Source organism: Gibbsiella greigii, from assembly GCF_039540155.1.
Classification (GTDB): Bacteria; Pseudomonadota; Gammaproteobacteria; order Enterobacterales; family Enterobacteriaceae; genus Gibbsiella; species Gibbsiella quercinecans.
In genome coordinates, this window is the sequence record NZ_BAABEM010000052.1 from 57672 (window position 1) to 171417 (window position 113746).

General features: G+C 56.5%; 107 protein-coding genes, 1 tRNA gene, 1 other RNA gene, 2 pseudogenes, 1 riboswitch and 1 other annotated feature (1 of these 113 running past the window's edge). Of the genes and pseudogenes, 47 read left to right on the forward strand and 64 right to left on the reverse strand.

Annotated features, from left to right (window positions below; all coding sequences use genetic code 11):
• Positions 1-115 precede the first annotated feature (115 nt).
• Positions 116-1081, forward strand: a complete 966-nt coding sequence (gene lipA, locus AC559G_RS23945) for a lipoyl synthase (protein ID WP_438597239.1) — start codon at positions 116-118, stop codon at positions 1079-1081.
• Between the two features lie 101 nt (positions 1082-1182).
• Here the strand turns inward: lipA and tatA are convergent, their stop codons facing one another.
• Complete coding sequence (gene tatA / locus AC559G_RS23950; RefSeq protein WP_438597240.1) at positions 1183-1389, reverse strand: Sec-independent protein translocase subunit TatA; 207 nt, start codon at positions 1387-1389, stop codon at positions 1183-1185.
• A gap of 242 nt (positions 1390-1631) precedes the next feature.
• A riboswitch (Fluoride riboswitch) is annotated at positions 1632-1694 on the forward strand.
• A gap of 79 nt (positions 1695-1773) precedes the next feature.
• On the opposite strand from tatA, the gene crcB reads away from it, so the two are divergent.
• Both crcB and AC559G_RS23960 read left to right on the forward strand, forming a co-directional pair.
• On the forward strand, positions 1774-2157 hold the full coding sequence (gene crcB / locus AC559G_RS23955; protein ID WP_121554811.1) for a fluoride efflux transporter CrcB: 384 nt from the start codon (positions 1774-1776) through the stop codon (positions 2155-2157).
• 59 nt (positions 2158-2216) lie between these two features.
• Positions 2217-3407: a multidrug effflux MFS transporter gene (locus tag AC559G_RS23960; RefSeq protein WP_438597241.1), complete on the forward strand. Its 1191-nt coding sequence runs from the start codon at positions 2217-2219 to the stop codon at positions 3405-3407.
• Between the two features lie 61 nt (positions 3408-3468).
• Here AC559G_RS23960 and cspE read toward each other — a convergent pair whose 3' ends face one another.
• Complete coding sequence (gene cspE, locus AC559G_RS23965) at positions 3469-3678, reverse strand: transcription antiterminator/RNA stability regulator CspE (protein WP_004940030.1); 210 nt, start codon at positions 3676-3678, stop codon at positions 3469-3471.
• 293 nt (positions 3679-3971) lie between these two features.
• Between cspE and AC559G_RS23970 the strand changes: the two genes are divergently transcribed.
• Entirely contained in the window at positions 3972-4451 is a 480-nt protein-coding gene (locus AC559G_RS23970; RefSeq protein WP_438597242.1) for a cold-shock protein, read from the forward strand.
• Positions 4452-4529: 78 nt separating this feature from the next.
• On the forward strand, positions 4530-4691 hold the full coding sequence (locus AC559G_RS23975) for a YnfU family zinc-binding protein (protein WP_165907003.1): 162 nt from the start codon (positions 4530-4532) through the stop codon (positions 4689-4691).
• Positions 4692-4694: 3 nt separating this feature from the next.
• On the opposite strand, the gene AC559G_RS23980 is transcribed toward AC559G_RS23975, so the two are convergent.
• The 4 genes and pseudogenes from AC559G_RS23980 to AC559G_RS23995 form a co-directional block, all read right to left on the reverse strand.
• Positions 4695-6155: a GGDEF domain-containing protein gene (locus AC559G_RS23980; RefSeq protein WP_498915147.1), complete on the reverse strand. Its 1461-nt coding sequence runs from the start codon at positions 6153-6155 to the stop codon at positions 4695-4697.
• Positions 6156-6481: 326 nt separating this feature from the next.
• Positions 6482-7033, reverse strand: a complete 552-nt coding sequence (locus tag AC559G_RS23985; RefSeq protein ID WP_498915149.1) for a flavodoxin family protein — start codon at positions 7031-7033, stop codon at positions 6482-6484.
• A gap of 938 nt (positions 7034-7971) precedes the next feature.
• Positions 7972-8169 carry a hypothetical protein gene (locus AC559G_RS23990; protein WP_438597245.1) on the reverse strand — a complete coding sequence of 66 codons (198 nt, stop codon included), beginning with the start codon at positions 8167-8169 and terminating at the stop codon, positions 7972-7974.
• Positions 8170-8675: 506 nt separating this feature from the next.
• Positions 8676-8856: pseudogene (locus AC559G_RS23995) on the reverse strand (YdcA family protein).
• A gap of 436 nt (positions 8857-9292) precedes the next feature.
• On the opposite strand from AC559G_RS23995, the gene AC559G_RS24000 reads away from it, so the two are divergent.
• Positions 9293-10396, forward strand: a complete 1104-nt coding sequence (locus AC559G_RS24000) for a glycerol dehydrogenase (RefSeq protein WP_498915151.1) — start codon at positions 9293-9295, stop codon at positions 10394-10396.
• A gap of 71 nt (positions 10397-10467) precedes the next feature.
• On the opposite strand, the gene AC559G_RS24005 is transcribed toward AC559G_RS24000, so the two are convergent.
• From AC559G_RS24005 to AC559G_RS24035, 7 genes are all read right to left on the reverse strand, one after another.
• Entirely contained in the window at positions 10468-10785 is a 318-nt protein-coding gene (locus tag AC559G_RS24005; RefSeq protein WP_498915153.1) for a Dabb family protein, read from the reverse strand.
• A gap of 63 nt (positions 10786-10848) precedes the next feature.
• Positions 10849-12453: an ABC transporter ATP-binding protein gene (locus AC559G_RS24010; protein WP_498915155.1), complete on the reverse strand. Its 1605-nt coding sequence runs from the start codon at positions 12451-12453 to the stop codon at positions 10849-10851.
• Positions 12454-12462: 9 nt separating this feature from the next.
• Positions 12463-13266 carry an ABC transporter permease gene (locus AC559G_RS24015; RefSeq protein ID WP_438597249.1) on the reverse strand — a complete coding sequence of 268 codons (804 nt, stop codon included), beginning with the start codon at positions 13264-13266 and terminating at the stop codon, positions 12463-12465.
• A gap of 47 nt (positions 13267-13313) precedes the next feature.
• Positions 13314-14303, reverse strand: a complete 990-nt coding sequence (locus tag AC559G_RS24020) for an ABC transporter permease (protein WP_498915157.1) — start codon at positions 14301-14303, stop codon at positions 13314-13316.
• Positions 14304-14309: 6 nt separating this feature from the next.
• Positions 14310-15851, reverse strand: coding sequence for an ABC transporter substrate-binding protein (locus AC559G_RS24025; protein ID WP_498915159.1), 1542 nt, complete (start codon positions 15849-15851; stop codon positions 14310-14312).
• A gap of 69 nt (positions 15852-15920) precedes the next feature.
• Positions 15921-16823 (reverse strand): homocysteine S-methyltransferase family protein, encoded by a 903-nt coding sequence (locus AC559G_RS24030; protein ID WP_498915161.1) that lies wholly within the window; start codon positions 16821-16823, stop codon positions 15921-15923.
• 159 nt (positions 16824-16982) lie between these two features.
• The gene (locus tag AC559G_RS24035; protein WP_498915163.1) at positions 16983-17348 is read right to left on the reverse strand and encodes a VOC family protein; all 366 of its coding nucleotides are present in this window, start codon (positions 17346-17348) and stop codon (positions 16983-16985) included.
• Positions 17349-17569: 221 nt separating this feature from the next.
• Here AC559G_RS24035 and AC559G_RS24040 point away from each other — a divergent pair, with 221 nt between their 5' ends.
• Positions 17570-18481, forward strand: coding sequence for an alpha/beta hydrolase (locus AC559G_RS24040; protein ID WP_498915310.1), 912 nt, complete (start codon positions 17570-17572; stop codon positions 18479-18481).
• A gap of 9 nt (positions 18482-18490) precedes the next feature.
• Here AC559G_RS24040 and AC559G_RS24045 read toward each other — a convergent pair whose 3' ends face one another.
• The gene (locus AC559G_RS24045) at positions 18491-18892 is read right to left on the reverse strand and encodes a nuclear transport factor 2 family protein (RefSeq protein ID WP_498915165.1); all 402 of its coding nucleotides are present in this window, start codon (positions 18890-18892) and stop codon (positions 18491-18493) included.
• A gap of 167 nt (positions 18893-19059) precedes the next feature.
• On the opposite strand from AC559G_RS24045, the gene AC559G_RS24050 reads away from it, so the two are divergent.
• The 4 genes from AC559G_RS24050 to AC559G_RS24065 are packed head-to-tail and all read left to right on the forward strand — an operon-like array spanning position 19060 to position 24816.
• Entirely contained in the window at positions 19060-20244 is a 1185-nt protein-coding gene (locus tag AC559G_RS24050) for an ABC transporter substrate-binding protein (RefSeq protein ID WP_498915167.1), read from the forward strand.
• A gap of 20 nt (positions 20245-20264) precedes the next feature.
• Positions 20265-21128 (forward strand): branched-chain amino acid ABC transporter permease, encoded by an 864-nt coding sequence (locus AC559G_RS24055; protein WP_498915169.1) that lies wholly within the window; start codon positions 20265-20267, stop codon positions 21126-21128.
• Positions 21128-23608: a branched-chain amino acid ABC transporter ATP-binding protein/permease gene (locus tag AC559G_RS24060; protein WP_498915171.1), complete on the forward strand. Its 2481-nt coding sequence runs from the start codon at positions 21128-21130 to the stop codon at positions 23606-23608. The genes AC559G_RS24055 and AC559G_RS24060 overlap by 1 nt, the downstream gene beginning before the upstream one ends.
• Positions 23605-24816 carry an amidohydrolase family protein gene (locus AC559G_RS24065; RefSeq protein ID WP_498915173.1) on the forward strand — a complete coding sequence of 404 codons (1212 nt, stop codon included), beginning with the start codon at positions 23605-23607 and terminating at the stop codon, positions 24814-24816. The genes AC559G_RS24060 and AC559G_RS24065 overlap by 4 nt, the downstream gene beginning before the upstream one ends.
• Here AC559G_RS24065 and AC559G_RS24070 read toward each other — a convergent pair.
• Complete coding sequence (locus AC559G_RS24070; protein ID WP_498915174.1) at positions 24805-25515, reverse strand: GntR family transcriptional regulator; 711 nt, start codon at positions 25513-25515, stop codon at positions 24805-24807. The genes AC559G_RS24065 and AC559G_RS24070 overlap by 12 nt on opposite strands.
• A gap of 275 nt (positions 25516-25790) precedes the next feature.
• Between AC559G_RS24070 and AC559G_RS24075 the strand changes: the two genes are divergently transcribed.
• From AC559G_RS24075 to AC559G_RS24085, 3 genes are read left to right on the forward strand one after another with little or no spacing between them, the layout of a single operon-like run.
• A complete protein-coding gene (locus tag AC559G_RS24075) occupies positions 25791-26312 on the forward strand; it encodes a DUF2778 domain-containing protein (protein WP_498915176.1) in 522 nt (173 codons plus the stop codon).
• Positions 26287-26559, forward strand: a complete 273-nt coding sequence (locus AC559G_RS24080) for a hypothetical protein (protein WP_416261840.1) — start codon at positions 26287-26289, stop codon at positions 26557-26559. Before AC559G_RS24075 ends, AC559G_RS24080 begins: the two co-directional genes overlap by 26 nt.
• Entirely contained in the window at positions 26560-27051 is a 492-nt protein-coding gene (locus AC559G_RS24085; protein ID WP_416261839.1) for an Hcp family type VI secretion system effector, read from the forward strand.
• 49 nt (positions 27052-27100) lie between these two features.
• Here AC559G_RS24085 and AC559G_RS24090 read toward each other — a convergent pair whose 3' ends face one another.
• Both AC559G_RS24090 and AC559G_RS24095 read right to left on the reverse strand, forming a co-directional pair.
• Positions 27101-28342: a DUF1835 domain-containing protein gene (locus AC559G_RS24090; protein ID WP_498915178.1), complete on the reverse strand. Its 1242-nt coding sequence runs from the start codon at positions 28340-28342 to the stop codon at positions 27101-27103.
• Positions 28343-28491: 149 nt separating this feature from the next.
• Positions 28492-29397, reverse strand: coding sequence for a LysR family transcriptional regulator (locus AC559G_RS24095; protein WP_498915180.1), 906 nt, complete (start codon positions 29395-29397; stop codon positions 28492-28494).
• Between the two features lie 99 nt (positions 29398-29496).
• Here AC559G_RS24095 and AC559G_RS24100 point away from each other — a divergent pair, with 99 nt between their 5' ends.
• The gene (locus AC559G_RS24100) at positions 29497-30270 is read left to right on the forward strand and encodes a phytanoyl-CoA dioxygenase family protein (RefSeq protein ID WP_498915182.1); all 774 of its coding nucleotides are present in this window, start codon (positions 29497-29499) and stop codon (positions 30268-30270) included.
• On the opposite strand, the gene AC559G_RS24105 is transcribed toward AC559G_RS24100, so the two are convergent.
• From AC559G_RS24105 to AC559G_RS24120, 4 genes are all read right to left on the reverse strand, one after another.
• Positions 30265-31344 (reverse strand): DUF2817 domain-containing protein, encoded by a 1080-nt coding sequence (locus tag AC559G_RS24105; protein WP_498915312.1) that lies wholly within the window; start codon positions 31342-31344, stop codon positions 30265-30267. The genes AC559G_RS24100 and AC559G_RS24105 overlap by 6 nt on opposite strands.
• A 16-nt stretch (positions 31345-31360) precedes the next feature.
• Positions 31361-32140 carry an ABC transporter substrate-binding protein gene (locus AC559G_RS24110; protein WP_498915183.1) on the reverse strand — a complete coding sequence of 260 codons (780 nt, stop codon included), beginning with the start codon at positions 32138-32140 and terminating at the stop codon, positions 31361-31363.
• A 476-nt stretch (positions 32141-32616) separates the two neighbouring features.
• Positions 32617-33192, reverse strand: a complete 576-nt coding sequence (locus AC559G_RS24115) for a YceI family protein (RefSeq protein WP_498915185.1) — start codon at positions 33190-33192, stop codon at positions 32617-32619.
• Between the two features lie 193 nt (positions 33193-33385).
• Complete coding sequence (locus tag AC559G_RS24120) at positions 33386-34300, reverse strand: LysR family transcriptional regulator (protein WP_498915186.1); 915 nt, start codon at positions 34298-34300, stop codon at positions 33386-33388.
• Between the two features lie 121 nt (positions 34301-34421).
• On the opposite strand from AC559G_RS24120, the gene AC559G_RS24125 reads away from it, so the two are divergent.
• Positions 34422-35195 (forward strand): SDR family oxidoreductase, encoded by a 774-nt coding sequence (locus AC559G_RS24125; protein ID WP_498915188.1) that lies wholly within the window; start codon positions 34422-34424, stop codon positions 35193-35195.
• A 223-nt stretch (positions 35196-35418) separates the two neighbouring features.
• Here the strand turns inward: AC559G_RS24125 and AC559G_RS24130 are convergent, their stop codons facing one another.
• From AC559G_RS24130 to AC559G_RS24150, 5 genes are all read right to left on the reverse strand, one after another.
• Positions 35419-35985, reverse strand: a complete 567-nt coding sequence (locus AC559G_RS24130; protein WP_498915314.1) for a L,D-transpeptidase family protein — start codon at positions 35983-35985, stop codon at positions 35419-35421.
• Positions 35986-36191: 206 nt separating this feature from the next.
• Positions 36192-36725 carry a type VI secretion system baseplate subunit TssG gene (locus AC559G_RS24135; RefSeq protein WP_498915316.1) on the reverse strand — a complete coding sequence of 178 codons (534 nt, stop codon included), beginning with the start codon at positions 36723-36725 and terminating at the stop codon, positions 36192-36194.
• Positions 36701-36955, reverse strand: coding sequence for a type VI secretion system baseplate subunit TssG (locus AC559G_RS24140; protein WP_498915189.1), 255 nt, complete (start codon positions 36953-36955; stop codon positions 36701-36703). The genes AC559G_RS24135 and AC559G_RS24140 overlap by 25 nt, the downstream gene beginning before the upstream one ends.
• Before the next feature lie 727 nt (positions 36956-37682).
• Positions 37683-38270 carry a hypothetical protein gene (locus tag AC559G_RS24145; protein WP_498915191.1) on the reverse strand — a complete coding sequence of 196 codons (588 nt, stop codon included), beginning with the start codon at positions 38268-38270 and terminating at the stop codon, positions 37683-37685.
• Between the two features lie 349 nt (positions 38271-38619).
• Positions 38620-38696: transfer RNA gene (locus AC559G_RS24150), tRNA-Arg, on the reverse strand.
• Between the two features lie 348 nt (positions 38697-39044).
• Between AC559G_RS24150 and folD the strand changes: the two genes are divergently transcribed.
• Positions 39045-39911 carry a bifunctional methylenetetrahydrofolate dehydrogenase/methenyltetrahydrofolate cyclohydrolase FolD gene (folD, locus tag AC559G_RS24155; protein WP_438597104.1) on the forward strand — a complete coding sequence of 289 codons (867 nt, stop codon included), beginning with the start codon at positions 39045-39047 and terminating at the stop codon, positions 39909-39911.
• Position 39912: 1 nt separating this feature from the next.
• Positions 39913-40125 carry a ribosome-associated protein YbcJ gene (gene ybcJ / locus AC559G_RS24160; protein WP_095845545.1) on the forward strand — a complete coding sequence of 71 codons (213 nt, stop codon included), beginning with the start codon at positions 39913-39915 and terminating at the stop codon, positions 40123-40125.
• Between the two features lie 103 nt (positions 40126-40228).
• Here the strand turns inward: ybcJ and cysS are convergent, their stop codons facing one another.
• Positions 40229-41614 (reverse strand): cysteine--tRNA ligase, encoded by a 1386-nt coding sequence (gene cysS, locus AC559G_RS24165; RefSeq protein WP_498915192.1) that lies wholly within the window; start codon positions 41612-41614, stop codon positions 40229-40231.
• A gap of 340 nt (positions 41615-41954) precedes the next feature.
• On the opposite strand from cysS, the gene ppiB reads away from it, so the two are divergent.
• The 4 genes from ppiB (at position 41955) to purK (ending at position 44977) form a co-directional block, all read left to right on the forward strand.
• The gene (ppiB, locus tag AC559G_RS24170) at positions 41955-42449 is read left to right on the forward strand and encodes a peptidylprolyl isomerase B (RefSeq protein WP_498915194.1); all 495 of its coding nucleotides are present in this window, start codon (positions 41955-41957) and stop codon (positions 42447-42449) included.
• A gap of 10 nt (positions 42450-42459) precedes the next feature.
• The gene (gene lpxH, locus AC559G_RS24175) at positions 42460-43182 is read left to right on the forward strand and encodes a UDP-2,3-diacylglucosamine diphosphatase (protein ID WP_498915196.1); all 723 of its coding nucleotides are present in this window, start codon (positions 42460-42462) and stop codon (positions 43180-43182) included.
• Between the two features lie 206 nt (positions 43183-43388).
• Entirely contained in the window at positions 43389-43913 is a 525-nt protein-coding gene (purE, locus tag AC559G_RS24180) for a 5-(carboxyamino)imidazole ribonucleotide mutase (protein ID WP_498915197.1), read from the forward strand.
• Positions 43910-44977 carry a 5-(carboxyamino)imidazole ribonucleotide synthase gene (gene purK, locus AC559G_RS24185; protein ID WP_498915199.1) on the forward strand — a complete coding sequence of 356 codons (1068 nt, stop codon included), beginning with the start codon at positions 43910-43912 and terminating at the stop codon, positions 44975-44977. Before purE ends, purK begins: the two co-directional genes overlap by 4 nt.
• Positions 44978-45083: 106 nt before the next feature.
• On the opposite strand, the gene ybbP is transcribed toward purK, so the two are convergent.
• On the reverse strand, positions 45084-47516 hold the full coding sequence (ybbP, locus tag AC559G_RS24190; protein ID WP_498915201.1) for an ABC transporter permease: 2433 nt from the start codon (positions 47514-47516) through the stop codon (positions 45084-45086).
• Positions 47513-48199 carry an ABC transporter ATP-binding protein gene (gene ybbA, locus AC559G_RS24195; protein WP_498915203.1) on the reverse strand — a complete coding sequence of 229 codons (687 nt, stop codon included), beginning with the start codon at positions 48197-48199 and terminating at the stop codon, positions 47513-47515. The genes ybbP and ybbA overlap by 4 nt, the downstream gene beginning before the upstream one ends.
• Here ybbA and tesA point away from each other — a divergent pair.
• From tesA to AC559G_RS24210, 3 genes are all read left to right on the forward strand, one after another.
• Positions 48170-48808, forward strand: a complete 639-nt coding sequence (tesA, locus tag AC559G_RS24200) for a multifunctional acyl-CoA thioesterase I/protease I/lysophospholipase L1 (RefSeq protein ID WP_498915318.1) — start codon at positions 48170-48172, stop codon at positions 48806-48808. The genes ybbA and tesA overlap by 30 nt on opposite strands.
• A 25-nt stretch (positions 48809-48833) precedes the next feature.
• Positions 48834-49610: an SDR family oxidoreductase gene (locus tag AC559G_RS24205; protein WP_498915205.1), complete on the forward strand. Its 777-nt coding sequence runs from the start codon at positions 48834-48836 to the stop codon at positions 49608-49610.
• A gap of 114 nt (positions 49611-49724) precedes the next feature.
• Complete coding sequence (locus tag AC559G_RS24210; protein ID WP_498915207.1) at positions 49725-50579, forward strand: co-chaperone YbbN; 855 nt, start codon at positions 49725-49727, stop codon at positions 50577-50579.
• 86 nt (positions 50580-50665) lie between these two features.
• Here AC559G_RS24210 and cfa read toward each other — a convergent pair whose 3' ends face one another.
• Entirely contained in the window at positions 50666-51817 is a 1152-nt protein-coding gene (cfa, locus tag AC559G_RS24215; protein WP_498915208.1) for a cyclopropane-fatty-acyl-phospholipid synthase, read from the reverse strand.
• A gap of 367 nt (positions 51818-52184) precedes the next feature.
• On the opposite strand from cfa, the gene AC559G_RS24220 reads away from it, so the two are divergent.
• Both AC559G_RS24220 and AC559G_RS24225 read left to right on the forward strand, forming a co-directional pair.
• Complete coding sequence (locus AC559G_RS24220) at positions 52185-53090, forward strand: SPFH domain-containing protein (RefSeq protein ID WP_498915210.1); 906 nt, start codon at positions 52185-52187, stop codon at positions 53088-53090.
• The gene (locus AC559G_RS24225; protein ID WP_498915212.1) at positions 53087-53551 is read left to right on the forward strand and encodes an NfeD family protein; all 465 of its coding nucleotides are present in this window, start codon (positions 53087-53089) and stop codon (positions 53549-53551) included. Before AC559G_RS24220 ends, AC559G_RS24225 begins: the two co-directional genes overlap by 4 nt.
• Before the next feature lie 52 nt (positions 53552-53603).
• Here the strand turns inward: AC559G_RS24225 and cueR are convergent, their stop codons facing one another.
• Entirely contained in the window at positions 53604-53999 is a 396-nt protein-coding gene (gene cueR, locus AC559G_RS24230) for a Cu(I)-responsive transcriptional regulator (protein WP_095845556.1), read from the reverse strand.
• Positions 54000-54105: 106 nt separating this feature from the next.
• Here cueR and copA point away from each other — a divergent pair, with 106 nt between their 5' ends.
• The 3 genes from copA to ybaK all read left to right on the forward strand — a co-directional run bounded on the left by copA (position 54106) and on the right by ybaK (position 58425).
• A complete protein-coding gene (gene copA, locus AC559G_RS24235) occupies positions 54106-56817 on the forward strand; it encodes a cation transporter (protein WP_498915214.1) in 2712 nt (903 codons plus the stop codon).
• 128 nt (positions 56818-56945) lie between these two features.
• Positions 56946-57749, forward strand: coding sequence for a TraB/GumN family protein (locus tag AC559G_RS24240; RefSeq protein ID WP_498915215.1), 804 nt, complete (start codon positions 56946-56948; stop codon positions 57747-57749).
• 196 nt (positions 57750-57945) lie between these two features.
• Positions 57946-58425, forward strand: a complete 480-nt coding sequence (gene ybaK, locus AC559G_RS24245) for a Cys-tRNA(Pro)/Cys-tRNA(Cys) deacylase YbaK (RefSeq protein ID WP_438597843.1) — start codon at positions 57946-57948, stop codon at positions 58423-58425.
• 55 nt (positions 58426-58480) lie between these two features.
• Here ybaK and ushA read toward each other — a convergent pair whose 3' ends face one another.
• Positions 58481-60130 carry a bifunctional UDP-sugar hydrolase/5'-nucleotidase gene (gene ushA / locus AC559G_RS24250; protein WP_498915217.1) on the reverse strand — a complete coding sequence of 550 codons (1650 nt, stop codon included), beginning with the start codon at positions 60128-60130 and terminating at the stop codon, positions 58481-58483.
• A 178-nt stretch (positions 60131-60308) separates the two neighbouring features.
• On the opposite strand from ushA, the gene AC559G_RS24255 reads away from it, so the two are divergent.
• The gene (locus tag AC559G_RS24255; RefSeq protein WP_438597845.1) at positions 60309-61529 is read left to right on the forward strand and encodes an MFS transporter; all 1221 of its coding nucleotides are present in this window, start codon (positions 60309-60311) and stop codon (positions 61527-61529) included.
• 249 nt (positions 61530-61778) lie between these two features.
• Positions 61779-63470 carry a YbaL family putative K(+) efflux transporter gene (gene ybaL / locus AC559G_RS24260; protein WP_438597846.1) on the forward strand — a complete coding sequence of 564 codons (1692 nt, stop codon included), beginning with the start codon at positions 61779-61781 and terminating at the stop codon, positions 63468-63470.
• Between the two features lie 201 nt (positions 63471-63671).
• Here ybaL and AC559G_RS24265 read toward each other — a convergent pair whose 3' ends face one another.
• The 10 genes from AC559G_RS24265 to AC559G_RS24310 all read right to left on the reverse strand — a co-directional run bounded on the left by AC559G_RS24265 (position 63672) and on the right by AC559G_RS24310 (position 74449).
• Complete coding sequence (locus tag AC559G_RS24265) at positions 63672-64976, reverse strand: inosine/guanosine kinase (RefSeq protein WP_438597847.1); 1305 nt, start codon at positions 64974-64976, stop codon at positions 63672-63674.
• Positions 64977-65049: 73 nt separating this feature from the next.
• Entirely contained in the window at positions 65050-66012 is a 963-nt protein-coding gene (hemH, locus tag AC559G_RS24270) for a ferrochelatase (protein ID WP_498915220.1), read from the reverse strand.
• 149 nt (positions 66013-66161) lie between these two features.
• Entirely contained in the window at positions 66162-67310 is a 1149-nt protein-coding gene (locus tag AC559G_RS24275; protein WP_498915221.1) for a glycerate kinase, read from the reverse strand.
• A 166-nt stretch (positions 67311-67476) separates the two neighbouring features.
• Complete coding sequence (gene adk / locus AC559G_RS24280) at positions 67477-68121, reverse strand: adenylate kinase (protein ID WP_438597850.1); 645 nt, start codon at positions 68119-68121, stop codon at positions 67477-67479.
• A gap of 175 nt (positions 68122-68296) precedes the next feature.
• Positions 68297-70165, reverse strand: a complete 1869-nt coding sequence (gene htpG / locus AC559G_RS24285; protein ID WP_498915320.1) for a molecular chaperone HtpG — start codon at positions 70163-70165, stop codon at positions 68297-68299.
• A gap of 192 nt (positions 70166-70357) precedes the next feature.
• Entirely contained in the window at positions 70358-70963 is a 606-nt protein-coding gene (gene recR / locus AC559G_RS24290; protein ID WP_438599872.1) for a recombination mediator RecR, read from the reverse strand.
• The gene (locus AC559G_RS24295) at positions 70963-71292 is read right to left on the reverse strand and encodes a YbaB/EbfC family nucleoid-associated protein (protein WP_095845570.1); all 330 of its coding nucleotides are present in this window, start codon (positions 71290-71292) and stop codon (positions 70963-70965) included. The genes recR and AC559G_RS24295 overlap by 1 nt, the downstream gene beginning before the upstream one ends.
• A 41-nt stretch (positions 71293-71333) precedes the next feature.
• Positions 71334-73280 (reverse strand): DNA polymerase III subunit gamma/tau, encoded by a 1947-nt coding sequence (gene dnaX / locus AC559G_RS24300; protein ID WP_498915224.1) that lies wholly within the window; start codon positions 73278-73280, stop codon positions 71334-71336.
• Positions 71940-72004, reverse strand: a sequence feature (DnaX frameshifting element). It overlaps the preceding gene by 65 nt.
• 83 nt (positions 73281-73363) lie before the next feature.
• Positions 73364-73915, reverse strand: coding sequence for an adenine phosphoribosyltransferase (gene apt / locus AC559G_RS24305; protein ID WP_438599874.1), 552 nt, complete (start codon positions 73913-73915; stop codon positions 73364-73366).
• Positions 73916-74068: 153 nt separating this feature from the next.
• Positions 74069-74449: a DUF454 family protein gene (locus AC559G_RS24310; RefSeq protein ID WP_498915226.1), complete on the reverse strand. Its 381-nt coding sequence runs from the start codon at positions 74447-74449 to the stop codon at positions 74069-74071.
• Positions 74450-74589: 140 nt separating this feature from the next.
• On the opposite strand from AC559G_RS24310, the gene priC reads away from it, so the two are divergent.
• Both priC and rsmS read left to right on the forward strand, forming a co-directional pair.
• On the forward strand, positions 74590-75126 hold the full coding sequence (gene priC, locus AC559G_RS24315) for a primosomal replication protein PriC (protein ID WP_498915228.1): 537 nt from the start codon (positions 74590-74592) through the stop codon (positions 75124-75126).
• 63 nt (positions 75127-75189) lie between these two features.
• The gene (gene rsmS, locus AC559G_RS24320; RefSeq protein WP_498915229.1) at positions 75190-75363 is read left to right on the forward strand and encodes a DUF2496 domain-containing protein; all 174 of its coding nucleotides are present in this window, start codon (positions 75190-75192) and stop codon (positions 75361-75363) included.
• Positions 75364-75374: 11 nt separating this feature from the next.
• On the opposite strand, the gene mscK is transcribed toward rsmS, so the two are convergent.
• Positions 75375-78677: a mechanosensitive channel MscK gene (mscK, locus tag AC559G_RS24325; RefSeq protein ID WP_498915322.1), complete on the reverse strand. Its 3303-nt coding sequence runs from the start codon at positions 78675-78677 to the stop codon at positions 75375-75377.
• Positions 78678-78886: 209 nt separating this feature from the next.
• Positions 78887-79570 carry a TetR/AcrR family transcriptional regulator gene (gene acrR, locus AC559G_RS24330; protein ID WP_498915231.1) on the reverse strand — a complete coding sequence of 228 codons (684 nt, stop codon included), beginning with the start codon at positions 79568-79570 and terminating at the stop codon, positions 78887-78889.
• Positions 79571-79712: 142 nt separating this feature from the next.
• On the opposite strand from acrR, the gene sdeX reads away from it, so the two are divergent.
• From sdeX to ykgO, 4 genes are all read left to right on the forward strand, one after another.
• Positions 79713-80894, forward strand: coding sequence for a multidrug efflux RND transporter periplasmic adaptor subunit SdeX (gene sdeX, locus AC559G_RS24335; RefSeq protein ID WP_498915233.1), 1182 nt, complete (start codon positions 79713-79715; stop codon positions 80892-80894).
• Between the two features lie 17 nt (positions 80895-80911).
• Entirely contained in the window at positions 80912-84058 is a 3147-nt protein-coding gene (gene acrB, locus AC559G_RS24340; RefSeq protein WP_498915234.1) for a multidrug efflux RND transporter permease subunit AcrB, read from the forward strand.
• Between the two features lie 165 nt (positions 84059-84223).
• Positions 84224-84478 carry a type B 50S ribosomal protein L31 gene (locus AC559G_RS24345; protein WP_121525294.1) on the forward strand — a complete coding sequence of 85 codons (255 nt, stop codon included), beginning with the start codon at positions 84224-84226 and terminating at the stop codon, positions 84476-84478.
• 11 nt (positions 84479-84489) lie between these two features.
• Complete coding sequence (ykgO, locus tag AC559G_RS24350; RefSeq protein WP_073529259.1) at positions 84490-84630, forward strand: type B 50S ribosomal protein L36; 141 nt, start codon at positions 84490-84492, stop codon at positions 84628-84630.
• 100 nt (positions 84631-84730) lie between these two features.
• On the opposite strand, the gene AC559G_RS24355 is transcribed toward ykgO, so the two are convergent.
• The 3 genes from AC559G_RS24355 to AC559G_RS24365 are packed head-to-tail and all read right to left on the reverse strand — an operon-like array spanning position 84731 to position 87201.
• Entirely contained in the window at positions 84731-85609 is an 879-nt protein-coding gene (locus AC559G_RS24355) for a metal ABC transporter substrate-binding protein (protein WP_498915236.1), read from the reverse strand.
• A 27-nt stretch (positions 85610-85636) separates the two neighbouring features.
• Positions 85637-86494 carry an ABC transporter permease family protein gene (locus tag AC559G_RS24360; protein ID WP_498915238.1) on the reverse strand — a complete coding sequence of 286 codons (858 nt, stop codon included), beginning with the start codon at positions 86492-86494 and terminating at the stop codon, positions 85637-85639.
• Positions 86491-87201, reverse strand: coding sequence for a metal ABC transporter ATP-binding protein (locus AC559G_RS24365; RefSeq protein WP_438599882.1), 711 nt, complete (start codon positions 87199-87201; stop codon positions 86491-86493). Before AC559G_RS24365 ends, AC559G_RS24360 begins: the two co-directional genes overlap by 4 nt.
• A gap of 418 nt (positions 87202-87619) precedes the next feature.
• On the opposite strand from AC559G_RS24365, the gene AC559G_RS24370 reads away from it, so the two are divergent.
• The 3 genes from AC559G_RS24370 (at position 87620) to AC559G_RS24380 (ending at position 88754) form a co-directional block, all read left to right on the forward strand.
• Entirely contained in the window at positions 87620-87973 is a 354-nt protein-coding gene (locus tag AC559G_RS24370) for a hypothetical protein (protein ID WP_498915240.1), read from the forward strand.
• A 159-nt stretch (positions 87974-88132) separates the two neighbouring features.
• Positions 88133-88501 (forward strand): Hha toxicity modulator TomB, encoded by a 369-nt coding sequence (gene tomB, locus AC559G_RS24375; RefSeq protein ID WP_279023068.1) that lies wholly within the window; start codon positions 88133-88135, stop codon positions 88499-88501.
• Between the two features lie 49 nt (positions 88502-88550).
• On the forward strand, positions 88551-88754 hold the full coding sequence (locus AC559G_RS24380) for an HHA domain-containing protein (RefSeq protein WP_438599885.1): 204 nt from the start codon (positions 88551-88553) through the stop codon (positions 88752-88754).
• A gap of 591 nt (positions 88755-89345) precedes the next feature.
• Here the strand turns inward: AC559G_RS24380 and ffs are convergent.
• Positions 89346-89442: signal recognition particle sRNA small type (gene ffs, locus AC559G_RS24385), an RNA gene on the reverse strand.
• 155 nt (positions 89443-89597) lie between these two features.
• On the opposite strand from ffs, the gene AC559G_RS24390 reads away from it, so the two are divergent.
• Complete coding sequence (locus AC559G_RS24390; RefSeq protein ID WP_095845587.1) at positions 89598-89912, forward strand: MGMT family protein; 315 nt, start codon at positions 89598-89600, stop codon at positions 89910-89912.
• A 41-nt stretch (positions 89913-89953) separates the two neighbouring features.
• Here the strand turns inward: AC559G_RS24390 and AC559G_RS24395 are convergent, their stop codons facing one another.
• On the reverse strand, positions 89954-90442 hold the full coding sequence (locus AC559G_RS24395) for a YbaY family lipoprotein (RefSeq protein WP_498915243.1): 489 nt from the start codon (positions 90440-90442) through the stop codon (positions 89954-89956).
• A gap of 227 nt (positions 90443-90669) precedes the next feature.
• On the opposite strand from AC559G_RS24395, the gene tesB reads away from it, so the two are divergent.
• A complete protein-coding gene (gene tesB, locus AC559G_RS24400; protein WP_498915245.1) occupies positions 90670-91536 on the forward strand; it encodes an acyl-CoA thioesterase II in 867 nt (288 codons plus the stop codon).
• Positions 91537-91622: 86 nt separating this feature from the next.
• Here tesB and amtB read toward each other — a convergent pair whose 3' ends face one another.
• From amtB to AC559G_RS24425, 5 genes are all read right to left on the reverse strand, one after another.
• Positions 91623-92909 carry an ammonium transporter AmtB gene (gene amtB, locus AC559G_RS24405; protein WP_438599889.1) on the reverse strand — a complete coding sequence of 429 codons (1287 nt, stop codon included), beginning with the start codon at positions 92907-92909 and terminating at the stop codon, positions 91623-91625.
• Positions 92910-92947: 38 nt separating this feature from the next.
• Positions 92948-93286 (reverse strand): P-II family nitrogen regulator, encoded by a 339-nt coding sequence (glnK, locus tag AC559G_RS24410; RefSeq protein ID WP_002208627.1) that lies wholly within the window; start codon positions 93284-93286, stop codon positions 92948-92950.
• 373 nt (positions 93287-93659) lie between these two features.
• On the reverse strand, positions 93660-95438 hold the full coding sequence (locus tag AC559G_RS24415; protein ID WP_498915247.1) for a multidrug ABC transporter permease/ATP-binding protein: 1779 nt from the start codon (positions 95436-95438) through the stop codon (positions 93660-93662).
• Positions 95431-97206, reverse strand: coding sequence for a multidrug ABC transporter permease/ATP-binding protein (locus AC559G_RS24420; RefSeq protein WP_498915249.1), 1776 nt, complete (start codon positions 97204-97206; stop codon positions 95431-95433). Before AC559G_RS24420 ends, AC559G_RS24415 begins: the two co-directional genes overlap by 8 nt.
• A gap of 176 nt (positions 97207-97382) precedes the next feature.
• Complete coding sequence (locus AC559G_RS24425) at positions 97383-97844, reverse strand: Lrp/AsnC family transcriptional regulator (protein ID WP_438599893.1); 462 nt, start codon at positions 97842-97844, stop codon at positions 97383-97385.
• Positions 97845-97965: 121 nt separating this feature from the next.
• On the opposite strand from AC559G_RS24425, the gene AC559G_RS24430 reads away from it, so the two are divergent.
• A complete protein-coding gene (locus AC559G_RS24430) occupies positions 97966-99006 on the forward strand; it encodes a PLP-dependent cysteine synthase family protein (protein WP_498915324.1) in 1041 nt (346 codons plus the stop codon).
• Positions 99007-99082: 76 nt separating this feature from the next.
• On the opposite strand, the gene cof is transcribed toward AC559G_RS24430, so the two are convergent.
• The gene (gene cof / locus AC559G_RS24435) at positions 99083-99901 is read right to left on the reverse strand and encodes an HMP-PP phosphatase (protein WP_498915251.1); all 819 of its coding nucleotides are present in this window, start codon (positions 99899-99901) and stop codon (positions 99083-99085) included.
• 107 nt (positions 99902-100008) lie between these two features.
• Here cof and AC559G_RS24440 point away from each other — a divergent pair, with 107 nt between their 5' ends.
• Both AC559G_RS24440 and queC read left to right on the forward strand, forming a co-directional pair.
• Complete coding sequence (locus AC559G_RS24440) at positions 100009-101703, forward strand: SgrR family transcriptional regulator (protein ID WP_498915253.1); 1695 nt, start codon at positions 100009-100011, stop codon at positions 101701-101703.
• A 119-nt stretch (positions 101704-101822) separates the two neighbouring features.
• The gene (gene queC, locus AC559G_RS24445) at positions 101823-102521 is read left to right on the forward strand and encodes a 7-cyano-7-deazaguanine synthase (protein WP_498915255.1); all 699 of its coding nucleotides are present in this window, start codon (positions 101823-101825) and stop codon (positions 102519-102521) included.
• A 25-nt stretch (positions 102522-102546) separates the two neighbouring features.
• Here queC and AC559G_RS24450 read toward each other — a convergent pair.
• The 9 genes and pseudogenes from AC559G_RS24450 to bolA all read right to left on the reverse strand — a co-directional run bounded on the left by AC559G_RS24450 (position 102547) and on the right by bolA (position 113281).
• Positions 102547-102958, reverse strand: a pseudogene (locus AC559G_RS24450) (YbgC/FadM family acyl-CoA thioesterase).
• 139 nt (positions 102959-103097) lie between these two features.
• On the reverse strand, positions 103098-103460 hold the full coding sequence (locus tag AC559G_RS24455; protein ID WP_438599898.1) for a ComEA family DNA-binding protein: 363 nt from the start codon (positions 103458-103460) through the stop codon (positions 103098-103100).
• A gap of 138 nt (positions 103461-103598) precedes the next feature.
• Positions 103599-105482 carry a peptidylprolyl isomerase gene (gene ppiD, locus AC559G_RS24460; protein WP_498915257.1) on the reverse strand — a complete coding sequence of 628 codons (1884 nt, stop codon included), beginning with the start codon at positions 105480-105482 and terminating at the stop codon, positions 103599-103601.
• Between the two features lie 176 nt (positions 105483-105658).
• Positions 105659-105931 (reverse strand): nucleoid-associated protein HU-beta, encoded by a 273-nt coding sequence (hupB, locus tag AC559G_RS24465; protein ID WP_095845600.1) that lies wholly within the window; start codon positions 105929-105931, stop codon positions 105659-105661.
• 214 nt (positions 105932-106145) lie between these two features.
• On the reverse strand, positions 106146-108500 hold the full coding sequence (gene lon / locus AC559G_RS24470) for an endopeptidase La (RefSeq protein WP_279023040.1): 2355 nt from the start codon (positions 108498-108500) through the stop codon (positions 106146-106148).
• A 319-nt stretch (positions 108501-108819) separates the two neighbouring features.
• Positions 108820-110091: an ATP-dependent protease ATP-binding subunit ClpX gene (gene clpX / locus AC559G_RS24475; RefSeq protein WP_438599900.1), complete on the reverse strand. Its 1272-nt coding sequence runs from the start codon at positions 110089-110091 to the stop codon at positions 108820-108822.
• 156 nt (positions 110092-110247) lie between these two features.
• A complete protein-coding gene (clpP, locus tag AC559G_RS24480; RefSeq protein ID WP_095845603.1) occupies positions 110248-110871 on the reverse strand; it encodes an ATP-dependent Clp endopeptidase proteolytic subunit ClpP in 624 nt (207 codons plus the stop codon).
• Positions 110872-111306: 435 nt separating this feature from the next.
• Positions 111307-112608, reverse strand: a complete 1302-nt coding sequence (gene tig / locus AC559G_RS24485; protein WP_438599901.1) for a trigger factor — start codon at positions 112606-112608, stop codon at positions 111307-111309.
• A gap of 358 nt (positions 112609-112966) precedes the next feature.
• Positions 112967-113281 (reverse strand): transcriptional regulator BolA, encoded by a 315-nt coding sequence (bolA, locus tag AC559G_RS24490; RefSeq protein ID WP_095845605.1) that lies wholly within the window; start codon positions 113279-113281, stop codon positions 112967-112969.
• Between the two features lie 335 nt (positions 113282-113616).
• On the opposite strand from bolA, the gene AC559G_RS24495 reads away from it, so the two are divergent.
• Positions 113617-113746: the beginning of a lipoprotein gene (locus AC559G_RS24495; RefSeq protein WP_279023034.1), read on the forward strand. Its footprint extends 449 nt past the window's final position; 130 of the gene's 579 nt are visible here — the first part of the coding sequence; the start codon lies at positions 113617-113619; the stop codon falls past the right edge of the window.

Consider the following 113746-nt stretch of genomic DNA (forward strand, 5'->3'; position numbering starts at 1 on the left):
GATCACAGTAAAAGTGGTATAGTATCACCAGAATTTTACTATTTTTTTACTGCTGCTTTTATTTTACTGATTTTGATAGATAAAAGCCGTTTTTGTAACTGGAACCTGCACGACTATGAGTAAACCAATTCAGATGGAACGCGGCGTTAAATACCGCGATGCCGATAAAATGGCGCTGATCCCGATAAAAACGGTGGTCACTGAACGGCAGGAGCTGTTACGTAAACCCGAATGGATGAAAATCAAACTCCCTGCCGATTCATCGCGTATCCAGGGGATTAAAGCGGCCATGCGCAAAAATGGCCTGCATTCGGTCTGCGAAGAAGCCTCCTGCCCCAACCTGTCTGAATGCTTCAACCACGGCACGGCAACCTTCATGATTCTGGGCGCCATCTGCACCCGCCGCTGCCCATTCTGCGACGTGGCGCACGGCCGCCCTGTCGCCCCGGATAACAACGAGCCGGAAAAACTGGCGCAAACCATCGCCGATATGGCCCTGCGCTACGTGGTGATCACCTCCGTTGACCGCGACGACCTGCGCGACGGTGGCGCCCAGCACTTTGCCGACTGTATCACCGCGATCCGCGCCAAAAGCCCGAACATCAAGATCGAAACCCTGGTGCCGGACTTCCGTGGCCGTATGGACCGCGCGCTGGATATCCTGAACGCCAGCCCGCCGGATGTATTCAACCACAACCTGGAAAACGTGCCGCGCGTCTACCGCCAGGTTCGCCCAGGCGCGAACTATGAATGGTCATTGAGCCTGCTTGAGCGGTTCAAAGCATTGCATCCGGAAATCCCGACCAAATCCGGCCTGATGGTTGGCCTGGGTGAAACCAATGAAGAAATCGTTGAAGTAATGCGCGATCTGCGCCGCCACGGCGTCACCATGCTGACGCTGGGCCAATACCTGCAACCAAGCCGCCACCACCTGCCGGTACAGCGCTATGTCAGCCCAGCCGAGTTCGATGAAATGAAAGCTGAAGCGCTGGCGATGGGGTTCACCCACGCGGCATGCGGCCCGTTTGTTCGTTCCTCTTACCATGCGGATCTGCAGGCAAAAGGGATCGAAGTGAAATAAACGAACGTAATATTTTGTTACGTTTCACGCAGCAAAAACACAAAAACGGATGCCCGGGCGGGCCATCCGTTTTTTATTGCCGGAAGGAAATGACGAACGCGTTAGATGTCTTTCTTCTCAACGCCAGGCTGCGCTGAAGTATTCTCTGCGCTGTTTTGCGCCGTAGTCGAATCATCGCTGACCGCTTTTTTAAAGCCTTTCAGCGCCGCGCCCAGGTCCGCGCCCAGGGTGCGCAGTTTGCTGGTGCCGAACAGCAACACCACCAACACCGCAATAACCAGAAGTTTGGTAATACTAATACCTTCCATACTCACCTTCTTTTTTCATTATAGCTGCCCGCGGCAGCGAGAAAACAAACCTTGCCTGCTGTTATTTAGCGGCTTTCAGCCGGGTAAAACAACAGCAACATGTAACAGAGTGAGATCGTATGCGCCTGGCAGAAACCGATAAAACCTGGGGCCAGTGCCGGCTGCCCGCCTCTTTATACTGCCGCCACTACAAAAACGGCCGCGCGCAGTGTAAAATCGCTGCGCCAGAGTGGAAAACCGCGCTGGCTAACGGAGATGGCATTCCTCCATAACCGCCTTAACCGGCTGATGATGTCTACGTAACCTCTCAGAGAGGTGCGTAGCATTACGCCCGGGCCTTTCTGAGTGACTTTTCCCTATCTGTTATGAAAGGTTGTTTTGATCATGTTTAACGCTTTTTTGGCTGTATTTATTGGTGGTGGTTTAGGCAGCGCGCTGCGCTGGGCAATGAACTTGAAGTTGAACCCGCTCCATGCCCACATCCCACTGGGCACACTGGCCGTGAACCTGGTCGGCTGTTTTATTATCGGCCTGGCGATGGCGCTGTTTATGCGCATGAACACGGTCGATCCCACGCTGAAGCTGTTAATCACGACGGGGTTTTGCGGCGGCTTGACCACCTTTTCCGCCTTTTCCTTTGAAGTGGTTTATCTGCTGCAGGACGGCCGTTTTGCCTGGGCACTGGCCAACGTTGCGCTCAACCTGCTCGGCTCACTGGCAATGACGTTGCTGGCATTCCTGCTGGTAAGTTGGATTGGCGGGCGTTAACCCGCTTTCCGACGCGTGCACTACAATTTAGCCATCATTACTACTTAGGTAACCATCACATGGTCAAACAAACCGCCCGGCAACGCCTGCTGTATGCCGTTATTTTAGGCTTATTGGCCGCGCTTGGCCCACTTTGCACCGATCTTTACCTTCCTGCCATGCCGGAAATCGCCAGCGAACTGCAGACATCCACCGCCGCCGCCCAGCTTAGCCTGACCGCCGGGCTGCTGGGGCTTGGTATGGGGCAGCTGATCTTCGGGCCATACAGCGACAAACTCGGCCGCATGCGCCCCCTGCTGATTTCCCTGCTGCTGTTGCTGGCCACCTCGTTGTGGTGCGCGCTGGCCCCCAGCATCGAACAACTGCTGATTGCCAGGTTGCTGCAAGGGGTGGCCGGCGCCGGCGGTGCGGTCATTTCACGCGCCGTCGCGCGCGATCTGTACACCGGGCATGAATTGACGCGCTTTTTCGCCCTGTTGATGCTAATCAACGGTCTGGCGCCGATTATCGCCCCGGTAATGGGCGGCGTTATGCTGCAGTTTCTCGACTGGCGAGGCATCTTCTCCGCGCTGGCGATCATTGCCCTGGCGCTGTTTACCCTAACCGCCTTCAAGCTGCACGAAACCCTGCCCATGGAGCGGCGTAGCCAGGGGGGCATCGTGGCAATGCTGCTCTCCCTTGGCGCGCTCGCCAGGCAGCGCCAGTTTATGGGCCTGTGCCTGACACAAGGTTTTACTTTAGCGGGCATGTTCGCTTACATCGGCGCCTCGCCGTTTGTACTACAGCAAATCTATGGCCTTAGCCCGCAGGCATTTAGCCTGTGTTTTGCGGTTAATGGTATCGGCCTGATTATCGCCTCCCAACTGACGGCGCGCATCAGCGGCCTGTGGGGGGAATGGCGCGTGCTGAAGGGGGGGTTGGCGTTAGCGGCCGTGGCATCGTTACTGTTGTTGCTGGCAAGCCTGATGCATACCTCGCTGGCGCTGCTGCTGGTAACGTTGTTCTTCTCGGTCGCCGCCATTGGCGTGGTCGGCCCCACGGCGTCATCGCTGGCGATGCAGTCGCAAGGCGGAAATGCAGGCAGCGCTTCAGCGTTAATCGGGGTGTGCATGTTCGCCCTCGGCGCCTGCAGCGTGCCGCTAACCGGGCTGGGCGGCACCTCCAGCGTTTCGATGGCGCTCACCATCGTCGGCTGCTATTTTATTGCGATAGTGCTGTTTGTCTTTATGGCGCGCCGCACGCAACCGTGATCGCCAGGCGATAAAAAACCCGCGCAAAGGCGCGGGTTTTAAGAAAATCAGCTGCGATAGCTTAGATAGCGGTAACGTTGGCAGCAGACGGGCCTTTGGCGCCGTTAGTGATTTCAAACTCTACACGCTGGCCTTCGGCAAGGGTTTTGAAACCGTTGCTGACAATGGCGGAGAAATGAACGAAAACGTCTTTGCTGCCATCTTCAGGGGTGATGAAACCGAAGCCTTTGGATTCATTAAACCACTTAACGCTACCTTTAATCTTGGACATCAAACTTACCTTTAACGTGAATGTAAGACACAAAACGTGTGTCAAATACAGTACAGCAACTAGATCGGATTTTGTCCACTATCGGGATCACATAAAATAAATAAAAAGTGAAAAACTCGGTAGAATGCCAGCTTAGATGCCCACACTGCATACACACGGCGCCATTTTCGGAGATATTCTCTTCAAGCGCCGCAGACATAGGGCTAACAGCGGCGGCCGTGGGCCCTTTCTCTGTCATAGCGCGGCATTCCACGTTATGATTAGCACAGGATTAACGACTTTAGAGAATAACGATGAACGGCAAGATAACGACTTTTTTTGCAGACAAAGGCTTCGGCTTTATTCGCGATGAGAACGGGGAAAATCGTTATTTTCACGTGGTCAAAGTGCAAAACCCGGAGCTTATCAAGAAAGATGCAGCGGTCACCTTTGAGCCGACCAATAACGCCAAAGGCCCATCGGCCTACGCCGTCAAAGTGCAGGCGCCAAGCAAATACATCATCATCGCCAATGAACGGATTAAGATTTCCAGCATTAAATCGTTCCACACCTTTACCCAGGAAGCCCCGGTAAAAACCGAGATCGATAAGGAAAACACTGTGCTCTCGGTTGGCCTGCTGATGAACCGCATCCGGCCAGAGGCCGCCCAGGATCCCGCCGCGACGCAAACCCTGCGCATGCTGTCAGTGACCACCTTCCAGAACGTTACCCATACTTTCTCTGAGCATGAAATCGACATCGACGAAACGCTCGACATGCTTAAGCAGCTATAAGAAAGGGCCGGAAAATAATCAAGGCAGTTTAAAACTACCTGTGTTAGCGTGGTTCTTTACTTTACGCAGGTAGTTGTTATGCCCCATTCCCGCAGCGTTAAAGGCTACACCGAACGCACCACACCAATTGCCTGCCCCAAATGCGCTTATGTCACCAAGCAACAGTGCTCACGCCTGCAGGAAAACGTCGAGCTGATCTGCCCCAACTGCGGCGTTCGTTTTCAACCCAAGCAGGCGTAATGCTTATTTAAATTTGACGTAGCCAAGGCTGTTGCCATTCACCACGTTGAAAGATTCCACGTGATTACGCCCCAGGGATTTGGCGCGATACAGTGCGATATCGGCCATATTCATAACCTGCTCCAGCGATTTCACCTCATTCATCGCCAGGCTGGCGACGCCGATGCTAATCGTCACCTTCAGCGGGGCTTTACCGCCCGAATCCAAATCCGCCTGTTCGATTAGCTTGCGCAGATGCTCGGCCAGCGCAACCGCCTGCACCGCCAACGCACGCGGCATCACAATCGCAAACTCCTCGCCCCCCAGACGGCCGAACAGTTGGTCGCTGCGCAATTCACGCCGCAGAATATGGGCAAAAGACGCCAATACCCTATCGCCCACCACATGGCCGTGGGTATCGTTTATCAGTTTAAAATGGTCTATATCAATCAACAGCAGCGACAGTGCTTCTTTCGATTTGTGTTTCTGCTCCAGCAGTTCGCTGGCTTTGCTGGTCAGCGCGCTACGGGTTAAGGCGCCGGTCAGGAAATCATGATTAGCGCTGTGCTCCAGCCGCCGTAACAGCTTGCGATTTACGGCGATTGAGCTCGACAGGATCAAAGGCCCCATCACCAGCATCGCGATGCCCAACCGCGCCGACATCAGCGTATCGATAAACTCATTGTGGGCGTTTGGCGCGCCATACAGCAGCAGATTGGCAGAAATACTGACGATTTCGGTAACCCCAGTCAGCAACGAGAGCAGCGTCACGGTAAAGAGTTGATAGCGCACCGCACACCACAGCAGCGCCGGGATCGGGAAAGCAATCGCCCCCGGCCCGCCGATATACACACTGAACAGGAGAGACAGCAGCAACACCAACAGCGGCACACAACTGCGCAGTTGCCAGTTGAAACGCATGTTCAGCAATTGCTTCATGCGCGGGGCCGCCAAAAATACCGGCAAGATCAGCAGATTGGTGGAGAACTGTTCGCTAAACCACGCCGCCCAGGCCACCACAAACGGGTTATGGTATAGGTTGTCATGGCGCACCACCGACATCGTCGACGCGACGGCGGCACCAAGCAGGCTGGCGGTAAACAGGTACAGAATCGCCTGCGGCTGCCCCATCCTCCGTTGAGACTGCGGCAGTATCAGCATAACGCTGTAGCCAATACCGATCATCGCCATGTTACAGGCATTAAGCCACAGCGCCATCGACCAGTGTTCACCGGTCACCAGATCGGAGGCGATCATCCCCAGATAAATCACCACCCAGCCGGGCCGTGTGGCATAAGCAGGCTTGCGCAGCAGCAGCCCGAGCAAAATGGCATTCACCGGCCAAAACAGCGACAGCGAATCAATCGGCCGGGTAAAAACGCCCACCAGCGACAATAAGAAAGCCAGTAGAAAAAGGTTAATCAATTGGACCGTCAAAGGCAGCCCATGTTTAGTATTTATTCTGGCATCCATAACCTTGTCCATAATTCCATAATAACCAGAATAATTATGCGCATATTCGCGAGCTCGGCAACTTGATAGGATAAATAAACCCGATTGAAACGAAGAAACCAAGTCTAATCAATACATAACGAACATCAACTTTTCTTTAACAGAATCATCCTAACCGCAGAGTAATGTATTGTCATTCAGTTCACCGCGCATCATTTCCGCCGATGAGACACCGTGCCGCTCATCCAGAGCCGCAGGGAAAGCCAAACGCCATCTCGCCGTGGCAAAAAAGAGGAAAAAAACCACGGCGCTGGAGTGATCGTAACGCCCCACGCAAAAGTGGGGCGGGAAGCATACTATTAGGCCAGTTTTGCGGCTACCGCTGCAATACGCTGCCCATATAGCGTGGCGGTTTCCAAATCGCCGGCCAGCATTTCATCCACACTGGCATCCGCCGGAGTTTGCGCCAGCAGGCCAACCGAGCCCCCCAGGTTGTTGACGTCGGTACGCTGCGCCGCTTTGGTATTGGCCGGCATCAGCCCCAGGCTGACCCAAAGCCCGCCGTGCTGTGAAGCCAGCGTCTGCAGCGCAATCAACGTCACCTGCTTATCACCGTTCAAACTGGCGCTGTTGGTAAAACCGCCGAACACTTTATCTTTCCACTTGCCGGTAAACCAAGCTTTGGAACTGGCATCGGCAAACTTCTTAAATTGCCACGATGGGCCGCCCATATACGTTGGCGAGCCGAAAATAATGGCATCGGCCTCGTCCAGCGTTTGCCAGGCCTGTTCGCTGATGTTGCCTTCCGGATCGATGGCGATCAGTTCAGCACCTGCGCCCTCTGCCACCGTTTTTGCCAGACGTTCCGTGTGGCCGTAGCCGGAATGATAAATAACCACAGTCTTAGCCATAATGTACTCCTGAAGTTGAATGACCGCGGCGGGCGCATGGCCCGTTATCGCGTGGGGTCTCTACCCTAAATAATTCGAGTTACAGGCAACAGCGCCAACATATCTGCAACTTGAAGTATGACGGGTACTTAATAATCTAGTGCGTTCCTCCCTTGGGTGACAGCAATTCGTCGGGCTGAATGATAAAAAATGCTCTTCGGCCTGCGGGATTTGCTACCGGCCCGCAGGATAGGGTAAAAAAATCCCGCTCGCGGCGGGATAAAGGATGGGAATGAATAATACGCTACAGGAAGGAATAAGGAGTAACACACAACATCATCGGGTAGAACTACCCTACCAAGGTGAGTGTATAGATTTGTCATCATCAGGTAAGTTTGCCTGGCCAGATGTAACCTGGAATTCAAACGCTACAAACAGCGGTGGAACACATCGAAACATCACCCATTTTACCGGCGTGTAAACATCAGCAACATTAGGCACGCATGTCTGGCAAAACAACCCGGCCATTGACGATTTTGCAAAAATAGGCGCCCGCAGCCCAACCCCGTTTTTATCCAGCTGAGGTTATTCCTATTTCAACGAGCAAGCAGGGGGAATTCTTGTGCAGCCAAGGGCCAGAGGATATTCTGCAGTGGTCGCATCCGGGCCCGCAATGCCCTTTTGTGACCACCTTTGTAACGTTTTAGCTAAACATTCCGCCGCCTGATAACAGGCGGCTTTTTTCATGCCCGGATAAAACATAAAACCCCGGCCATGGCCGGGGTGAGGCGCAACATCGGTTACCACGCGCAATAATGCAACGGTGAACGTCATGATAATTAACAGCGATGATTACAAGCCATTATAACGACAAAAAAACCGAAACTTCATCCAATTGCCATCTTTAAGTAATAAAAGCACTGAACATGGTTTATATGCAGATATTTAAATGGCATTAATTAACCATATAAACATGGGAAAACCTTAGGTAAATCAGAGCTTGCCAGCCTGACTTCGTTTTCTGGGTGGATATTGTAAGAACCATCCCCCCATTTAACACCATATTGGGAAGCACTTTCAGAGCGTATCACGTTAATAACCTGGCCTTTCTTATTCTCTGAAATAAGCTTAACGATACTGCCAACAGGATATTTCATACATAAACCTCCAAATAGTGTTGCAAAGCTATCAAGGGATTAAGAAATACCGATAACGACACTACCCACCGCGAACTAAAGCGCAGTAGCGCATGGCCACGGTATAAAAAATATATTAACGCTGGCTGAGGTTGTCAACTCTGAGAAAAGAGATTTAAATTAATTAAAAATCAATAAATTACATGATTTTCGTGATCCAGTTAACGCTTAATATTTCGTCTTCAAGGCCGCTACTGGCGGCAATGACCGCCCCACCCCGGCCAAATGTACGCAAAACATCTGCCTCGCCATTGCCCTGGCAATATGCCGCCCAGCGGCCGGATCTCAGGCAACGATATGACCCCGGCGGCAACAGTTGCATACAATACCGGCAACCCACGTGCCGGCTGCAAACTGTGGGAAAATATCAACCGCCTCTCAGCCCCAGGGGAAGGGCGAAGAGCCGCTCAGGTAGGATATAACCCCGACAAACACGACCAACACCACCAGAGTAATAAAAAATAGTCTCACGTTCTCCAACCTTTTCGGCCTAACGGCACATTTTTCGACTTGCTGATTGAACCATCATCACAAACAAACTTCCCACCTACACCGCGGGATATACCGCCTTTTACCGGAACACAGCGCATTCGCAACGGCCGCCACGGTATAAAAAGTGACATAAGTGAGAAAATAAACCACTAAAATGGCTTTTTCATCTGAGCTTCTATGAATCGCCCCCAGCGATCTTCTCACGCATCACTTGCGATAGCTATACCAAAATGCCTCACAGCCAATCAATAGCAATCACGGAAAAAATCATGTTAATTCATTAAGATAATTAATATTATTTGGATAAGCTTTGCTCCGTGCTAATCCAAAGAGCAGTTGCGGGGGAGAAACCCACTCCGCCGGACAGTACAATAAAAGCCCAACTGGAAAACCCACTGGACAAAAACAAAAAAATAATCTTTTTTCATTATATTATAATCCTATACAAATACCGCCATTCATATCAAAATAACTTAAGGGAACGGCTAAATTGAGCCAGATCAATTTAGCCCCGACTTTCATTTGATCAGCAAGCGTTCAAATATCTATAGTATTTTTAAAAATTTAGTACAATACAAAAAAGGAATAATCCGTGTCTAATCACCGCTCAATATCATCTCCAAAGAAATTTATCATCGCAAAAGATCTCCTGCTGGATCCCAGTGCGTATATTCATGACTTCGGCAATAAAGCGCTTATTGTTTGCGACGTTTTCTTTCTGGATACCGTCAATACAACGACTAAATTCAATCTACAAAAAAACAATGTCGGTAGCGTTATAGAAAAATTCGCAGGTGAATGTACACAAAAAGAAGTCGATCGCCTGTGTGAAATACGAGAAAAAAACAGTTGTGATGTTATTGTCGGCATCGGCGGCGGGAAAACACTGGATGCCGCAAAAGCCGTGGCTTACCAGCATAAAAAACCCGTCATCATCGTTCCAACCATCGCTTCTACTGATGCCCCCTGCACCGCGCTGTCCGTGCTATATAAAGAAAACGGTGAATTTGATAAATATCTGTTCCTGCCGGAAAACCCAGATGCCGTATTGGCCGATCCCAACGTATTGGTGAAAGCGCCGGCGCGCTTTTTCTCTGCCGGCATCGGCGATGCGTTGGCCACCTACTTTGAAGCCCGCGCCTGCTACAACGCCGACGGCCTGAACCTGATCCTAAGAAAACCGTCTGCCACCGGCCTGGCTATCGCCAAGCTGTGCTTTGATCTGCTGAAAGCCAACGTCGAGCAGGCGATGATCTCCGTGGAAAATAAAGTCAGCTCGCCGGCCTTCGAAGCCTGCCTGGAAGCCACCATCTACGCCAGCGGCGTAGGCGCTGAATCCGGCGGCCTGGCCGCGGCTCATGCGGTGAACAACGGTATGTCCGTGGTGCCGGAATTACACCGGGCTCAGCACGGCGAAAAAGTGGTGTTCGGTCTGTTAACCCAATTGGTGCTGGAAAACACGCCGAAAGAAGAACTGGAAGAAGTCATTAAAATCATCAAAATCGCTAAACTGCCGCTGTGCCTGGAAGACTTCGGCCTGAAAGAGTGGAAAGAAGAAGACTGGCGTGCCGTTGCTGAAGTTGCCTGCGCCGAAGGCGACACCATGGGTAACATGGTAAGAAAAGTCACGGCGAACGACGTCTATGACGCGATGAAAGTGGCTGACTCACTGGGTAAATATTATCGCGATAAATAAACCGCTAAATGTCTGAAGCGGTTTACCATGCAAAAGCGGCCCTGCGGCCGCTTTTCTAATATGATGCCCCCTTATTCACTCACGTTGGGCGGCAATACCGGGTAATCAAAGACGATAATATCGCTCAGCAACGGCCGGAAGATCTCTTTTAAGGCATCATGCTGTGGGTGCGGCAAATAGCGTTCGCGCGTTTGCTCATCGCGGAAAGTCATCACCACACAGTGGCTAAAACCGGCATTTTTTCCTTCAGGGCTGTCATTGTTCCCCCACTCAACGGTTAACACGCCGTCGATATGCTCTGGCATATGCAAAAACGCCTGTTTTAACCTTTCTATTTCGCTCTCTGAGGCATCATCCTTAAATGTAATCAATAAAATATGGCGTATCATCTATAAACTCCTATTGCAATTCCCTGTGCCAAGGATACGCCGTTGTAAACGGCGTTTCATCCCTCACCCCACGTGCGCGGCTTCAGCCAGTTTCTCCTGCAGCCAGCCGGCGCGCATCTCCGGCACCGCGTGAAGTAAAGTGTAGGTGTAATTATCCAGCGGCGGCGTGAACACCCGATCCAGTTCCCCCCGGCGCACGATATCGCCGTGGCGCAGCACAATCACTTCATCGGCAATCGCCCGCACCACGTTCAGATCGTGAGTGATAAACAGCAAAGCAATGCCTGTTTCCTGCTGAATAGATTTCAGCAACGCCAACACATCGCGCCCAACCAGTGGATCCAACGCGGAAGTGGGCTCATCGCAGACGATCACCTGCGGCTCAACTGCCAGCGCACGGGCGATACATACCCGCTGTTTTTGCCCGCCGGAAAGGTGGCTGGGATAACGTTCGGCCAATTCGGCAGGCAAGCCAACCTGTTGCAACAGCCGGAGGATGCGCGCCCGGCGCGCATCGGCAGGCAGCTCCGTCAGGCACTGCATCGAACGCTCAATTTGCTGGCCAATGGTCAAACACGGATTCAGAGCCGTATCCGGGTGCTGATGGATCATCTGTATCGCGCCAAGCTGCTGCCGGCTCCGCTTCGCCAGCGTGGCCGGCAGCGGTTTCCCTTCCAGCGTCACCGCACCGCGCTGCGCCGTCACCAGGCCGCAGATCACCCGGCCAATCGTCGATTTACCGGCGCCGGATTCGCCAATCAGCGCCAGCGTGCGCCCACGCCCGAGCGCCAACGAGATATCTTGCAAGATCGGCTGCTGGTTGTACCGCAACGACACATCCTTCACCACCAACACCGGCGCGGCGGCCGTACGCGGCACGTGAATATCGCCGTAAGTATGCAGCAGTTCACGCGTATAGGCCGCTTGCGGCGCGGCCAACAGCGCTGCGGTACTCCCCACTTCAACCTCCTTACCGTAGCGCAGTACCATAATGCGCTGGGAGATCTGCGTCACCACCGCCAGATCGTGGCTGATATAAATCGCCGCCACACCGTTTTGGCGGATCACCGCATCAATGGCGCGCAGCACTTCAAGCTGGGTGGTGACATCCAGCGCGGTGGTCGGTTCGTCAAAAATGATCAGATCCGGCCCGGCGCAGATGCTCATGGCGATCATCGCACGCTGCAACTGACCGCCGGAAACCTGGTGTGGGTAACGGTGGAAAAAGACCGCCGGTTCCGGCAATAGCAGTTGCTCAAACAGCGCGATGGCGCGCGCCACCGCCTGTTGGCGATTGAATACGCCGTGGCGCAACGCACTTTCAATCACCTGCTCGCCGATTTTTTTCGCCGGGTTAAACGCCGCCGAGGCTGACTGCGCCACATAGGCGATTCGGCTGCCGCGCAGTTTGCGCAGTTGGCGCTCTGACATTCTCGCCAAATCCCGGCCTTCAAACAGGATGCACCCGCCCGTGATGTTCATCCCCTGGCGGCAGTGGCCCAGGATCGCCTGGCCAATGGTCGATTTGCCGGCGCCGGATTCGCCAATCAGCCCCAGCACCTGCCCCTTGTTCAGGGTGAACGAAATGTTGTCTACCAGTACGGCATCGCCCGCGCAGACCTGCAGTTGATCAACCTGCAGCAAGGGCAAAGAAGAATGTGTGCTCATCGCGGGCTCCTACCAACTGCGGCTATGGCGGCTGAGCAACCAGTCCGCCACGCTGTTCAAACAAATGGCCAGCAGCGCAATGGCCGCCCCGGGCAGCAACGCCGCCCATACACCGAATAAAATGCCGTCTTTATTATCCCGCGCCAGCCCGCCCCAATCCGCCGTCGGCGGCTGAATGCCCAGGCCAAGGAACGACAGCGAGGAAAGGAACAGCAGCACGAAAATAAAGCGCAGCGCAAATTCGGCGATCAGGGTAGTGAATGCATTAGGCAAAATCTCGCGCCACAGGATCCAGCTCACCGAATCCCCACGCAGGCGCGCCACTTCGATAAACTCCTGCGAAGAAATGTCCACCGCCAGCGAGCGCGCCACGCGCAACACGCGGGTGGATTCCAGCACGCCCAGCACCAGAATAATCATCGGGATGGTTTTCGGCAGCAGCGCCAACACCACCAACGCCAGAATCAGCGTTGGGATCGCCATTAAAATATCGTTAAGACGTGAAATGAGCTGATCGACCCAGCCACGGCAGAAACCCGCCAGGAACCCCAGCACAGTACCAAGAACGAACGCCAGCAGCGTGGCAAGCGCGCTGACGCCCAGCGACGTTTGCGTGCCCCATACCAGGCGCGAAAACAGATCGCGCCCGAGGTTGTCGGTGCCTAACCAATACTGGGCCGATATGCCCTCCCAGGCGCCGCCGACAACCTGATCGGCGCCATAGGGCGCGATCCACGGGGCGCAGAGCGCCACCAAAATAAACAGCAGCATACCCAGCATTCCGGGAATGGCGGATAACTTCAGGCTAAACATCCAAAGGTATTCCTTGTTTCTTAAACATATCGGGGCCGCCGATGCCCTTAACGGCCATGCAGCAAGCGCGGGTTGGCAACCAGCGCCACCACGTCTGCCAGCAGATTAAGCAGAATGTAAATTGCCGCTAAAAGCAGCGCACAGTCCTGGATCACCGGGATGTCACGCTTGCTGATGCTGTCGACCATATACTGGCCAAGGCCGGGATAGACAAATACGTTCTCGACAATCACCACGCCCACCATCAGGTAGGCCAGGTTCAACACGATCACGTTAATGATCGGCCCCCAGGCGTTGGGCAACACGTGGCGAAACAGGATCGCAGAAGAAGAGAGCCCTTTCATCAAGGCGGTATCCACATAGGCGGCGTTTTGTGCATTCACCAGCGCCGCACGCGTCATATTGCTCATATGCCCCAGCACCGCCAGGATCAACGTCAGGCACGGCAGCGCTATCGCCAGCAGCCGCTGGCCGAGCGGCATGCCCTCAGAGATACTGCTGTTGCTCGGCAGCCAGAACAGCGTGATGGAAAAGACCAGTATCAGCAGATAGCCAGAGAAAAACTCCGGTAGCGACACCGCCGTGCGGGTAAACAAGCTCAAAACCCGATCCGGCCAGCGGCTCTGGTAACGGGCGCAAAGAAAGCCAATCACCAGCGACAGCGGCACCGCCACCAGCGCCGTGAAAAACGCCAGCGACAGGCTGTTGCCCAAACGTTCGAGCAGCACCGGGCCAATCGCCTCGCGCGTGGTGAAACTGTGGCCGAAATCCCCTTGCAGCACGCCGGCAAGCCAGCTCAGATAGCGCTGTAGAGCCGGTTGATCCAACCCCAACTGTTGATTCAGTGCCGCCACCGCCTGCGGCGTAGCGGTCTGCCCGAGAATCGCAGTCGCCGCGTTGCCGGGCAACAGTTGAATACCGGCAAAGATCAGCAGTGAAACCACCAGCAGCATCACCACACCGGCCAGCAAACGCTGGCCGATCAGCTTAAACAGTACCAGGCGCAGGCCCCCATTTAATGTGGCTGAATTATCCATCGGCCGTTACGCCAACCAGACTTTTTCCGCAGCACGGTTGCCACTCATGGTGAACCCCGGAATAGCGGTAAAGCCTTTTACTTTGTTGCTGGAGGCGTCCAACGAATCGGCATACAACGGGATGATCTCACTGCCCTTCTCTACCAGCATCAGTTGAATATCGTGGTAGATCTGGCGGCGTTTCTGTTCATCCTGTTCGCCACGCGCCGCAACCACCAGTTGATCGAATGCGGGCTCTTTCCACTGCGATTCGTTCCATGGGGCGTTGCTGGTAAACACCAGCGACAACAATGCATCCGCCGTAGGCCGCATCGACCAGTTGGAAGAGACGAAGGTTTTCTTCATCCACACGTTATCCCAGAAGGCGTCGTCCGGCACCCGTTCCACATTGAGGGGGATCCCGGCGCGTTTGGCGGAAGCCTGGTAAAGCTGGCCGGCATCCACCGCGCCGGGGAAACCGGCTTCCGCCACGGAGAGCGTCAACGGCCCGCTGAAGCCGGTTTTCTGCCAGTGGAATTTGGCCTTTTCCGGATCGTACGGGCGCTGCGGGATATCTTTGGCGAAATACGGGCTGGACGGGAAGATCGGGTTATCGTTGGCCAGGGTGCCGTAACCGCCCAGCACGGTCTGGATCATCTGCTGGCGATCGATGGCATATTTCAGCGCCAACCGGCCATCCAGCGTATTGAACGGCGCGGCCGTCGCCAGGCCGGGGAAGGTGAAAATCTGGCTGTCGCGCGAACGCAGCAGTTGGATCGACGGCATGTTTTTCAGCCGGCCGACGATACGCGGGTTAACGCGGTTGATGATATGCACCGAACCGCTGACCAGCGCAGCAACCCGCGCGGTCGAATCGGACATCGCCAGGGTTTCAACCGAATCGACGTGGCCGTGGGCGCTATTCCAGTGGTTTGGATTACGTTTGGTCAGCGTGCGCACGCCGGGTTTGAAGCTTTCCAGAATGAAGGCGCCGGTGCCTATGCCCTTATCGAAGCTTTCATTTTCCGGCGTAATCACGAAGTGCACATCGCTCAGCAACGCAATGAACTCCACGTTCGGCTCCTGCAGCTTGATCGTCACCTGGTGAGTATCAGTCGCCGTGATCGATACCACAGGCTCCAGATAACCTTTAACCGAGGAGCTGGAATCCTTCGCGCGGTGGTGGTTCAGTGAATAAATAACGTCTTTGGCGCCCAGCGTACGGCCGTCGTGGAACACCACGCCTTTGCGAAGGTTGAGGATCCAGGTACGGCTGCCATCCTGCGTTTCCCAGGATTCCGCCAACGACGGCACGATCTTGCCCTGCTCATCAACGTCAACCAGGCAGTTGAACAACTGCGAGCCGACAACGTACATGTAAGACTCGAACCAAAACGCCGGATCGAGCCGATCGGTTGTCGAACCGTTATCCATACCGATGACCAGGTGGCCGCCCTTTTTCGGCGTGCCCGCAGCATCTTGTGCCCATGCTGAAGAGAGTGGCCAACTGCTAAAGGCCGCCGCCGCCGCAACGGCACCCGTGGTTTTTAAAAAATGACGACGATTCATGATGTTGTTTTCCTGGATTTTGTTTTTTATGCCCTGGGCTAACCACAGGGGGATTATATTTTCTTCTGGTTATTTCAATGCATGCGCCAGCGCCGCAATATGCTCCGGGCCAATGCCGCAACAGCCACCCACCAGCGTGGCCCCGGCCTGCTGCCATTCGAGCGCCCACTGCAGATAGCCTTGCGGATGGGTGTCTTTACGCAACGCGCTCAGGCCCTGGTTAGCGCCCCCGCCGTTGCTGCCGCCTTCAAAGGCATTGGCGTAAACGCCGATGCCCGCCGTGGCGCCCAGCCGTGCCAGGGTTTCATGGGCCTGCCACACCGCAGACAGCATCACTTCCGGGTGGCTGCAGTTAAACAACACGTTCTGCGCCCCCAGCCGGATAGCCGCAGCAACCGCATCCGTAACGCGTTCACCCGAGCGCAATACGCTGTCTGGTTTTACATCATTAATATCGTCATGCAGGCTGAAAGAGAGCCAAAGCGGCTGTGGGCTGCCTTGCAATAGCGCCTGAATGGCCTCGGCTTCGGCAATGGAACTGATGGTTTCGCCCAGCCAAAGATCGACATAGGGTGCCTGGGCAGCGATAAGCACACGGTGGATGGCCTGTGCTTTGTCCCGTTCAAACAGATCGGGGCGATAAGACCCTAGCGCGGGCGGCAACGATCCCGCTACGCGCACCGGCACCGCCGCCGCTGCCGCCGCTTCACGCGCCAACTGGCCAGCCAGCGCGGCCAGGCGTTGCCCATCCTGCTGGAAACGTGCCTCGCCAATGTGAAAAGGCACCACGGCATAGCTGTTGGTGGTTATCACTTCAGCACCGGCATTGATAAAGCTTTGGTGGACTTCTCGCACCCGTTCCGGCGCTTCATACAGCGCCAGCGCCGACCATTCCGGCTGGCGGAAAGGCGCGCCAATACGCGCCAACTCGCGCCCCATACCACCATCGAGTATGGTTATCGAACTTCCCATTGGATAGACCCCGATCGCATAAGACTTTCTGTATGCTACACGGGTTTACGGCTATATGTCTAGACGGCTAAGCGAGTATAAACCGCCGAAATGCAAATGGCTGCACGCCATTGTCTTCCCCTTTTACGCCGACCATGCCGCACGCCGCGCATCAGCCTCTCAGGCCGTTTGCACCGCAATGCGGTTGCCTTCGCTATCGGTGATTTCTGCAATAAATCCGGCGGCGCCGATCGCGGTTTTCGGAAACAGCGTTTCACTTCCCAACGCCGCCGCTTTCGCCAGAACATGATCAATATCGGCGACGCTGAAATAGACAACCACACCTTCCCTGCTCGGCACGTAGGCGTCGCCCTGGGCCAGCGCCCCGCTGGCACCGTCCTTGCCCTCCTCGAAGGGGAAATAGGCCATTTGGCTATCGTGGATAACCACCACCTCCCCCAGCCGGATGCCGAACACCGTACTGTAAAAATGGATGGCCCGTTCGAGCCGGGCTACGGGTATTTCGACATGTGCAATAATATTCATTTACTGGCCCCTTTATGCTGTAGCGTGAGCCGTTGCGCTTATTCGGGCAGGGGCAGCGGCGCTCATGCACGATGGCAAGACACAACTGAGTATACCCAAGCGCTGAACATAAACTAAACACGGCTATACGCCTGGCATGGCTAACCGTTGCCCCGCCGTCATATATCATCGGCTTGGCGTGGTTTGATGCGGTGTTGGCAAATTGGGGGAAACAAAACGTGATGGATCGCCGTCAGTTTATCGCCGGTTCGGCCGGCGCACTTTTCGTACTGCGGATGGGAACAGGCTTCGCGCAGCCGCCGGTCGCGCCCGGCAAACCGATAACGCTGCCGTTATGGCCGGCGGTTCCGCCCGGCGGCGGCGGCCCCGCCGGCGATGAGCGTTGGTCGGCCTACGGGGCGTTGAGCCATGTAGCGTACCCGTCCCTGGCGGTTTTCCAACCGGCAAAGCCGAACGGGCATGCCGTGCTTATCGCTGCCGGCGGCGGCTACAAGCGCATGGAGATGGCAAAAGAAGCATGGCCGGCCGCCGTTTGGCTGACGAACCAGGGGTATACGGCGTATGTTTTGAGCTACCGCCTGCCGGGGGAAGGCTGGCGCGATGGCAACCAGGTTGCACTGCAGGATGCGCAGCGCGCGTTGCGTATTGTCCGCAGCCGCGAGAAGCACCTTACTGTGCTGGGCTTCTCCGCCGGCGGACATCTGCTGGGGCTGGCCGCCTGCCGCCCGGATTACCCAAGCTACCCGGCACAGGATGCGCTGGACGACACCCCGGCTTATGCCGATCGCGCGGCGTTGATCTACCCGATCATCACTCTTGAACGGCCCTATACCCACAGTGCGACGCACAAACTGCTGGCTGGCCCGCACGCCACGGATGCCATCAATGCGCAGTGGTCGGTGCAAAATTTTGTCACGCCGCGCACGCCGCCGATGTTCCTGGTGCAAGCCAAAGACGATAACGTGTCCAACCCGGCGAATACCTTGATCATGGCCGCCGCCTGCCGGCGTGAGCATGTGCCGGTAGCATTATACCGCTACGCGACCGGCGGCCATGGCTTTGGCATGGGCCGGCCCGGCACCGCTACCGTGGCCTGGCCCGCGCACTATAAAACCTGGCTCCACGCCGGCTAAAGCGGGCCGCTACTCAGCCTGTGCGATTTCCGGCGCCAGAATCCACTCGGCGCTGTCGTTCCACACATCCATTTTAACGATCTTGCCGCCGCGCACTTCATAGCGATCCAGATAACGGTTGCCGGCAAACGGGCGGCCGTCCGGCCATTCGCCATACAGCGTGCCGTTGGAATACACCACGACATGATCGCCGCGATCCATCCAGTCAAACTGCTCAACGCGTTTTTTCACCCATTTATAGCGTGCGCCGTTAAAGTCGGTGATACCTTGGGTGGTGGGCATTTCGCGCTTGCCGGTAAACGTGATCTTAACCTGTGGGTGCATGTAGGTCGCGGCGCGCACCGCATCGGGGGCCATCGAAGCCTCCAGAAAGCCTTTTACGATCTCAACGGCGTTTTCAATCTCAGACATAAGCACTCCTGTGTTATCGCTGCACTACTTTGACGCGTCGGCACCAAAATGGCGCAACTTCGCGGGAATTACACGCCGTTTGGCGCGGCTTTTCAGCAATATCAAACTGGCACTCAAATTGCTAGAAATAATATACAAAATAGCTAGCAATCCATCTGAGGTGCAACATGTTCGGAAAATCACGCCTGAAAAACTGGCGCCTGCACACTGCGGCAGCCACTCTGTTTACCCTGATGTCAGCCGGCGCCCTGGCGGCGGAAGAACCGATTAAAGTCGGTCTGGTGGCGGCGCTCACCGGTCAGTCGGCCAAGTCCGGTGAAGCGCTGACGCGCGGCCTGACCATCGCCATCGACGAAATCAACGCCGCAGGGGGCGTAAAGGGCCGCCCGTTGGCGCTGGTGCGCCGCGATGACGAAAGCAATCCCAGTAAAGGCATGCTGGCGGCGCGCGAACTGATCCAGCGCGAGAAAGTGGCGGTGCTGTTTGGCGGGCTGGATACGCCGGTATCGCTGGCGATTGTGCCGTTAGCCAATCAGTTGAAAATGCCGTTCGTCGGCATTTGGGCGGCGGGCACCGGCATCACCCAGAACGGGGCGAAACAAAACTATGTGTTCCGCGTCTCGGCGGTGGATGAGTTGGTGGACGAAGCGCTGGTGGAATACGGCGTCAGCAAGAAAGGCATGAAAAAGCCGGGTATGATCCTGGTGAACAACCCGTGGGGCGAATCCAACGAGAAAGGCTTTCGCGCCGCGTTGCAAAAGCGCAACCTACCGATCGCCGGCGTTGAGCGTATCGAAGACAGCGATGTCGATCTGGTGCCGCAGTTAACCCGGCTGAAAAATGCCGGCGCCGATGCCTTATTGATGGTCGGCAACGTGGGCCCTTCCGCTCAGGTGGTGAAATCGCTGCATAAAATGAACTGGCAGGTGCCGGTGGTTTCCCATTGGGGGCCGGCGGGCGGGCGCTTTAGCGAGCTGGCCGGGCCGGGGGCCGATCGCGTGACCTTCATCCAAACCTTTGTCTTTACCGAACACAACTCCGCCAAGGCCGAACGGGTGCTGACGGCGCTGAAAACCAAATATCCGCAGATCAAAAACCTGGCCGACGTTACCCCTGCAGTGGGCATCGCCAATGCCTATGACGCCATGCACCTGACCGCCATGGCGATGAACAACGCCGGCAGCCTGGACGGCACGGCGGTGCGCGACGGTTTCTACGCCATTAAGGATTACCCCGGCCTGATCAAGCACTACACGCAACCCTTCACCCCAGAACAGCACGATGCTCTGGGGCCAAAAGACTATGTCTTCGCCCACTTCGTCGGCGAGCAGATCGTCCCGGTTAACGAGTAACCCACGCGAGGAACCTGACCATGTGGAGCACTGCCCTGACCACCGGCCTGAGCCTCGGCAGCATGTATGCGCTGCTGGCGCTCGGCTTTCATATCACCTGGATTGTGTCGCGCACGCTTAACTTCGCACAGGGCAGTGCGATGATGGTCGGCGCCACGCTCGGCTACACGCTAAGCGTCAGTTGGGGCTGGCCGCTGTGGCTGGCGCTGCCCGCCACATTGCTGTGCTGCGCGCTGTACGGCATGTTGATCGAGCGCCTGCTGGTGCGCCCGTTTGTCGCACGCAATTCGGACGCCTGGCTGATGGCGACGGTGGCGGGCGGCATCCTGGTGGATAACCTGGCGATGTTCACCTTCGGTAAAGAGCCGCGCCAGTTCCCGGTGACCGACGTCAACTTCACGCTGTTCGGCAATCAACTGTCGCTGATTAACCTGCTGATCCCGCTCACCGGCCTGGTGATTGTGGTGGCGCTGACGCTGGTGCGCCGCTATAGCCGCCTGGGCAAAGTGCTGGAGGCCACGGTGCAAAACCCGCGCGCCGCACAGTTGATGGGCATTCGCGTCAACACCGTGGTGGCCGTGGCCTTTGCCCTCTCCACGCTGTTCGCTGCGCTGGCCGGGCTACTGATTGCGCCGCTATTCAATATCCACAGCGACATGGGCACGTTGTTTGGCCTGAAAGCCTTTGCCGTGGCGATCCTGGGCGGCCTGGCCAGCAGCAGCGGCATCTGGATCGCCGGACTGCTGTTTGGCCTTAGCGAAGCGCTGGTCACGCTGTGGTTTGGCTCCGCCTTTACGCAGATTTTCACCTTCTCGCTGGTGATCCTGGCGCTGGCGCTGCGCCCCGACGGGCTGTTTGGTAAAAAACTGAGGGTGAAAGTGTAATGCAACGTTTTCCTGTCAATACGGTGGCTTTGGCACTGCTTGGCGTGATCGCCCTGCTACTGCCCTTTTTCCTCGGCAGCTATGCGCTGCTGGTGTTTTCACTGTTTGCGCTTGGCGTCACCACCGTCGCCGGCCTGAATATTTTGCTTGGGCTGAGCGGCCAGGTTTCCTTCGGCCATATCGCGTTTTATGCGCTGGGAGCCTATATTTCCGCCGGGCTGACCCTGGCCGGGCTGCCGCTCGGCATAGCGATGCTGGCGGCAATGCTGGCATGCGGCCTGATCGGCGGCCTGCTGGCGATCCCGGCGCTGCGCGTAAGCGGCCCATTCCTGGCGATGATCACTATCGCTTTTGCGCTGGTCGTGCGCCATGTGTTGATCGAGTGGCGTGATGTGACCGGCGGCTCGAACGGCCTGATGGGCATCCCGATGCCTGAATTCGGCGGGCTCGATCCGGCTATCGGCCTGGCGGTTTGCTGCGGTCTGCTGATGATGGCGGCGCTGTGCGGCTTCGCCCGCCTGCAGCACAGCCAATGGGGGCTGGCGATGCGCGCAGTGAAAGCCAGCGAAATCGCCGCGCGTTCGCTGGGCTTTAACCCCGTGGTGAGCAAAACCCTCGCCTTTACCCTTTCCGCCGTGTTGACCAGCGCCGCCGGCGCCCTGGTGGCGCCGCTGATGATGTTCATCAACCCGGATTCCTTCCCTTTTTCGCAGTCGATATTGTTTATTCTCGCCGTCGTTATCGGCGGCAGCGGCACGCTGTTAGGGCCGGTGCTGGGGGCGCTGTTGATCGTTGTGCTGCCGGAACTGTTGTCCTCATTTGCCGAATACCGGTTGCTGATCTTCGCCGTGCTGTTGCTGGTGGTACTGTGGCTGGCGCCGCGCGGGCTGCTGGGCACCCTGGGCCGCTGGCTGGCGAAACCGCCGGTAGCATTGGCGCCGCAAACGCCTGACGCCGCCCTGCTGCAACGCCATTTCAGCCACAGCGGCCAGCCGCTGCTGAAGGTGGAAAATATCGGTATCCGCTTCGGCGGCGTACAGGCGGCGAAGGACGTCAGCTTTAGCGTGCGCGGCGGGGAAGTGTTGGGACTGATCGGCCCTAACGGTGCCGGGAAAACCACCGTACTGAATATGATTAGCGGCTTTTACCGCGCCGACAACGGCAGCATCCAGTTGCAACGGGAACTGCGCGGGCTGGCCGCTTGGCGAGTCGCCCGCAACGGCATCGCCCGCACCTACCAAACCACCCAGCTATTCAGCGGCATGAGCGTGCTGGAGAACTTGTTGGTAGCCCAACAACGCGGCAGGCAGGGGTTGCCGTGGCGGCGCCCGGCCGCCGAGGCCCATGATATTGCGCTCGCGCTGCTGGCGTTGGTGGGTTACCGCGGTTCGGTACATACCCCGGCGGAAGATCTGCCGCACGTCGATCGGCGGCTGGTAGAGATCGCCCGCGCGCTGGCGCTTAACCCGGCCCTGCTGCTACTTGATGAACCGGCGGCGGGCCTGAGCCGGGAAGAAACCGACGCGCTGATCCCACTGCTGCGCCGGCTGGCAAGCTTTGGGCTGGCGATAATCGTCGTCGAGCACGATATGGCGTTGGTCATGGCAGTGAGCGATCGGCTCCAGGTACTGGACGCCGGCAAACCACTGGCGCACGGCGCACCCGCCGAAGTGCAGCGCAATCCGGCCGTCGTGGCGGCCTACCTCGGCGGCACCGACTACCGCGGTAAACCGCGCCAGCGGGCGCTGTATTCCGATGGTCAGCCGGGGCTGGTGGTGAACCAACTGACGCTGGATTACGGCGCCGCGCCGGTGGTGCGCGACGTCAGCTTCAGCGTCAATCCGGGGGAAACGGTCGCGATCCTCGGCGCCAACGGCGCGGGCAAATCCACCATTCTGCAAACCCTCGCCGGCCTGCATCCGGCGCGCAGCGGCGCGATTTATCTGCACGACCATTCAATCAAAGAACTGAACGCCAGCCAGATTGCCGCTCGCGGCCTGGCATTGGTGCCGGAAGGGCGGCAGTTATTCCCGCAGATGACGGTGCTGGATAACCTGCTGATCGGCCAGCATGCCTGTGCCGAAAGACACGATCCGCAGGCGGAGATCGAAAAGGTGCTGACACGCTTCCCGCGGCTGCGTGAGCGGCTGCACAGCCCGGCAGGGCTGCTTTCCGGCGGTGAACAGCAGATGGTGGCGATCGGCCGCGGCCTGATGTCGCGCCCTTCGATCCTGCTGCTGGATGAGCCGAGTCTTGGCCTCTCGCCGGCGATGATCGGCGAGCTGTACGATGCGCTGGCAGCGCTGCGCGATGAGGGCGTTACGCTGTTGCTGGTGGATCAGATGGCCAACCTGGCGCTGACCATTGCCGATCGGGCGTTGGTGCTGGAATCGGGCGTCGTGGTGAAAGCCGGCCGCGCTAAGGATCTGTTGGCGCAGGCGGATCTGGCCGACGCCTGGCTGGGAGCTGCGAACGCATGAAACGCCTTAAGATAATGAACGCGCGCCTGGCGAACCAGCCGGGGCTGCACAGCCTGTTGATTGAGGACGGGCGTTTTGTCGCCGTCCTGGCGGCGCCGGCCGAAACGCTGGATCTGCAGGGCGCGCTGGTGCTGCCCGGCCTGATCGAAACCCATATCCACCTGGATAAAGCCTGTATTATCGATCGCTGCCGCCAACAGGAAGGCACGCTGGCGGAAGCCATCCGCGAAACGGCGCGCGCCAAGACGGATTTCAGCGAGCAAGATGTCTATCAGCGCGGGGCCAACGTGCTGGAAATGGCGATTATGCAGGGCACCAGCCACATGCGCACCCATATCGAGATCGATCCGGTGATAGGCCTGACGGGCTTTAACGCCATTCGCCGTCTGCAGGCCGATTACGCCTGGGCGATTGATCTGCAACTGTGCGTGTTCCCGCAGGAAGGGATGCTCAATAACCCCGGCACCGAAGCGCTGTTGTGCGAGGCGCTGGCCAGCGGCGCGGATCTGTTGGGCGGCTGCCCCTACACCGACAGCGATCCGATCGGGCAGATCCGGCGGCTGTTTGCGCTGGCGGCGCAGTACGATGTCGATCTGGATTTCCACCTCGATTTTGATCTTTTGCCGGAAAACCGATTAATCGATGAGGTGATCAACCAAACGCGCCGTTGGCGGCGCGGCGGGCGCGTGACCGCTGGGCACGTCACCAAGCTGGCGCTGCTGGAACAAGATGCGCTGCGGGCTCTGGGCGCTGAACTGGCGCTGGCCGGGGTGCAGATCACCGCCCTACCCGCCACCGATCTGTTCCTCACCGCACGCGATCGCTTTGCGCTCAAACCGCGCGGCGTAGCGCCGGTAGATGAACTGGATAGCCTTGGCGTCGTCTGTTCGCTTTCCACCAACAATATCGCCAACCCGTTCACGCCGTTTGGCGATGCATCGCTGGTGCGGCAAGCCAACCTGTTCGCCAACGTCCGCCAGCTCGGCACCCAGGCGGATCTGCTGCGCTGCCTGTCGTGGATCTCGAGCCAGGCGGCACGGCTGCTGCGCCTGAAGGATTACGGGTTAACGCCGGGCTGCCAGGCGGATTTTGTGGTGTTTGACGCCGAACGCGCCGATCAGGTGGTGGCGGAGATCGCCGCACCCAGAATGGGCTTTAAGCGCGGGCGCCAGACCTTCCACCGCCCGCGCGCCGCGTTACTTCGCTAGGCTTGCTTCAGCATTCAGCGCCTGGCGCAGCGACATCGCGCCAGCCGCTGGATCCAGATCCAGCGCCAGTTCCGCCTCCAGCTCATTTAAATGCGCCAGCATGATCCGCTGCGCCTCTTCCACCTTGCCAGCCGCTAGCGCCGCCACAATCGCACCGTGTTCCGCGCATTGGCAGGCCGGCGTATCGTTGCGCTGATAAAGCGCGACAATCAGCGAACTGCGCACCATCAGGTTGGCAAGGATTTCCCCCAGCACTTTATTGCCGCTGACACTGGCCAGCAGCAGGTGAAAGGCGCTGAGCTCGCGCACAATGTCCCGGCGATCCTGCCGCTGCGCCGCTGCGCGCTCCGCCTGCTGCTGGGCGGCGATCTCGTCGCTAAACTGCGCGATACGCTCCGGCGTGATAGAGGCCACAATCGCACTTTCAATGGCGCGGCGGGCAATGAAAATCTCACGCGCCTCCCGCGCCTCTGGCTGCGCCACCATCGCGCCGCGGTTCGGCTCAATGGTGACAATATGCAGCAACGCCAGGCGCTGCAACGCGGCCTGCACATGGTTGCGGTTGGCATTCAGTGCTTCGACAATCTGCGCTTCCACCAACCGGGCACCGGGCTTTAGCCGGTGCTGAGCAATAGCAACCGACAGCGCCTCAACGATACGTTGTACTTCACGCTGTTTTGCGGTGGCAACCTGACTCATCCTTACCTCAATCTGGCCTGATAGATAGCCGCTACTATAACATCTAACCTGGCACCGCCTCACTACTGAACAGCCGGCACCGCAATCGTCACGTCACCCCCTGGGCGCATGCGCCAAACGCATATGCAACAAGGGGTTCCATAGGTTGATTTTTATACTTATTGATATGTAGCACCAATGCCTTTCCGTTGTATAAAGCCAGATTTTAATCTAGCCGGCATAACAAAACAGCGGTACTATTAGCCTGCTTACATTACAGGGATATGTGGTGATTTATGGCATTACATGGAAAAATGATTCTAAACGGGGCTGATTACGCGCCTTTCAATCTGTACGGCGTGGGCGCGTTTATGGCGTTCTCTGGTAAGGGGGTTTATCGGAACAAGGGGGCATGTGGGGCTATCCCCAATGATGGGCCATTACCGCCAGGTAAGTATTGGATCGTAGAGCGTGGAACTGGTGGTATCGGTTCGTGGATTAAAGCTAAATCTCAAGATTTATTCAATAAGTACTACTACGGTGCTGAATTTGGGCGTGATGAATGGTTTGCCTTGTACAAGGATGATTGGAGCATTGATGATCATACTTGGATTAATGGCGTTAAACGTGGGCTATTCAGACTTCACCCAGGCCAAGTCTCCGAAGGCTGTATAACGATCGCACATAACTCAGATTATGCACTTATCAGAAATGCGTTAATGAGAACAACAGCGATGCAGGTTCCTTGCATGAAATATCTTATGGCACGTGGTTGGGTTGAGGTGGTAGCCAATGGCTATAACAACACTTGTCCGTAGGATTTCCAAAGTTACATTATATCTTCTGCTCTCTTTGGTTGTAGCGCGCTCATTGGGCAATCCTGAAGTATGGTTTGACCATGATTTAGCAGTTCGTATAGGCCATATGATTTATGGTGCAGGTGAGATAGGGGCAGATAATTTTTATGACCTTTATTTTTACATTTCTGTAATCACAGTTTTCCCTACCACTACTGTGATTTATATTTTATCAATGAAGTTAGTCAAAAAAATAAGGAAAAAATAAATGCCAATCCCTCCATATATGTGGCTTAAAGATGATGGCGGCGCAGGAATTAAAGGTTCTGTAGATGTTCAAGACCGCGAAGGAAGTATAGAGATCATCGGATTAAGTCACGGCATTAACCTACCTGTAGATAGTGCCAATGGTAAAATAACTGGCACACGTCAGCATTCATCTATGATGATTGAAAAGGAAGTTGATAGCTCTACACCGTATCTTTATAAAGCCGCAGCGACTGGCCAGTCGCTGAAAAGCGCAGAGATTCGCTTCTACCACATAAACGATGCAGGACAAGAGGTCTGCTATTACACCGTGTTGATGGAAAACGTGAAAATTACTGGCGTTAACTGCGGTGTACCTAACGTGAAATTAGCTGGCAACGATAAAATGAATCATGTCGAGAGCGTCAGCCTGCAGTATGAAAAAATCACCTGGCGTATTGTTGATGGAAATATCCAGTACACAGACTCTTGGAACGAACGTCCTACAGCGTAAAAGGTGAAGGGGGAATAATCCCCCCTCGAAAATCCGCGGCAAATAAGGATTACGATTCGCGCCAGACCGGGGAAAGTTCGGCGTCAATCGCCCAGTGCGCTTGGCGTGGCGCGATGCATACCCCACCCACCCAGCGCGCCTGCGAGGCATAATCCGGCCAGTATGCCTGGCCTTTCACTACCGCCAGCCCCAATTCGGTCAGCGTTAATCGCCGCGCGGGCCATTCACGCTGTGGATCGGCCTCTATCAGCAGGGGTTCATCCGCATCAATCAGCGGCCGGATCAAGGCATGGAACATTAAATCGCCTAAATAAGGCAGCGGATCCAGCTCTGCGTTAAGCACGGCGAAAACGTTACCGAATGCCACTGGGCCGGCCTGATGGATGTAGTGCAACGCCAAGCGTTCCGTTAGCGACAGCCCATCCTGAATGTGCGGTAGCTCTTGTAATTGCCGCAGCAAGGCCGGGGCAAGCAAAGGCAGCGCCGCATGGGGCTGGTGCGCAAGCGCCGCCAGTTGCACCGGCGATGCGCTGCAATACGCGGCCCACGCCTGGCAGGCCAAACGGTGCGCCGCAGCCCCAATGGGCCTGCGCTGCGGCCACAGCCAGGCCAGCACATCGGGGGAAAGCTGGCCGATGCCAATAAAGCGCTCAACCCCTGGCACGTGGTTTATTTCAATCAGCTCCAGTTTCTGCGGCAGCCGTTTCAGGCCGGCCAACACCCGGATCAGGAACAGTTGATCGTAGGCATCCGCTTCGCACCACAATATAGCGTTGGCACTGTGCGCCAGATTTTCCAGGCACTGGTATTCGTTATCAAAACGCGACGTGACCTCGGCCTTTGCAATACCAAAGGCACTACTGATGAATTCAGTGCGCTGCGCCCGGTATTGCGCAAAGGGCAGATCCTGAACCGGCCCCATGCAGAAAGGATCGCTCAGCGTTTGGAATTCCCCACGGAAACCGGCAATCCGTAGCGCGTGTTCGATATCATTGCCGCAGCGCCAGTGCGCGGTATGCGCTTCGTTGTCCGCGGCGAAACTGGGATAGCGGGCAGCGAAATCGAGCGCCTCTACGTGCGCTTTTAATTTGGGCCAACTGCTAAAACCAAGGCCGCGGGCGATCAGCCACTGGGCGCCCGACAGGGTGATAGCAGCGGTGGGATTGAGGCGCTGAAGCAAGGCCAATTCATCAGGCGCAGCGCCTTGTTTTAACCGACGCAGCAGTGCCTTCGCGCGTTTGCGTTGTTGCTCAAGGTTGATGTGACCATTGTCGATGTGTGATGCAGACATACGAACTCCTTATCATTACCTTATCCGCATTCAGGTAGGGAGTCGTAAGATACGCTGTGGGCAAACAATCCTGGGCGTAGCCCTTTCCGCAGATGGCGGCGCAGATCACGCCTGCCGTGAGTATAACTATTAAGAAATGGGCGCGCAATCTATACGCCTTGGGCCATCGCCAGCAGCCACGCCAGCAGTTGCCGCCCGCCGGGCAACTCAAGGCTACCTGGCGGCCAGGCGACAAAATAAGGTTTGCTAAGCGGCAGGCTCAGGCTATCGAGCACCACCAATTGGCCACTTTTCAGCGCTGGGCCGATCAGCCGCCGCTGCCCAAGCAACAGGCCGTGGCCCTGGATTGCCGCATCAATGGCCAGCGAGGTGAGATTAAAGGTCAGATGCCGGCGCCCGCCAGGCGCGGCGATCCCTCGGGCCTGGCACCACTCGCGCCAGTTGGGCAAAAAGCGCCCGTCCTGCCCCCAATCAAGATGAATCAGCGGCGCCGTAGCCAGGCCGGCCAGGCCATTGATGGCGGCCGCCAGCGCCGGGCTGGCCACCGGCAACACCTCATCCTGAAACAGCCGGCGCTTTTCCAGTTGGGGGTACTGATGCACGCCGAAGCAAATAACAAAGTTCGCCGACATGGCGTTGAAATCCACATGGCCGTGGGTGGCGTGCAGCGCCAGATCCACCTCTGGGCAATAGTGTTCCCAGCTTGCCAGGCCGGGCAGCAGCCACAGCGAAGCCAGCGCCGGCAGGCAGTACAGCGCAAGCCGCTGCGCCTGGCGCTCCGCATTCAGGTTATGCTGCCCCAGTTGCAGGATCTCGAACGCCTCTTTCACATAGCGCAGGTATTCTTTGCCCGCCTCGGTCAGTTTCACGCCGCTGCGGGTGCGCACAAACAGCGTGACGTGCAGTTGTTCCTCCAATAACCGGATTTGCTGGCTCACCGCGGCGGGAGTTAATGCCAGCAGCGCCGCCGCTTTCGCCAGGCTCCCTGCTTCCGCCGCCACCTGAAAGGCCTGGATGCTGTTCATTTTCGGCAATTTGGGCTGCACGGGCGGCATATAACTTTCCTTTTGTTAGCGTTAAGAAATTTTTGCTACGGCTGATAGCGGCAGGCTGCTTATAGTGAACGCCACCTGCACAAAACGAGAACCAAAACCATGTTGAACACCATCGTCCAAATCGATGCCCATCCCTTAGCGGATCCCGCCTGGCGCCAGACCTGCCGGGAAACGCTGCAGCGCGACGGCGCGCTGGTACTGCGCGGCTTCCTGACCGGCGCAGCGCTCGAGCAGGTACGCCAGGAAGGCGAGGCCCGCCACCATTTGGCCTGGTACGCCGTCAACCGCCATAACGTTTACCTGCTGAAACCCGATCCGGCCTTGCCGGCCGAGCATCCGCGCAACCGTGAGGTTGTCTCCACCAAGGGCTGCATTACCGACGATCAGGTTGCGCCGGATTCCCCGCTGCGCCAGCTTTATAACGATGCCCAGTTCCGCGATTTCCTGTGCGATGTGCTGGAAGAAGAAGCGCTGTGGCCTTATGCCGATCCGCTGTCGTCCATCAACCTGCACTACGCCCACGCCGATCAGCAACTGGGTTGGCATTTCGACAATTCATCGTTCGCCATCACGTTGCTGATCCAAAAACCGTTGGGCGGCGGCGTGTTCGAATATGTCCGCGATCTGCGTGACGCCGACGCCGGCGAAATGAACTACGCCGGGGTGGCGGAGGTGCTGGATGAACAACGCCCGGTCGCCAAACTGGCGATTGAGCCAGGTGATCTGGTGCTCTTTCGCGGGCGCAACGCGCTGCACCGGGTCACCCCGACCGAAGGTGAAAAACCCCGGATGCTGGCGGTGCTGGCCTGGAACGCACAACCGGGGATCGCCCTGTCTGAAACGGCTCGCATGACGTTTTACGGGCGGCTATAAAGGCTCGCTTTCCGCTAACGCCCGCCACGCCCGGCGGAAAATCTGCCGGGTACGCAGCGCCACCAGCTCACGCCAGTCCTCATCCGCCGGCCAGAAACCGGCCACCAGCGCCTGCTTCACCGCCCGCCCAGCGGGGCTAAGCGGATCGCCTGCCAAGTGCAGCCAGTGATCGTTCCGCACCCGCTGGTGCATCTGTTCCCCACTCAGGGTGCCGCACTCAATCACCAGTTGGATCAGTTCCACGCCAGGCAGGCTATCCAGCATAAACTGGGACAGATAGCCGGTTGCGCTGGCCGTAACGCCGGTGTCGCTCTCGCGCCCGGCACCGGTAAACAATACGGTGAGCCATTCGCCGAACCACTGCCGGGCAAGCGCCTGCTCCGGGCGCGGCGTTTCGGAAATAGCCAGCAGCATCGGGTGGCCCCAGGCGCCAGCACCGGTATGCAGGTCAAAACTGATGATCCGCCGGGCGTGGCTAAGGTGGCGTTCGATAATCTGTTTCAGGGTTTGGCGCGACCAACTCTCGCCCACGCCGCCGAAGAACAGGCCGTCGGCATGGCGATACTGCCCGGCTTCCACCACCCGCTTCACTGCCGGCCAGCCCTGGGCGCCCAACACCGCCGCCAACGCACGATCCGCCGGCTCCCGCTCGCCATGATAAAACGCATGATATTTTTCATAATCTGCGTTCACCGGCAGCGGTTGCCCAAAATCGACGAAATTACGGTTAAGATCAATGTTGTCTTCGTTTACGCGCCGCAGCCAGGCGGTGCCCCAGGGGTTGATCAGATGGATCAGCACCGCGGCAGTATCCGGCGGCAAGGCGTGCGGATCGTATTCATCCAGCCAGGCGATCTGGCTCTCTGAACCGTAGTAGCCCTCTACCCCGTGCGTGCCGGAAATAATCACCAGCAGGCGGCTGGCCTGCGCCGGGCCGATCAACGCAACATCGGTATATAGGGTTTCGCCTTGCGGGCCGGGCAGCGGGTGCCGCCAGTGGCTCAACGCCCCGCCGGCCCGCTGCACTGCCGCAAGAAAACGCGCCCGCTGGGCGCCATAATCAGGTAATGCCACGGCATCCGTCACGGCCTTATTCCTTGTTTGGGTAGACGTTGAAATGGAAGTACTTTTTGGTCAGGCGATCATATTCACCATTTTTATGTAGCTCGGCCAGCGCCTGGTTAATCAGGGCCAGATTGGCCTTATCATCTTTACGCAAACCGATCCCAACGCCTTCGCCAAAGAATTTCTTATCCGCCAACGTTGCCACGATGGCGTAACCTTTGCCCTGATCCCGGCTCAGAAATCCCTCATCGGCCGATACGGCATTGGTCAGCGTGCCGTCTAACCGGCCGGTAACCAGATCCGGCCACAGCTCTTCCTGGTTCGGGTAGGCAACCACATGTACGCCCGCCGGCGCCCATTTTTCGTTGGCCCAGGATTCGTGAATGGTGCCCTGGGCTACACCAATGTTTTTGCCCTTGAGGGTGGCGATATCAGCCTTTAACCCGCTGCCTTTCGGGGCGACCAGCGCACTCGGCGTGTTGTAAACCATGTCGGAGAAGGCAACCTGTTGGCGGCGCTTATCCGTCATCGACATAGCGGACAAGATAGCGTCGAACTTTTTGGCCTGCAGCGCAGGGATAATGCCGTCAAAACCGATTTGCACCCATTGGCATTGCACCTTGGCCTGATGGCAAATCGCATTGCCCAAATCAATGTCGAAGCCCTGCAACGCGCCATCCGGCGCTTTGGACTCAAAGGGCGGGAAGGTCGGATCGACGCCAAAACGCAGCGTCTGTTGGGCCGCCGCCGCGCCGCAAAAGCCCAGCAACCCAGCCAAGCAGGCGGATAACAGTTGTTTTTTCATTGCTTACTCCCTGAAAAATCATGCGGTAAAAGGCAGGCGAGGTTATTGGCCTGCTGCAGGTGAAACCTGTGTTTATGCCGGTGAAGCGTAATACCGGCTTGTTGGTAAAACTTGATACTGGTGGATCACGCCTGCCAAGGCAACCCGCGACATCAGCATTATTCCCTGTGAAATAGACGATTAAGACACAGCTCTGACACGCAGGCCGTTTATAAACATACATGTATATACAGGAGTGCTAATGCAAGCATTTATCGTGCCAAAGCGGAATGGGTATAAAACGGAAGGCGGCGGTCACGCAGCTGCGGCGCGTGCACCAAAACAGGCCAGCGCTGCTGCCTTATGGCACCGGGGCGCGGCGGTTTTGGCGAACCTGGGGGCGATTTCAGCAGGGGAACCAAGTGCTAAAAAGAGCGGCGTGTTATTGGGGGGGACATCAATATCTGGCTGGCACAGGCCAGCCAGAAAACAACCGGTTATTTACTATAGGCTTCGGTTGAGATAGTCAGTGTGATTTCATCAGCAACGGCAGGAACATATTTATCAATTTTAAAGTCAGAGCGTTTGATCGTACCTACGGCATCAAACCCGATAGCAGGCTTTTTCAGCATCGGCTGAATATCCTGTTTGTTGAGGGTGGCATGCAGCGTGACCGGTTTAGTGGTGCCCTTAATGGTCAGGTTACCTTCAACGTCGAACTGATTATCACCCTTGGCGATAACTTTGGTGCTACGGAACGTCGCCGAAGGATATTTCGCCACGTCAAAATATTCCGCACCCTTGAACTCTTTGGTCAGCAGCGGAACGTGGCTGTCTATTTCAGAAACCGGAAGAGTAACATTGATGGTTGATTTTTCAGGGCTTTCTTTATCGAACACCAGTTCGCCTTTGGCATTCGGGATCACCGCTGTTGGATGAGAAAAACCGAAGTGGTTCCAGGTTACAATAACGGAAGTATGTTCCGGGTTGAGCTCGTATTTTACAGCTTCTGCCTGTGACAGCGGGACATAAAGACTTGTTACCGCAAACAACGCGATGGCGATCTTTTTCATATTATTCACTGCACTACCCTCATTAATGAGCAAGCATTAGGAAAGACATTTTCACAAGCTATTAACAACGTTGATAGTGAATAGTTTTGTTTATTACGTTCAGTTTTTTTCAAACATGATGACGCATGGGCTATTTAGCCTGCGCCATCGTATGTTTCAGTATAATAAATCCCCTGCTAACACGGAGGCAAACTTAAGCTATTTTGCTGAGCCGCATTTTTTCCACTAATAGCGGCTCAAGCCAGGCAATAAATAGTTGGAGCGGGCGTGCAAGATGCCTTCGGCTGGGATACAAAATACTGACAGGAAGCGGGCGAGGCAAAAAAGCCGGCATAACCTCACGCAGGGCACCGGCCGCCAGGCGTTCACTCACGTCATATTCCGGGATCTGAATCATCCCCATGCCCGCGACGCAAGCCTCGATATACGCTTCGGCGTTATTAACGGTCAGTAAACTGTTAACGTCCGTACTGAACGTTTCTCCATCACGTTGCCATTCCCAACGTTCCTGGCGCCCGGTCGTCGGCGAGACATAACCCACAGTAAAATGCTTATCAAGCTGCTCCGGTGATTCGGGTGCGCCGAAAGAGGAAATGTAGCCCGCGGAAGCCACATTAATAAACTTCAGATAACCGACCCTGCGCGCCACCATCCCTGAGTCATTCAGCACACCAACGCGAATGGCGCAGTCAATGCCTTCCTCCGGAAGATTCACGCTGCGGTCGGTCACACCGAGATCAATCTGAATCGAGGGATGACGGGCAAAAAAATCAGGTAGCGCGGGCACGATAATGCGCCTTCCGACCCGCCCAGGCACATCCACCCTGATTTTCCCCTGCACATGGCCATCAGCCTGCCGGAAAAGATTCTCGGTTTCTTCCACATCCTGAACCACAACCTGGCAGCGCGCATAAAACGCGCTTCCGTCGGAGGTCAGTGAAACGCTGCGCGTGGTGCGGTGTAAAAGGCGGGTCCCTAGCCGGGACTCAAGTTCTTTGATAGCGGCAGAAACGGTCGAGGCGGGCCGGTTCATCGTCTCCGCCGCCCGAATAAAGCTGCCATTTTCCGCAACACGGATAAATATCCGGAACAGTTCGATGGTGTCCATAGGCTCTCATTATTCGTTAATGCTGAATAGTGCATACAGATAATGGGCCTTTATACATCATTTCGTTGTATTAAGCTGTTTTTACGAACACCCCGTCAATAACCGACACAGGAGTTGGAACATGACCGACCACGCTATCAAAGGTAAAACCGTTCTAATCGCCGGTGGGGCTAAGAATCTCGGGGGCCTGATTGCCCGTGATTTCGCGCAGCAAGGGGCCCGTGCCATTGCGATTCACTATAACAGCGACGCGACGCGCAAAGATGCCGAAGCCACTGTCACGGCGATCAAGGCCGCCGGCGCGGACGCGGTGGCGCTCCAGGCTGATTTGACCTCTGCCACCGCCATGGAAAAGCTCTTTGCTGACGCCGCTGCTGCGCTGGGAGCACCGGACATCGCCATCAACACCGTAGGGAAAGTGCTCAAGAAGCCGATGGCCGAGATCACCGAAGCAGAGTTTGATGACATGAGCGCCGTTAACGCTAAATCTGCGTTTTTCTTCCTGAAAGAAGCAGGTAAACACGTCCGGGATAACGGTAAAATCTGCACGCTGGTTACTTCGCTGCTCGGTGCCTACACCCCGTTCTATGCTGCCTATGCGGGCATGAAAGCGCCGGTTGAACACTTCACGCGTGCGGCTTCGAAAGAGCTGGGCGAACGCGGTATTTCCGTCACCGCTATCGGCCCCGGGCCAATGGACACGCCGTTCTTTTATCCGGCCGAAGGCGTGGATGCCGTGGCTTACCACAAAACCGCGGCGGCCTTGGCCCCTTTCAGTAAAACCGGCCTGACGGATATTGAAGACATCGTTCCCTGGGTCCGCTTTCTGGTCAGCGACGGCTGGTGGATGACCGGGCAGACGATTCTGGTCAACGGGGGCTACACGACTAAATAATGCCGGGCACTGGCACCCCCTCTCATACGGCTGTCTCTTATACACATCTCAGATTGCAGAAAAACAGCTATAATCTGAGAAATCTAGTTAACTGATTTTAAATGAATTATTTTTGAGCACCCTATCAACAAGCTTAAAATAATTACTATAAAAAACAACAAAATACAGACTTGTGTATAAGAGACAGCTCATACGGAGGGGCTGCCAATGTTATTGCCGCTGATCATGGCGCAATCGTGATGGCAACCCCGGTCGGCACTCTGGCCCAGATCTGCTGCATGTCTGCGTTGCTGACCGCGATACAACCATCGGTCCAGTCAAAATGGCTGAATATCGCGCTGAACCATCCCCACCCGTTGGGCACCCCGTGAATCATGATATTTTCACCAGGTTTATATCCCCCCGCTTTTCCACGCTGTAGGTCATTCAGATCAGGATAGGAAATATGTAAACTGAGATAAAAACGTGAATGAGGGTTACGCCCGTCAATCAAGTAACGCCCTTCGGGGGTTTTCTTATCGCCCTCACGCCGTTTGGCGCCCTGGTCAGCACCGGCCCCCAGAGAAACAGCATAGCTGCCAATAACCCTTCCCTGACGCATCAATACCAAATGCCGTGCCGCCTTGTTAACCACAATAAGATCAGCCTGTTGATCCGCCGGGTAAGGCGCAGGTGGCGAGCCATTTCCCCACCGGGCCATCACATTGGTCCAGATGACAATACCAATAATGATAATCCCGACCGCCAGCCCTATTCTGATAACAAGCGAAGGTATTTTTAAGCGTTCCATCAAAGCCATGTCTCCGTTAACACGGGTGAAATGTATTATACCCTTCATACTTCGAGTTACAGGTGTGTTGGCTTTCCTCACTCACCCCAGGAACTTACTCCTGTAAGTTCCTGGGGATTCGCTGCGTTGCCGCCTTCCTGCAACTCGAATTATTTTGGGTATACACACATTATTTTGTTTTCATTATTTATTTTTTTACGCATTAATCATACCCGCCCAAACTCCGCGCTATTTTCCCGGAGCCGCCCTACTCTGATGCGGGTGGTTTTCGGCATCTGCTCCAGATTGTCGTTCCTCAGCCCCAGCATCACATTATACCCAGAGAACAACCCCGGTTCACCAAGCCGGGGAACCGGCAGCAACCGGGTGGGAATAGTCAGCCAGAGCCGCGCATCATCATAATCACACCCAAGATACGTGCGCAGTAGCACCATCACGTCCTGCCTGAGCTGACCATCGGGCATCCAGCCTTTTGCCTCACCGGGGTCTTCCGTTGAGAGTTCCACCCTTGAGCAGTACCCGGCAACGGTGGTTTCGTTCCCCAGGATCGGATGCTGATCGAGCGTCATGCCATCACGTAGCGAGAGCCGGGTCCGTTTTGCTACCGGCATTATTGCCGGGTGATGCGGGAACACATGCACCGCTGTATGCGGTACATGGCTGCGGATGACCGCTGCAATGCCTTCCGTTGTGCGTGTGCCGGATGCAGCAGGGGCTACAGGATTGCCAGTAAGCGGGATGGCGGCAGGTCCCGACTGTGGGCGATCCCCGCCCGCGCCATCAGGGCTTGTGAAATATTATCCGTGCCGCCGGGCTCAAAGGTGGCCGGGTAGCTGTACTTATGCCAGATACGGTAAAACTGGGTCATCAGCCGGTGGTTGAAGATATCCAGAAACGCCGCCATCGCATCGGCCCCGTAGCTCTCCTGATTGATATCATCAATGATGGCCGTGAGAAGTGGAGAGTCCACGCCGTACAGGCCGAAGAAATTCGTTCTGACCGTGGGCGGTGCATCTGGTTTATCGGGGTCAGTGTCGGGCGTGTGGTTCGTGCCCAGGCGGGTATTGGGCGCCCGCTCGAGCAGTTGGCAAAAGCGATAGAAGTTAAGCTGTGCCGTATGGTCATTGCCTTCCCCGTCCTGGTGAGTATTGTGCGCTGTCCGTTCATTAACCCATGGTGTTTATCATTCTTAGCCGCATCAGCGCACAGTATGGATGCCTCCTTACATTTTTTGGATAGCTTCAACATGCTAATGACGGATGAGACGCTACATTTCTTTACCCGCGATAGTAGAATAATAAAAATACGCAGATCAAATATTCAGATCGATATACCAAAAAATAAATTAATTATTTTCATCTAACTATTAATTTTTTAAATTGCCGTAATTTAATGATGTCTGGCTGGTTTGAGGATGAGAAGTGATTATTTGTATCGTGCAGAGCCGTATGTGAGTGGCTTGTCTGATCAAGTGTTTAATTGTTGACTTATATCAATGATATCTTCCGAATAAAAAGCACACGCATCAGAATGATAAATTTGAGTGATTTTTATTAGCATAAATTCATCTTAGTGATAAATATATCAAAAATCGCCTACAGGAATCGATAAAAAAACAAATATACTGTTATATATAAAATTATCCATATTCAAGCAATACACACACCTAAACACTTTTATCTGGATAAAAGAACTCCCTATATTTTGATAATTGGCTCACCAGGGCCGGCCCCTCCTGGGAACTGCCATCCCATAACGGTCACACTATCAATAACGCAACAAGCCAAATCAACGACATACTTTCGTACCTGCCTAAGAAAGTCGATATCAACGGCTGTCTCGAACTTTTCGAGAGTTTTTTTCTGTACAAATAGCGGTATAGATTTCCCACCTTGGTCAGGGGCTCTCCAAGACGCATGGCACAGCACATTACGAATTTTCGCGGCTTTTTTAATATCATCGACTAGTAAATCAATATCTTTGAATGTTGAAGCTTCATTTTCCCGAACAGCTTTACCATAACATTCTGCAAGAGAAAAAAGCTCTCCGGTTAAAGCTAACTCAAGCTTTCCTAACCATGCGTAACAGGCTTTTTCTATATCTTCGCTGTTATAATTTTTTGTTGCTGTAAACGCAAAGATGGCTTTACCAAGTACTTCTTCCAGGAAACCAAATGTAGCCACTGTTCGCCCTAGTTGCTCCCAAAACTCAGACGAATGTCGATGAGTTGGATACAAAGGAGGTAAGTTTTCTCGGTCAATAATAAATTTTCTATTATCGTTCATTTTATTACTCCATATTGGATGTAAAGCCCCACTCTGGGGCGGATCAGCATAGCATATCGCAGCAGCTACCTGACCGGTTCTGAACGCCATTAATGAACATATCGATAAAATCAGCACCGCGTTCTCTCATGGGATAAAAGAAGCGGAGGTTTAACTATTTACTCGGACCAATTAGACGCGGCAGCAAAACGGGAACAGATAAACATCGAAGCTGTACTGGAAACCGACCGCGCCAACAATTGCAGTTGAGCAGGCAATTCCATAGATGCGATTTTCGGGGGGAGTCCCAAATCTGTCCCACACAGGAAAAGAGAAAACAGGTTGAGAGACGTAACCCATTGATATTTAATGGTACGCCCTACAGGGCTCGAACCTGTGACCTACGGCTTAGAAGGCCGTTGCTCTATCCAACTGAGCTAAGGGCGCATTGGGATGCGGCAACCGGGGGTTGCGGGTTGGGATTATACGGTCAGCCGGTACTGAGTCAATGCCTTTTCATAGGGTTGCGCCGGCAGCGGTGCCTTATGGCGATTTTTCGCACATGCGGCATCGCTATCCCACCGTTAATCATTGCTATTTCACCCAGCGGCCTTAGCATTCCCCCCTGCCACCGGCACCAATCCCCCCTGTGTTATGGCAGCTAAAAAGCCGCAAATCAGCCAAGTCCGACGCCGTTCCACGCAATAACCCTGATTCAACGCCTGACAGCGCGGCCAGCTTCTGACAAAATAGCGCCATCCCCCCGCTTTTCTTAATTGATGGATTTCCTCACTGATGGCAGCAAAAATTATTGATGGTAAAACGATTGCGCAGCAGGTTAGAAATGAAGTGGCTGAGCATGTTAAACAACGTCTGGCCGCTGGCAAACGTGCTCCCGGCCTGGCGGTGATACTGGTCGGTGAAAACCCGGCCTCACAGATTTACGTCGCTAGCAAGCGCCGCGCCTGTGAAGAGGTCGGCTTTATTTCCCGCTCTTACGATCTGCCCGCCTCCACCTCTGAGGCGGAGCTGCTGGCCCTGATCGACACGCTGAACGCAGACACAGAAATCGACGGCATCTTAGTGCAGTTGCCGCTACCGGCCGGTATCGATAACGTCAAAGTGCTTGAGCGCATCCTGCCGGATAAAGACGTTGATGGCTTCCACCCGTACAACGTCGGCCGCCTGTGCCAGCGTGCGCCGAAGCTGCGCCCCTGCACACCACGCGGTATCGTCACCCTGCTGGAGCGCTACAACATCGATACCTTCGGGCTGAATGCCGTGGTGGTCGGCGCGTCCAACATCGTTGGCCGCCCAATGAGTATGGAGCTGCTGCTGGCGGGTTGCACCACCACCGTCACCCACCGCTTTACCAAAAACCTGCGCCACCATATCGAACATGCCGATCTGCTTATCGTCGCCGTCGGCAAGCCGAACTTTATCCCGGGTGAATGGATCAAAGAAGGCGCGATCGTGATCGATGTGGGCATCAACCGGCTGGAAAGCGGTAAAGTAGTGGGTGACGTGCTGTTTGAAGAAGCCGCCGCCAAAGCCTCGTACATCACCCCCGTACCGGGCGGCGTTGGGCCAATGACGGTCGCCACGTTGATCCAAAACACGCTACAGGCGTGTGAAGAGTACCATGACACGGAGAACCACTAAGATGGCAACCTTTTCCCTGGGTAAATACCCGCACGTCGAACTGTGCGATCTGCTGAAACTGGAAGGCTTGAGCGAAAGCGGCGCGCAGGCGAAAAACGCCATTGCCGATGGCTTGGTTACGGTAGACGGCGCGGTGGAAACCCGTAAGCGTTGCAAAATCCTCGCCGGGCAAACGGTCAGCTACGCCGGGCAACAGATCACCGTAACTGCGTAACCCTGCCCTATTGATGGCCGGCTGCACTGTTATCGCCGCCGGCTATCGTTGAAAACCGCGGTGGAAAGCGGGCAACCCGCCACGCAGGTTGCCATTATCACGGTTACTTACGGCGCCAGATCGTTCCCTGCGCGCCGTCTTCCAACACAATACCCATTTCGTTTAGGCGATCGCGCGCCGCATCTGCTGCCGCCCAGTCTTTGGATTGGCGGGCGTCGTTGCGTTGTTTGATCAGCGCTTCAATCTCCGCCACCTCACCGTCATCCGCCTGTGCGCCGCTTTGCAAAAACTGCTCTGGCTCCTGCTGCAACAGGCCAAGCACCTTCGCCAGTTTGCGCAGCTCCGCCGCCAGGCTGTTGGCCGCCGCCATATCTTCCCCTTTCAGGCGGTTGACGTCGCGGGCCAGATCAAACAGCACCGAATAGGCTTCCGGCGTGTTGAAATCATCGTCCATCGCTTCCCGGAAGCGTGCCTCAAAGGCTTCACCGCCGGCTGGCAGGGCCGCGGCGTCGGTGCCGCGCAGCGCAGTGTACAAGCGCTCCAGCGAAGCACGCGCCTGTTTCAGGTTCTCTTCGCTGTAGTTCAACTGGCTGCGATAATGGCCGGACATCAGGAAATAACGCACGGTTTCAGGATCGTAATGCCCCAACACGTCACGGATGGTAAAGAAGTTGTTTAAGGATTTAGACATCTTCTCTCTGTCAATCATCACCATGCCGGAGTGCATCCAATAATTGACGTACGGGCCGTCGTGCGCACAGCTTGATTGGGCGATCTCGTTCTCATGGTGTGGGAACATCAGATCCGAGCCGCCGCCGTGGATATCGAAATGGGTGCCAAGCTGTTTGCAGTTCATCGCCGAGCACTCAATGTGCCACCCTGGGCGGCCCGGCCCCCATGGCGATTGCCAGCTCGGCTCGCCCGGCTTGGACATCTTCCACAGCACGAAGTCCATCGGGTTGCGTTTTACGTCATCGATTTCCACGCGCGCGCCGGCCTGCAGTTGATCCAGATCCTGGCGCGACAGCAAGCCGTAATCCGGATCGCTGTCGATAGCGAACATCACGTCGCCGTTGCTCGCCACATAGGCATGATCGCGCGCGATCAGGCGCTCGGTAAGCGCGATAATTTCGCCAATATGCTGGGTAGCGCGCGGCTCCTGGTCTGGCCGTTCGATCAGCAGCGCATCGAAATCCGCGTGCATCTCGGCCAGCATGCGCGCCGTCAGTTGCTCGCAGGTTTCGCCGTTTTCCGCCGCGCGGCGAATGATTTTGTCGTCAACGTCGGTAACATTGCGCACATAATCCAGATCGTAGCCCAGGTAGCGCAGATAGCGCGCCACCACGTCAAAGGCGACAAAGGTGCGCCCGTGGCCAATGTGGCACAAATCATAAATAGTCACCCCGCACACGTACATGCCTACTTTCCCGGCATGAATAGGTTTGAATTCCTCTTTTTGGCGACTCAGGGTATTAAAAATCTTTAGCATCAGGATATTCCGTGGTGTACGTGATAACAGTATTGATTACAGGGCATCAACTTAATGCTGCGTATTGAACCCCGAAGGGTGATGTAATGCAAGGTTCAGGCACGGGTTTGCTGCCCAGGCCGGTAAAAAAGCTCATAACCATGAATAGTATCACCAGGCAGGGCAAAAAATCCCGTATTGCAACATACCGCCCCAACCCGCCAATACTGACTCGCTAAGTGAGATATGTTATAAGAGCGGTCTGATCGTGCACGCTGTAATGACAGGCGCGCTGGCTTTCCGGCAACGCGTATGTTGAGCGTATATGTGGCATCTCACTTCACCTTGTTAGGATTAAAATATGGTTACTTTCCACACCAACCACGGCGATATCGTTATCAAGACCTTTGCTGACAAAGCGCCGGTTACCGTTGAAAACTTCCTGAACTACTGCCGTGCAGGCTTCTACGACAACACCATCTTCCACCGTGTTATCAATGGATTCATGATCCAGGGCGGCGGCTTTGAGCCAGGCATGAACCAGAAAAGCACCCAGGCGCCAATCAAAAACGAAGCCAACAACGGCCTGAAAAACACCCGTGGCACCCTGGCAATGGCCCGCACCAACGATCCGCACTCTGCCACCGCCCAGTTCTTCATCAACGTTGTCGACAATGACTTCCTGAACTTCCGTGGCGAAAACGCTCAGGGCTGGGGCTACTGCGTATTTGCCGAAGTGGTTGAAGGCCTGGACGTCGTCGACAAAATCAAAGGCGTGAAAACCGGCCGCAGCGGCATGCACCAGGACGTTCCGATTGAAGATGTAGTGATCAACAGCGTTACCGTCAGCGAATAATCGCAACTGCATGAGCACCCTGTTCATTGCAGATTTGCATTTATGCGCACAGGAACCGGCAATTACTGCCGGTTTTCTGCGTTTTTTGCAACGTGATGCGATCCATGCCGACGCACTGTACATCCTTGGCGATCTGTTCGAAGCCTGGATTGGCGATGACGATCCGCAACCGCTGCACCGTGAAGTCGCCGCCGCGTTGAAAGCACTGCAGCTGGCCGGCGTGCCCTGCTACTTTATCCACGGCAACCGCGATTTTCTGCTGGGCAAACGCTTTGCGCGCGAAAGCGGCATGGCGCTGCTGCCGGCAGAAAAAGTCCTCGATCTGTACGGCAGAAAGATCCTGATCCTGCATGGCGATACGCTGTGTACGGACGATCACGCCTACCAGCGGTTCCGCCGCCGGGTGCACAACCCGGTGATCCAAGCGCTATTTCTTGCCATGCCGCTGCGCTGGCGCCTGAAGATCGCCGCCAACATGCGTGCACACAGCCAACAGAGCAATCAGTACAAATCTGAAGCGATCATGGATGTTAACCAACACGCGGTAGAGCAGGCCATGCTGCGCCACCAGGTGCATTGGATGATCCACGGCCATACCCATCGGCCGGCGGTGCATACGCTCGCGTTAAGCAGCGGCGAGGCGCACCGGGTGGTGCTCGGCGCCTGGCACAGCGAAGGTTCGATGGTTAAGGTCAGCGCAAACGGCGTTGAATTGATCCGCTTCCCATTTTAGTCCCGCCGCCTTCGCCAACGCCGCCATAAGGCGTTGTTTACGCGGCGGCCGTTAACACGCGCTAAAAAATTCCCGTGTTTGCCGGTGAAAAGCGGCGACGCAACCGTTTTCCTCGCCGTGCTCACATGTTATGCTCTACGCCCTCAAACGGCCTGCCACCCGCGCAACCGGCCAAAGCTTGTATCATTTACAGGAGCCTTATACCCATGGGAGCCAACGCCGCTTCAGCCACCCAAGCCGGAGCTAAAATCGCAATTGTGATGGGATCCAAAAGTGACTGGGCCACCATGCAATTCGCCGCCGACGTCCTCACCGCACTGAACGTTCCATTCCACGTCGAGATCGTCTCTGCCCACCGCACCCCGGACAAACTGTTCAGCTTTGCCGAACGGGCCAGCGGCAACGGTTTTGATGTGATCATCGCCGGTGCGGGCGGCGCGGCGCATTTGCCCGGCATGCTGGCGGCCAAAACGCTGGTCCCGGTGTTGGGGGTTCCCGTGCAAAGCGCAGCGCTGAGCGGCGTCGACAGCCTGTATTCCATCGTGCAGATGCCGCGCGGCATCCCGGTGGGCACCTTGGCCATCGGCAAAGCCGGTGCGGCCAATGCCGGCCTGCTGGCGGCGCAGATCCTGGCGCTGCACGACAACGCGTTGGCGCAGCGCCTGGCAGCCTGGCGCCAGGCGCAAACCGATGAAGTGCTGAATAACCCGGATCCACGGGAGGAAGCATGAAACCGGTTTGCGTACTGGGTAACGGCCAATTGGGGCGCATGCTGCGCCAGGCCGGCGAGCCTTTGGGCATTGCGGTCTATCCGGTTGGCCTTGATGCCGAACCGGAAGCGGTGCCGTATCAAAACAGTGTGATTACCGCGGAAATCGAGCGCTGGCCGGAAACCGCGCTCACGCGCGAACTGGCGCGCCATAACGCATTCGTCAACCGCGACATTTTCCCGCGCCTGGCCGATCGCCTGACGCAAAAACAGCTGCTGGATCGGCTCAACCTGGCGACCGCCCCCTGGCAACTGCTGGCCGATGCCAGCGAATGGCCGCAGGTGTTTTCCCAACTGGGCGAGTTGGCCATCGTGAAACGGCGCGTCGGCGGCTATGACGGCCGCGGCCAATGGCGCCTGCGCCCCGGCCAGGAGAATGAGCTGCCGGCCGATGCCTACGGCAAATGCATCGTTGAACAGGGGATCAATTTCTCTGGCGAAGTGTCGCTGGTGGGCGCGCGCGGCCATGATGGCCAGGCGGTATTTTACCCGCTGACCCACAACCTGCATCAGGACGGCATTCTGCGCACCAGCGTTGCGCTGCCACAGCCGCTCCCGGCGTTGCAACAGCAGGCCGAACAGATGCTCGGCGCAATCCTTAACGAGCTCGACTACGTTGGGGTGATGGCGATGGAATGCTTTACCGTCGGCGATCGTTTGTTGATCAACGAACTGGCGCCGCGCGTACACAACAGCGGCCACTGGACGCAAAACGGGGCGTCGATCAGTCAGTTTGAACTGCACCTGCGGGCGATCCTGGGTTTGCCGTTGCCGAAGCCGGTGGTTAACACGCCGTCGGTGATGGTCAACCTGATCGGCACCGCGGTGAATACGCAATGGCTGTCGCTGCCGCTGGTGCGGCTGCACTGGTATGAAAAAGAAGTACGCCCCGGGCGCAAGGTCGGCCATCTGAACTTAAACGATCCGCACGGCGCCGCATTGCAGCAGGCGTTACAGGCGCTGGCGCCGCTGTTGCCGGCCGAGTACCAAAGCGGGCTGGAGTGGGCGCAGCAAAAGCTGGGCTAACGCCCAGACATTTTCACTGCCGCGGTTTCGGCTTGCCCCTTTCCCACCGGGAGAGGGGCAAGCCAGCGCCAGAAAGCGGGAGCGCACGTTTCAAGCTATCGAGCAATCACCCTTCGTAATTGCGAAACAGCGCCTTGCCGCGCAGCAAACGCACGCCTAACCAACCGCCACACAGCGAAAGCAACAGCGCACTGAACAGCGGCAACGCCCACCACAGCAGCACGGTCGGCTCCCAGGGGAAGTCAAACACCCGGCTTTGCAGCAGCCACAGCGCCGCTTCCGCACCCAGCGCGGCGGCAATACCGGCCCCCAGCCCCAACAGCGCAAATTCGCACCAGAGCGTGCCGCGCAGCAGGCGCTTACCGGCACCCAGCGTCCGGTAAACCACCAACTCCTGCCGCCGCTGGCGCATCCCCACTTGCACCTGAGCCAACAGCAATAAGCCCCCGCAGATAACCACCAACACCACCATCACCTCCAGCGCACGGCTCACCTGCTGCAACACGCCGCCGATTTGTTGCAGGATCGCCCCCACATCCATCAGGCTGAGCGATGGAAACTGGCGGTTAAGCTGGGTCAACATGCTGCCGTCGCCATCGTAACGGAAACTGGTCAGCCAGGTTTGCGGCTGGCCGTCCAGGCCGCCCGGCGGAAAAATAAAGTAGAAATTCGGCTTCAGGCTTTCCCAGTCCACCTGCCGCAGGCTGGTGACTTTGGCGCTGAATGTCTGGGTATCGCCGCTAAAGGTCAGCGTATCCCCCAGTTTGACATTCAGGCGCTTGGCCACGCCCTGCTCCATCGACACTTCCCCGGCCTTTGGCGGCCAGGTGCCGGCCACCAGCGGGTTGTGGTCCGGCAACGCCGCCAGCCAGGTCAGGTTCAATTCGCGGTTCACCGCTTCGCCGCCCGGATCGTCTTCATGCACCCGTTCCGTCGCCGCCTGTTGGTTAATTTCAGCCAGCCGCACGCGAACAATCGGATAGAAGGTTTCCTCATGCACCTTATGCTGCGCCAGGAATGCCTTCACCTGGGGCATCTGCGCATCATTCATGTTCAGCAGGAAGTAGTTCGGCGTGCCCGGCGGCAACTGTTGCTGCCAGCGATCGAGCATATCGCCGCGCATCACCAGCAGCAGCGCCAACAGCATAAACGACAGCGAAAACGCCCCTAGCTGGCTGATCGTCACCCACGGCTGGTGCAACAGGCGGTTGACCGCCAACCGCAGCGCCAGATTTTTTAACGTAATGCGCCGCAGCACCATCAGGCTGCCCCAGCCGATGGCGCCCAACAGCAACGCGAGAACCACGATCCCGGCTAAGATTGACCACAGCAGCGTGCTGGCGCCCATCAGCGCCGCCAACAGCAGCACCACAATCAGCAAGGCCGCCGGCAGGAAATAACGCAGCGGCCATACGTTGGCCACCACATCACGCCGCAATACCCGCAGCGGCTGCGTCGCCAGCAATTGGCGGTATGGCCGCAGCCCCACCAGCAGTGAAATCATCACCAATGCGCCGATCGACCATAGCCAAGGCCAGGCGCTGGCGGCGGGCAATTCCCCCGGCAGCACCGGTGCCAATAGGCGGATCAGCAACGCCTCAAACGCTAAGCCGATGACGCTGCCGCAAACCCCGGCCAGCACCAACACCGCCAGCCATTGGCCGGCGATCAGGCGCCGCAGTGCCTTGCGCCCGGCACCGAGGGTTTTTAACACCGCGATCAGATCGTAACGGCTACGGCAATAATGGCTCATCGCCACCGCCACGGCGGCGATCGACAATAGCAGCGTCAACAGCGCGGACATCAACAGAAAATGCTGCGAGCGCTGCAGTGATTTGCCCAGCGCACTGCCGGAATCCTCCAGCCCGTACCAACGCTGCCCCGGCGTAAGCTGCGGCACCAGGCGATCTTCATAGCGTTGGATATCCTCCGCCGCGCCGGCGAACATATAGCGATAGCTCAAACGGCTGCCGGGCTGCACCGCGCCGGTTTTATCCACGTCCGCCAGGTTGATGATGATGCGCGGCGCCGTCTGGAACGGGTTAAAGCCAGAGTCTGGCTCCTGAATAATTTCACCGGCGATGCGCAGCGTGGTGTCGCCCACATCCAGGTTATCGCCCACTTTCACATTCAGCAGCGCCAACAAGCGCGGCGCCACCAGCACCGTACCCGGTTCCAGCTTCACATTGGCCGGGCGCGTTTCCAGCGTGCCGTATAACGGATAGGCCAAATCGGTCGCCTTTACCTGCGCCAGTTGCGGACGGTCGCCGGCATAGGTCATGGTGGTGAACGACAGCTGGCGGCTCACCTGTAGCCCCTGCTGCTGCGCATCCAGGATCCAGCCTTCCGGCACCGGGCGCGCCGTGCGCAGAACCCGATCGCCGGCGATAAAATCCCGGCTTTGCTGGCTTAATCCTTTGTTCATCCGATCGCTGATGCTGCCCAGCGCCAACACACAGGCTACCGACAGCGTCAGCGCCAGCCAGACAATCAGCAATGAAGGCGAACGCCACTCACGCCAGAACCAGCGCCAAATCATGCTTCCTCCCACAGCTTGCCTTCACGCAAGCGCAGCCGCCGCTGGCAGCGCGCCGCCAGCGTTTCGTCGTGGGTGACCAGGATGAGCGTGGTATCAAAATCACGGTTGAGGGAAAACAGCAAATCGGCGATGCGCACGCCGGTCTGGCGATCCAGGTTGCCAGTGGGCTCATCGGCAAACAGCACCCGCGGCCGGCCGCTGAAGGCCCTGGCAAGCGCAACCCGCTGCTGCTCACCGCCGGAAAGCTGCGCCGGCAGGTGGCCCAGGCGCTTACCCAGGCCCAGTTGCTCCAGCAGTTGCACCGCCTGCTCGCGGCTTTGGCGTTCACTCTCACCGCGCAACAATGCGGGCAACTGCACATTCTCCAGCGCACTGAGCGTCGGCACCAGCATGAATGACTGAAAGACAAACCCCACGTCCCTGGCGCGCAGCGCCGCACGTTTTTCTTCATCCAACGCGGGCAGATTTTCCCCCAGCAGGCGCACTTCGCCGGTGCTGCCGTCGTCCAGCCCGGCCAGAATGCCCAGCAGCGTCGATTTGCCGGAGCCGGACTCGCCAATCAGGGCGATGGTCTGCGCGGGTTTGACAACCAGCTCGACACCGGTAAGTATGGTGAGCCGATGTTCCCCCTCACCAACGTGTTTACTAAGATGATGAACTTCAAGAACGTTTTCCGCTGGCATCTTCCCTTCCTTTTGCTGTTGGGATTATTCAGTTTACGCGCTGCCGCCGCAGATACCCTATTGATTTTGGGCGACAGTTTAAGCGCCGGCTACCGCCTGCCGGTGGCGCAGGCCTGGCCGACGCAGTTGGCCGCCCGCTGGCAGAAACAGCCAGGTAGCCCACAGGTGGTTAACGCCAGTATCAGCGGCGACACCAGCGCCCAAGGGCTGGCGCGCCTGCCGGCGCTGCTAAAGCAGCACCAGCCGCGCTGGGTGCTGGTTGAATTGGGCGCCAACGATGGCCTGCGCGGCTTTCCGGCGCCCGATATTCAACAGCAGCTCAGCCAGATCATCACGCTAATCCAGCAGGCCGGCGCCCAGCCGCTGCTGATGCAGATTCGCATCCCGCCCAACTACGGCAAGCGCTATACTGACGCTTTCAGCGCCATTTACCCGCAGCTTGCCGGGCAGTTCAACATTCCGCTGCTACCGTTCTTTATGGAACAGGTGGTGATTAAACCGGAATGGATGCAGGATGATGGATTGCATCCCAATCAGGATGCCCAGCCGTTTATCGCTACCTGGATGGCAGAGCGCCTGGAACCCTTAGTAAAACATGAGTCTCATTAAATAAGGCCGTACGGTAGGTAAAGTTATGCAAAAAGCGGTATTAATAACCGGCTGTTCCAGCGGGATCGGCTTGATAGCGGCGCAGGATCTGCGTAACCGCGGCTATCGCGTGCTGGCGGCCTGCCGTAAGCCACAGGACGTGGAAAACATGCGCCAGCTTGGGCTGGAGGGCATTGAGTTGGATCTGGACGACAGCGTCAGCGTTGAACGCGCGGCCAGCCAAGTGATCGAACTGACCGGCGGCCGGTTATATGGCCTGTTCAATAACGGCGGCTTTGGCGTTTACGGCCCGCTAAGCAGCATTTCCCGCGCCCAGTTGGAAAAACAGTTCGCCACCAACCTGTTCGGTACCCACCAACTGACCCAACTGCTGCTGCCCGCCATGCTGCCGCACGGCGAAGGGCGCATTATCCAGACCAGTTCGGTGATGGGGCTGGTGGCCAGCGCGGGGCGCGGCGCCTACGCCGCCAGCAAATTCGCGCTGGAGGCCTGGTCGGACGCGCTGCGCATGGAGCTGCACGGCAGCGGCATCATGGTGAGCCTGATCGAGCCCGGCCCGATCGCCACCCATTTCAGCCAGAACGTGAATCAGGCGCTGCGCGATAAGCCGGTGCATAACCCCGGCATCGCCAAACGCCTGACGCTGCCGCCGGAAGCCATCCTGCCCAAACTGCGCCATGCGCTGGAAAGCCCACGCCCCAAATTGCGCTACCCAGTGACGCTGATCGCCCACGCGCTCAGCATACTGCGCCGTATTCTTCCTGGCCGGGCGCTCGACTGGCTGCTGCGCAGCAACGGCTAAGCGCACCATCGGCAACGGCGTTTCGCCCCTATTATTCGCGCCGGGGGGTTGAAGATGCCGGCCACTGCCCCCACGTAGCCTTTATTGGCTCCGAAAGTTTCAGAGAGAAAATACATGCTAACTCAAGCCGTTGTTGATATTAACGAAACCAACCTGCACCAGACGCTGGATCAATCCATGTCGGTCCCGGTGCTGTTTTACTTCTGGTCCGAACGCAGCCAACACTGCCAGCAGCTTACCCCGGTGCTGGACAAACTGGCGGCCGAGTATGCCGGGCAGTTTATTTTGGCAAAAGTGGATTGCGACGCCGAGCAGATGATCGCCTCGCAGTTTGGCTTGCGCTCGATTCCAACGGTTTATCTGTTTAAAGACGGCCAGCCGGTAGACGGCTTCCAGGGCCCACAGCCGGAAGAGGCTATTCGCGATTTGCTGCAGCGTTTTTTGCCAAAGGAAGAAGATCTCAAACTGGAGCAGGCAACGGCGCTGCTTGCCGAAGGGCAAGCGCAGGAAGCGCTGCCGCTGCTGAAAGATGCGTGGCAACTTAGCAACCAGCGCAGTGATATCGGCCTGGCGCTGGCGGAAGCACAGATCGCCTTGAACCGCACGGAAGACGCCGAAGCGGTGCTGGCGACCATCCCGCTGCAGGATCAGGATACCCGCTATCAGGGCCTGGTGGCGCAGATTGAACTGCTGAAACAGGCAGCGGATACCCCGGAGATCCAACAGTTGCAACAGCAAGTGCAACAACAGCCTGACAACGTGGACCTGGCCATCCAGCTTGCGCTGCAGTTGCATCAGGTTGGGCGCAATGAAGAAGCATTAACGCTGTTGATGGAGCATCTGAGAAAGGATCTGGCCGCCGCCAACGGTAATGCGCGCAAGACGCTGATGGATATTATGGCTGCGCTCGGCACCGGCGATGCGCTGGCCGCCAAGTTCCGCCGCCAGCTCTACTCCCTGCTGTATTAATTTGCCAGCTATATGTATCCCCCTCTCCCTGTGGGAGAGGGCCGGGGTGAGGGTGAACCCTTCCTTCCCCACGCCTAGCCTTACGCTTAGCGGTAAACCCGCACGCCGCCCGGCACGCCACTTGGGCTGAACAATACCTGCCACAGCTGAATATTACGTGACCGGAACGCCCCGGCGCAGGCGTTCAGATAATAGCTGAACATGCGTTCAAAGCGCGCCGAATAGCTGCCCTCCAGCGCGGGCCAGGCCTGGCGGAAATTTTCATACCATGCCATCAGCGTCCGATCATAATCCGCCCCGATATTATGCCAGTCTTCCATAATAAACCGCCCTTCACTCGCCTGAGCGATATGCTGCACCGAAGGCAGGCACCCGTTGGGGAAAATATATTTGTCGATCCAGGGATCAACGTTCAGATCGGTCTGGTTGGAGCCGATGGTGTGCAACAGGAACAAACCGTTTGGCTTCAGGTTCCGCGCCGCTACGGTGAAATAGGTATCGTAGTTTTTAGGCCCCACATGTTCAAACATGCCCACCGAGACAATGCGGTCAAACTGCCGCTCCAGGTCACGGTAATCCTGTAGCAAGATCTGAACATCCAGCCCTTCGCAGCGCTGCTGCGCCAGTTTCTGCTGCTCGGCGGAGATCGTCACGCCATACACGGAAACGCCGTAATTCTGCGCCGCATACTGGGCCAGGCCGCCCCAACCGCAGCCAATATCCAGCAGCGACATGCCCGGTTTCAATTGCAGCTTTTCACAGATCATTTTCAGCTTGTTCTGCTGCGCCTGCTCCAGCGTTGTGGCATCCTTCCAATAACCGCATGAATACTGCATGTAGGGATCCAACATGCGGGCGAACAGATCGTTACCGATATCGTAGTGCTCTTTCCCCACCTGCCAGGCGCGCCGGCGGGACTGGCGGTTAAACAACCGGGCATAAAGGATGCGGGCGATATCCGCCATGTTTTTCGGCAGCCGTTCATCAATTCCGGCACGCAGGATTTGGGTGAACAGAATGTCCAGCCGCTCGCAATCCCACCAGCCATCCATATAACTTTCGCCAAAACCGAGCGAGCCTTCCTGCAACACCCGTTTGAATAATTCAGGATTGTGTACCTGAATATCGCATGCATTATTGCCATTAATGGCAATGCCGGCTTCGCTGAGCATATTCTCAACGATCTGATACCAGCGATCTTTCTTGTGCGTGAGTTGTTCGACACTGACCGAGTTCATAACAATCCTTGCTCTGCCCGCCATTCCAAACCGCATTGTCGCAAATTGAAATGACAATTTTTTTAAAGAAAAAACGACGCTACCTTTAACTGTAGCCAAGCGCGGCAAGAGCATGAAATGAATTAAAATTATTGAATTCATGCCCATTTGGCATGATTCCGGCGTAATATACTCTAAATAATTCGAGTTGCAGGAAGGCGGCGACGCAGCGAACCCCCAGGAGCTTACTGGAGTAAGTGACTGGGGTGAGTGAGGAAAGCCAACACACCTGCAACTTGAAGTATGACGAGTATGACGGTGAATAATTGGCAATTATCCTTACCGCTAGCGTACTATCAGCTACAAATGCCTGACAGGAGGTTATGCCATGATTACCGTTATCCCGATTATTATCGTTGTCGCTCTGATCGTCGTCTTTGCCGGCGTAAAAATTGTGCCGCAAGGTTTTCAATGGACCGTGGAACGCTTTGGCCGCTATACCAAAACCCTGATGCCCGGCCTGAACCTGGTGGTGCCGTTTATGGATCGCGTCGGGCGTAAAATCAATATGATGGAACAGGTGCTGGATATCCCTTCGCAGGAAGTCATCTCGCGCGACAATGCCAATGTGGCAATCGACGCGGTGTGTTTTATTCAGGTTATCGATCCGGCACGCGCCGCTTATGAAGTCAGCAATCTGGAACAGGCCATTGTTAACCTGACGATGACGAATTTCCGCACAGTTTTAGGCTCCATGGAGCTGGACGAAATGCTCTCGCAACGCGACAGCATCAACACCCGCCTGCTGCATATCGTCGATGAGGCCACCAACCCGTGGGGGGTGAAAATCACCCGCATTGAGATCCGTGATGTGCGCCCGCCAGCGGAGCTGATTGCCTCGATGAATGCCCAGATGAAGGCCGAACGTACCAAACGCGCGGATATTCTCGAAGCCGAAGGGGTGCGCCAGGCAGCCATCCTGCGCGCCGAAGGGGAAAAACAGTCGCAAATTCTGAAGGCTGAAGGTGAACGCCAGTCCGCTTTTCTGCAGGCAGAGGCCCGTGAACGCGCCGCCGAAGCGGAAGCCCGCGCCACTCAGTTGGTTTCCGACGCAATCGCCGGCGGCAATATTCAGGCGATCAACTATTTCGTGGCGCAGAAATATACCGAAGCGCTGCAAAATATCGGTTCCTCCAATAACAGCAAGGTGATCATGATGCCGCTGGACGCCAGCAATCTGCTGGGTTCCATTGGCGGCATTGCAGAGCTGTTGAAAGAGAGCAAAGGAAAATGAACATCATCGCCAGCATCGCCATGAACCCACACGGGTTCTGGCTCTCGCTTGGCGGCCTGTTGTTGGCGGCCGAGATACTCGGCGCCGGCGGCTACCTGCTATGGAGCGGCGTGGCGGCGATGGTGACCGGCGCCATTGCCTGGCTATGGCCGCAGCTCGGCTGGGATTGGCAAGGCGTTATCTTTGCGGTGCTGACCGTGGTGGTCGCCTGGTTGTGGTGGGCCTGGCTGCGGCGCCAGACGGCGAAAAACCAGGCTGTTTCGCCCTTGAACCAGCGTGGGCGCAGCCTGATCGGCCTTCGCGCCACGTTGACAGAGCCCGTGAGCAACGGCCTGGGGCGCGTGAACATTGGTGACGGCAGTTGGCGCGCGCAGGCCAGCGAGGACTACCCGGTAGGCACCGAAGTTGAAGTGATGGCGGTGGAAGGCACCACGCTTATCATCAGCAAAGTGCCGCGTTAAACCGTGCCCTTCTTGGGGAGCGCACGGCCATTGCGCCTGCCAGATGGGCTTTCTAGTGGCAGCAGCCTGCCAGGTTATTAATAATGGGGCACTCCGCCCCTTCGTCGCCGGGGCATTGCTCCGCCAGCGCCAATAGACGTTGGCGCATACCGTCCAACTCCTGCATGTGCTTTTCAATTTCCGCGACTTTTTGCAGCGTACGCGCCTTCACATCGGCGCTGTGGCGCTTGGGATCGTTAAACAGCGCCACCAGCTCACGGCATTCATCCAGCGTAAAGCCCACCTGGCGGGCCTGGCGCAGTAACGTCAGTTCTTCAATCTGTTTCGAACCATAGCAGCGGTAGCCATTGCCGGCGCGCAGCGGCGCGGTCAGCAACCCTTTTTCCTCGTAAAAACGGATGGCCTTGCTGGTCAGGCCGGTTTTTTTGGCAACCTCACTGATATTCATCGTCCCCCCTTGACCTTCCCCTTGCGGGAAGGTTTAACCTCATTCTTAATGAAAATTGTCATGACGGTCAAGCCTTGAACAAGGCCCGTCAGCGAGGAGCCAAACCATGTCACAAACCACAGTGCTGGCGCTGCAGGGATTATCCTGCATGAACTGTGCCCAGCGGGTAAAACAAGCTCTGGAAAGCCGCGACGATGTCGAACAGGCGCAGGTAGATGTTCACTATGCAAAAGTGACCGGCAGCGCGCCCAGCCAGGCGTTGATCGACAGCGTCATCGCCGCCGGCTATCAAGCCACGCTGGCGCAACAGGCGGATACCGAGCTCCAGCTAGCCGGCCTCAGCTGCATGCACTGCGTCGGCGCCACCCGCAAAGCGCTGGAAGCCGTGCCGGGCGTGGTTGCCGCCGACGTGACCCTCGATAAAGCCAAAGTGTATGGCGATGCCGGGGCGCAAACGCTGATTGAAGCCGTCGAGCAAGCGGGCTACCAGGCCAGCCTGGCCGGGGCTGTGCCCCCAAAAACTGAGCCGCTGGCTGATGCAGTGCCATCCATGCCGGAAACGCAGGCAGCGGCTCAGGTTCCCCTTCCGGCAGAACACGATGAAGAAAACAGCCTGCAGTTGTTATTAAGCGGCATGAGCTGCGCCAGTTGCGTCAATAAAGTGCAGAAGGCATTGCAAAGCGTGCCGGGTGTGGAACAGGCACGGGTCAATCTGGCGGAACGCAGTGCGCTGGTCAGCGGCCGCCCCGATCCTCAGCGGCTGATTACCGCCGTAGAAAAAGCCGGCTATGGCGCTGAAATTCTGGCTGATGAAACCACCCGGCGCGAGCGCCAACAGCAAACGGCTCAGGCGGCGATGAAGCGTTTTCGCTGGCAGGCGGCGCTCGGCCTGGCGCTGGGGATCCCCTTGATGGCCTGGGGGTTGTTCGGCGGCAGCATGGCGCTCACGCCAAACAGCCAGCGCCCCTGGCTGCTGGTGGGCATAATCACATTGCTGGTGATGATCTTCGCCGGCGGCCATTTCTATCGCAACGCCTGGCGGGCATTACGCAACGGCGGCGCCACGATGGATACGCTGGTGGCGCTCGGCACGGGTGCAGCCTGGTTGTATTCGTTTGGCGTCACGCTCTGGCCTGCGAGCTTCCCGATGGAAGCGCGCCACCTGTACTACGAAGCCAGCGCAATGATCATCGGGTTAATCAACCTGGGCCATGCGCTGGAGCAAGGGGCGCGGCAGCGTGCTTCCCAGGCGCTTGAGCGACTGCTGGATTTAACGCCGCCGGTGGCGCGCTGGATCAGCGACGAAGGCGAAAAGCCGCTTCCCTTGGCCGACGTGCAACTCGGCATGACGCTGCGGTTGGTCACCGGTGATCGCGTGCCGGTGGACGGCGAGATCGTGCAGGGCGAAGCCTGGCTGGATGAAGCAATGCTCACCGGCGAGGCGGTGCCGCAGCAAAAAGGCGTTGGCGATAAGGTTCACGCCGGCACCCTGGTAGAAGACGGCAGCGTGCTGTTCCGCGCAGCGGCGATCGGCAGCCATACCACGCTGGCGCGCATCATTAAACTGGTGCGACAGGCGCAAAGCAGTAAACCGGCGATCGGCCAGCTCGCCGATCGCATCTCGGCGGTGTTTGTGCCGGCGGTAGTTGCCGTGGCATTGTTCAGCGCGGCGATCTGGTTCTTCTTTGGCCCGCAGCCAAACCTGGCGTATACGCTGGTGATCGCCACCACGGTGCTGATCATCGCCTGCCCATGCGCGCTGGGGCTGGCAACGCCCATGTCGGTCATCGCCGGCGTCGGCCGGGCGGCGGAATTCGGCGTGCTGGTGCGCGATGCCGATGCGCTGCAGCAGGCCAGCCGGCTCGATACGCTGGTGTTCGATAAAACCGGCACCCTGACGGAAGGGCTGCCGCGCGTTGTTGAAGTGCAGACCTTCAATCAGGTGAGCCAGGAACAGGCTATCCGCTGGGCGGCGGCGTTGGAACAGGGGGCCAATCACCCGCTGGCCCGGGCTATCGTCGCCCACGCGGGTAACCAGGCGCTGCCGGTGGTTCAACGGTTGCGCACGCTGCGCGGCAGCGGCATCAGCGGAGAGGTTGACGGCGCGAAGCTGCTGTTGGGCAATGCCCGCCTGCTGCAGGATAACCAGATCAACACGGCTGAACTGGAGGGGCCAATACAGCAGCAGGCGGAACGCGGCATCACGCCAGTGGTGCTGGCGGTGGATGGCAAACCGGCGGCGCTGTTCGCCATCCGCGATCCACTGCGCGATGACAGCGTCGCCGCGCTGCAACGTTTGCATCAGATGGGCTACCAATTGGTGATGTTGACCGGCGATAACCCCGTTACCGCCAATACCATTGCCAAAGAAGCCGGTATCGATCGCGTGATTGCCGGCGTACTGCCGGAGGGCAAGGCCGAAGCCATTAAGCAATTACAGGCCAAGGGCCAGCGCGTGGCGATGATCGGCGACGGCATCAACGACGCCCCGGCGCTGGCGCAGGCCGACGTTGGCATCGCCATGGGCAGCGGCAGCGATATCGCCATTGAAACCGCGGCGATCACCCTGATGCGCCACAGCCTCAACGGCGTGGCCGACGCCCTGATATTGGCCAAAGCCACGCTGCGCAATATGAAGCAGAACCTGCTGGGGGCGTTTATCTATAACACTCTGGGCATCCCGATTGCCGCTGGCGTGTTGTACCCACTGACCGGCACGCTGCTTAGCCCGGTGGTCGCCGGCGCGGCCATGGCGCTATCGTCCATTACCGTGGTCAGCAACGCCAACCGGCTACTGCGTTTTAAACCCAAAGCATAATCCATCACCTCGCCGGGTTCCGACAAGTTCGGGCCTGGCGGGCGCCGGGATAATTCATTCACCCTAAAGGCTTTCTTGTCCAGTGGATAGCGTTTAGCATGGTGTAAACGTTAACCAGGAGCCGCTGTATGGGTCAACTGTTACGCCGCATTGCCGCTTTCCTTGGCATTATTTCCCCGATGGCCTACCCCTACCCGGCGCTGGATATCACGCTGCCGGGCGATCGCCAACTGCATTTGGTGGGCAGCATCCATATGGGCACGGTGGATATGGCGCCGCTGCCGGCCAGGCTGCTCGCACACCTGAAACAGGCCGATGCGCTAATCGTCGAAGCCGACATCACCGAAGCCGCATCGCCGTTCGATCACACCGACACGGCGCCGGAACTGGCACAACGCCTTTCTGCTGCAGAGTTCCAGCAGTTGCAGGCGCTGTGCCAGGCGTTGGGAACCCACGTAGAGACGTTTTCCACTCTTCCCGCCTGGCAAGTGGCGCTGATGATGCAGGCGCGCCAGGCGCAAAGACTGGGGTTGCGCGGGGAATACGGCATTGATTACCAACTGCTGCGGGCGGCCAGAGAACAGCAGAAAACGGTGATCGAGCTGGAAGGCGCCGATCAACAGCTCAACATGCTGGAGCAATTGCCGGAAGGCGGTATCGCACTGCTGCGCGATACGCTGGAACACTGGCATACCAACGCGCGCCTGCTGCAAACCATGATCGGCTGGTGGCTGGATGCCAGGCCGGGCAGTATGCAGGAGCGCCTGCCCGCCACCTTCAGCGCCGGCCTGTTTGACGTGCTGATGCACCAGCGCAACCGGGCCTGGCAACAGCAGCTACAGGCGCTGCCGCCGGGTAAATACGTGGTCGCCGTAGGCGCGCTGCACCTGTATGGCGAAGACAATCTGCCGGCGATGCTGCAAGCGCAGTAAAAAACCAATATGGCTATTGGTCAGTCAACGCGGCATTTTTGATATGCTTGTTATTCGTATTGAAACCGCCAGGCGGTTACAATCGACAGGGTAACAACCGGGCGGACGCATTCGCCGGTTGTCTCAGGGCCATACAGGTAATTTTGTTGCTCCGTGTTGCAACTTGTCCTTCGGGATATATTTGGGAAAACACACTATGACACCCGCAGTTGTCCTGCTTGAAAAACAAAAAGTCGCATTTACTCTCCACACCTATCACCACGACAGCGAAGAAACCAACTTTGGCGATGAAGCGGTCAAAAAGCTGGGGCTGAACGCCGACCAGGTTTATAAAACGCTGCTGGTCGCGCTCAATGGTGATGCCAAAAAACTGGCGGTCGCCGTCACGCCGGTCGCCAGCCAGTTGGATTTAAAGAAAGTCGCCAAGGCGTTAGGCGCCAAAAAGGCGGAGATGGCCGATCCTACGCTGGCGCAGCGCGTCACCGGCTATCTGGTGGGCGGCATCAGCCCGCTTGGGCAAAAGAAACGGCTGCCAACGGTGATCGACAGCCCGGCGCAGCAATTCGCCACTATCTTTGTCTCCGGCGGTAAACGCGGCCTGGACATTGAGCTGGCCGCCGGCGATTTGTGCCGCCTGCTGGCCGCTTCATTTGCCGACATCGCCAAACGGGATTAACCCCGGCGCAGGCACATAACCCGGCGCCTGGCAGCGCCGGGTGGGTTTCTTGCGCTTAACGGTAAACGATCTCGCCCTGCGGCGCATAGGCCGCCGCATCCAGCGGGGAATGTTTTTCAATATACTGCTTGAGCACTTCCGCATCGATAAAACCGGTATTCACGTAGCCCGGCAGTGAATCAATCCGTGGGTAGCCATCGCCCCCTAACGCGATAAAATTCAGCATCGCCATGCGGTAGGTTTTATCCGCCTGCAAAGGTTCGCCGTTGATTTTCACCGCGCTCACGCCCTTGCCGTCGGCGATCAGGCTCACATCGATAAACTGCGCGTAAGCACCGGAATCCGGTTTCATGTTGGCCGCTACCGCCAGATATTTTTCCAGATCGCGGCCTGGCATATCTATATACACCAGCGTGTTGCCAAACGGCTGTACCTTCAGCACATCCTTGTAGGTAATGTCGCCAGCATCGATGGAATCGCGCACCCCGCCGCCGCTGATGATGGCGAAATCTGCGTTAACACGCTCTTTCTGGGCCGCCAAAATCAGGTGCGCCAGATTAGTCTGTTCAAAGCGCACTTTGCTGCGATCCCCTTCCAGCCGGCTGTTAACGTGGCCAATCGTCTGCTTCAACTGCACGGTGCCTTTGTCCTGGAACGGCGTCAGCAGTTTCAACATCCCCGTATCCTGCGGGATCTCATGAGTGTAATAGGCAAACTGGCTGCTGCCCGCCTGTTCCACCTTTTTCTTCAGGTTGACCGGGATCAGTTGATAGTGCACCAGCTTCAGTTCGCCATTGCGGAACTGGAAATCAGCGCGCCCAACGTACTTGCCCCATTCGTGTGCCTGAACAATCCAGGTGCCGTTCTGGCGATCCGGCGCGCACGGGGTTCCCGGCACGTAGTCCACCTGCTTATGGTTCTCGCTGGCCATGCATACCGGGTTTTGCGAATGGCCGCCGACAATCATATCCAGGTAGCCGGCCGGCAGGCTGCGCGCCATTTCCACGTCCCCCGGCGCATTGGAACCATGTTGGCCGTTATCGTAGTGGCCCATGTGGGTCGCCGCGATGATCACATCCGGTTTTTCCTGCTCACGCAGTTGTTCCACTACTCGTTTCGCCTCGGCCGCCGGCGGGTGAAATTCGATATCGGTAAAATATTCCGGGTTGCCCAGTTTGGCGGTATCGTCCGTCGTCAGCCCGATGACCGCGATTTTCACCCCCTGCTTATCAAACAGCGCGTAGGGTTTAAACAGCCGTTGCTGGGTGCTTTTCTGGTAAATATTGGCGGAAAGCAGCGGGAAGCCGGCCCATTTTTCCTGCTGGCGCAGCACGCTCAGTGGGTTATCGAATTCATGATTACCCAACGCCATAGCGTCGTAACCGATCAGTTTCATACCGCGGAAATCCGGTTCGGCATCCTGCAAATCAGACTCCGGCACCCCGGTGTTAATATCCCCGCCCGAGAGTAGCAATAGGCTACCGCCCTGCGCCGCAACTTCCTGGCGGATACTGTCGACCAGCGTTTTCTGGGCGCTTAGGCCGTATTCGCCGCGATCGTTTTGCCAAAAGCGGCCGTGATGATCGTTGGTGTGCAGGATCGTGATGTCGTAAGTTTTATCCTTTTCCCAGGCGTTGGCCCCCCAGGGCAGACTTGCCAGGGAAACAGCCAACATACATGCGGTGGTTTTAAGCGAGAAACGCATGGAGGAACTCCGTAAATAATGAATAACAGTTTTTGCGTGCGCGGAATTGTAACGTGAACCGAAGGGGTGATTTCAAATTTTTGCCAGGTAAATCAAATTATTTCAGCCATGATAAAGCCCGAATAATCGACTAAGATGTTGCTTACTTAAATTAAAAAACATACCAGGCTAACTATTAATGACCGATCGCAGTGAAAGCAGCGGGCTGTGCGCCCAACGCAGTGCGCTAAAGGGCACTGCCTATCCCATCCTCGGCGCCATCAGCGTTTCACACCTGCTCAACGATATGATCCAATCGCTGATCCTGGCCATTTACCCGATGTTGCAGTCGGAATTCAGCCTGAGCTTTGTCCAGATCGGCATGATCACCTTGACCTATCAGTTAACCGCATCGCTGCTGCAGCCGCTCATCGGTTATTACACGGATAAACACCCGCAGCCTTATTCACTGCCCATCGGCATGGGCTTCACGCTCACCGGCCTGCTGCTGATGGCCTTTGCCCAGACTTTCCCGCTGGTGCTGCTCGCTGCCGCGCTGGTGGGCACCGGCTCTTCCGTGTTTCACCCTGAATCATCACGCGTGGCGCGGATGGCCTCCGGTGGCCGGCATGGGCTGGCGCAGTCGTTATTCCAGGTGGGGGGCAACTTTGGCAGCTCGCTCGGCCCGCTGCTGGCCGCCTTGATTATAGCCCCCTATGGCAAAGGCAACGTGGCCTGGTTCTCACTGGCGGCGTTGCTGGCGATCGTCGTGCTGCTGCAGGTCAGTAAGTGGTACCAACAACAGCAACAGGGCTTTCTGAAAAAAACCATGAGCGCCCAGGTGCTGCAAACATGGCCGAAACGCACGGTGATTTTTTCACTCGCTATTCTGTTGTTGCTGATTTTTTCAAAATACTTCTACTTGGCCAGCATCAGCAGCTATTACACCTTTTATCTGATACATAAGTTTGGCGTTTCCGTGCAGAATGCCCAGATACATTTGTTTGCTTTTCTGTTCGCCGTTGCCGCCGGCACCATTATCGGCGGGCCATTAGGGGATCGCTTTGGCCGAAAGTATGTTATTTGGGGCTCAATACTCGGTTCGGCACCGTTTACCCTTGTTTTACCCTATGCATCACTGGAAATGACCGGCGTTTTAACCGTGATTATTGGATTAATCCTCGCTTCGGCCTTTTCTGCCATCCTGGTCTATGCTCAGGAGCTGATTCCGGGCCAAGTGGGCATGGTTTCCGGCCTCTTCTTCGGTTTTGCCTTCGGCATGGGTGGGTTAGGCGCGGCAGTGCTGGGCTATATTGCTGATTTGGCCGGCATTGATCTGGTCTACCAAATTTGTGCTTTCCTGCCACTGATCGGCATTATTACCGTTTTACTGCCGAATATTGAACACAACGCGCAGTAGCCCCGGCGATATTCCCGGCTGAAACGCATAAGCAGGCCGGGTAATCTCCCCGATAAATCAAGGCAATTTTACTTATCTGCTCACAAATCCTCTCTTCATCGGTCAGCAGGCAGAATCCTCTGCTTTTTTACAAAAGCTACACATTTAGCCAAGCAAAGCGCGTATAAATGCAATAAACTAAATGTATCTTTCTGTAATCTTGATTACACGCCGCAAACCCCCTGTGATTTATAACGAGAAGGAGTCTGGATGCACCATTCTACACCGCTGATCACAACCATTGTCGGGGGGCTGGTTTTGGCCTTCCTGCTTGGTATGCTGGCAAACCGCCTGCGGATTTCACCGTTGGTGGGCTACCTGGCCGCCGGCGTGCTGGCCGGCCCGTTCACCCCGGGTTTCGTGGCGGATACCTCATTGGCGCCCGAACTGGCGGAAATCGGTGTGATCCTGCTGATGTTTGGTGTTGGCCTGCACTTCTCGCTAAAAGACCTGCTAGCCGTAAAATCCATTGCCATTCCCGGCGCCGTCGCGCAGATTGCCGTCGCCACCCTGCTGGGGATGGGCCTGGCGAAACTGCTCGACTGGGATTTGATTTCCGGCCTGGTGTTCGGGCTGTGCTTGTCCACGGCCAGTACCGTGGTGTTACTGCGCGCCCTGGAAGAGCGGCAACTGATCGACAGCCAGCGCGGGCAAATCGCCATTGGCTGGCTGATTGTTGAAGATTTGGCCATGGTGCTGACGCTGGTGTTGCTGCCGGCCGTCGGTAACCTGATGGGCAGCGGCAATGCCAGCACCGGCCAGTTACTGACCGAGCTGGCGATGACTATCGGGAAAGTGATCGCCTTCATCGCATTGATGATCGTAGTCGGCCGCCGCCTGGTGCCCTGGATCCTGTCAAAAACCGCCAGCACCGGCTCACGCGAGCTGTTTACGCTGGCGGTGCTGGCATTGGCGCTGGGGATTGCCTATGGCGCCGTCGGCCTGTTTGACGTTTCCTTCGCACTCGGGGCGTTCTTCGCTGGCATGGTGCTCAATGAGTCCGAACTAAGCCACCGTGCCGCACACGATACGCTGCCGCTGCGCGATGCCTTCGCGGTACTGTTCTTTGTTTCTGTCGGCATGCTGTTCGATCCGCTGATTCTGATCCGTGAACCGCTGGCCGTGCTGGCAACGCTAGCGATTATCGTGTTCGGTAAGTCCGCTGCCGCGTTCTTGTTGGTGAAAATGTTCGGCCACTCCAAGCGCACCGCGCTGACCATCTCCGCCAGCCTGGCGCAGATTGGTGAATTCGCCTTTATCCTGGCCGGGCTGGGGATTGCGCTGGGGATGATGTCAGAGCACGGCCGCAACCTGGTGCTGGCCGGCGCGATTCTTTCGATCATGCTGAACCCGCTGCTGTTTACCTTGTTGGAACGCTACCTGGCGAAGAACGAAACCATCGACGAGCAAAGCATGGAAGAAGCGGTGGAAGAAGAGAAACAGATCCCGGTCGATATGTGCAACCACGCGCTGATCGTCGGCTATGGCCGTGTGGGCAGCCTGCTTGGCGCCAAACTGGCGGAAGCCGGTATTCCGCTGGTGGTGATTGAGAACTCGCGCCCACGCGTGGAAGCGCTGCGTGAGCAAGGGATCAAAACGGTGCTGGGTAACGCGGCCAATCCCGAGGTGATGGATTTGGCAAGGCTGGACTGCGCGCGTTGGCTGTTGCTGACCATTCCCAACGGCTATGAAGCCGGCGAGATTGTCGCGTCCGCCCGCAGTAAACGGCCGAACATCGAGATTATCGCCCGCGCGCACTATGACGATGAGGTGTCTTACATCGCCGAACGGGGGGCCAACCAGGTGGTGATGGGGGAACGCGAAATTGCCAACAGTATGTTGAATATCCTGAGCCTGGATAGCCTGAGCACGGAAGAACGCACCGCCGGCTGCCCGATCTAAGCCTTGAACCCTCACCCAGCCCTCTCCCACAGGGAGAGGGAGCAAACCAGCCGGTTATAAAGCCGTATCTCGGGCACGTTCTCATAAGCCCCCTTTCCCTGTGGAAGAGGGGCGAACCAGCCGAATATCAGGCACATTCTTATAGCCCTCTCCCAGTGGGAGAGGGTTGAGGTGAGGGAAAAAGAGAGAGTAACGCGGGAGTTAACGTTCCCAGTAGGCCTCTTCCAGGCTGTCTTCACGCTCCGGCAGGCCGCGCGTCAGGCGCGGTGAATGCTGATTCAATACCTGATAGCTCACACGGTTGGCATACTTGCACACCTGCGCCAGTGAAGAATACGTCAGGTAACTGCGTGCATGCTTGCTGGAGTTCGGCACGTTGCTGCGGTGATAACCGTTGGCGGCAATATCATGCAACAACGCGGAAAGCGCCCCGTCGCCGGCACCGTTGGTGTTCATGATCTTTTCCGGCCCGCCCATATAAGGCGCAATGTGCGAATAAACACGCAACGGATTTTCACACTGTTCACGCCGCATCGCGCGGCTAAACTCATAGCGGTTGAACTCGGCAATCTTGCCCGGCAGCAGTGGGTGCTGCGTTTGCCGTTTGTTGGCCTCTTCGGTATAGCCTGCCATATACAGGCCGTTCGGCCCGGCGGTGCATAGCACCAAATCCACCCACTCCAGCGCCATATCCGCCGCGCTGAGCGGATCGCTCTGGCCGGTCAACGCCAGCGCTTCTTCTTCGTTCATCGCCAGAATAGACACGTTCTCACGCAGGAAATCGCGCCACCACTGCGGGTTATCGGCAATCACATATTTGGTGCCCAGGGTCAGCACCACCGGCACGTCATGCTTTTTGGCATATGCCACCGCCTGCTGGGTGGCGGCATACATCGGCTCGCCGGGTTTACAACGCATCAGATAGGCGGTCAGTACCAGCGCAGACGCGCCAGCGATTACGTCTTCCGGGATGCTTTCCGGCCGCAGTTGGTTCATCATCCCCGGGCTGATGGCAAAGGAACGCTCGCCGCTTTCGCTGATCAGCGTAAAGCAGCGGCCGATCGCGCCATCCACGCCCTGCAGGTAGTTAAGATCGGTGCGGCTGGAGGTATTGCACAGGTAGCGGTAGGCATAGCTGCCGATTTTCACGTTACTGCACATCACGCCAAGCAGGATCGAGCGATCGTCAGCCAACACGGAATAGTTATGCAGCGTATTGCCGATAGTACCGCCGGCAAACTGGTGGGTGATCAGATTATGGTCGATCAGTTCCTGATACAGCGTTTCAGCAACATCATCGTCAATCACCAGAGAATGGCCCAGGCTCAGGCCGTAGCGCTGGATAAACGCATCATCTACCTTCGCTTCGATATCCACCACGATCTGATCGATACCAACGATATAGGAAGTGCTGATTTCATTTTCCGGCTGGGCCAGTTGTAGCAACGGATCGCGGGCGTTGACCGGGAAATAGTGTTTGGATTTACGTTTACCAGGAAATTTCATTTAATGGGCGGCAGTAGCAATTATCGGGCTGCGAATGGTAGCACATTCCAGCCCGATTAATGAATCCAGCGCGTCAGAAACGCTGGGCCACCAGTTGCTGTAGCAGATCGATATGCTCAGGATCGTCATTAAGCGCCGAAATATATTCAAATTTCTCCCCACCGGCCTCCAGGAAGATCTCACGGTTCTGTTCTTTGATTTCTTCCAGCGTTTCCAGGCAGTCGGCGGCAAAGCCAGGGCAGATCAGCTGAATATGCTTCACGCCCTGCGCCGGCAGTGCTTTGAGCGTTTCGTCCGTATAGGGGGTGAGCCAGGGCTCACGGCCAAAACGTGACTGGAAGGTCATCATTATCCGATCCGCTGGCAGCGATAGGTTATCTAACAGCGCGCGCCGCGTTGCTTCACAGCGCAGCGGATAATCATCCCCCTGGTGCGCATAGCGTTTTGGGATACCGTGGAACGACAGCACCAGGCGATCCGGTTGCCCATGCTCAGCAAACGCGCGCTCAATGCTGTGCTGCAGCGCGGCGATGTAGGCCGGGTGTTCCGCATAATCGCGGATAAAGCTCACCGCGGGCAGGCGGCGGTAACCTTTGAGGATATTGGCCACTCCATCCCACACGGCCGCGGTCGTGGAGCAGGAATATTGCGGGTAGAGCGGCAGCACCACCATATGGGTCACGCCCTGCGACAGCAGCGAATCGATGGCCTTTTGCAGGCTGGGCGAACCATAGCTCATGCCCAGCGCAACCGGCGTGTTCGGCATACGCTCGGCCAAGGCCTGCTGTTGCCGGCGGCTGTAAACCAGCAATGGTGAGCCTTCTTCCATCCACACTGACTGGTACAGCTTCGCCACCCGCGGCGAACGGGTGGGCAGAATGATGCCATTGAGGATCGGCCACCACAGCCAGGGAGAGGTATCAACCACGCGGTTATCACTGAGGAATTGCTTCAAATAGCGCTTTACCGCCTGCGGGGTTGGCGCATCTGGCGTGCCCAGGTTGACCAGCAAAACCCCGTATTTTTCTTGCTTCATCTCAGTTTCCTTCATACCGTTTCAGCTTCCCCCCTTTCTGAATCAGGGTGTTAGCAACCGTGATTGGCTGCCATTGTAACGGAAAAGCGGTTAATCGGAACCGATATCAGCAACAGGCATGGCCCATTAACCCTGCCGGGTTCACGCCATTAGGCTTGCGCCAAGCGCCAGACGGCGGCCACGTTGCGTGCCGTCACCTGCAGATTATGCGCGGCGTCTGCCAGCGCCTGTTCCAGCGTCACGATGCGGTCAATCACGGAAAACGCCGCGTCGATGCCGTGCTGATACACCACCTGGTGATCCTGGGCCAAGCTACCGGCGATGCCGATCACCGGCAGGCCATAGCGTTTGGCGACGCGCGCCACACCGATCGGCGTTTTGCCGCGGATCGACTGGCTGTCCAACCGCCCTTCCCCGGTAATCACCAGATCTGCATCGCGCACGGCGTCTTCCAACCGCAGCGTCTCGATCACAATCTCTATTCCCGGCCGCAGTTGCGCTTGCAACATCCCCAGCAGCGCAGCCCCCATACCGCCGGCCGCTCCGGCTCCCGGCGTATCCATCACCGCCTGACCGGTGGTTCTTTCGAGCAATTCGCCGTAGTGGCGCAGCGCCGCATCCAACTGCTGCACCATCTCCGGCGTCGCCCCTTTTTGCGGGCCGAATACCGCAGAGGCGCCTTTTTCGCCACACAGCGGATTATCCACATCGCAGGCAACGGTAAAGGCGATCTGTGTCAGGCGACTATCCAGTGCGGCCAGATCGATATCCGCCAGTTGCGCCAGCGCCGCGCCGCCCGGCGCCAGGGGCTGGCCTTGTGCATCCAGGAACTTCGCTCCCAGGGCCTGCATCATACCAACGCCGCCGTCATTGGTGGCGCTGCCGCCAATGCCCAGAATGATCGCCTGCACGCCGCGCTCCAGCGCGGCGCGAATCAGTTCACCGGTGCCATAGCTGGTGGTAGCCCGCGGATCGCGCTGGCTGCCGGTGGCTAAATGCAGGCCGGAAGCCGCCGCCATTTCTATCACCGCCGTTTTGCCGTCGCCCAGCAGGCCGTAAAAAGCCTCAACCGGTTTGCCCAGCGGGCCGGTTACGGTGACATTTATTTTCTCGCCGCCGGTGGCGGCCACCATCGCATCCACAGTGCCTTCGCCGCCGTCCGCCATCGGCAGTACGACATACTGCACGCCAGGGTATATCTGCCTGAAACCACGCTCAATCGCCTGCGCCACTTCCAGCGCGCTCAGGCTCTCTTTGAATGAATCCGGAGCAATGACCACTTTTTTCAGCGTTCTCATCCACATTCCTTATATCCGCAATGATTGATGCCAAAGATACCGAGCACCACCGATGTCTAAAGGGTAGCAGTTCCAGCCGCAGGAGGGCTGCATAACGCGCAGCCGGCGGCCAACAGGCAAAAAAAACGCCGGGCAGTTGCCCAGCGTCTTCACGTAAAACCGACAATTAGCCGAGGATTTTCGCCAGTTCGGCGCTAATTTCAGCCACTTTGCGCGTGCCGTCGATTTTATGGTATTCGGTGTTGCCAGCATCGGCTTCTTTACGATAGTAAGATACCAGCGGCGCGGTCATCTGGTGGTATTCAACCAGGCGCTTACGCACGGTTTCTTCCTGATCGTCTTTACGGGTCGTCAGTTCTTCGCCGGTAACGTCATCTTTGCCTTCCACCTTCGGCGGATTGAACTTAACGTGGTATACGCGGCCGGAAGGGGCATGCACGCGGCGGCCAACGATGCGATCGACAATCAGCTCATCCGGCACGTCGAATTCCAGCACGTAATCTACTGCAATACCGGCGTCTTTCATGGCATCGGCCTGCGGAATGGTGCGTGGGAAACCGTCCAACAGGAAACCGTTGCGGCAGTCAGGCTGTGCAATACGCTCTTTAACCAGCGCGATCACCAGCTCATCGGTCACCAGCTTGCCGGCGTCCATGATCTCTTTCGCCTGTTTGCCCAGGTCGGTTCCGGCCTTTACGGCTGCGCGCAACATATCACCGGTGGAGATTTGCGGAATGCTGTATTTCTCCATGATGAATTGAGCCTGAGTACCTTTACCAGCGCCCGGAGCGCCCAGCAGAATGATACGCATTGCGTAAATCCCCTTGCTTGTAGTTTTTTATAAAATTGAGAAAACGCTAAACCATACCATTTACCGGGGGGGCGGCTCAAGGCACATGGGATAAATCACAGGCAGGGAATAAAAAGAGCGGCAGGTGGGTGGGAAAAGCGCCCTTAACCGGCGGTTAAGGGCGCCTGGCTTGCTATCAGGCAGACAGCAGTTTATTCATCCGGCGGATAAACTGGTTAGGATCTTCCAGCGTGCCGCGTTCAGCCAGCAGCGCCTGATCCAGCAGCAGATCGATCCATTCCGCGAACTGGTCGTTATCGCCGACGTCTGCAGCGCGTTTAACCAGTGCGTGATCCGGGTTCAGCTCAAAAATATACTTCACTTCCGGCGCCTGCTGGCCGGCGGCAGCAAACAGCTTCGCCATTTGGGTGCTCATTTCGTCCGCATCGGTGGTGACGATAGCGGGCGTATCGGTCAGGCGGTGGGTCAGGCGCACGTCTTTCACACGGTCGCCCAGCAGGGTTTTCACGCGTTCGATAAACGGCTCCAGCTGTTTTTCAGCTTCTTTCTGCTCTTCGGTTTCGTCCGCCAGTTTTTCCAGCGACTCATCCGCCTTGCTGATGGATTGGAACGGCTTGCCGTCGAACTCGGTCAGGTAGCTCATCATCCACTCATCGATACGATCGGAGAGCAGCAGCACTTCAATGCCCTTCTTGCGCAGCAGCTCCAGGTGCGGGCTGCTTTTCGCGGCGGCATAGCTGTCGGCGGTGATGTAATAGATTTTTTCTTGCCCTTCGGCCATGCGGCTAACGTATTCTTCCAGCGAAACCGTCTGCGCGGAGCTATCGTTTTGGGTGGAAGCAAAGCGCAGCAGCTTGGCGATGGTTTCCTTATTCGCCGTATCTTCCGCCGGCCCTTCTTTCAGCACCTGGCCAAACTGCTGCCAGAATTTCTGATAGGCTTCGGCATCGTCTTTCGCCAGTTTTTCCAGCATTTGCAGAACGCGTTTGGTCAGCGCGCTGCGCAGGCTTTGGGTTACACGGCTGTCTTGCAGAATTTCACGCGAGACGTTCAGCGGCAGATCGTTGGAGTCTATCAGGCCGCGCACGAAACGCAGGTAGTTCGGCATGAACTGTTCCGCATCGTCCATGATGAACACGCGCTGAACGTACAGCTTCAGGCCATGCTTGCTGTCGCGGTTCCACATGTCCCACGGCGCCTGCGCCGGGATATACAGCAGGCTGGTGTACTCCTGCTTGCCTTCCACCCGGTTGTGGCTCCAGCTTAGCGGATCGGTGAAGTCATGGGAGATATGCTTGTAGAACTCTTTGTATTCGTCATCGGTGATATCGGCTTTACTGCGGGTCCACAGCGCCTGGGCCTTGTTGATTTTCTCCCAGGTGGTCGCACTGTCTTCTTCTTCGCCCTTGGTTTCGATCTCAACCGGCAGCGCGATGTGATCGGAGTATTTGCCGATCACCGAACGCAAACGCCAGGCATCCAGGAACTCGCTTTCGTCGGCGCGTAGGTGCAGGGTAATTTCGGTGCCGCGATCTTCTTTGGTAATGTCGGCGATGGTGTAGTCGCCTTCACCGGCGGATTCCCAGAACACGCCCTCATCCGCCGGCGCGCCTGCCGCGCGGGTGCGCACGGTGACTTTATCCGCAACGATAAACGCCGAGTAGAAGCCCACGCCGAACTGGCCAATCAGTTGGCTGTCTTTAGCCTGATCGGAACCGATGGATTCCAGGAAAGCTTTTGTGCCTGATTTAGCGATGGTGCCGAGGTTTTCGATCACTTCGTCGCGGCGCATCCCGATGCCGTTATCGGAAATGGTCAATGAGCTTTTGTCTTTATCAACGGACAAGCGGACACGCAACTCACCGTCACCTTCATACAGCTCCGGCGCAGACAGCGCGCGAAAACGCAGCTTATCGGCGGCGTCGGATGCGTTGGAGATCAGCTCGCGCAGAAAAATCTCTTTGTTGGAGTACAGCGAATGGATCATTAAATGAAGCAGCTGTTTAACTTCAGACTGGAACCCGCGTGTTTCTTGACCTTTCATACTCATCGATTACCTCAAAGACAATTGCAACCAAAATCAAACAATGCACATTAGGTGGGGATAGGGGCGTGATTTTTCAAGCGGCTGGCGGGGAAATTTTTGCTGGGCATGAAGGGTAACAGCGGCAGCTTGGGCGGTGAATCGTGGGTGGGCGCAACCGCAGGCAGCCCCACCACACGCCGCCGAGGGGAATCAGAACTTAATGGCGTGGCGGCCGGCCAATGAATGCGACAGCGTGGTGCCGTCGACCATCTCCAGTTCACCGCCCACCGGCACGCCATGGGCGATTCGGCTGGCCATCACACCGTACTGGCCGCACATTTCGGCAATATAGTTGGCGGTGGCTTCGCCTTCGACCGTTGGGTTGGTGGCCAGTATCACCTCGGTGATGCTTTCCTGCTCCAGGCGCTGTTCCAGACGATCCAGGCCGATATCCCCCGGCCCGATGCCGTCCAGCGGCGAAAGATGCCCCATCAGCACGAAGTAGCGCCCGGCAAATTGCCCGGTCTGCTCAATGGCGTGGATATCCGCTGGGCTTTCTACAACGCAAATCTGGCCGTTTTGCTGGCGGCGCGGATTGGCGCAAATGGTGCATACATCCTGCTCGGTGAAGGTACGGCAATCGGCGCAGTGGCCGATCTCCGACATGGCGCGCGTCAGCGCTTGCGCCAGGCGCATCCCCCCGCTGCGATCGCGCTGCAGCAGGTGGAAAGCCATACGCTGCGCCGACTTCGGGCCAACGCCCGGCAGGCAGCGCAACGCCTCCATTAATGATTCAAGGAGCGGGCTGGTTTGCATCAGAATGGCATCTTAAAGCCAGGCGGCAGTTGCATACCGTTGGAAACCGACGCCATTTTTTCTTTCTGGGTTTCTTCGATACGGCGCGCAGCATCGTTAAACGCGGCGGCGATCAGATCTTCCAGCATATCTTTGTCGTCTTCCAGCAGGCTAGGATCGATTTCCACGCGGCGGCAGTTGTGCGCGCCGTTAATGGTCACTTTCACCAGGCCAGCACCAGATTCGCCAGTCACTTCCAACTTGGCGATTTCTTCCTGCATCTGCTGCATTTTTTCCTGCATTTGCTGGGCTTGCTTCATCAGATTGCCCAGACCGCCTTTACCAAACATAGTCATCTCTCATCGCATGGGCCGCGCGTAGTGCACAGCGGTTAAATGGGGCGAATACTCTCTTCGTCCAGATCCGCGTCGAAAAACCGGCGCAGCGTCTGCACGTTGGTATCCGCAATGATCGCCTGGCGCGCCTGCGCCAGCTTTTCTTCATAAATGGCTTGCCGCCACTCCAGCGGAGTGCGCTGCGCCAGATTATCATCTTCCACTACGTTGAGCTCAACCGGGCTGCCGTGCAGCTCGCTGAGCGCCTCCGCCAGCGTTTTCTGCGCCGAAGGCGAATTCAGATGACGCTGCGACGGCCGCAGGTGGAGACAAATTTTGCCGGGCTCCAACTGTTCTTTAAAGGCGTTCAACGCCAACTGCTGGACCAGTTTTGGGATTTTCAGCTTATCGATTTCCGCCGCCCAGGGATCGCGCTCAAGCGACTCAACCACCAGCTTCGCCGCAAGCTCCGGCGTTTTTTCATGCTCCAGCGCCGTGCGCAAAGCCTTTGGCGTGGCCAGCGGCTCTGGCGCGGCTTCTGGCGCTTTATTCTGGGCGCGCCAGCGGTAGGCTTCCGGCTTGGCCGGTTTTTCCTTGACGATCCGCTCGGCCTGGCGTTGTTGGCTGCGCTCAGTGACAGAAGCGAGCCGTTCCAACGCGGAATTCGCCGGCCGCGCTCTTGATGGCGCCGCCGGTTCAGCCTTTTTTGGCGGGGATGCCCCCTGCTGCCGCAGCAACTGGGTGCGCGCTTTCAGCAATTGCGCGGTGGCATCCGGTAAGCTTGCCGCGGGCGCATCAGCGGGCCCGGCTGGCGCATTGTGCTGCGTTGGCGGCGCGGGCTGCTGCAATGGCTGCCCTTGTGGCTGCGCCATCGGCGGCGGGCTTTGCACCGGCGCGACCGACTCCGGGATCACGGCCTTGGGATGAAACGCCAACGCGCGCAGCAGCGTCATCTCAACGCCCATGCGGCGATCCGGCGCGTACGCCAGCTCTTTGCGCCCCACCAGCAGCGTTTGATAATACAGTTGTACATCGGCCGGCGGCAGCGTGCGCGCCAGTTCCCGCAGCCGCTGTTCGATCGCCGCATAGTGGTTATCCAGCGTCGATGGCAGCAGTTGCACCATGGCGATGCGGTGCAATAACGCCAGCGTATCGACCAGCAGGTTTTCCCAGTCAACACCGCGCGATGCGGCCTGCGCAACCTGGGCCATCATTTTCTCGCCGTCCGCGCTGACCAGCGCTTCGAGGATCGCCAGCGGTTGTTCGTCATCCAGCGTGCCGAGCATTTGGCTGACGGTGGCGGTCGTGACCTGCCCCTGCCCCATGGCAATGGCCTGATCGGCCAGACTGAGCGCATCGCGCATGCTGCCGTCGGCGGCCCGCGCCAACAGTTGCAGCGCCCGGGCATCGCTGGTGATGTGCTCGGCCTGCAACACCGTTTCCAACTGGTTGCGGATCTGATCCACATCCAGCGCCTTTAGGTGAAACTGCAGGCAACGCGACAGAATGGTGACCGGCAGCTTTTGCGGATCGGTGGTCGCCAGCAGGAATTTAACGTGTGCAGGGGGTTCTTCCAGCGTTTTCAACAGTGCGTTGAAGCTGTGGCGCGACAGCATGTGCACTTCATCGATCAAATAGACCTTGAAGCGGCCGCGCGCCGGCGCATACTGCACGTTATCCAGCAGTTCGCGGGTATCTTCTACCTTAGTGCGCGACGCTGCATCGATCTCGATCAGATCGACAAAGCGCCCCTGTTCGATCTCGCGGCAATTATCGCATTGCCCGCACGGGGTGGCGGTAATGCCTGTTTCGCAATTCAGGCCTTTCGCCAACAGGCGTGCAATGGTGGTTTTCCCCACCCCACGGGTGCCCGAAAACAGATAGGCGTGATGAATCCGCCCAAGTTTTAGGCCATTAGCCAACGCTGTCAGGACGTGTTCCTGTCCGACAACATCTGCAAACGTTTGAGGGCGCCACTTACGGGCAAGAACCTGATAGCTCATTAATACCGGAGATGTCGAGTAATCTGGAGGGTCATGCTAACACAGCCCCGCGGCAAACCGCGAGGCCGTTGTGGCCATGTGGATTAATGGCCGGCAAAGTCCACCAGGCTGTAGCTGGTGACGCCGAGGTTTTTCAGGCGCGCTTCGCCGCCCAGATCCGGCAGATTAATGATGAAAGCGGCGTCGTTGACTTCCCCTTTCAGGCGGCGAATCAGTTTGACGGTGGCTTCGATGGTGCCGCCGGTCGCCAGCAGATCGTCCACCACCAGCACTTTATCGCCCGGCACAATCGCATCGCTGTGGATTTCCAGCGTATCCGTGCCGTATTCCAGCTCATAGCTTTCGCTCAGGGTCTTACGCGGCAGCTTACCGGGCTTGCGCACGGGCACAAAACCCACCCCCAGCGCCAGCGCAACCGGGGCGCCGAACAGAAAACCACGCGCTTCGGTACCAACCACTTTGGTAAAACCTGCGTCGCGGTAACGCTCCACCAGCAATTCAATGCTGGCGGCATAAGCCAATGGGTTTTCCAACAGGCTGGTTACGTCACGGAACAGTATGCCCGGCTTTGGGTAATCCGGAATGGTCTTGATACTGTCTTTAATAAACTGAAGCTGCTGCGCAGTAGCGGTCATAATTATTGCCTGATAAAACTGCTTGAAACTGGAACGCAGGCCGCCCGACCACCACAGCATGTTGCCCTGCGGTTGAGAATGGCGGAGTACCCCACGCACGAAAACGCACAAATCTATGCAAACTACCGGATAAATGCAACTGGCAGTGCACAATCAGCGCTGCTTTTGTTGTGGCAGGTCAATAACCGGCAGGCGAAGCATAAAGGTTAACAAAATAACCAGAATGACGAAAAGTATGCCACGCACCCACCAGATCTTCACCCACCATAATGACACCGCAAACGTCAGCACGATCATCAATACCGCTTTCCATTTCGCCCCGGGGGGCAACGCACGGTGCTGCTGCCAGTGGCGCAGGTAGCCGCCAAACCAGGAGCGATAGAGCAGCCAGTGATGAAAACGCGGCGAAGAGCGTGCAAAGCACCAGGCGGCCAGCAGCAGGAACGGCGTGGTCGGCAACAACGGCAACACCACGCCGAGCATGGCCAGCACCACGGCCAACCACCCCAAAATTATCAGCAACCAACGCGCCATGCCCGCCCCCGCAACGATTATTGCCGCCTACTGTACCATCGGCAAACAGCGCCATGCCAGCAACGACGCACAGCGCGCTTGTTTCTGCGGTGGTTCACAGGCAAGCTGAGCAACGATATGGTTAATGTAAAGGAACACGTGTGAGCACGCATCGCCTCTTGCAGGTGTTAGAACAACAAATCGCAGCCCTGGCGGCGGGGATCTCGCCGCAAGGCAATGCTCCCCTTCAGCAGGCGCGCTTTGACGCTGCCTTGTTTAACAGCCGGGGAACGCGTCTGCGCGATTATCTGGCGGAAATAGAGAAAAATTTCGCCCAGTTGCAGGCGGCGGTCGCGGATAACCGCACGGCGCAGGTGGCTTTCCTGGCCGAAAAACTGGTTGCGCAAATCGCGGCGTTGCAGCGGGAACAGGCCACCCTGGCGCTGCGGCAGAAAAACCAGCCCCAGCGCGCGCCAGCACCGGATCTGTACCACAAGCTGGCGGAGCATCAGGATTATGAACGCCGCCTGCTTTCCATGATACAGGATCGCGAAAGCCTGCTTGGGCGGCAAACCACGCTGGCCGGTCAGCAAAAGCTGCAGCAGGAATTGGCCGCGCTGGAAGGCCGGTTGATGCGCTGCCGCCAGGCGCTAACGCGCATTGAACGCAATATCGAACGCAAAGAAAACGGTTTCTGACAGAGCATGCCACCGTGAAACGTTATACTCAACGCACAGGCTCCCCAATATAAAGGTGGTTTTATGTCACTGGAAAAGGCACCGGCAGAATTACAGTTAGCGGTGGATTTGATCTATCTACTGGAATGCAACGAGATCGATCCCGCCACGGCGCTGGCCGCCCTGGAGATCGTCAAGCGGGATTGCCAGGCGAAGCTGCAGCGTAACGAAACGCCCCCAGTTCAGCCCGGCCAATAACCGCCCCGCCGTTACGCCGTTGCCGGCTGGTCGTCAGGCCCGCCTTTCAGCACGCGTTTCACTTCCTGCACTTCTTTGCCCTGCGGATTATGCAAATAAACTTCAAGCTGATTGAACGCGATGTCGATGTCGTTTTCCCGGCACAGGCGATCGATTGCCCGGTTCAACTCATCCACTGTGTAGCTGCGATCGCGCAGTTCGCGCACGTACAGGCGGAGTTCATGATCCAGCGTGCTGGCGCCAAAGTTGAGGAAAAACACCTGCGGCTCAGGATCGGCCATCACCCGTGGATTATCATGCGCCGCCTGTAGCAAGACGCTCTTCACTTTCTCCAGATCGGAGCCATAGGCCACGCCAACGCTGATAATAACGCGGGTAATGGTATCGGACAGCGACCAGTTGATCAGCCGCTCGGTCACGAACGCTTTGTTCGGGATAATCACTTCTTTACGATCGAAATCCGTAATGGTGGTGGCGCGGATGCGGATACGGCTGACCGTGCCGGAAAACGAGCCGATGGTGATGGTATCGCCGATGCGCACCGGCCGCTCAAACAGGATAATCAGGCCGGAAACAAAGTTGGCGAAGATTTCCTGCAGGCCAAACCCCAGCCCCACCGACAGCGCGGCGACCAACCACTGCAATTTGTCCCACGAAACCCCAAGTGACCCCAATGCCGCGACGGCGCCCACGGCGGTAATCAGATAGGTAAGCACGGTTGTGATAGCGTATGAGGCGCCCTGGCGCAGTTGCAGGCGCGAAAGCACCAACACCTCAAGCAAGCCCGGCAGGTTACGCGTCATCACGTACGCGACGATGATCGCCAAGATTGCCACCAGCAGATTGCCCAGCGTTACCGTCTGCGGCATGTTGCTGCCGGCGATAACGCTGCTGTAGTGCCACAGGCTGATGCTATCGAGGTAGGCGATCACCGTAACCAGATCAGACCAAATCGCATAAAGCGCCGTGGCGAACACCATAAACAGCACCATGGTGGTCAGGCGCAGCGATTGCTGGTTGATTTGATCGAGCGCCAGCGGCGGCTCCTCGACCGGTTCGCTGCCCTCCGCCCCTTCTTTCACCAGGTTTTGACGCCGGGCGATAGCACGGCGATAGGCCAGGCGGCGGGCAGCGACGCTTAGCCCGCGCAGCGCGCTCAAATAGACGACGTTCCACAGGAAAAACAGATAAAGGCTGTCAATCCAACGGTCGGCCAGCCGCAAGGTGGTGTAAAAATAGCCGGCAAACATCAGGCCGAGCAACATCAACGGCGTTGCGGCAATCGCCGTCACCAACACCAGGCGTACCGCGTGCGATCCCTTTTCACGCCAGCTATCGCGGCACATCGGGAATACCAACACCGCCACTAACGCCAGCGTCAGAATGATCACCACTTGGCCGATCACATCTTCCACCAGTCGCAGCGGTGCTTTTTCCCCCAGTACCGTCCAGAGAATCAACGGCTGCAGCGCCAACCCCAGCCGCAGCACCTGGCGGCGGTAGTGTGCACACAGCGCGCCGGCGATATTGAAATGCCGCTCGGCGATCCCGCCCGGCGAAAGCATGCGGAAGGAGAAGCTGAACACCAGCCAGAACAGCGATTCATGCTGCGATAGCGCCCACAGGAAATCGCTGATGCTCATTTCCGCCCGGTAACACCAGTAACCCGCCCCCAGCAGCAGGCCGCACCCCGGCACCACCTTCAGCAACGTCAGCACGATGGCCTTCGGTGTATGCAGTTGACCATCGCGTTTCAATTGCCCCACGTCATTAGCCAACTGTTGCAGATGCGCGTCGATCTGCCGGTAGCGCCAGCGCAACAGCCCGATCAATATCAGCAGCGGCACCAGAAAAACCAACGCGTTCAAGCCCCCTGCCAGCATTTTTCTGCCGTCAAACGTGATATGCAAAGACGCAAGCTGATCGTTGATCGCGCCGGGCAGCGCCTTCAGCCAGGCCAGATCGATCGGCCGGTTGCTGTTCACCCAGAAAATTTGCTGCGTCAGCGTTTCCTGCAGCGAATCATAAATGCCGCTCAGCTGTTGCTGATTCACCTGCAGATTGATCGCCAGCGCCAGTTGGTTGCTGAGCTGTTTGTTCAACTGATCCAACAGCTCACGGCGCATTTCAACGATTTCATCAAGCGCATCGACCACATCACCGTTGGCGCTTTCCTTGTTATCAACCAGCAGCTTATTGACGAAGTCGTCCCCTTTGAACAGATCGTCGCGCTGCTGATTCAGCTCAAACTGCTCCAGGCGCAGATCGGCGATGCGGTTGGTCATATCGGTCACCAGGCTGGCCGGCGGCAGGTTTTGTTGCTGCTGATAAAGAATGCGCGACAGCACCAGGCTGCCCTTGAGCATCTGTATCTGTTCTTTCAGGTTGCGTTCCGACTGCAAGCCGCGATCAAGCCAGTTCCTGACCTGAATATTTTGCTGGAACAGGGTATTGCTCTCTTGGGTTGCGGCGATCAGGCGCTGGCTGAGTTGGCGGTTGACGTCCAGCTCACGGCTCACCAGTTGATCATGTTGAATGTCGGTGGCGTCCGCCGGGTTCTGCGCTTCTTTGGCGGTTTTCTCCGACAGCGTGAGGCGCTTGCTGTTGACCACGCTCTGCAGCACCTGCACGGTGCGATCGAGCCGGTCGATCTGCCCATTGGTGTAATCCCGCTGCTTCTGTAGCAGATCCTGCAGTGTGGTGTTCGCTTCCAGGCTTTTGCGCTGCAGCTCCAACTGCGCGCTCAATAGCGCCTGCTCCGTGTTGTACATCACCTCCTGGGTGGTGCGCAGCGTGGCTTGGCCGGGCGTCTGGCCGTTGAGCAGGTTACGGATCGTCTGCAGGCGCTGCGATAGAGAATACATGCTGCTCTGCACCCGTTCCGGCTGGGTTTGCAGCGAGATAAGCTGGCTGTTGTAGGCCGACAGGTTTTCCTGGGCGTTCTGCAGATCGTCAAGCATCTGGTAGAGCCGGCTTTCCAACTGGCGCAGTGAAAGCGGCTGCAGCTCCGCGCGCATCGCCGCCGCATTCTGCTGCGTTTTCACGTCTTCCAGATCCTGCATCACCTGGCGCAGCTTGGCCGGCGCCTGTTGAACCTGCTGTTTCAACTGGGCCGAATCCTGCTTCACCCGTTCGATCGCATCCAGCAAGACCAGCGTACGGTTGAGATCCTGCTGTTCAAGCCGGTTTATCTGCGTCAGGTTTTTTTGCTTATTCAGCGCATCCAACTGGGCCTGCACTTCGCCGCGCGCCGGCAGATCGTAGCTGAGCGCCGCCCACGCGGGAGCGAACCACAAGGCAAGAAAAAGCGGCATGATAAACAGAAGAACGGTACGCAAAGCCCTCTTCATGGAGGGGCGCCGCACCGAAGAAGAGAAACGGCTGACTGACCTGCAACGCATGATTTCATATCTGTCCAACAGAGGAAGCTAAAGGGTAGCACGCGTGCTGGCGGAAGCAAAAAGGGGAAAACGTTGCAGAGAATGTCAGGGCCGGTTGGCCCCGGCGTGAAACCGCCTGCCGGCTAAGAGCGGGGACAATCGAGGTGTGGGTGCGCGGGCCCCTGCTCGCCAACTTTAAGCCGCAGCGTTGGGCAAAACTGCACCATTTCAATAAAGGTATCCACCAGCATTTCCGCCTCGGCCTTTAAATCAAAGCTCTCCGACATAAATAGCCAGTTTTCCATCAGGCCGGTAATATAAGCCCGCAAAATAATTGCAGCGCGCCGGGTATCAAGATCATTCGGCAGTTGCCCATGCAGTATAATATTGCGCAACCGCGTTTCGATACGCTCATAGCCGGCGAGATGAAGCACCTTGCGCGCTTCATAAAGCGGCACCATTTCGCCGACGAACTCGCACTTATGGAATACAATTTCCAGCAAGGCCCGGCGGCGCTGGTCATCCACCGCCGATGAAAGAACTTGTATCAGCACTTCGCGTAAAATACGCAGTGGATTATCAGGGTACTTTGCCCGATACTCTAGTTCTAAGTCGTCTATTATCGACTCTGATATTTCCCAGACCTCATTAAACAGGTCTACTTTATTTTTGAAGTGCCAATAAATGGCGCCCCGAGTCACCCCAGCCGCGGTGGCAATATCGGCAAGCGACGTGGAGGAAACACCACGTTCAGAGAATTCTTTCACCGCAGCATCTAAAATATGCTGTCGGGTTTCCAGAGCCTGCTGTTTGGTTTTTCGTGCCATAGCGTTGCTTTTTCGGGGAAGCGTGATTTACATACATTTGCGAATGTATGTACCATAGCACGCACATATAATTAACGCAGCAATGGGTTTAAAAGCTTGTGATCCATTGATCATTTTGAAATCGGACACTTGAGGTTTTTATATGAACAGAAACAGAGGGTTAACGCCTCTGGCGGCAGTTCTGATGCTTTCAGGCAGCTTAGTGCTAACAGGATGTAACGATCAAGGAACCCAACAGCAAAGCGCCGCAGCTCAAGCGCCCGAAGTGGGGGTGGTTACCTTGAAAAGCCAACCACTTAATATTACTACCGATCTTCCCGGCCGTACCGCTGCGTATCGCGTCGCTGAAGTTCGCCCACAGGTCAGCGGTATTATTCTCAAGCGTAACTTCGTTGAAGGCAGTGATATAAAAGCCGGTGAATCACTGTATCAAATCGATCCCGCGACCTATCAGGCAACCTATGACAGCGCCAAAGGCGATTTAGCCAAAGCCGAGGCCGCTGCCGCCTTCGCCCGCCAAACGCTTAACCGTTATAAACCCTTGCTGGGCACCAATTACATCAGTAAACAAGACTACGATGATGCAACCTCCACCCTGCAACAGGCCAATGCGGCAGTCATCGCCGCCAAAGCCGCAGTGGAAACAGCACGTATCAACCTGGCTTATACCAAAGTCACCTCACCGATTTCAGGCCGCATCGGTAAATCCGCGGTTACCGAGGGTGCACTGGTGACCAGCGCGCAAACCACCGCATTGGCAACCGTGCAACAATTAGATCCAATGTATGTCGACGTTACGCAGTCCAGTAACGATTTTCTGCGGCTGAAGCAGGAACTGGCCAACGGTTCGCTTAAGCAGGAAAACGGCAAGGCGCGGGTGAAACTGCTGCTTGAAAACGGCCAGGAATACGATCAGGAAGGTTCACTGGAATTCTCTGACGTGACCGTCGATGAAACCACCGGTTCCATCACTATTCGCGCGGTGTTCCCGAACCCGAACGATACTTTGTTGCCAGGCATGTTTGTTCGCGCCCGCTTGGATGAAGGCGTGCGCGACAACGCGCTGCTGGTGCCGCAGCAAGGCATAACGCGCAACCCGCGCGGCCAGGCGACCGCGTTAGTGGTTGGCGCTGACAACAAAGTTGAGTTGCGTACCCTGCAGGCCGATCAGGCCATTGGCGATAAATGGCTGGTTACGGACGGCCTGAAATCCGGCGATCGCGTGATCGTCACGGGGCTGATGAAAATCAAGCCGGGTATCCCGGTTAACGCACAAGAAGTCGACACTCAGGCGCAGCCGCAGACCGAAGCGCAGAAGTCATAAAAAGGAGCCGGTAATACATGGCTAAGTTCTTTATAGATCGCCCGATTTTCGCCTGGGTAATCGCCATCATTATTATGTTGGCGGGGGTACTTGCGATACTGAAACTGCCTATCGCTCAGTACCCTACCATTGCGCCGCCGGCGATAAGTATATCCGCAACTTATCCCGGCGCTGATGCTACCACGGTGCAAAATACCGTCACGCAGGTTATCGAACAGAACATGAACGGTATCGATAACCTGATGTATATGTCTTCCACCAGCGACTCCTCCGGGAGCGTAAAAATCACCCTGACGTTTAATTCAGGCACCGATCCCGACATCGCACAGGTGCAGGTGCAGAACAAACTGTCACTGGCCACCGCCTTGCTGCCGCAAGAAGTGCAGCAACAGGGCCTGCAGGTTGAGAAATCCAGCAGCAGCTTCCTGATGGTTGCGGGCTTCATCTCCGACGATCCGACCATGACCCAGGACGATATCGCCGACTATGTGGCTTCAAACGTCAAAGACCCACTCAGCCGCTCACCGGGCGTGGGTGAAGTTCAGCTGTTTGGCGCGCAGTACGCCATGCGTGTCTGGCTCGATCCGAACAAACTGAATAAATACCAACTCACCACGGCAGACGTGACGGCGGCCATCACGGAGCAAAACAGCCAGATCGCCGCAGGCCAGTTGGGCGGTATGCCGCCGGTACCGGGGCAACAGCTTAACGCGTCGATCATCGCGCAAACCCGCCTGACCTCACCGGAGGAGTTCGGCAATATCCTGTTGATGGTGAACAGCGACGGTTCGCAGGTGCGGCTGAAAGACGTGGCGCGCATTGAGCGCGGCGGTGAAAACTATGCCGTAACCGCACGTTATAACGGCAAACCGGCTTCCGGTTTGGGGGTTAAACTGGCGACCGGCGCCAACGCGCTGAATACCGCCGCCGCGGTGAAGGCCGAACTGGCGAAGCTGCAACCCTTTTTCCCACAGGGCATGCACGTCGTTTACCCTTACGACACCACCCCGTTTGTAAAGATCTCCATCAACGAAGTGGTGAAAACGCTGTTTGAAGCGATCGTGCTGGTCTTCCTGGTGATGTATCTGTTCCTGCAAAACTTCCGGGCAACGTTGATCCCAACAATCGCCGTGCCGGTCGTGCTGCTCGGGACCTTCGCCATTCTGGCCGCCTTTGGCTTCTCAATCAACACCCTAACGATGTTCGGTATGGTGCTGGCGATAGGCTTGCTGGTGGATGACGCCATCGTGGTGGTGGAGAACGTCGAGCGCGTCATGGCCGAAGAGGGGCTGCCGCCGAAAGAAGCTACCAAGAAATCGATGGGGCAAATCCAGGGCGCATTGGTCGGCATCGCGATGGTGCTGTCGGCGGTATTTGTGCCGATGGCCTTCTTCGGCGGTTCCACCGGCGCCATCTATCGCCAGTTCTCCATCACCATTGTTTCGGCGATGGCGTTGTCGGTGCTGGTGGCATTGATCCTGACGCCGGCGTTATGCGCCACCATGCTCAAACCGATCGCCAAAGGCGATCACGGCGTGAAAACCGGCTTCTTCGGCTGGTTCAACCGTCTGTTTGAGAAGAGCACGCACCATTATACCGACAGCGTGGGCAGCATTCTGCGCAGCACCGGGCGCTATCTGCTGCTTTATCTGCTGATCGTGGTTGGCATGGCGGTGCTGTTCCTGCGCCTGCCCTCTTCATTCCTGCCGGATGAAGACCAGGGGATGTTGCTGACCATGGTGCAATTACCGTCCGGCGCCACGGAAGAACGCACCTCGAAAGTGCTGCAGGAAGTCACCGACTACTTCCTGACCAAAGAGAAAGACAACGTGAACTCGGTGTTTACCGTTGCCGGTTTCGGCTTTAACGGTAACGGCCAGAACAACGGTCTGTCGTTCGTCAGCCTGAAAGACTGGAGCGAACGCCCCGGTGAAGAAAACAAGGTTGATGCGATCGCCGGCCGAGCGATGGCCGCTTTCTCACAGATCAAAGACGGTATGGTGTTCCCCTTCAACCTGCCGGCGATTATCGAGCTGGGTACCGCCACCGGCTTTGACTTTGAGCTGATCGATCAGGGCGGCCTGGGGCATGAGAAACTGACCGAAGCGCGTAACCAACTGTTGGGCATGGCGGCGCAGCACCCAGATGTGCTGGTGGGTATGCGCCCGAACGGCCTGGAAGATACGCCGCAGTTCAAACTGATCATCGATCAGGAAAAAGCCAAGGCGCTGGGCGTGAGCTTATCAACTATCAATACCACGCTGAGCACCGCGCTGGGGGGTTCGTACGTTAACGACTTTATCGACCGCGGCCGCGTGAAAAAAGTGTATGTCCAGGCCGACGCACCGTTCCGTATGCTGCCGGAAGATATCAATAACTGGTATGTACGCGGCACAAGCGGCCAGATGGTTCCGTTCTCCGCCTTCTCATCGGCTAAATGGGAATACGGCTCACCGCGTCTGGAACGTTATAACGGCCTGCCGGCAATGGAAATCCTCGGCCAGGCGGCACCGGGCAAGAGCTCGGGTGAAGCCATGGCGTTGATGGAAGAGCTGGCGGCCAAGCTGCCATCCGGCATTGGCTTTGACTGGACCGGTATGTCGTATCAGGAACGGTTGTCCGGTAACCAGGCCCCATCGCTGTACGCCATCTCGATCCTGGTGGTGTTCCTGTGTCTGGCGGCGCTGTATGAAAGCTGGTCGATTCCGTTCTCGGTTATGCTGGTGTTGCCGCTGGGGGTTATCGGCGCGCTGTTGGCCGCCACGATGCGTGGCCTGAGTAACGACGTTTACTTCCAGGTGGGCCTGCTGACAACCATTGGGCTATCGGCGAAGAACGCGATACTGATCGTGGAATTCGCCAAGGATCTGATGGAGAAAGAAGGGAAAGGCCTGATAGAAGCCACGCTGCAAGCTGTTCGCATGCGTTTGCGCCCTATTCTGATGACCTCACTGGCGTTCATCCTTGGTGTACTGCCTTTGGTTATCAGCACTGGCGCAGGTTCCGGCGCACAGAATGCGGTAGGTACCGGCGTGATGGGCGGTATGGTCACCGCAACCGTGCTGGCGATCTTCTTCGTGCCGGTGTTCTTCGTGGTGGTTCGCCGCCGCTTCTCCAAAAAATCGGAAGACGTGGAGCATAGCCACCCGGTTGAGCACCACTAAGCGAATAGCTTTTTAAACAAAGGCCGCGGATGCGGCCTTTTTCTTTTGTCTGCGCCGCAAACGCCAACCCGGCCTATACACATTGCCCCCTCCATTTTCTGGTTGATCCGCAGCCGTTCACAGCGCATAATAATGTTATAGTATAACATCACATTGAGACTAACCATGAAACAAGGAATTCATCCACAGTACCGCACCGTGGTTTTCCATGACCTGAGTGCCGATACCTACTTCAAAGTGGGTTCTACCATCAAGACCGATCGCACCATTGAACTGGACGGCGAAAACCTGCCGTACGTCACCATCGACGTCTCTTCCGCTTCCCATCCGTATTACACCGGTAAGCAGAAAGAGTTTTCCAAAGAAGGCAGCACCGCACGCTTCCAGCAGCGTTTTGGCCGTTTCATTAGCCGTAAGTAAGGGAATTTACCATGCAGGTTTTAAGCTCATTGCGTTCAGCAAAAAATCGTCACCCGGATTGCAAAATTGTGCGCCGCCGCGGCCGCATTTATGTGATCTGCAAATCCAACCCACGTTTTAAAGCGGTGCAAGGGCGCAAGAAAAAACGCTAATTCGCCGTGAACGTTCGATAAAGCCCGTTGTTGATGCAACGGGCTTTTTTGTGCAGAAAAAATCATGAAATAACCGCCCTGCAGGCAGAGCGGTTAGGCTTTACTTCATACTGGCGGCAATGGTTTCAACATTGTGCTTGAAAGCCTGAACATAGGTTGCTGCCGGGCCTTCTGGTTTTGACAACGCTTCCGGATACAGCTCGCCGCCGGCTTTTGCACCGGTTGCCGCTGCGATCTGTTTCACCAGGCGCGGATCGGTCTGATTCTCAATAAAATAGGTATGCACGTGTTCTTGTTTGATCTGTTTGATCAATCCGGCCACATCGCTGGCGCTGGCTTCAGCCTCGGTGGAGAACCCCACCGGCGCGAGGAAGGTGACGCCATATTCCTGCCCGAAGTAGCCAAACGCATCGTGGCTGGTCAGCACCTTACGTTTTTCTTGCGGCACTGCGGCAAATTGCGCTTTGGCCCAGCTATCCAACTGTTCCAGTTGCTGTATATATTCAGAACCCCGCTGGCGGAAATAACCGGCGTCTTGCGGATCGGCCGCAATCAGGGCATTCATCACGTTGGTTGCGTACTGCACGCCGTTTTTCATACTGTTCCACGCGTGTGGATCGGTCACCGTTTCGCCATCTTCTTCCATTTTCCTGGAATTGATCCCCTCGGATGTGATGATCACTTTGCCACGGTAGCCGGATGCGCTGACCAACCGATCGATCCAGCCTTCCATTCCCAGGCCGCTGACGAATACAACATCGGCCTGCGACAGCACCTTGCTGTCTTTCGGCGACGGTTCAAAACTGTGCGGATCGCCATCCGGGCCGACCAACGTAGTGACCTTAACGTGCTCTCCTCCCACCTGCTTGACGATATCGCCAAGAATAGAGAAGCTGGCGACGGCATCAACGGTCTTTGCCAGCGCCAGTGGGCTCGACAACATCGCGGCAATCGCCAACGCGACGGGTAAACGTTTCATGATTTTCTCCTTGCACATAAGCACTTCTCAACGACGCGGTCGGGCGAAAATTCCGCCACGCGTCCCAAACAAAACCGAGATAAAGAACACTACGCTGGCGCTGAGCACAATCGCCGGTCCCGCCGGCAATGAGGCGTAGTATGACCATTCCAGCCCAACCAGGCTGGCAAGCACACCGATCCCCATCGCCACCGCCAAGGTATGCGGCAAATCCCTGGCCCAAAAACGCGCGCTGGCAGCAGGCAGCATCATCAGCCCCACCGACATCAGCGTGCCCAGGATCTGGAACCCAGCCACAAGATTGAGCACCACCAGCGCCAAAAACAGGCCGTGTACCCAGGCCAGCCAGCGCGGGGCGCTCACGCGCAAAAAAGTGGCATCAAAAGATTCAATCACCAGCGCCCGGTACAACACCGCCAAGGCAATTAATGAAAAGCTGGTAATAGAGCCAACCATCAACATCGCCTGGCTATCCACCGCCAGAATCGAGCCGAACAGCACGTGCAGCAGATCAACGCTTGAGCCGCGCAGTGACACCAGGGTGACCCCCAACGCCAACGAGCCAAGATAAAAGCCGGCAAAGCTGGCGTCTTCTTTAAGCGGCGTGCGGCGGCTGACCAGGCCAGAGAGCATCGCTACCGCCAGGCCGGCAATAAAACCGCCCACGCCCATCGCCACCAGAGACATGCCGGAAATCAGATAGCCGATCGCCGCCCCTGGCAAAACCGCATGCGACAACGCATCGCCCACCAGACTCATGCGGCGCAGCAACAGGAACACGCCCAACGGCGCCGTGCTGAGCGACAGCGCCAGGCAGGCCACCAACGCACGGCGCATAAAACCAAAGGAAGCAAAAGGATCGATCAATAAATGCAGCCACATCATTGCGCCACCGCCATTTGGCACAGCGGCGCCGTCGCCACATTCAAGCCCGGGATATGCTGCAGCACATGATCGGCATCCCCCCAGTGGCAGCAATCTGGCGTTAACAGCAGCGCCAGCGGGAAGTGGTCAGCCACCATCGTCATGTCATGCAACACGGCAATAATCGTTTTTCCCTGCTGATGCAGTTGAGCGATAACCTGCAGCAACAGCTTGATCGTCGCGCTATCAATGCCGGTAAAAGGTTCATCAAGCAGAATTAACGGGGCCTGCTGCACCAGTAAGCGGGCAAATAACACCCGCTGCAGTTGGCCGCCGGAAAGCTCGCCCACCGGCGAACGCACCATCGCCCCCATGCCCACGTTATCCAGCGCCGCGTGGATCTGCCGGACGGAGTCTTTGCTCAGCCGGCCGAACATACCGCTTTGATGCCAACACCCCATGGCGACCAGATCGCTCACCAGCATCGGAAACTGGCGATCCAACTCAGCCTGCTGTGGCAAATAGGCCAAGTGGGTTTTCTGCCGGGGGAAAATCAGACGCCCGCCCTGCAACGGCTGTAATCCGGCCAGGGTTTTTAATAATGTGGATTTGCCTGCGCCGTTGGCGCCGACGACCGCCGTCAGTGAACCGCACGCGAAACAACCGCTGAGTGCGGGAAATAAAATTTGGCCGCCGTAGCCGATCTCGGCCTGTTGCAGTTGTATCATGGCAACTGTACCGCCCAGACGATCGCCAACCAGAGCAATACCAGAAAGAGAGCCGCAACGCCGCAGCGCAACACGGCAGAAGCAGTAAAGAGCGTTTTCAGACAGAACATAACCGTACCCAGTCACCTAAACCAATCGCACATATTGTTACTATATAACATCACAATACCAATCAAGAGTTCAAGCGGCCCGTAACGCTTTTCTGCAACCGATCGTAACAATAGGCACGCAAACATGGCTGGCGATAACGGATTAACCCCGTACAGTATTTGATACATTCAACGTAAATAGGGTTATTCGCGGGTATAAGAAGTGTTATTGAAAGTAAAAAAATATTTATTCAATAAAAAGAGTGCCGACGAAACGCTAAAAAAGGAGTAAGATAGGCGCCCTTAATCGTGATGAAGCTAGATGCGCCATGTTGGTAACGCTCGACTGCCCCCTGCAATCCTCAGCACTTTCTGTTAAAAAACTAAAGGAAGTGATTGAAGATAATTTGGATGTTCTGGTGCCGGCATTGACCAGTGGATTGAGTTTTTATTCCGAAAGTGCGCGTTACGTCCCAAATTCATTAGAAATACTTGAGATTAAGCCATTGCATAACAACGAATATTCAATGCATTATCGTTATCAATGGGAGATTTTCAACGGTTGCCTGGACATCAGCGCAGAGGAAAACATCAGTGATAATGTTACCTTTACGCTTAACGATGGGAAGTTGTTATTCGATATAATCGATCGCTCTCGTCCATCAACGCTCGATGAATTGTAAGTTTACGTAATAGTTACAGGCTAAGTGCGAAAAAATGATTTATATTATTATTGTCGGAGCCTTTTATTAACCGTGGTAAGCCACCTCCGTCAATGATATCAATCAGCTTACTCACAAAGTGTTATCAACACCGAAATTAAGACTTGCGGAGGGGATGATATGGATGAGTATTCGCCTAAGCGGCATGATATTGCTCAACTGAAGTTCTTGTGTGAGAATCTTTATGATGAGGGCTTGGCGACAATAGGCGACAGCCATCATGGTTGGGTGAACGATCCAACGTCTTCCGTCAATCTCCAGCTTAACGAGTTGATCGAACATATTGCTTCGTTTGTTATGAGTTATAAAATTAAACACATGGACGAAAGCGCACTGTCGGATCTGGTCGAAGAGTATCTCGACGACACTTATACCCTTTTTAGTAATTACGGTATTAATGATTCAGACTTGGGCCGTTGGCAAAAAACCAAGGCACGATTATTCAGAATGTTCTCAGGAGAGGGCACCTGTACGGCAATGAAATCTTAAGAGATAATCAACTCTGATTTTTCTCCCTGTTTTTAGATTAAAGGTTACTATGACAAAGATCGACTATTTGATGCGGTTACGTAAATGCACCAACCTTGACACACTAGAGCGTGTTATTGAAAAAAATAAATACGAGCTTTCCGATGACGAGCTTGAGCTGTTTTATTCCGCAGCTGATCACCGCCTGGCGGAGCTCACCATGAATAAGCTGTATGATAAAGTCCCTACCGCAGTCTGGAAATACGTACGCTAAAAACATTGAGCCGATAGACTATCGGCCTCAATGTTACAATTAATATCAATTTCCCCTGTTTATTTTACGTTTTTTCCTATTGCATACACTTATGCATCTATCCTAGCTAAGCACAATGCGCGCAACGGGTTATAGTTACACGCAATACATCAGGTTGTTGTAGACTGCTTGCTACTCACCTCTGTGAGCCGGCCAGCGGCATACGAATCCGCACCAGGCAGATGTTTCTGTCATATCCGCTACGTGAATACTTACCTAAGTAAGCGCAATTAGAATTAATGAGCGTTTATCGCTGCATTAGCATTGAATACGGTATGGGTATTGCCGGCATGGAATATTAAGCCACCTGGACCTGCTATTACTTACGGCTGATTTTCGCTACGCCCCCCTTCTCATTCGGGCTAGATCAGGTTAGCCGTTTTGTGGCTGTAAATGTTAAGCCGCGTTTGCTATGGCAAATACGGCAACCAAAGCAAAAGCTAATCATTGATAAGCTTCACAAACGAATGCGGGCCGAAGGTAGCGCTCAAGGCACGGGCGGTTATACAAAGACAGGAGAAGGGGATTATCAGGCGCTGAAATGGGTGGAGGCCCTGCCAGCTACATCCCGGCACACACGTCGCCTGCTGCGGCTGCTTCCTTCCGGACCTGACCGAGTTCACAAGTTAGTGTTGCGGGAGAACCAACAGGGCCTCCATTGACGGCTTCGTTATTCTGAAGCGGTGGGCATTATCGGTGATGGCCAACCAAATAGCAAGCCAAGCCGGGCCAACCGCTGTTTTCTTACCCACTGCGCCTGTGGCACAATTTCAGGCATGATGCTAAACAGTAGGAATGTGAAACATGGAGCAGCAAGACGCGTCGTTCCGCCAGCGGGTATTTCAGGTGATTGCCGCTATCCCCTACGGCAAGGTTACCACCTATGGTGAAGTGGCGCGCCTGGCCGGCTCACCACGCGCAGCGCGCCAGGTGGGCGGGGTATTGAAAAAATTACCGGCTGGATCAACGCTGCCGTGGCATCGGGTCATCAATCGCCATGGGCAAATTTCACTGCAAGGGGAAGATTTCCAGCGCCAGCGACAGGCACTGCTGGAAGAAGGGATTATATTCGCCGCCAATAGCACCGTGGATTTATCCGTTTACGGCTGGCGCTGGTAACACCCTCCCCGGCGCATACCGGGGAAGGTGATGATTTAAGGCTAGTTGGTTAACGTGCCCTGCACCGGTACGTTCTGCACCGGCACCAACAACAAGTCGGCGCGAGCGCCGTTGCGGTTTAATACCTGCTGGATAGTATCGGTGATAAAGGTCATCTGCCCATTCACGGTGATCGCCGCACTCAGGATAATGCGCGCGTTTGGCTGAATATCGGCCGGGTTAAAGGGCACCACAAAGGTAAACGGCGCCTGCTGGCCTTCGGTACGGATCACCCGCTGGGCAATCACTTTGGAAGGCGCATCAGACACGGATGCATCGGATAGCGTTACCGTCAGCACCGCATCAGGCGGCAGCGCTACGCGCTGGCGGATATTCACCGTCCCGGTGACCGCCGGGCCACGGATCTGCAACTGCTGCGGCGTTGCCGGGCTACCAGGCGTCGGCGTGGGGACATCGCCGCTTTTCTGTGCGCACCCAGCCAAAGCGATAGCCAGTAGCGCAGCACCGCTCGTCAATTGCCAGAGTTTCATGGTTCAGCCTCCTTTTTATTATCAATGCGTTGGCGGTTTTAACCACCTTAAATATTAAAGTTAGCACATTATCCTAATAACACACGGAATATCGATTGTTAATCATACAACCCGCTGATTAAACGGGTAATTAAACACACGCACTTTTGCTACGCAACGCGGTATATTGACGTGCTGCCACCCACTTGCGCGCACTGCGCCAGAGACTAGAAATAAAGGATGAATGCATGAGCCAGGCATTGAAAAGCCTCCTCGATCTGCTCGATCTGGAGAAAATAGAAGAAGGGCTGTTCCGCGGCCAAAGTGAAGACCTGGGCCTGCGCCAGGTGTTCGGCGGCCAGGTTGTCGGCCAGGCGCTGTATGCCGCCAAACAAACGGTGCCGGCGGAACGCTTGGTGCACTCATTTCATAGCTATTTCCTGCGCCCCGGCGATAGCAGCAAAGCGATTGTCTACGATGTGGAAAACCTGCGCGATGGCAACAGCTTCAGCGCACGCCGGGTCAGCGCGATTCAAAACGGCAAGCCGATCTTCTACATGACGGCGTCGTTCCAGAGCCAGGAAAGCGGCTTTGAGCACCAAAACACCATGCCGGATGTGCCGCCCCCGGAAACGCTAATGTCGGAATCCGAGATCGCGCAGAAAGTCGCTCACCTGCTGCCGGAAGCGATCCGCGATAAGTTCACCTGCCAAAAACCGATTGAAATGCGCCCGGTTAAATTTCATAACCCGCTGCAGGGCAGCGTGGAAGAACCTCACCGCTACGTTTGGTTCCGCGCCAACGGCAGCATGCCGGACGATCTGCGCACCCACCAGTACCTGCTGGGCTATGCGTCTGACTTCAACTTTTTGCCGACCGCGCTCCAACCCCACGGGCATGGCTTCCTTGAACCCGGCATGCAGGTTGCCACCATCGATCACTCGATGTGGTTCCATCGCCCTTTCCGGCTGGATGACTGGCTGTTGTATGCGGTAGAAAGCCCTTCGGCCTCCGGCGCGCGCGGCTTTGTGCGCGGCCAGTTCTATACCCGCGACGGCATTTTGGTCGCCAGTACGGTGCAGGAGGGCGTTATCCGCCGCCATTCAGGAGAATAAAAAAGCAAAAGGGCGATGTCACCATCGCCCTTTTTTATCGTTATATTTTTTTATTAAATATTCAGCGCACTGCCCATCTTCAATGTTTATTCGTTGTAGGCGCTCTCACCATGGCTGTTGAGATCCAAGCCTTCGCGTTCCTGATCTTCCGGTACACGCAGGCCAACGATAGCACCCGCAACCTTGAAGGCGATGAACGCGGCCACGCTTGACCATACCAAGGTAATCACTACGCTAACCAGCTGCACCCACACCTGATGGCCCATGGTCACGCCTTCTGCGTAGCCGGTGCCGCCCAGAGAAGAAGCGGTAAACACGCCGGTCAGGATGCAGCCAACGATACCGCACACGCCGTGCACACCAAACACGTCGCAGGTATCATCCACTTTCAGCCATTTCTTCAGCGTTACCACACCCCACAGGCCGGCAATGCCGCCCACCAGGCCGATAATCAACGCACCGCCAACACCCACGGTACCCGCCGCCGGCGTAATCGCAACCAGGCCAGCGATACAACCGGAGCTTGCGCCCAGCAGTGAAGGCTTACCACGCAGAACCCATTCCGCAAAGGTCCAGGACAAGATTGCCCCAGCGGTTGCGATAACCGTGTTCAGGAACGCCAGAGCGGCAATACCGTTCGCGGCGCTGGCAGAACCGGCGTTAAAGCCGAACCAACCGATGTACAGGATAGTTGCACCGGTGAATACCATTGGCAGGTTATGCGGTTTGAACGCTTCCTTACCAAACCCGGCACGTTTACCCAACAGGTAAGCGCCAATCAGGCCAGCACTTGCCGCATTGATGTGCACCACGGTGCCGCCGGCAAAGTCCAGCGCGCCGTCTGCAGCCAGGTAACCACCGCCCCACACCATGTGGGCGATCGGCAGATAGGAAATGGTGAACCAGATCGCAGCGAAAATCAGCACCGCGGAGAAACGGATACGTTCAGCAAACGCACCAATCACCAGCGCCACGGTAATGCACGCAAAGGAGCATTGGAACGCAACGTGAACCATTTGGCTAAAGGTGCCGGTCAGGCTTTCCACCCCGATACCTTTCAGCAGCGCCGTTTGAAAGCCGCCGAAGAACGCATTGCCTTCGCTGAACGCCAGGCTGTAGCCATACAGTACCCAGAGCACACAGATCATCGCAAATGTCACGGCGACCTGAGTCAGCATAGACAATATGTTTTTAGAACGCAGCAAACCGCCGTAGAACAGCGCAATGCCAGGCATAGTCATGAACAGCACCAAAGCGGTGCAAATCATCATAAACGCGTTATCACCAGTATCTGCCACTGCCGGAGCCGCCATGGCCAAAGAAGGAGCCATAGTCAGCGTACCCAGGCCCAACATGGATAAAAGTTTTTTCATTATCAATCCATCCCCATTTACTTAACTGAGCCTGTGATTTACAGAGCTGCTTCGTCTGTTTCGCCTGTGCGAATACGAATAACACGTTGCAATTCGGCAACGAAAATTTTGCCGTCACCAATCTTACCGGTGTAGGCCGCCTTACTAATAACATCAATAACTTCATCCAACTGATCGTCGGCGATTGCGATATCAATTTTAACTTTAGGTAAGAAGTTGACGCTGTATTCGGCTCCACGATAAAGCTCAGCATGCCCCTTCTGGCGACCAAACCCTTTCACTTCGGTTACGGTCAGCCCTTGAATACCCACAGAGGATAGGGCTTCACGCACGTCCTCCAGTTTGAATGGCTTTATCACCACGGTAACCAGCTTCATATTGCCCCCTCCACGAATTAAGCTCAAACTCACCCTTGTACGGGGGTATTAAAGCAAAGGTTATGCCACAAATAATTTTGCGCAGAATTTCAGCGAATTAACCGTTGGAGACGCAGCCAAAGGCACTACAGGGCGTGTGCGCTGTTGGCCGCTGCCTGCAAAGATCCACTAATGCGCACCACAATAGTGCATAGTGTGCCAAAAAAGCGCATGCCGGGGCGTTTAAGGAGGAGAATGCTTGATCGTGGTGCGTGGGCATTTTTACGGGGCGCCGCGCGGCCAGGCGCGGCATTGATTTCCTCTCCGGCAGGAGAGGAAATCGCGCTGACAGGTGCGAACCGGAAGTGACGACGGGCCAATACGGCATAAGCCGCTATGCAGGCGGGGAGCCTTCCTGCATGGCGGCGGCCAATTCATCCCCCACCAATTGCAATTGATACATCTGATAGTAGCGGCCTCGTTGCGCCAGCAGTTGCTGGTGCGTCCCCTGCTCAACTGCGTGGCCGTGGTGCAATACCAGAATGGCATCCGCATCCACAATGGTCGATAGGCGGTGAGCAATCACGACCAGCGTCGTCTGTTCGCGAATCAGGCCCAGGGCGCGCTGAATCGTCTGCTCCGTGCCGGAATCAATATTGGCGGTGGCTTCGTCGAGGATCAGGATCTGCGGCGCCTGCACCAGAACACGCGCCATAGCCAACAACTGCTTCTGCCCGACCGACAGGTTATTCCCCTGCTCCCCCAGGCAAGTATGGATGCCCTGTGGAAAACCGCGCACCAACTCGGCCAGTTGCACGGTTTCCAGCGCCTGCCAGACCGCCGCCTCGCTGATATCGCGCCCCAGCGTGACGTTGGCCAGCACAGAATCAGCGATTACTACCGGATCCTGCTGCACCATGGCCACGCTTTGGCGCAGCGCCCGGTGCGACAGGCTGGGCAACGGCCGGCCATCCAGCCGCACCTCGCCCTCATTGACCGGATAGTAGCCCATCAGCAAATTCGCCAGCGTGCTTTTACCACTGCCGGTGTGGCCCACCAGCGCCACAAAGCCGCGGGAAGGTACCCGCAGCGAGATATGCTGCAAAACCGGCTTATCGTGACGGTAGGCAAAGCTGACGTTGGCGACTTCGATACTGCCGCTGGCCAACGGCCGATCGTCAGCGCCATAGCTCTGCTGGCGGCGATCCATCAATTCAAAGATGCGTTCACCGGCAACCACCGCCTGCTGCAGCATGGATTGTTGCGACGTCAGCGCGATCAACGGCTCGTTCAAGCGCCCAAGGTAACTGATAAAGGCATACAGCACCCCCACGCCGATCGTGCCTTGCCCCCCCAGGCTGAACAGCATCAGCAGGCCGCAAAGCACCATGGCGGAAAACAGGCTGAGCAGCGGCCGTAGCAGAAAGCCGTCAAGGCGCAATGTCTGCATACGCGCGAAATAATGCGCGCGGCTGGCGTTGTTCATTTTCTCACTGAAGCGAGCTTGTTGACGAAACTGCTGGATAACGCTCATGCCGTTAATCACTTCGTTGAAGCCATTGTTGATATCAGCCAGATAGTGGCGCACCCGGCGGACAATCGGTGTGCTGTAGTATTGGTATACCCACATCACTACGATCACCGCCGGGAAAATGCAGATCGCCACCAGCGCCATCCGCCAGTTAAGGCCAAACATCGCTACCAACATCGCGCCGATCAACGCCGCGCTTTTCAGCACGGTGGAGACGACCGTGACATACAGATCCTTGATGACTTCAGTGTCATTAGTCACGCGCGAGATCAACTGCCCCACCGGCTGGGTATCAAAGGCGCTCAGCGGCTGGCGCAAGGCCGCGTCCATCACTTCGGTACGCAAACGCTGCACCACGCCGACCGCCGCCCGGTTGAACAATATGGCCTGAAAGTAGTGCAACGCCGCCGCCAGCAGCTCCAGCAACACATAAGCCACCGCCAGCCCGGCGGTGATCATCACCGGCAGATTTCCTTTGGATACATAGCTATCAATAAAATAGCTGACCAGGATCGGCCCGGCGACTTCAGCCGCCGCGGCAATCCATAGCATCACCACCGCCAGCCCCAGCATTTTACGGTATGGCGCTCCGTAGGACAGCAGCCGTTTCAGCGTCGGCCACTGCTTTTGCACATTATTCATTCGCTACCTTTTCTTCCACGATGTCGGCAACATCATCCAGCGCCGCTTCCAACTGCTGGTAACGGTACATATCGCGATACCAGCCGGGCTGGGCCGCCAACTCGCTATGCACATCGCGCTGTACCACCGTGCCATGCTGCATCACTAGGATCTCGCTGGCTTCCGTCAGCGCCGAGAGGCGGTGAGCACTGATGATGACCGTACGGTTTTTCCCCCAACTGCGCAAATTGTGCAGGATCTGGTGCTCAGTGCGGCCATCAACGGCGGAAAGCGCATCATCCAGAATTAAAATTTCAGCGTCCAGCAGCAGCGCGCGGGCAATTGAAATACGCTGCTTTTGCCCGCCGGAAAGCATCACCCCGCGCTCGCCCACTTCGGTTTCATACCCCTGCGGCAGGCGCAGGATATCGTCATGCACTCTGGCCAGGCGCGCCGCCTGTTCGATTTCCTGCTGCGAGGCCCCCGGCTTACCCAGAGCGATATTGTTCGCCACGCTGTCAGAAAACAGGAACGGCGTTTGGCTCACTACCGACAGGCGAGAGCGCCATGCATCCAATTTAAGCTGCGTCAGCGGCAGGCCGTTGTAGCAGATCTGGCCGTCATCGATATCAAACTGGCGCTGGATCAACGCCAGCAAGGTGGTTTTCCCCGATCCGGTGGGGCCGCACAGCCCCAACATTTGCCCGGGCGCCAGATTCAGCGCCACATCATGCAGCGCCGGGCGCGAATTTTGCGGATAGTGGAAGGCACGGATGTCCACCGCCAGAACGCCGCGCCCAGCGGGCAGCGCCTGTTCGCCGTCCTTGACCACCGGCGCATCGTCCAACAGGCTGCGAATTCGGCTATAGGCAGCGCTACCGCGCTCGACGATATTGAACATCCAGGCCAGAGCCAACATCGGCCAAATCATCAGGCCAAGATACATCACAAAGCTGGTCAACTGGCCCAGTGTCAGCATACCCTGCACCACCATCCAGCTACCGCCGCCCACCGCCAGCAGATTGGCCGCGCCGATGGCGCTGTAAATGGTGGGATCGAACCTGGCGTCTATCCGCGCCACCTGCATGTTCTTGGCGCCGGTTTGCGCCGCCACTTCGGCAAACTGGCTCGACTGGCGATCCTCCAGGCCGAATGCTTTGATCATGCGGATACTGGTCATGCTCTCCTGCGCCTGATCGTTCAGGCTGGAGAACGCCGCTTGGGCGGATTTAAAGCGCTGGTGCAGTTGATCACCATAATATTTGATGATAATCGCCATCACCGGCATAGGGATCAGCGCCAGCAGGGTCAGTTGCCAGCTGATTTGCGTACTCATCACCACCAACACCGCCAGCCCCATGACCAGCGAATCCACCAGCGTCAACACGCCCTCACCGGCGGCAAAAACCACGCGATCCACATCATTGGTGGCGCGCGCCATCAGATCTCCGGTGCGGTGGCGCAGGTAGAAAGAAGGATTCTGGCGGCTAAGCTGTTGATAAAGGCGCTCGCGCAGTTCAACCGCCAGTTGATAAGCTGCGCCGAACAACAGCACCCGCCATACATAACGCAGCAGGTAAACCACAATCGCTGTGCCTAACATTAGCCCCAGCCATGCCATCAGCATGCCGGTGGACATCTGCTTTTGCGTAATGCCATCGACGATGATGCCCACCAGTTTGGGCGGCAGCAGTTGCAGCATAGCGATGATGATCAGTAGCGCCACTGCCCCCAGGTAGCGGTGCCATTCACGGCGGAAGTACCAGCCGATTTGAGCAAATAATCTCACGCAGTTTTATTCCAGAAAATAATAGGTTAGTTCCTTTAATTCGGTGAACGGCGCCCGGCCGCGGTACATCTGACATCTTGCCGAGGGTTACCTGCCCATCTCGCCGCAGCGCGTAGAAGCCCCAATGTTTTAGCGCAGTAGAATACCATTGTTAACCGGCCTGTTTGTTGAACTTTTCACTCCGACAACGGCAGTGCGGTAGTGTATTTGATTTTTTCCATAGCAAAGCTTGAAGTCACATCAATCAACCCCGGCACGCCATTCACCAGGCGCTTGTAAAAATTGTCGTAGCTCTTCATATCGGCCACTTCCACCTGCATCAGATAATCGTATTCCCCGGCCATGCGATAAAACGCCAGGACTTCGGGCATCTGTCGGGTGAACTGCACAAACGCCTGATACCAGTCACTGCTGTGCTGCTGAGTTTTAATCAAAACAAACGCCGTTAGCCCAAGGCCCAGTTTGTCGCTGTCCAGCAGCGCCACACGCTTGCGGATGTATCCCTCATCTTCCAAGCGCTTTAACCGTTTCCAGCAGGGGGTCGACGTCAGGTGCACCGCATCGGCCAGCGCTTGCAGCGGCTGAGTGCAATCCTGTTGCAGCAGGTTTAACAACTTACGGTCTGTTTTATCCAACATAACGTCACTCCGGAGAAAAATTTTCTCCATTTAGCCAAATACGTAGGCTAAATGGCAACTTTTTTCCCTGATGGAAACGCTATGCTAGCCCACATAATCTCCCCTATTCTGAGGCCTGATGATGACAAACGCGTGGGTAAAATATGCGATCGGCGAAATAGAAGCGGATTTCCAACGCTCAGCCGATACACACCTGATCCGCCTGAACCTGCCGAACTTCCCCGGCATTTACCTGTACCTCAAGGATGAAAGCACGCACCCCACCGGCAGCCTGAAACACCGGTTAGCACGTTCGCTGTTCCTTTATAGCCTGTGCAACGGCTGGATCACGGAAAACACCACAATTATCGAGGCTTCCTCCGGCAGTACCGCAGTATCCGAAGCCTATTTCGCCCGGCTGATCGGCTTGCCGTTTATCGCCGTGATGCCCTCGTCCACCGCGCGCCGTAAAGTGGAACAGATCGCGTTCTATGGCGGGCGCTGCCATTTTGTCGATAATTCCGCACAAATTTATGCCGCCTCGGAAGAATTGGCCAAAACGCTCAATGGCCATTACATGGATCAATTCACCTACGCAGAGCGAGCCACCGACTGGCGCGGAAACAACAATATCGCCGACAGTATTTTCCGCCAAATGGCGCACGAACCTTTCCCGGTGCCCAAACACATTGTCATGAGCGCAGGCACCGGCGGCACCTCCGCCACGCTGGGGCGCTATATTCGCTATAAGGGGCATGGTACCCGGCTCACCATTGTGGATCCGGAAAACTCGGTATTTTATGACTGTTACCATCGTGGCGATCGTTCCCTGACCGCCAACTGCGGCAGCCGGATTGAAGGTATCGGCCGCCCGCGGGCGGAACCGTCGTTCATCCCCTCAGTAATCGATGACATGCTGCGGGTGCCGGATGCCGCCAGCATTGCGACGCTTTACTGGCTAGCCGAGGTGCTGGGGCGCAAGGCCGGCGGCTCTACCGGCACCAACGTTTGGGGGGCATTGCAGTTAGCGCAGCAAATGCGTTCCCGTGGCGAACAGGGGGCGATCGTCACCCTGCTATGCGACAGCGGGGAGCGTTATCTGGACACCTACTATAATCCGCAGTGGGTCAATAGCCACATCGGGGACGTAGAGCCTTATCTGACACAGCTCCGAGCGCTGTAATCACTTAACTTAACAGCTTAATAAGTTGAGATAAAAAAGCCGGGCGAGCGAACCCGGCTGGCCGGAATGGGCTCCGTCATACGGGGGTATAAGGGGAGCCAGATGCGCTCAGCCAATGCTGCAAATAATGGGCGACCGCCTGATGTTCACAGTGGCCGATAACCTGTAGCTGCGGCAGCTGCGCCTTGAGCTGTGGCAATGCATTCCCCATCACTAGGCCGCAGCCGACCGCGGCCAGCATCTCTTTGTCATTCATGGCATCGCCAAACGCCATGCAGTCTGCCAGCCGCAGCCCAAGGTGCTCCGTCAGGCGCGCCAGGGCCGTGCCTTTGTTGCAGCCGTGCGGCAACACATCCAGGCAATCATAAGCCGAAAAACAGACGTCAATCCTGGCGCCAAAATGCTGTAACAGCCGGCCCTGCAGCGAAATTAACGCCTCATGCGGCCCGCAGAAGCAAACCTTACTGTTGCCGAAAGCCGGTAGACGGCGCAAATCCACCAACTGATAGCAAAAACCGCTCAAATGGTGCGCTTCCAGCATCCCGGGCACCGCATGGCCGGTTAACCAGCCTTCGTCACGGAATACGTGCATACTGGTTTGGCTTCCCCAGTCGCTATGCAGCAGTTCTTCCGCCACATCGGCGGCCAGATCGGTTGCATGCAACTGCCAGCCGTCGCTGTCATATACCCGCGTGCCGTTACCGGTTATCAAATACCCCTTCAGGCCAAGCTGCACCATGATCGAACGCGCATCCAGATAGTGCCGCCCGGTAGCGAAGGCCAGAACAACGCCACGTTCGATCAACCGGTTCAACACGGCCAGGGTTTCAGCCCCCACGCGGTGCGCCGGCGTCAGCAAAGTGCCATCCATATCAAAAGCCGTTAAACGATACATAGAGCCATCTCTTAAGAAGTGTGAGCAGGATTACAATCACTGCAGTATGAGATGGTATTTGCGGAAGTAATAGTGAACAATTTTCCAAAAGCCTTCCGGATTTCACTATGCGCCTGGTGCACCGTCTCTGCCAATATCAACGCCTGTTTCAACAATTCGGCACCACCCCGGCCAGCGTGACCGTCAGCAACGTGGCGGCGATACTTTATTGCAGTGAACGCCATGCCCGAACCCTGGTGCAACAGTTGCAAGCGCAAGGCTGGCTTAGCTGGCAGGCCCAGGCCGGGCGCGGCAAACGTGCGCAGCTACAGTGCCTGAAAACCCCAGATGAGCTACGCGCCGGCCACTTGCAACGGCTGCTGCAAACCGGCGACCACCAGGGCGCCCTGATGATGGCGCAGTTGGCGCCGCAACACCTGCAGGATTTGCTCAGCCCCTATCTTGGTGGGCAGTGGCAGGCGGGCAGCCCAACGCTGCGCATCCCCTATTATCGCAGGCTGGAAGCGCTTGATCCGCTCACCCTGACCGGCCGCGCGGAACAACACTTGGTCTCGACACTGTTTGCCGGCTTAACGCGGTTTACTACCGGCAACCCCGAACCGGTGCCGGATCTGGCGCACCATTGGCAAATCGATCGCGATGGCCTGCGCTGGCGTTTTTTCTTGCGCAGCCAGTTGCGCTGGCATAACGGCGAGAATCTGACAGGCCAACAACTGCTGCAAACGCTGGAAAAACTGCGCCATCACCCACGCAGCCGGGCCAATTTGCACAGCGTGGCGGCGATTACCCTGCCCCACGCGCTGTGCCTGCAGTTTGATTTACACACGCCGGACTACTGGTTGGCGCACCGCCTGGCGGAATATCCCTGCCTGATCCCCCACCCGCAAGACCCGACGCTGGGCGCAGGGCCATTCAAACTGGCCCTGAATGAACCGCATCTGATACGGCTGGAGCAGCACCCGTTCTATCATTTGCAACACCCGTATCTGGAACGCATCGAATACTGGATCACCCCCGAGCAACCCGGCGGCGCCAATTGCCATTACCCGGTAAGGATCACCATTGGCCAGCAGGAGGATCAGGCGCAGGCCCGCCCGGTGCAGCGCAGCCTGAGCCCTGGCTGGTGTTACCTGGCGCTCAACCTGCAGCGCGCTACCCTGAGCGAAGCCCAGGGCAAAAAACTGCTGATGCTAATCCAGCAATCCGGCCTGCTTAATAACCTGCCCATTCCCAACGGGGTGATTACTCCTTGCCAGGAAATGCTGCCCGGTTGGCAAATCCCACGGCACATTGCGGATGAAACGGTCGCGTTGCCGCGCAGGCTGGTGCTGCTTTACCGCCCGCCGATGGAACTGGAGGGGGTCACTCTGGCTCTCCAGCGCCTATTGGCCCAGCACGGCTGCACCCTTGAGATCCACTACTTCACCGGCAAGCGCTGGCAAAGCGAAGAACAGGTGGCACAGGCCGATCTACTGCTGGCCGATCGGCTTATCGGCGAAGTGCCGGAAGCATCGCTGGAAAGCTGGCTGCAGCAGGATGTGCTCTGGCGCAGCATCCTGCCCGCGGCACGCTGGCGCCACCAACGGCAAACATTGCGCCGCATTCAGCAGCAGCCCGAGCCAACAGCGCGTTTTCACCAGTTACAGGCCTACTTTCAGCACCTGATGGCAACGGCTATCATCACGCCGCTTTTCAACTACCAGTACCAAGTGAACGCCCCGCCGCATATTCACGGCGTCACGCTGACCGCCTACGGCTGGTTTGACTTCAGCCAGGCGTGGCTGCCACCGCCGGGCACATAGCAGCAGGAGCAGCCAGGCATGCAGGGCAAGGGCACATCTGCTACCATAACAGCCGCCATTTTCTAACCCGGCCGCCCGAATGTGCATCGGGAGGGGCCCAACCAAATAAGGTTAACTGAATGAAACGTGCTGTCGTCGTTTTCAGCGGTGGACAAGACTCCACGACTTGCTTAATCCAGGCACTACAACACTATGATGAGGTTCACTGCATCACCTTCGATTACGGCCAGCGCCACCGAGCCGAGATCGAAGTTGCTCAGCAGCTCGCCCACCAACTGGGCGCCAAGGCGCACAAAGTGCTGGACGTGAACCTGCTCAATGAGTTGGCTATCAGCAGCCTGACCCGCGACAATATTCCCGTGCCGGCCTACGGTAGCGAGCAACCCGATGCGCTGCCGAGCACCTTTGTGCCGGGCCGTAATATCCTGTTCCTGACGCTGGCGGCCATTTACGCATACCAGGTTGAAGCCGAAGCGGTGATCACCGGCGTATGCGAAACTGATTTTTCCGGCTACCCCGACTGCCGTGACGCGTTCGTTAAGGCGCTCAACCACGCCGTGGTGCTGGGTATTGCGCGCGATATTCGTTTTGAAACGCCGCTGATGTGGCTGAACAAAGCGGAAACCTGGGCGCTGGCCGATTATTACCACCAGTTGGCGCTCGTGCGCCAGGAAACTCTGACCTGTTATAACGGCATTCAGGGCGATGGCTGTGGCGAATGCGCCGCCTGTAACCTGCGCGCCAATGGGCTAAAACAATATCAGGAAAACCAGACGGCCGTGCTGGCGAGCCTGAAGCAAAAAACCGGGCTGGCCTGAGCCAACAGAACCGGCACCATGGGCGCTACGCCCGGGTGCTTTTCTGCGTGAGCGCCAACAGGTGCTCGCGCAGTTCCCCTTCTATGGGTAACGCCCGCTGGGTGCGCAGATCCACACACAAAGGTCAACAGCGCATCCGCCACCCGCTCCCCTTCCGGCGGCCGGGTGATGCATTGGCTCAACACCCCGCTTTTACCGTTCAGTTGCTCAAGCTGGCTATCGATCAGCAGGGTATCGCCCAATAGCGCCGGTTTGCGATAGTTGATATTGATGTTCACCACAATAAAAGCAACGTTGTTGGCCGCCAGCCACTGAAACGCCGCCAGTTCATCCAGCCACGCCCAGCGTGCTTCTTCCAGGAACTCCAGATAGCGTGCGTTATTCACGTGCTGATAGACATCAAGATGATACCCGCGAACTTTGATAGAGGTTTGCATAGCCAGAAGCCACTCCAGTTGAGGATAAGGCAATTGGGCGCCGCCTGGCGGCACCGGCAGAACGAAACAGGTACGACCTGTAAAATGTAGCAAAAGAACGCGGCTGCCAAGGCAGCTTGCCATACAGCCGCGATCGCGATCACAGTTTCAAACGGGCACGGTTGCGCTCAAATAACGCCGGGCCGATCCCTGGCACCTCCTGTAATTGTTCTATCGCCGTAAATGGGCCGTTCTGTTCACGGTAGCGCACAATGGTTTCGGCTTTTTTCAGCCCAACCCCCTTCAGCACGCTGGCAAATTGCTCGGCGCCCGCCGTATTGATACTCACCAGAGCCCCCTCTTCTGCAGCGCCGACCGCCGCCTCATGTTGCGCCGCTGGCCGATCCGGCGCGTTATCCTGCGCGCTGGCCGGCACGCTGAACACGCTAAGCAGCAGGGCGGCAAACAGGGCCTTCAGGCTAATACGCGGGCGGTGTGCCGCTTTTCTTTCACTCGGTTGCATGCTGTATCCTCCTTGTGTTTAACAGCATGGCTACCTTGCCGCAGCGGCGGATGGGCAACAAGAGGCAGACGCCAGATGTGGAAAAGACCGCGAAAGCGGCCTTTGGTTATTACATTGCGTTGCAAAGAAATGCGGGAATTATTGCGGCGATTGCTCCGCAGAACCCATCTTAATCTTGGCTTCGGTGCGCAAGTTAGCCAGCAGCGAGTCAAAGGTCACGCCGGTGGCACTTTCTTGCATTTTCTCAGCAAAGGTTTTCATTTCGTTTTCTGGCAGGGCGCCCGGTTTCACCGCATCCAGTGCAATCAGCACCACATTGTCCTGGCGATCCTGCGACATACCATAAACCGGTTTGCCCTCTTGCGGGTGCGGCAGAGCGAACACGCTTTCCACCAGCGGGCTGTCTTCCGGCGCACGCGCCATCTTCTGCACACTGCCGAAGCTCAGGCCGGCGGCTTTCATTGCCTCATCGCCTTTGCCTTGCTTCAGTTCAACCAGCAGTTTTTCACCCTGCAGTTTGGCTTCCTGCTCCGCTTTGCTGCGTTTTACCAGTTCGGCGACCTTGTCCTTCACGTTATCGAACGGCTCAATCCCTTCAGGCTTGTGGCCGGTAACGCGGACCACAAATGCGCGATCACCTTCAACGTTAATCACATCGGAATTGCTGCCTGGCGCGCCGTTTTCACCGATCAGCGAACCGTCGAAAATCGCCTGGGTCAGCTGTTTGAAGTTCAACGCCGCCGGCACGTTGTCGCGCGTGAACCAGCCGGTTTCAACTGCTTTTTCCCCAGCGGCTTCTTCCGCGGAGGCCAGGGATTCATTATCGCTGGTGGCCGCTTCGCTGACCTTCTGCTGCAGCGCGTAGTAGGCATCCACCGCTTTTTCCTGCTTCACCTGTTGTGCGATGGCGTCACGCACTTCGCTCAACGGCTTGATCTGCTCCGGCTGAATATCATTGAGGCGTACAATCAGGTAGCCAACGGAAGAGGCCACCACGCCCGAAAGCTGCCCTTTCTCCGTCAGGTTAGCCTGCTTAAGCTCATCCGCCGTGGTTTCCGGCTCCAACCAACCCAATTCGCCGCCGTTGCGGCTGGAGATGATGTCGGTGGATTTCTCTTTCGCCAGCGCGGCAAAATCAGCGCCGCCCTTCAGCTGCTCCAGGAGCGCTTTTGCTTCGTCTTCGGTTTTCACCTGAATGACGCTGTAGTTTTTGCGCTCAGGCTGGCCATAGCTGCTCTTATGCTGATCGTAGTAGGCGGCGATTTCCGCATCGGTTACGGTCTGTTTATCCTGCATTGCCGCTGCATCCATCGGGATATAGCTGACTTTCACCTGCTCAGGCGCGATAAAGCTGTTCTTGTGCTGATCGTAGTAGGCGCTCAGTTCATCATCGCTGGCCGTTTGTTTGGCGATTAACGCTTGCAGATCCAGCGTTGCCAGCCGCACGTCGCGCTCCTGCAGCACCAACTCAGCCATGGCCTGGGATTCGGCAGGCAGTATAAAGCCGGAATTCGCCACGCCCTGAATGACCTGCTGATTAACCAGTTGCTGGCGCATGTACTGCGCGAAGTTTTCCGCGCTGTAGCCCATCCGGTTAATCAAATCGAGATATTTTGCATTATCGAACTGGCCGTTGGTCTGGAAATAAGGGGCCTTACGGATAGCGTCCTTGACCTGATCGTCGCTGATGCTCAGGCCCAATTTTTTGGCGTATTGATCCAACAGCATGTTGTCAATCAACTGTGACAGCACCTGGCGACGCATCTGTTGCATGTAGCCTTCGTTACCCGCCAGCGCAGAGAACTGGTCACCCAACTGCTGCTGCATGCGGCTGCGTTCACTCTGGAAAGCCTGCTCCAGTTGAGCACGTTCGATCACCTGACCATTGACTTTCGCTGCATAATCGCCGGAACCACCGATCAGGTAGTTGCCCACGCCGGTCAAAACAAATGACACGATAATCAAGGCCAGAATGATTTTGAGCACGACGTGATTAGCTGCCGCGCGTAAATTGTCCATCATAGTGTGACAACACTCCGCTGTGATGTGGATTAAAAGCCCTTGCGCAGGCGCGTTCCCTGCAACAAAAATAAAAAAAGCGCACCGTTTCGATGCGCCTTATATCTTACCTTACCAACTCCGTTGCGTCAGGTGATTGTTTGTCAAGAAATCGCTGACGCGACCGGTAGATGCGGCGATCAGTTTACGGCGTCTTTCAACGCTTTACCTGCGCGGAAAGCCGGAACTTTGGCCGCAGCGATTTTGATCTCTTTACCGGTTTGTGGGTTGCGGCCAGTGCGGGCTGAACGCTCACGCACGGTAAATGAACCGAAACCTACCAGAGCCACGTCATCCCCTTCCTTCAAGGATTCCGTAACGGATGCAATGATTGCATCTAAAGCACGCCCAGCTGCCGCTTTCGAAATATCAGCATCTGCGGCAATTTTGTCGATCAGTTGTGACTTATTCACTCTACCATCCCCTCTAGAATTCTATCGTCGCACCGAAAAATCCCTACGGTTGCGACAGCGCAGCTGTTATTCAAACCTGTCAGGCCCGGATAACCTGCCACAGCGTGGCATAACGTGGCCTGACAGCCCCCTAAGTTAGCGGTACAAAAAAACGCTGGCAAGTCCGAAATAGCTTACCAGCGCAAGATTTATCGATGGTTTTTGCGATCCATCACTATTTTACCGCTACCGGCTGGGCGCCGAAGGCCGGATTTTGCAACGCGATGTTCAAAACTTCGTCGATTTTCTGAACCGGATGGATCTCCAGATCGGCAATGACGTTATCCGGAATCTCTTCCAGATCGCGCTTGTTCTCGTAAGGAATCAGCACGGTTTTGATACCGCCACGGTGTGCCGCCAGCAGTTTTTCCTTCAAACCGCCGATCGGCAATACCTGGCCACGCAGCGTGATCTCACCGGTCATCGCCACATCGGCGCGCACCGGGTTGCCGGTCAAACAGGAGACCAGCGCGGTACACATGGCGATACCGGCGCTCGGGCCGTCTTTCGGCGTCGCGCCTTCCGGCACGTGCACGTGGATATCACGCTTCTCGTAGAAATCTGCGTTGATGCCCAGTTTGTCGGCGCGCGCGCGCACCACGGTCAACGCCGCCTGAATCGACTCCTGCATCACCTCGCCCAAGGAACCGGTGTAGGTCAGCTTACCCTTGCCCGGCACACAAGCGGTTTCGATGGTCAGCAGATCGCCGCCCACTTCCGTCCACGCCAGCCCCGTGACCTGGCCCACGCGGTTTTCAGTGTCCGCACGGCCATAATCGACGCGCTGCACGCCCAGGTAGTCTTTCAGGTTGTCGCCGTTGATTTCGATGTGCTTGAGCGACTTATCCATCAACAGCGCTTTTACCGCCTTACGGCACAGCTTGGAAATTTCACGTTCCAGGCTACGCACCCCGGCTTCACGGGTGTAATAGCGGATGATGCCGATGATCGCGCTGTCGTCGACGGTCAGCTCGCCCTTTTTCAACGCATTACGTTCGATCTGCTTCGGCAACAGGTGCTGCTTGGCGATATTCAGCTTTTCGTCTTCGGTATAACCGGAAAGACGGATCACTTCCATACGGTCCAGCAGCGGCGCCGGAATGTTCATCGAGTTCGAGGTGGCGACGAACATAACGTCGGACAGATCGTAATCCACTTCCAGGTAGTGATCGTTGAACGCCACGTTCTGTTCCGGATCCAACACTTCCAACAGCGCGGAAGCCGGATCGCCACGCATATCGGACGACATTTTGTCGATTTCATCGAGCAGGAACAGTGGGTTTTTCACCCCAACCTTCGCCATTTTCTGGATCAGCTTACCCGGCATGGAACCGATGTAAGTCCGGCGGTGGCCACGGATCTCTGCCTCATCACGCACGCCGCCCAAGGCCATACGCACGTATTTGCGGCCGGTCGCCTTGGCGATCGACTGGCCCAGCGAGGTTTTACCCACGCCCGGAGGCCCAACCAGGCACAGAATCGGCCCTTTGATTTTGCTGACACGGCTCTGCACCGCCAGGTATTCCAGGATACGGTCTTTAACGCGCTCCAGGCCATAGTGATCGGTATCGAGCACTTCCTGGGCCTTGACCAGGTCCTTTTTCACCTTGCTGCGCGCATTCCACGGCACCTGTAGCATCCAATCGATGTAGCCGCGCACCACAGTGGCTTCCGCCGACATCGGCGACATCATTTTCAGCTTCTGCAGTTCCGCTTCGGTTTTTTCACGCGCGTCTTTCGGCATTTTCGCCGCTTCGATCTTACGCTTCAGCGCCTCATACTCATCCGGCGCGTCGTCCATCTCGCCCAGCTCTTTCTGAATGGCCTTCATCTGCTCATTCAGATAGTACTCACGCTGGCTTTTTTCCATCTGCTTTTTAACGCGATTGCGGATGCGTTTTTCAACCTGCAGCAGATCGATTTCCGACTCCATCATCGCCATCAGGTATTCAAGGCGTTCGGTAATGTCGGACATTTCCAATACCGACTGCTTGTCGCTGAGCTTCAGCGGCATATGCGCGGCAATGGTGTCGGCCAGGCGCGCGGCGTCGTCAATACTGTTGAGCGACGTCAGCACTTCCGGCGGGATTTTCTTGTTCAGTTTGATATAGCCTTCAAACTGATTAATGGCCGTGCGCACCAGCACTTCCTGCTCGCGTTCATCAATGGCCGGAGATTCAAGGTATTCCGCCTGGGCGGCAAAGTGCTCGCCACTGTCGGAAAGCGTCGTGATACGCGCGCGCTGCAAGCCTTCGACCAACACTTTTACCGTGCCGTCAGGCAGCTTCAGCATCTGTAGGATCGACGCTACAGTACCGACAGAAAACAGATCGTTAATGCCAGGTTCATCCGTTGAGGCCTCTTTCTGTGCCACCAGCATGATCTTCTTATCGTGATCCATTGCCGCTTCGAGGCACCGAATTGATTTTTCCCGGCCAACAAATAACGGGATCACCATGTGCGGATAAACCACCACGTCGCGCAAGGGCAGAACGGGGATTTCAATGCGTTCGGAACGCTCAGGGTTCATAGAGCTCTCTCTTAGTTTAATTTCCGCCAGGTTTGAGGGGAATCTCATGAGACGTAAGCATCTATACCCTTCATCTTTCAAGTTGTCACGGCGTTGGCTACCTTCACGCCTCCGTTGCCCAGTGAACCAAGCGGTTGGAATGAGCGCTTAGCCGCCGCCATGCTGCACGTTGAAATCTATTGGGTATCACGTTTCACAAAATCTGGTTAATGAGTATATGGGGATGAATCTCTTACATTCAACGGCAAGAATGTGTGGAAAAGGAAATGGGGGATAAAATCCCCCATTTTGCTGATAACTTTCTGGTTTGGCTGGTTAATTATTCGCCTGATGCCTGCGCTTCAGGCTTGCCGTAAATCAGCAGCGGTTTAGACTGGCCGGCAATCACCGATTCGTCAATCACCACTTTGTCCACACCATCCATCGACGGCAGATCATACATGGTGTCCAGCAGCGCGCCTTCAACGATGGAACGCAGGCCACGCGCACCGGTCTTGCGCGCCATGGCTTTCTTGGCGATGGCGTTGAGCGCCTCGTCACGGAACTCCAGCTCGACCCCTTCCAGGTTGAACAATGCCTGGTACTGCTTGGTCAGCGCATTTTTCGGCTCTTTCAGGATCTGGATCAGCGCGTCTTCGCTCAGTTCGCTCAGCGTCGCCACCACCGGCAAACGGCCGATGAACTCAGGGATCAGACCAAACTTGATCAAATCTTCCGGCTCGGCCTGCAGCAGCAGTTCGCCTTCGCTGGCTTTCTCCGACTCGCCTTTCACCGTGGCGCCGAAGCCAATGCCGGAACCGGTGTTGACACGCTGGCCGATGACTTTGTCCAGGCCGGCAAACGCCCCGCCGCAAATAAACAGGATCTTGGAGGTATCAACCTGCAGGAATTCCTGCTGCGGATGCTTACGCCCGCCCTGCGGCGGCACCGCGGCGATAGTGCCCTCGATCAGTTTCAACAGCGCCTGCTGCACGCCTTCGCCCGATACGTCGCGGGTGATGGACGGGTTGTCTGATTTACGGGAAATCTTGTCGATTTCATCGATGTAGACGATGCCACGCTGCGCCTTCTGCACATCATAATCACATTTCTGCAGCAGCTTCTGGATGATGTTTTCCACGTCTTCGCCGACATAGCCTGCTTCGGTCAGCGTGGTGGCATCCGCCATGGTGAACGGCACATCCAGGAAGCGCGCCAGCGTTTCCGCCAGCAGCGTTTTACCGCTCCCCGTCGGCCCGATCAGCAGAATATTGCTCTTGCCCAACTCGATGCCGTTGCTGGTATCGCCGTTGCGCAGGCGTTTGTAATGGTTGTATACCGCAACCGCCAGCACTTTTTTCGCCGGCTCCTGGCCGATAACATAATCATCCAGGTGCGCACGGATTTCATGCGGGGTTGGCAGTGCGCTGCGCTCGCGATGCGGGGCAACTTCTTTTATCTCTTCGCGAATAATGTCGTTACACAGATCAACACATTCATCGCAGATATACACCGACGGCCCAGCAATGAGCTTACGCACTTCATGCTGGCTTTTGCCGCAGAAAGAGCAGTACAGCAGCTTTCCCGAACCGTCTTTGCGCTTATCTGTCATGAGTCAAACCTCTTCTTTAGTCTTTGTCCCGCAGGAAAACTACGGCAACCGTGCGCCCAAACCTATACCAAGAACGCCGATGATGCTGACACAAAGCGGGCCAAACCCGCTTTGAATATTATAGTAGCCAATCGGCCCGCATTGGATTAAGCCACGTTAGCTACGGTGCGTCAGCACGTTGTCCACCAGGCCGTATTCTACCGCCTCCTGTGCAGACAAAAAGCGATCTCGCTCGGTATCAAGCTCGATCTGTTCCAATGACTGCCCGGAATGGTGCGCCATCAGTTCATTCATGCGCGCCTTCACTTTCAGAATTTCCCGCGCGTGAATTTCAATATCGGTCGCCTGGCCCTGGAACCCACCCAACGGTTGGTGAATCATCACGCGGGAGTTCGGCAGGCAGAAACGTTTACCTTTTGTCCCCGCCGTCAGCAGGAAGGCCCCCATCGAGCACGCCTGGCCCATACAAATGGTGCTGACGTCCGGCTTGATGAACTGCATGGTGTCATAGATTGACATGCCTGCGGTAATCACGCCACCCGGGGAATTGATATAGAGGAAAATGTCTTTTTCCGGGCTTTCCGCTTCCAGGAACAGCATTTGCGCCACAATCAGGTTAGCCATGTGGTCTTCGACCTGGCCGGTCAGAAAAATGATGCGCTCTTTCAGCAGGCGGGAATAGATATCGTAAGAACGCTCCCCGCGTGAAGTCTGTTCCACCACCATTGGCACCAAAGCCATGCTAGGTGCAAATTGATCTCGTTCGCCACTGTATGACATTACCGTCTCCTAATAGAAATTGCCTTGGCACCCTTACCGACCGATTCTACTTGAGAACGGCCACCATGACTACGCCAAGAATCCGACATACTCCACGCCTGGCCGACGGTTGTTGTCATTGCGCGTTATCCGGCAAACAGCTTTGCTGTGAGCGTAAACATTAATTGGGGAACCTGGCCGCGATTTCAAGGCCACTCGTCAATAACACCGCTCACCGTATTGCCCGACGGGCTAATAGCCCCAAGTGGCGCAGCGGCCACTCCGCCCTCTGAACTTCTGGCGTAACGCCGCCTTTACAGAGTAAATATAGTGCATATTGCCATAATTAAGCTGATATTAATCAGCAAGGTGGCAAAAAAGAAAAGCCCGTAACCGAAGCTACGGGCTTTTTTGTTCCAGCGCTGGGCGGTTACCCGCCGGGCGCGTCTACCGGCATTAAGCCTGAGTCTGGTTCATCAGTTCGCTGAACGTAGTGGCTTTTTCAGTCACTTTCGCTTTGGCCAGCAGGGCTTCAACCGCCTGCTCTTCCAGCGCAACGTTACGCATGTTGTTCATCAGCTCTTTGTTTTTGCTGTAGAACTCGATGACTTCGCTCGGATCTTCGTAAGCGGAGGCCATTTCTTCGATCAGCGCCTTAACGCGATCTTCGTCCGCTTTCAGCTCATGACTGCTGATCACTTCGCTCAGCAGCAGGCCAACCACTACGCGGCGCTTGGCTTGCTCTTCGAACAGTTCGCGTGGCAGTTCCAGCGCTTGTTGTTCGTTGCCGCCGAAACGCTGTGCAGCCTGGCGGCGCAGCACGTCGATTTCACCGTCGACCAGCGCTGCCGGTACGTCGATGTCGTTCGCGGCGATCAGGCCGTCGATAGCCTGAGTTTTGATGCGGTTACGCACCGCGCCTTTCAGTTCGCGTTCCATGTTTTTGCGCACTTCGGCACGCAGACCGTCGAGTGAACCGTCAGCCACGCCGAAACGTTTGATGAACTCTTCGGTCAGCTCCGGCAATTCACGTTCTTCGACTTTCTTCAAAACGATAGCAAACTTGGCGGCTTTACCTTTCAGGTTTTCCGCATGGTAATCTTCCGGGAAGTTCACGTCGATGGTGAATTCTTCGCCGGCTTTGTGGCCAACCAGGCCTTCTTCAAAACCTGGGATCATGCGGCCCTGGCCCATTGCCAGAACGAAGTCGGATGCTTTGCCGCCTTCGAATTCTTCACCGTCGATAGAACCGGTGAAGTCAACGGTTACGCGGTCTTCCGCAGCCACGGCGCGATCGGTTTCTTTCCAAGTCGCCTGCTGTTTGCGCAGGGTTTCCAGCATCGCGTCAACGTCGGCATCGTTCACGTCAACAACCGGTTTTTCAACTTCGATGTTTTCCAGGCCTTTCAGCTCAACTTCCGGATACACTTCGAACTCGACGGCGAAAGTGAAGTCTTCACCTTCTTTGTACTCGCCCGGTTGGTAGTTTGGCGCACCGGCCGGGTTCACTTTTTCTTTGATGATCGCGTCAACAAAGTTGCGCTGCATCAGATCGCCCAGAACGTCCTGACGAACAGAAGCGCCGTAACGACGTTCAACGATGTTCATCGGCACTTTGCCTTTACGGAAGCCATCGATACGCACGTTTTTCGCCGCGTTGATCAACTCTTTTTTAACAGCCTGACTGATGACATCAGCGGGTACAGTAATAGAGAGACGGCGCCCAAGGCCTTGGGTGGTTTCTACTGAAACTTGCATCTTGTTACCTCAAAAAAATCACAGTGCTCGGTCAACTCCGTTCCAAGAACCAGGACGGCTACATAAGAACCGAGTTCCCTGATGTCAGAAGTGTCCCGAAACCATTCCGGAAAAATAGACGCGACATTATAGCGGCGCATGCGGAGGGAGTCGAGGAGAGCAGGGCGACGAAGGCGAGTTAACTCACACTTTTACCGAATTCCCCCTAAAAGAACACCCGCTGCCGCCACATTTGCGCCGCATGCCATACGGCTGCCGCCGTCAAAAAACAGAAACGGCCCGCAGGCCGTTGCAAAATCGCCAGTAGTAATACCTTAAATCAGGGTGAAAGTTCCACTGAAACCTACAGTTTTAGCCTTCAGGCCAACGTCCCCGCACCGCGGCAAGGCGGTGAAGCCGGCACGGTATCCTGCAGCCCCTCCCACTCTTTCAAGGTATAGGTATGCAACGCCAAGGCGTGCACCCCGTCGGCCAATTCCTGCGCCAGCGCGCCGTAAATCGCACGGTGGCGATTAAGAAAACGTTCGCCGATAAAACGATCGCTGACGATCACCACTTTGAAATGGCTTTCTGAACCCGCCGGAACGTTATGCCGATAACTTTCATCAACCACTTCCAGATACGCGGGCTCAAACGCCGCCCTTAACTTTGCCTCTATTTGCTCGCGAATCATAGGATCTCCTTACTACGCCGGCAGAGGAACACGCCATCTAGCTCAATATTAGCCGTTTTTCATCCGGTTAGACTATGCCCGATAAAATTTTCTCGACGGAGCGCGGAAAAAACCGCCAATCGGCGCGCCCGCTTGGGCTTTTTCCGATTGAGAGCGGCGAAAAAGCGTGTTTTTATCAAAAGCAGTTAAAAATTTGCCGCCCTCCGGCGTTCAACGCTTCCCCCGGCCGGCGGCGATGCTATGATGTCGGCGCTTTTATAATGCGCTTTTGCTATTTGATTGGCCTGCGCCAACTGGCGCCCGACAACGCAACCCACGAATGACGAGAAAGTAATATGCTAAAAAAACTGTGTATTCCCTTGTTGGCCGCCCTGATGCTTGCAGGCTGCGCCACCAGCAGCAATACCCTGAACGTCACGCCGAAGATCGTGCTGCCTCAGCAGGATCCTACCCTGCAGGGCGTCA

What these genes read in the sequence shown, in the direction of transcription:
- lipA (WP_438597239.1), top strand. Translation starts at nt 116, where the DNA reads ATGAGTAAACCAATTCAGATGGAACGCGGCGTTAAATACCGCGATGCC.
- tatA (WP_438597240.1), bottom strand. Translation starts at nt 1,389, where the DNA reads ATGGAAGGTATTAGTATTACCAAACTTCTGGTTATTGCGGTGTTGGTG.
- crcB (WP_121554811.1), top strand. Translation starts at nt 1,774, where the DNA reads ATGTTTAACGCTTTTTTGGCTGTATTTATTGGTGGTGGTTTAGGCAGC.
- AC559G_RS23960 (WP_438597241.1), top strand. Translation starts at nt 2,217, where the DNA reads ATGGTCAAACAAACCGCCCGGCAACGCCTGCTGTATGCCGTTATTTTA.
- cspE (WP_004940030.1), bottom strand. Translation starts at nt 3,678, where the DNA reads ATGTCCAAGATTAAAGGTAGCGTTAAGTGGTTTAATGAATCCAAAGGC.
- AC559G_RS23970 (WP_438597242.1), top strand. Translation starts at nt 3,972, where the DNA reads ATGAACGGCAAGATAACGACTTTTTTTGCAGACAAAGGCTTCGGCTTT.
- AC559G_RS23975 (WP_165907003.1), top strand. Translation starts at nt 4,530, where the DNA reads ATGCCCCATTCCCGCAGCGTTAAAGGCTACACCGAACGCACCACACCA.
- AC559G_RS23980 (WP_498915147.1), bottom strand. Translation starts at nt 6,155, where the DNA reads ATGGACAAGGTTATGGATGCCAGAATAAATACTAAACATGGGCTGCCT.
- AC559G_RS23985 (WP_498915149.1), bottom strand. Translation starts at nt 7,033, where the DNA reads ATGGCTAAGACTGTGGTTATTTATCATTCCGGCTACGGCCACACGGAA.
- AC559G_RS23990 (WP_438597245.1), bottom strand. Translation starts at nt 8,169, where the DNA reads ATGAAATATCCTGTTGGCAGTATCGTTAAGCTTATTTCAGAGAATAAG.
- AC559G_RS24005 (WP_498915153.1), bottom strand. Translation starts at nt 10,785, where the DNA reads ATGATACGCCATATTTTATTGATTACATTTAAGGATGATGCCTCAGAG.
- AC559G_RS24010 (WP_498915155.1), bottom strand. Translation starts at nt 12,453, where the DNA reads ATGAGCACACATTCTTCTTTGCCCTTGCTGCAGGTTGATCAACTGCAG.
- AC559G_RS24015 (WP_438597249.1), bottom strand. Translation starts at nt 13,266, where the DNA reads ATGTTTAGCCTGAAGTTATCCGCCATTCCCGGAATGCTGGGTATGCTG.
- AC559G_RS24020 (WP_498915157.1), bottom strand. Translation starts at nt 14,303, where the DNA reads ATGGATAATTCAGCCACATTAAATGGGGGCCTGCGCCTGGTACTGTTT.
- AC559G_RS24025 (WP_498915159.1), bottom strand. Translation starts at nt 15,851, where the DNA reads ATGAATCGTCGTCATTTTTTAAAAACCACGGGTGCCGTTGCGGCGGCG.
- AC559G_RS24030 (WP_498915161.1), bottom strand. Translation starts at nt 16,823, where the DNA reads ATGGGAAGTTCGATAACCATACTCGATGGTGGTATGGGGCGCGAGTTG.
- AC559G_RS24035 (WP_498915163.1), bottom strand. Translation starts at nt 17,348, where the DNA reads ATGAATATTATTGCACATGTCGAAATACCCGTAGCCCGGCTCGAACGG.
- AC559G_RS24040 (WP_498915310.1), top strand. Translation starts at nt 17,570, where the DNA reads ATGGATCGCCGTCAGTTTATCGCCGGTTCGGCCGGCGCACTTTTCGTA.
- AC559G_RS24045 (WP_498915165.1), bottom strand. Translation starts at nt 18,892, where the DNA reads ATGTCTGAGATTGAAAACGCCGTTGAGATCGTAAAAGGCTTTCTGGAG.
- AC559G_RS24050 (WP_498915167.1), top strand. Translation starts at nt 19,060, where the DNA reads ATGTTCGGAAAATCACGCCTGAAAAACTGGCGCCTGCACACTGCGGCA.
- AC559G_RS24055 (WP_498915169.1), top strand. Translation starts at nt 20,265, where the DNA reads ATGTGGAGCACTGCCCTGACCACCGGCCTGAGCCTCGGCAGCATGTAT.
- AC559G_RS24060 (WP_498915171.1), top strand. Translation starts at nt 21,128, where the DNA reads ATGCAACGTTTTCCTGTCAATACGGTGGCTTTGGCACTGCTTGGCGTG.
- AC559G_RS24065 (WP_498915173.1), top strand. Translation starts at nt 23,605, where the DNA reads ATGAAACGCCTTAAGATAATGAACGCGCGCCTGGCGAACCAGCCGGGG.
- AC559G_RS24070 (WP_498915174.1), bottom strand. Translation starts at nt 25,515, where the DNA reads ATGAGTCAGGTTGCCACCGCAAAACAGCGTGAAGTACAACGTATCGTT.
- AC559G_RS24075 (WP_498915176.1), top strand. Translation starts at nt 25,791, where the DNA reads ATGGCATTACATGGAAAAATGATTCTAAACGGGGCTGATTACGCGCCT.
- AC559G_RS24080 (WP_416261840.1), top strand. Translation starts at nt 26,287, where the DNA reads ATGGCTATAACAACACTTGTCCGTAGGATTTCCAAAGTTACATTATAT.
- AC559G_RS24085 (WP_416261839.1), top strand. Translation starts at nt 26,560, where the DNA reads ATGCCAATCCCTCCATATATGTGGCTTAAAGATGATGGCGGCGCAGGA.
- AC559G_RS24090 (WP_498915178.1), bottom strand. Translation starts at nt 28,342, where the DNA reads ATGTCTGCATCACACATCGACAATGGTCACATCAACCTTGAGCAACAA.
- AC559G_RS24095 (WP_498915180.1), bottom strand. Translation starts at nt 29,397, where the DNA reads ATGCCGCCCGTGCAGCCCAAATTGCCGAAAATGAACAGCATCCAGGCC.
- AC559G_RS24100 (WP_498915182.1), top strand. Translation starts at nt 29,497, where the DNA reads ATGTTGAACACCATCGTCCAAATCGATGCCCATCCCTTAGCGGATCCC.
- AC559G_RS24110 (WP_498915183.1), bottom strand. Translation starts at nt 32,140, where the DNA reads ATGAAAAAACAACTGTTATCCGCCTGCTTGGCTGGGTTGCTGGGCTTT.
- AC559G_RS24115 (WP_498915185.1), bottom strand. Translation starts at nt 33,192, where the DNA reads ATGAAAAAGATCGCCATCGCGTTGTTTGCGGTAACAAGTCTTTATGTC.
- AC559G_RS24120 (WP_498915186.1), bottom strand. Translation starts at nt 34,300, where the DNA reads ATGGACACCATCGAACTGTTCCGGATATTTATCCGTGTTGCGGAAAAT.
- AC559G_RS24125 (WP_498915188.1), top strand. Translation starts at nt 34,422, where the DNA reads ATGACCGACCACGCTATCAAAGGTAAAACCGTTCTAATCGCCGGTGGG.
- AC559G_RS24130 (WP_498915314.1), bottom strand. Translation starts at nt 35,985, where the DNA reads ATGGAACGCTTAAAAATACCTTCGCTTGTTATCAGAATAGGGCTGGCG.
- AC559G_RS24145 (WP_498915191.1), bottom strand. Translation starts at nt 38,270, where the DNA reads ATGAACGATAATAGAAAATTTATTATTGACCGAGAAAACTTACCTCCT.
- folD (WP_438597104.1), top strand. Translation starts at nt 39,045, where the DNA reads ATGGCAGCAAAAATTATTGATGGTAAAACGATTGCGCAGCAGGTTAGA.
- ybcJ (WP_095845545.1), top strand. Translation starts at nt 39,913, where the DNA reads ATGGCAACCTTTTCCCTGGGTAAATACCCGCACGTCGAACTGTGCGAT.
- cysS (WP_498915192.1), bottom strand. Translation starts at nt 41,614, where the DNA reads ATGCTAAAGATTTTTAATACCCTGAGTCGCCAAAAAGAGGAATTCAAA.
- ppiB (WP_498915194.1), top strand. Translation starts at nt 41,955, where the DNA reads ATGGTTACTTTCCACACCAACCACGGCGATATCGTTATCAAGACCTTT.
- lpxH (WP_498915196.1), top strand. Translation starts at nt 42,460, where the DNA reads ATGAGCACCCTGTTCATTGCAGATTTGCATTTATGCGCACAGGAACCG.
- purE (WP_498915197.1), top strand. Translation starts at nt 43,389, where the DNA reads ATGGGAGCCAACGCCGCTTCAGCCACCCAAGCCGGAGCTAAAATCGCA.
- purK (WP_498915199.1), top strand. Translation starts at nt 43,910, where the DNA reads ATGAAACCGGTTTGCGTACTGGGTAACGGCCAATTGGGGCGCATGCTG.
- ybbP (WP_498915201.1), bottom strand. Translation starts at nt 47,516, where the DNA reads ATGATTTGGCGCTGGTTCTGGCGTGAGTGGCGTTCGCCTTCATTGCTG.
- tesA (WP_498915318.1), top strand. Translation starts at nt 48,170, where the DNA reads ATGAACTTCAAGAACGTTTTCCGCTGGCATCTTCCCTTCCTTTTGCTG.
- ybbA (WP_498915203.1), bottom strand. Translation starts at nt 48,199, where the DNA reads ATGCCAGCGGAAAACGTTCTTGAAGTTCATCATCTTAGTAAACACGTT.
- AC559G_RS24205 (WP_498915205.1), top strand. Translation starts at nt 48,834, where the DNA reads ATGCAAAAAGCGGTATTAATAACCGGCTGTTCCAGCGGGATCGGCTTG.
- AC559G_RS24210 (WP_498915207.1), top strand. Translation starts at nt 49,725, where the DNA reads ATGCTAACTCAAGCCGTTGTTGATATTAACGAAACCAACCTGCACCAG.
- cfa (WP_498915208.1), bottom strand. Translation starts at nt 51,817, where the DNA reads ATGAACTCGGTCAGTGTCGAACAACTCACGCACAAGAAAGATCGCTGG.
- AC559G_RS24220 (WP_498915210.1), top strand. Translation starts at nt 52,185, where the DNA reads ATGATTACCGTTATCCCGATTATTATCGTTGTCGCTCTGATCGTCGTC.
- AC559G_RS24225 (WP_498915212.1), top strand. Translation starts at nt 53,087, where the DNA reads ATGAACATCATCGCCAGCATCGCCATGAACCCACACGGGTTCTGGCTC.
- cueR (WP_095845556.1), bottom strand. Translation starts at nt 53,999, where the DNA reads ATGAATATCAGTGAGGTTGCCAAAAAAACCGGCCTGACCAGCAAGGCC.
- copA (WP_498915214.1), top strand. Translation starts at nt 54,106, where the DNA reads ATGTCACAAACCACAGTGCTGGCGCTGCAGGGATTATCCTGCATGAAC.
- AC559G_RS24240 (WP_498915215.1), top strand. Translation starts at nt 56,946, where the DNA reads ATGGGTCAACTGTTACGCCGCATTGCCGCTTTCCTTGGCATTATTTCC.
- ybaK (WP_438597843.1), top strand. Translation starts at nt 57,946, where the DNA reads ATGACACCCGCAGTTGTCCTGCTTGAAAAACAAAAAGTCGCATTTACT.
- ushA (WP_498915217.1), bottom strand. Translation starts at nt 60,130, where the DNA reads ATGCGTTTCTCGCTTAAAACCACCGCATGTATGTTGGCTGTTTCCCTG.
- AC559G_RS24255 (WP_438597845.1), top strand. Translation starts at nt 60,309, where the DNA reads ATGACCGATCGCAGTGAAAGCAGCGGGCTGTGCGCCCAACGCAGTGCG.
- ybaL (WP_438597846.1), top strand. Translation starts at nt 61,779, where the DNA reads ATGCACCATTCTACACCGCTGATCACAACCATTGTCGGGGGGCTGGTT.
- AC559G_RS24265 (WP_438597847.1), bottom strand. Translation starts at nt 64,976, where the DNA reads ATGAAATTTCCTGGTAAACGTAAATCCAAACACTATTTCCCGGTCAAC.
- hemH (WP_498915220.1), bottom strand. Translation starts at nt 66,012, where the DNA reads ATGAAGCAAGAAAAATACGGGGTTTTGCTGGTCAACCTGGGCACGCCA.
- AC559G_RS24275 (WP_498915221.1), bottom strand. Translation starts at nt 67,310, where the DNA reads ATGAGAACGCTGAAAAAAGTGGTCATTGCTCCGGATTCATTCAAAGAG.
- adk (WP_438597850.1), bottom strand. Translation starts at nt 68,121, where the DNA reads ATGCGTATCATTCTGCTGGGCGCTCCGGGCGCTGGTAAAGGTACTCAG.
- htpG (WP_498915320.1), bottom strand. Translation starts at nt 70,165, where the DNA reads ATGAAAGGTCAAGAAACACGCGGGTTCCAGTCTGAAGTTAAACAGCTG.
- recR (WP_438599872.1), bottom strand. Translation starts at nt 70,963, where the DNA reads ATGCAAACCAGCCCGCTCCTTGAATCATTAATGGAGGCGTTGCGCTGC.
- AC559G_RS24295 (WP_095845570.1), bottom strand. Translation starts at nt 71,292, where the DNA reads ATGTTTGGTAAAGGCGGTCTGGGCAATCTGATGAAGCAAGCCCAGCAA.
- dnaX (WP_498915224.1), bottom strand. Translation starts at nt 73,280, where the DNA reads ATGAGCTATCAGGTTCTTGCCCGTAAGTGGCGCCCTCAAACGTTTGCA.
- apt (WP_438599874.1), bottom strand. Translation starts at nt 73,915, where the DNA reads ATGACCGCTACTGCGCAGCAGCTTCAGTTTATTAAAGACAGTATCAAG.
- AC559G_RS24310 (WP_498915226.1), bottom strand. Translation starts at nt 74,449, where the DNA reads ATGGCGCGTTGGTTGCTGATAATTTTGGGGTGGTTGGCCGTGGTGCTG.
- rsmS (WP_498915229.1), top strand. Translation starts at nt 75,190, where the DNA reads ATGTCACTGGAAAAGGCACCGGCAGAATTACAGTTAGCGGTGGATTTG.
- mscK (WP_498915322.1), bottom strand. Translation starts at nt 78,677, where the DNA reads ATGCCGCTTTTTCTTGCCTTGTGGTTCGCTCCCGCGTGGGCGGCGCTC.
- acrR (WP_498915231.1), bottom strand. Translation starts at nt 79,570, where the DNA reads ATGGCACGAAAAACCAAACAGCAGGCTCTGGAAACCCGACAGCATATT.
- sdeX (WP_498915233.1), top strand. Translation starts at nt 79,713, where the DNA reads ATGAACAGAAACAGAGGGTTAACGCCTCTGGCGGCAGTTCTGATGCTT.
- acrB (WP_498915234.1), top strand. Translation starts at nt 80,912, where the DNA reads ATGGCTAAGTTCTTTATAGATCGCCCGATTTTCGCCTGGGTAATCGCC.
- AC559G_RS24345 (WP_121525294.1), top strand. Translation starts at nt 84,224, where the DNA reads ATGAAACAAGGAATTCATCCACAGTACCGCACCGTGGTTTTCCATGAC.
- ykgO (WP_073529259.1), top strand. Translation starts at nt 84,490, where the DNA reads ATGCAGGTTTTAAGCTCATTGCGTTCAGCAAAAAATCGTCACCCGGAT.
- AC559G_RS24355 (WP_498915236.1), bottom strand. Translation starts at nt 85,609, where the DNA reads ATGAAACGTTTACCCGTCGCGTTGGCGATTGCCGCGATGTTGTCGAGC.
- AC559G_RS24360 (WP_498915238.1), bottom strand. Translation starts at nt 86,494, where the DNA reads ATGATGTGGCTGCATTTATTGATCGATCCTTTTGCTTCCTTTGGTTTT.
- AC559G_RS24365 (WP_438599882.1), bottom strand. Translation starts at nt 87,201, where the DNA reads ATGATACAACTGCAACAGGCCGAGATCGGCTACGGCGGCCAAATTTTA.
- AC559G_RS24370 (WP_498915240.1), top strand. Translation starts at nt 87,620, where the DNA reads ATGTTGGTAACGCTCGACTGCCCCCTGCAATCCTCAGCACTTTCTGTT.
- tomB (WP_279023068.1), top strand. Translation starts at nt 88,133, where the DNA reads ATGGATGAGTATTCGCCTAAGCGGCATGATATTGCTCAACTGAAGTTC.
- AC559G_RS24380 (WP_438599885.1), top strand. Translation starts at nt 88,551, where the DNA reads ATGACAAAGATCGACTATTTGATGCGGTTACGTAAATGCACCAACCTT.
- AC559G_RS24390 (WP_095845587.1), top strand. Translation starts at nt 89,598, where the DNA reads ATGGAGCAGCAAGACGCGTCGTTCCGCCAGCGGGTATTTCAGGTGATT.
- AC559G_RS24395 (WP_498915243.1), bottom strand. Translation starts at nt 90,442, where the DNA reads ATGAAACTCTGGCAATTGACGAGCGGTGCTGCGCTACTGGCTATCGCT.
- tesB (WP_498915245.1), top strand. Translation starts at nt 90,670, where the DNA reads ATGAGCCAGGCATTGAAAAGCCTCCTCGATCTGCTCGATCTGGAGAAA.
- amtB (WP_438599889.1), bottom strand. Translation starts at nt 92,909, where the DNA reads ATGAAAAAACTTTTATCCATGTTGGGCCTGGGTACGCTGACTATGGCT.
- glnK (WP_002208627.1), bottom strand. Translation starts at nt 93,286, where the DNA reads ATGAAGCTGGTTACCGTGGTGATAAAGCCATTCAAACTGGAGGACGTG.
- AC559G_RS24415 (WP_498915247.1), bottom strand. Translation starts at nt 95,438, where the DNA reads ATGAATAATGTGCAAAAGCAGTGGCCGACGCTGAAACGGCTGCTGTCC.
- AC559G_RS24425 (WP_438599893.1), bottom strand. Translation starts at nt 97,844, where the DNA reads ATGTTGGATAAAACAGACCGTAAGTTGTTAAACCTGCTGCAACAGGAT.
- AC559G_RS24430 (WP_498915324.1), top strand. Translation starts at nt 97,966, where the DNA reads ATGACAAACGCGTGGGTAAAATATGCGATCGGCGAAATAGAAGCGGAT.
- cof (WP_498915251.1), bottom strand. Translation starts at nt 99,901, where the DNA reads ATGTATCGTTTAACGGCTTTTGATATGGATGGCACTTTGCTGACGCCG.
- AC559G_RS24440 (WP_498915253.1), top strand. Translation starts at nt 100,009, where the DNA reads ATGCGCCTGGTGCACCGTCTCTGCCAATATCAACGCCTGTTTCAACAA.
- queC (WP_498915255.1), top strand. Translation starts at nt 101,823, where the DNA reads ATGAAACGTGCTGTCGTCGTTTTCAGCGGTGGACAAGACTCCACGACT.
- AC559G_RS24455 (WP_438599898.1), bottom strand. Translation starts at nt 103,460, where the DNA reads ATGCAACCGAGTGAAAGAAAAGCGGCACACCGCCCGCGTATTAGCCTG.
- ppiD (WP_498915257.1), bottom strand. Translation starts at nt 105,482, where the DNA reads ATGATGGACAATTTACGCGCGGCAGCTAATCACGTCGTGCTCAAAATC.
- lon (WP_279023040.1), bottom strand. Translation starts at nt 108,500, where the DNA reads ATGAACCCTGAGCGTTCCGAACGCATTGAAATCCCCGTTCTGCCCTTG.
- clpX (WP_438599900.1), bottom strand. Translation starts at nt 110,091, where the DNA reads ATGACAGATAAGCGCAAAGACGGTTCGGGAAAGCTGCTGTACTGCTCT.
- clpP (WP_095845603.1), bottom strand. Translation starts at nt 110,871, where the DNA reads ATGTCATACAGTGGCGAACGAGATCAATTTGCACCTAGCATGGCTTTG.
- tig (WP_438599901.1), bottom strand. Translation starts at nt 112,608, where the DNA reads ATGCAAGTTTCAGTAGAAACCACCCAAGGCCTTGGGCGCCGTCTCTCT.
- bolA (WP_095845605.1), bottom strand. Translation starts at nt 113,281, where the DNA reads ATGATTCGCGAGCAAATAGAGGCAAAGTTAAGGGCGGCGTTTGAGCCC.